The 113029-nt window shown below is 70.6% G+C and carries 104 protein-coding genes and 5 pseudogenes (2 of these 109 running past the window's edge); 72 read left to right on the top strand and 37 right to left on the bottom strand.

Annotation, left to right across the window (positions count from 1 at the left end; translation table 11 throughout):
• Positions 1-988: the 5' portion of a cysteine desulfurase family protein gene (locus OEIGOIKO_RS18505; RefSeq protein WP_125054993.1), read on the bottom strand. The gene continues 182 nt to the left of window position 1, outside the view; the window shows 988 of its 1170 coding nt (coding positions 1-988); the start codon lies at positions 986-988; the stop codon falls past the left edge of the window.
• Positions 989-1503: 515 nt separating this feature from the next.
• Here OEIGOIKO_RS18505 and OEIGOIKO_RS18500 point away from each other — a divergent pair.
• From OEIGOIKO_RS18500 to OEIGOIKO_RS18480, 5 genes are all read left to right on the top strand, one after another.
• Positions 1504-3060 carry a DEAD/DEAH box helicase gene (locus tag OEIGOIKO_RS18500; protein ID WP_246177407.1) on the top strand — a complete coding sequence of 519 codons (1557 nt, stop codon included), beginning with the start codon at positions 1504-1506 and terminating at the stop codon, positions 3058-3060.
• The gene (locus OEIGOIKO_RS18495) at positions 3057-4925 is read left to right on the top strand and encodes an ATP-binding protein (protein ID WP_125054991.1); all 1869 of its coding nucleotides are present in this window, start codon (positions 3057-3059) and stop codon (positions 4923-4925) included. Before OEIGOIKO_RS18500 ends, OEIGOIKO_RS18495 begins: the two co-directional genes overlap by 4 nt.
• Complete coding sequence (locus OEIGOIKO_RS18490; protein WP_125054990.1) at positions 4922-5833, top strand: phospholipase D family protein; 912 nt, start codon at positions 4922-4924, stop codon at positions 5831-5833. Before OEIGOIKO_RS18495 ends, OEIGOIKO_RS18490 begins: the two co-directional genes overlap by 4 nt.
• Positions 5834-5978: 145 nt before the next feature.
• Complete coding sequence (locus tag OEIGOIKO_RS18485; protein ID WP_125054989.1) at positions 5979-6656, top strand: hypothetical protein; 678 nt, start codon at positions 5979-5981, stop codon at positions 6654-6656.
• Positions 6657-6859: 203 nt separating this feature from the next.
• On the top strand, positions 6860-7660 hold the full coding sequence (locus OEIGOIKO_RS18480) for a phosphoadenosine phosphosulfate reductase (RefSeq protein WP_125054988.1): 801 nt from the start codon (positions 6860-6862) through the stop codon (positions 7658-7660).
• Between the two features lie 81 nt (positions 7661-7741).
• On the opposite strand, the gene OEIGOIKO_RS18475 is transcribed toward OEIGOIKO_RS18480, so the two are convergent.
• Together OEIGOIKO_RS18475 and OEIGOIKO_RS18470 are read right to left on the bottom strand one after the other, a co-directional pair.
• The gene (locus OEIGOIKO_RS18475; RefSeq protein WP_125058776.1) at positions 7742-9181 is read right to left on the bottom strand and encodes a DNA phosphorothioation-associated putative methyltransferase; all 1440 of its coding nucleotides are present in this window, start codon (positions 9179-9181) and stop codon (positions 7742-7744) included.
• A gap of 132 nt (positions 9182-9313) precedes the next feature.
• Complete coding sequence (locus OEIGOIKO_RS18470; RefSeq protein ID WP_125054987.1) at positions 9314-10333, bottom strand: hypothetical protein; 1020 nt, start codon at positions 10331-10333, stop codon at positions 9314-9316.
• A gap of 448 nt (positions 10334-10781) precedes the next feature.
• Between OEIGOIKO_RS18470 and OEIGOIKO_RS18465 the strand changes: the two genes are divergently transcribed.
• On the top strand, positions 10782-11603 hold the full coding sequence (locus OEIGOIKO_RS18465; protein ID WP_125054986.1) for a hypothetical protein: 822 nt from the start codon (positions 10782-10784) through the stop codon (positions 11601-11603).
• An 89-nt stretch (positions 11604-11692) separates the two neighbouring features.
• On the opposite strand, the pseudogene OEIGOIKO_RS18460 reads toward OEIGOIKO_RS18465, so the two are convergent.
• Positions 11693-12913, bottom strand: a pseudogene (locus OEIGOIKO_RS18460) (tyrosine-type recombinase/integrase); the annotation flags it as partial.
• Positions 12914-12946: 33 nt separating this feature from the next.
• Positions 12947-13873 (bottom strand): annotated as a pseudogene (locus OEIGOIKO_RS18455) (IS630 family transposase); the annotation flags it as partial.
• Positions 13874-13908: 35 nt separating this feature from the next.
• Here OEIGOIKO_RS18455 and OEIGOIKO_RS18450 point away from each other — a divergent pair.
• Both OEIGOIKO_RS18450 and OEIGOIKO_RS42855 read left to right on the top strand, forming a co-directional pair.
• Positions 13909-16287: a tetratricopeptide repeat protein gene (locus tag OEIGOIKO_RS18450; protein ID WP_125054985.1), complete on the top strand. Its 2379-nt coding sequence runs from the start codon at positions 13909-13911 to the stop codon at positions 16285-16287.
• A gap of 221 nt (positions 16288-16508) precedes the next feature.
• Positions 16509-18035: a hypothetical protein gene (locus OEIGOIKO_RS42855; RefSeq protein WP_246177406.1), complete on the top strand. Its 1527-nt coding sequence runs from the start codon at positions 16509-16511 to the stop codon at positions 18033-18035.
• A gap of 880 nt (positions 18036-18915) precedes the next feature.
• Here the strand turns inward: OEIGOIKO_RS42855 and OEIGOIKO_RS18435 are convergent.
• The 10 genes and pseudogenes from OEIGOIKO_RS18435 to OEIGOIKO_RS18390 form a co-directional block, all read right to left on the bottom strand.
• Entirely contained in the window at positions 18916-19287 is a 372-nt protein-coding gene (locus OEIGOIKO_RS18435) for a toxin-antitoxin system YwqK family antitoxin (protein WP_125054983.1), read from the bottom strand.
• Positions 19287-21827: a YwqJ-related putative deaminase gene (locus tag OEIGOIKO_RS18430; RefSeq protein ID WP_125054982.1), complete on the bottom strand. Its 2541-nt coding sequence runs from the start codon at positions 21825-21827 to the stop codon at positions 19287-19289. Before OEIGOIKO_RS18430 ends, OEIGOIKO_RS18435 begins: the two co-directional genes overlap by 1 nt.
• Positions 21824-22276, bottom strand: a complete 453-nt coding sequence (locus tag OEIGOIKO_RS18425; protein WP_125054981.1) for a DUF6507 family protein — start codon at positions 22274-22276, stop codon at positions 21824-21826. The genes OEIGOIKO_RS18430 and OEIGOIKO_RS18425 overlap by 4 nt, the downstream gene beginning before the upstream one ends.
• Before the next feature lie 130 nt (positions 22277-22406).
• Positions 22407-22718 carry a pore-forming ESAT-6 family protein gene (locus tag OEIGOIKO_RS18420; protein ID WP_030019277.1) on the bottom strand — a complete coding sequence of 104 codons (312 nt, stop codon included), beginning with the start codon at positions 22716-22718 and terminating at the stop codon, positions 22407-22409.
• Between the two features lie 47 nt (positions 22719-22765).
• Positions 22766-23098 (bottom strand): hypothetical protein, encoded by a 333-nt coding sequence (locus tag OEIGOIKO_RS18415; protein WP_125054980.1) that lies wholly within the window; start codon positions 23096-23098, stop codon positions 22766-22768.
• A 131-nt stretch (positions 23099-23229) separates the two neighbouring features.
• Positions 23230-24660, bottom strand: coding sequence for a DUF6177 family protein (locus OEIGOIKO_RS18410; RefSeq protein WP_125054979.1), 1431 nt, complete (start codon positions 24658-24660; stop codon positions 23230-23232).
• A gap of 82 nt (positions 24661-24742) precedes the next feature.
• Positions 24743-28810 (bottom strand): type VII secretion protein EccCa, encoded by a 4068-nt coding sequence (gene eccCa, locus OEIGOIKO_RS18405; protein ID WP_125054978.1) that lies wholly within the window; start codon positions 28808-28810, stop codon positions 24743-24745.
• Between the two features lie 37 nt (positions 28811-28847).
• Positions 28848-30020, bottom strand: coding sequence for a MinD/ParA family ATP-binding protein (locus OEIGOIKO_RS18400; protein WP_125054977.1), 1173 nt, complete (start codon positions 30018-30020; stop codon positions 28848-28850).
• 54 nt (positions 30021-30074) lie between these two features.
• A complete protein-coding gene (gene eccD, locus OEIGOIKO_RS18395) occupies positions 30075-31430 on the bottom strand; it encodes a type VII secretion integral membrane protein EccD (protein ID WP_246177405.1) in 1356 nt (451 codons plus the stop codon).
• 197 nt (positions 31431-31627) lie between these two features.
• Positions 31628-31888: pseudogene (locus OEIGOIKO_RS18390) on the bottom strand (hypothetical protein); the annotation flags it as partial.
• A 226-nt stretch (positions 31889-32114) separates the two neighbouring features.
• On the opposite strand from OEIGOIKO_RS18390, the gene OEIGOIKO_RS18385 reads away from it, so the two are divergent.
• Complete coding sequence (locus tag OEIGOIKO_RS18385; RefSeq protein ID WP_246177404.1) at positions 32115-32669, top strand: TetR/AcrR family transcriptional regulator; 555 nt, start codon at positions 32115-32117, stop codon at positions 32667-32669.
• 33 nt (positions 32670-32702) lie between these two features.
• On the opposite strand, the gene OEIGOIKO_RS18380 is transcribed toward OEIGOIKO_RS18385, so the two are convergent.
• Complete coding sequence (locus OEIGOIKO_RS18380; protein WP_125054974.1) at positions 32703-34292, bottom strand: amidase; 1590 nt, start codon at positions 34290-34292, stop codon at positions 32703-32705.
• Positions 34289-34525 (bottom strand): hypothetical protein, encoded by a 237-nt coding sequence (locus tag OEIGOIKO_RS18375; protein ID WP_125054973.1) that lies wholly within the window; start codon positions 34523-34525, stop codon positions 34289-34291. The genes OEIGOIKO_RS18380 and OEIGOIKO_RS18375 overlap by 4 nt, the downstream gene beginning before the upstream one ends.
• Before the next feature lie 227 nt (positions 34526-34752).
• On the opposite strand from OEIGOIKO_RS18375, the gene OEIGOIKO_RS18370 reads away from it, so the two are divergent.
• The 3 genes from OEIGOIKO_RS18370 to OEIGOIKO_RS18360 all read left to right on the top strand — a co-directional run bounded on the left by OEIGOIKO_RS18370 (position 34753) and on the right by OEIGOIKO_RS18360 (position 37892).
• The gene (locus OEIGOIKO_RS18370; protein WP_125054972.1) at positions 34753-35703 is read left to right on the top strand and encodes an MBL fold metallo-hydrolase; all 951 of its coding nucleotides are present in this window, start codon (positions 34753-34755) and stop codon (positions 35701-35703) included.
• A 268-nt stretch (positions 35704-35971) separates the two neighbouring features.
• Positions 35972-36868, top strand: coding sequence for a glycerophosphodiester phosphodiesterase (locus OEIGOIKO_RS18365; protein WP_125054971.1), 897 nt, complete (start codon positions 35972-35974; stop codon positions 36866-36868).
• A gap of 184 nt (positions 36869-37052) precedes the next feature.
• Complete coding sequence (locus OEIGOIKO_RS18360) at positions 37053-37892, top strand: arylamine N-acetyltransferase family protein (protein ID WP_125054970.1); 840 nt, start codon at positions 37053-37055, stop codon at positions 37890-37892.
• Positions 37893-37936: 44 nt separating this feature from the next.
• Here the strand turns inward: OEIGOIKO_RS18360 and OEIGOIKO_RS18355 are convergent, their stop codons facing one another.
• Entirely contained in the window at positions 37937-38383 is a 447-nt protein-coding gene (locus OEIGOIKO_RS18355) for a RidA family protein (RefSeq protein WP_246177403.1), read from the bottom strand.
• A gap of 50 nt (positions 38384-38433) precedes the next feature.
• Positions 38434-39285 carry a DeoR/GlpR family DNA-binding transcription regulator gene (locus OEIGOIKO_RS18350; RefSeq protein ID WP_125054969.1) on the bottom strand — a complete coding sequence of 284 codons (852 nt, stop codon included), beginning with the start codon at positions 39283-39285 and terminating at the stop codon, positions 38434-38436.
• Positions 39286-39523: 238 nt separating this feature from the next.
• On the opposite strand from OEIGOIKO_RS18350, the gene OEIGOIKO_RS41625 reads away from it, so the two are divergent.
• Together OEIGOIKO_RS41625 and OEIGOIKO_RS18345 are read left to right on the top strand one after the other, a co-directional pair.
• Positions 39524-39682, top strand: a complete 159-nt coding sequence (locus OEIGOIKO_RS41625) for a hypothetical protein (protein WP_170251748.1) — start codon at positions 39524-39526, stop codon at positions 39680-39682.
• Complete coding sequence (locus OEIGOIKO_RS18345) at positions 39648-39821, top strand: hypothetical protein (RefSeq protein ID WP_246177402.1); 174 nt, start codon at positions 39648-39650, stop codon at positions 39819-39821. The genes OEIGOIKO_RS41625 and OEIGOIKO_RS18345 overlap by 35 nt, the downstream gene beginning before the upstream one ends.
• On the opposite strand, the gene OEIGOIKO_RS18340 is transcribed toward OEIGOIKO_RS18345, so the two are convergent.
• Together OEIGOIKO_RS18340 and OEIGOIKO_RS18335 are read right to left on the bottom strand one after the other, a co-directional pair.
• The gene (locus OEIGOIKO_RS18340; protein ID WP_246177401.1) at positions 39787-40761 is read right to left on the bottom strand and encodes an alpha/beta hydrolase; all 975 of its coding nucleotides are present in this window, start codon (positions 40759-40761) and stop codon (positions 39787-39789) included. The two genes, OEIGOIKO_RS18345 and OEIGOIKO_RS18340, sit on opposite strands and share 35 nt — an antisense overlap.
• Positions 40762-40824: 63 nt before the next feature.
• Complete coding sequence (locus OEIGOIKO_RS18335; RefSeq protein WP_125054967.1) at positions 40825-42495, bottom strand: bifunctional 3'-5' exonuclease/DNA polymerase; 1671 nt, start codon at positions 42493-42495, stop codon at positions 40825-40827.
• A 257-nt stretch (positions 42496-42752) separates the two neighbouring features.
• Here OEIGOIKO_RS18335 and OEIGOIKO_RS18330 point away from each other — a divergent pair, with 257 nt between their 5' ends.
• The 3 genes from OEIGOIKO_RS18330 to OEIGOIKO_RS18320 all read left to right on the top strand — a co-directional run bounded on the left by OEIGOIKO_RS18330 (position 42753) and on the right by OEIGOIKO_RS18320 (position 45226).
• The gene (locus OEIGOIKO_RS18330; protein ID WP_125054966.1) at positions 42753-43520 is read left to right on the top strand and encodes an alpha/beta fold hydrolase; all 768 of its coding nucleotides are present in this window, start codon (positions 42753-42755) and stop codon (positions 43518-43520) included.
• A 165-nt stretch (positions 43521-43685) separates the two neighbouring features.
• The gene (locus OEIGOIKO_RS18325) at positions 43686-44531 is read left to right on the top strand and encodes a nitrilase-related carbon-nitrogen hydrolase (protein ID WP_125054965.1); all 846 of its coding nucleotides are present in this window, start codon (positions 43686-43688) and stop codon (positions 44529-44531) included.
• 104 nt (positions 44532-44635) lie between these two features.
• Positions 44636-45226 carry a Uma2 family endonuclease gene (locus tag OEIGOIKO_RS18320; protein ID WP_371858937.1) on the top strand — a complete coding sequence of 197 codons (591 nt, stop codon included), beginning with the start codon at positions 44636-44638 and terminating at the stop codon, positions 45224-45226.
• A 56-nt stretch (positions 45227-45282) separates the two neighbouring features.
• On the opposite strand, the gene rpsN is transcribed toward OEIGOIKO_RS18320, so the two are convergent.
• A complete protein-coding gene (rpsN, locus tag OEIGOIKO_RS18315; protein WP_030019256.1) occupies positions 45283-45588 on the bottom strand; it encodes a 30S ribosomal protein S14 in 306 nt (101 codons plus the stop codon).
• Positions 45588-45824, bottom strand: a complete 237-nt coding sequence (rpmB, locus tag OEIGOIKO_RS18310) for a 50S ribosomal protein L28 (protein ID WP_125054964.1) — start codon at positions 45822-45824, stop codon at positions 45588-45590. Before rpmB ends, rpsN begins: the two co-directional genes overlap by 1 nt.
• Before the next feature lie 50 nt (positions 45825-45874).
• On the opposite strand from rpmB, the gene rpmG reads away from it, so the two are divergent.
• From rpmG to OEIGOIKO_RS18285, 5 genes are all read left to right on the top strand, one after another.
• Positions 45875-46039: a 50S ribosomal protein L33 gene (rpmG, locus tag OEIGOIKO_RS18305; RefSeq protein ID WP_030019254.1), complete on the top strand. Its 165-nt coding sequence runs from the start codon at positions 45875-45877 to the stop codon at positions 46037-46039.
• 8 nt (positions 46040-46047) lie between these two features.
• Positions 46048-46302, top strand: a complete 255-nt coding sequence (locus OEIGOIKO_RS18300) for a type B 50S ribosomal protein L31 (protein ID WP_031012651.1) — start codon at positions 46048-46050, stop codon at positions 46300-46302.
• Complete coding sequence (locus OEIGOIKO_RS18295; RefSeq protein WP_125054963.1) at positions 46302-47501, top strand: GTP-binding protein; 1200 nt, start codon at positions 46302-46304, stop codon at positions 47499-47501. The genes OEIGOIKO_RS18300 and OEIGOIKO_RS18295 overlap by 1 nt, the downstream gene beginning before the upstream one ends.
• 148 nt (positions 47502-47649) lie before the next feature.
• Positions 47650-47886, top strand: coding sequence for a 30S ribosomal protein S18 (gene rpsR, locus OEIGOIKO_RS18290; protein WP_125054962.1), 237 nt, complete (start codon positions 47650-47652; stop codon positions 47884-47886).
• 364 nt (positions 47887-48250) lie between these two features.
• Entirely contained in the window at positions 48251-48490 is a 240-nt protein-coding gene (locus OEIGOIKO_RS18285) for a DUF397 domain-containing protein (protein ID WP_030019250.1), read from the top strand.
• 127 nt (positions 48491-48617) lie between these two features.
• Here the strand turns inward: OEIGOIKO_RS18285 and OEIGOIKO_RS18280 are convergent, their stop codons facing one another.
• Complete coding sequence (locus tag OEIGOIKO_RS18280; protein WP_125054961.1) at positions 48618-49139, bottom strand: ATP-binding protein; 522 nt, start codon at positions 49137-49139, stop codon at positions 48618-48620.
• A gap of 320 nt (positions 49140-49459) precedes the next feature.
• Between OEIGOIKO_RS18280 and OEIGOIKO_RS18275 the strand changes: the two genes are divergently transcribed.
• The 3 genes from OEIGOIKO_RS18275 (at position 49460) to OEIGOIKO_RS18265 (ending at position 52554) form a co-directional block, all read left to right on the top strand.
• On the top strand, positions 49460-50323 hold the full coding sequence (locus tag OEIGOIKO_RS18275) for a helix-turn-helix domain-containing protein (protein WP_125054960.1): 864 nt from the start codon (positions 49460-49462) through the stop codon (positions 50321-50323).
• A 91-nt stretch (positions 50324-50414) separates the two neighbouring features.
• The gene (locus OEIGOIKO_RS18270; RefSeq protein WP_125054959.1) at positions 50415-51872 is read left to right on the top strand and encodes an aldehyde dehydrogenase family protein; all 1458 of its coding nucleotides are present in this window, start codon (positions 50415-50417) and stop codon (positions 51870-51872) included.
• A gap of 136 nt (positions 51873-52008) precedes the next feature.
• Positions 52009-52554: a DinB family protein gene (locus OEIGOIKO_RS18265; RefSeq protein ID WP_031012664.1), complete on the top strand. Its 546-nt coding sequence runs from the start codon at positions 52009-52011 to the stop codon at positions 52552-52554.
• A 35-nt stretch (positions 52555-52589) separates the two neighbouring features.
• Here the strand turns inward: OEIGOIKO_RS18265 and OEIGOIKO_RS18260 are convergent, their stop codons facing one another.
• Positions 52590-53309 carry a bleomycin resistance protein gene (locus OEIGOIKO_RS18260; protein WP_125054958.1) on the bottom strand — a complete coding sequence of 240 codons (720 nt, stop codon included), beginning with the start codon at positions 53307-53309 and terminating at the stop codon, positions 52590-52592.
• Between the two features lie 96 nt (positions 53310-53405).
• Here OEIGOIKO_RS18260 and OEIGOIKO_RS18255 point away from each other — a divergent pair.
• Positions 53406-54076, top strand: a pseudogene (locus tag OEIGOIKO_RS18255) (PadR family transcriptional regulator).
• On the opposite strand, the gene OEIGOIKO_RS18250 reads toward OEIGOIKO_RS18255, so the two are convergent.
• The 3 genes from OEIGOIKO_RS18250 to wrbA form a co-directional block, all read right to left on the bottom strand.
• Positions 54077-54715 carry a Uma2 family endonuclease gene (locus OEIGOIKO_RS18250; RefSeq protein ID WP_125054957.1) on the bottom strand — a complete coding sequence of 213 codons (639 nt, stop codon included), beginning with the start codon at positions 54713-54715 and terminating at the stop codon, positions 54077-54079.
• Between the two features lie 93 nt (positions 54716-54808).
• Positions 54809-56221, bottom strand: a complete 1413-nt coding sequence (locus OEIGOIKO_RS18245) for a glutamate decarboxylase (protein WP_125054956.1) — start codon at positions 56219-56221, stop codon at positions 54809-54811.
• Between the two features lie 15 nt (positions 56222-56236).
• A complete protein-coding gene (wrbA, locus tag OEIGOIKO_RS18240; RefSeq protein WP_125054955.1) occupies positions 56237-56872 on the bottom strand; it encodes an NAD(P)H:quinone oxidoreductase in 636 nt (211 codons plus the stop codon).
• A 316-nt stretch (positions 56873-57188) separates the two neighbouring features.
• Between wrbA and OEIGOIKO_RS18235 the strand changes: the two genes are divergently transcribed.
• From OEIGOIKO_RS18235 to OEIGOIKO_RS18225, 3 genes are all read left to right on the top strand, one after another.
• On the top strand, positions 57189-58238 hold the full coding sequence (locus OEIGOIKO_RS18235) for a methyltransferase (RefSeq protein ID WP_246177400.1): 1050 nt from the start codon (positions 57189-57191) through the stop codon (positions 58236-58238).
• A gap of 142 nt (positions 58239-58380) precedes the next feature.
• Positions 58381-58563, top strand: a complete 183-nt coding sequence (locus OEIGOIKO_RS18230; RefSeq protein ID WP_125054953.1) for a hypothetical protein — start codon at positions 58381-58383, stop codon at positions 58561-58563.
• Between the two features lie 56 nt (positions 58564-58619).
• A complete protein-coding gene (locus OEIGOIKO_RS18225) occupies positions 58620-59060 on the top strand; it encodes a hypothetical protein (RefSeq protein WP_246177399.1) in 441 nt (146 codons plus the stop codon).
• 59 nt (positions 59061-59119) lie between these two features.
• Here the strand turns inward: OEIGOIKO_RS18225 and leuE are convergent, their stop codons facing one another.
• A complete protein-coding gene (gene leuE / locus OEIGOIKO_RS18220) occupies positions 59120-59794 on the bottom strand; it encodes a leucine efflux protein LeuE (protein ID WP_125054952.1) in 675 nt (224 codons plus the stop codon).
• 127 nt (positions 59795-59921) lie between these two features.
• Here leuE and OEIGOIKO_RS18215 point away from each other — a divergent pair, with 127 nt between their 5' ends.
• On the top strand, positions 59922-60680 hold the full coding sequence (locus OEIGOIKO_RS18215; protein ID WP_125054951.1) for a MerR family transcriptional regulator: 759 nt from the start codon (positions 59922-59924) through the stop codon (positions 60678-60680).
• A gap of 85 nt (positions 60681-60765) precedes the next feature.
• On the opposite strand, the gene OEIGOIKO_RS18210 is transcribed toward OEIGOIKO_RS18215, so the two are convergent.
• Positions 60766-61137, bottom strand: a complete 372-nt coding sequence (locus OEIGOIKO_RS18210) for a YbjQ family protein (protein WP_125054950.1) — start codon at positions 61135-61137, stop codon at positions 60766-60768.
• A 438-nt stretch (positions 61138-61575) separates the two neighbouring features.
• Here OEIGOIKO_RS18210 and OEIGOIKO_RS18205 point away from each other — a divergent pair, with 438 nt between their 5' ends.
• From OEIGOIKO_RS18205 to OEIGOIKO_RS18160, 10 genes are all read left to right on the top strand, one after another.
• Positions 61576-62295: a DedA family protein gene (locus OEIGOIKO_RS18205; protein ID WP_125054949.1), complete on the top strand. Its 720-nt coding sequence runs from the start codon at positions 61576-61578 to the stop codon at positions 62293-62295.
• A 261-nt stretch (positions 62296-62556) separates the two neighbouring features.
• Positions 62557-64344: a threonine/serine exporter family protein gene (locus OEIGOIKO_RS18200; RefSeq protein WP_125054948.1), complete on the top strand. Its 1788-nt coding sequence runs from the start codon at positions 62557-62559 to the stop codon at positions 64342-64344.
• A 312-nt stretch (positions 64345-64656) separates the two neighbouring features.
• Positions 64657-66606, top strand: a complete 1950-nt coding sequence (locus OEIGOIKO_RS18195) for an ABC transporter ATP-binding protein (protein ID WP_246177398.1) — start codon at positions 64657-64659, stop codon at positions 66604-66606.
• Positions 66603-68114, top strand: coding sequence for a phytoene desaturase family protein (locus tag OEIGOIKO_RS18190; protein WP_125054946.1), 1512 nt, complete (start codon positions 66603-66605; stop codon positions 68112-68114). The genes OEIGOIKO_RS18195 and OEIGOIKO_RS18190 overlap by 4 nt, the downstream gene beginning before the upstream one ends.
• 373 nt (positions 68115-68487) lie before the next feature.
• The gene (locus tag OEIGOIKO_RS18185) at positions 68488-69255 is read left to right on the top strand and encodes a class I SAM-dependent DNA methyltransferase (RefSeq protein WP_125054945.1); all 768 of its coding nucleotides are present in this window, start codon (positions 68488-68490) and stop codon (positions 69253-69255) included.
• Positions 69256-69301: 46 nt separating this feature from the next.
• Complete coding sequence (locus OEIGOIKO_RS18180; protein WP_125054944.1) at positions 69302-69679, top strand: transposase; 378 nt, start codon at positions 69302-69304, stop codon at positions 69677-69679.
• A 155-nt stretch (positions 69680-69834) separates the two neighbouring features.
• The gene (locus tag OEIGOIKO_RS18175; RefSeq protein WP_246177397.1) at positions 69835-70743 is read left to right on the top strand and encodes an alpha/beta fold hydrolase; all 909 of its coding nucleotides are present in this window, start codon (positions 69835-69837) and stop codon (positions 70741-70743) included.
• Complete coding sequence (locus OEIGOIKO_RS18170) at positions 70740-71321, top strand: hypothetical protein (RefSeq protein ID WP_246177396.1); 582 nt, start codon at positions 70740-70742, stop codon at positions 71319-71321. Before OEIGOIKO_RS18175 ends, OEIGOIKO_RS18170 begins: the two co-directional genes overlap by 4 nt.
• Before the next feature lie 132 nt (positions 71322-71453).
• Entirely contained in the window at positions 71454-71645 is a 192-nt protein-coding gene (locus OEIGOIKO_RS18165) for a linaridin family RiPP (protein WP_031005572.1), read from the top strand.
• A 98-nt stretch (positions 71646-71743) separates the two neighbouring features.
• On the top strand, positions 71744-72604 hold the full coding sequence (locus OEIGOIKO_RS18160) for a hypothetical protein (protein WP_125054942.1): 861 nt from the start codon (positions 71744-71746) through the stop codon (positions 72602-72604).
• A gap of 82 nt (positions 72605-72686) precedes the next feature.
• On the opposite strand, the gene OEIGOIKO_RS18155 is transcribed toward OEIGOIKO_RS18160, so the two are convergent.
• Positions 72687-73184 carry an inorganic diphosphatase gene (locus OEIGOIKO_RS18155; protein ID WP_004571927.1) on the bottom strand — a complete coding sequence of 166 codons (498 nt, stop codon included), beginning with the start codon at positions 73182-73184 and terminating at the stop codon, positions 72687-72689.
• A gap of 200 nt (positions 73185-73384) precedes the next feature.
• Between OEIGOIKO_RS18155 and dacB the strand changes: the two genes are divergently transcribed.
• The 6 genes from dacB to folE all read left to right on the top strand — a co-directional run bounded on the left by dacB (position 73385) and on the right by folE (position 81391).
• Positions 73385-74878 carry a D-alanyl-D-alanine carboxypeptidase/D-alanyl-D-alanine endopeptidase gene (gene dacB, locus OEIGOIKO_RS18150; RefSeq protein ID WP_246177395.1) on the top strand — a complete coding sequence of 498 codons (1494 nt, stop codon included), beginning with the start codon at positions 73385-73387 and terminating at the stop codon, positions 74876-74878.
• Between the two features lie 296 nt (positions 74879-75174).
• On the top strand, positions 75175-76323 hold the full coding sequence (locus OEIGOIKO_RS18145; protein WP_031005578.1) for a zinc-dependent metalloprotease: 1149 nt from the start codon (positions 75175-75177) through the stop codon (positions 76321-76323).
• 209 nt (positions 76324-76532) lie between these two features.
• Positions 76533-77621, top strand: a complete 1089-nt coding sequence (tilS, locus tag OEIGOIKO_RS18140) for a tRNA lysidine(34) synthetase TilS (protein WP_125054941.1) — start codon at positions 76533-76535, stop codon at positions 77619-77621.
• 88 nt (positions 77622-77709) lie between these two features.
• Complete coding sequence (gene hpt, locus OEIGOIKO_RS18135; RefSeq protein WP_030596434.1) at positions 77710-78249, top strand: hypoxanthine phosphoribosyltransferase; 540 nt, start codon at positions 77710-77712, stop codon at positions 78247-78249.
• A gap of 282 nt (positions 78250-78531) precedes the next feature.
• A complete protein-coding gene (gene ftsH / locus OEIGOIKO_RS18130; RefSeq protein ID WP_125054940.1) occupies positions 78532-80550 on the top strand; it encodes an ATP-dependent zinc metalloprotease FtsH in 2019 nt (672 codons plus the stop codon).
• Between the two features lie 235 nt (positions 80551-80785).
• The gene (gene folE / locus OEIGOIKO_RS18125; RefSeq protein ID WP_031005586.1) at positions 80786-81391 is read left to right on the top strand and encodes a GTP cyclohydrolase I FolE; all 606 of its coding nucleotides are present in this window, start codon (positions 80786-80788) and stop codon (positions 81389-81391) included.
• Between the two features lie 210 nt (positions 81392-81601).
• On the opposite strand, the gene OEIGOIKO_RS18120 is transcribed toward folE, so the two are convergent.
• The gene (locus OEIGOIKO_RS18120) at positions 81602-82717 is read right to left on the bottom strand and encodes an alpha/beta hydrolase (RefSeq protein ID WP_125054939.1); all 1116 of its coding nucleotides are present in this window, start codon (positions 82715-82717) and stop codon (positions 81602-81604) included.
• Positions 82718-82854: 137 nt separating this feature from the next.
• Here OEIGOIKO_RS18120 and OEIGOIKO_RS18115 point away from each other — a divergent pair, with 137 nt between their 5' ends.
• The 6 genes from OEIGOIKO_RS18115 to OEIGOIKO_RS18090 all read left to right on the top strand — a co-directional run bounded on the left by OEIGOIKO_RS18115 (position 82855) and on the right by OEIGOIKO_RS18090 (position 88199).
• Positions 82855-84699, top strand: a complete 1845-nt coding sequence (locus OEIGOIKO_RS18115; protein ID WP_170251744.1) for a phosphatidylglycerol lysyltransferase domain-containing protein — start codon at positions 82855-82857, stop codon at positions 84697-84699.
• Between the two features lie 79 nt (positions 84700-84778).
• The gene (folP, locus tag OEIGOIKO_RS18110) at positions 84779-85699 is read left to right on the top strand and encodes a dihydropteroate synthase (RefSeq protein ID WP_170251742.1); all 921 of its coding nucleotides are present in this window, start codon (positions 84779-84781) and stop codon (positions 85697-85699) included.
• A complete protein-coding gene (locus OEIGOIKO_RS18105; protein WP_125054937.1) occupies positions 85696-86196 on the top strand; it encodes a nuclear transport factor 2 family protein in 501 nt (166 codons plus the stop codon). Before folP ends, OEIGOIKO_RS18105 begins: the two co-directional genes overlap by 4 nt.
• A 416-nt stretch (positions 86197-86612) precedes the next feature.
• The gene (gene folB / locus OEIGOIKO_RS18100) at positions 86613-86972 is read left to right on the top strand and encodes a dihydroneopterin aldolase (RefSeq protein ID WP_030019216.1); all 360 of its coding nucleotides are present in this window, start codon (positions 86613-86615) and stop codon (positions 86970-86972) included.
• Positions 86969-87562, top strand: a complete 594-nt coding sequence (gene folK / locus OEIGOIKO_RS18095; RefSeq protein ID WP_125054936.1) for a 2-amino-4-hydroxy-6-hydroxymethyldihydropteridine diphosphokinase — start codon at positions 86969-86971, stop codon at positions 87560-87562. Before folB ends, folK begins: the two co-directional genes overlap by 4 nt.
• Positions 87563-87716: 154 nt before the next feature.
• Positions 87717-88199: a DUF3180 domain-containing protein gene (locus OEIGOIKO_RS18090; RefSeq protein WP_125054935.1), complete on the top strand. Its 483-nt coding sequence runs from the start codon at positions 87717-87719 to the stop codon at positions 88197-88199.
• A 51-nt stretch (positions 88200-88250) separates the two neighbouring features.
• On the opposite strand, the gene OEIGOIKO_RS18085 is transcribed toward OEIGOIKO_RS18090, so the two are convergent.
• A complete protein-coding gene (locus tag OEIGOIKO_RS18085) occupies positions 88251-89453 on the bottom strand; it encodes an ABC transporter ATP-binding protein (RefSeq protein WP_125054934.1) in 1203 nt (400 codons plus the stop codon).
• A gap of 196 nt (positions 89454-89649) precedes the next feature.
• Between OEIGOIKO_RS18085 and OEIGOIKO_RS18080 the strand changes: the two genes are divergently transcribed.
• The 4 genes from OEIGOIKO_RS18080 to OEIGOIKO_RS18065 all read left to right on the top strand — a co-directional run bounded on the left by OEIGOIKO_RS18080 (position 89650) and on the right by OEIGOIKO_RS18065 (position 93916).
• Entirely contained in the window at positions 89650-90387 is a 738-nt protein-coding gene (locus OEIGOIKO_RS18080) for an ABC transporter permease (protein WP_125054933.1), read from the top strand.
• Between the two features lie 4 nt (positions 90388-90391).
• On the top strand, positions 90392-91120 hold the full coding sequence (locus tag OEIGOIKO_RS18075) for an ABC transporter permease (RefSeq protein ID WP_125054932.1): 729 nt from the start codon (positions 90392-90394) through the stop codon (positions 91118-91120).
• A 221-nt stretch (positions 91121-91341) separates the two neighbouring features.
• Positions 91342-92355: an ABC transporter substrate-binding protein gene (locus tag OEIGOIKO_RS18070; protein WP_246177394.1), complete on the top strand. Its 1014-nt coding sequence runs from the start codon at positions 91342-91344 to the stop codon at positions 92353-92355.
• A gap of 118 nt (positions 92356-92473) precedes the next feature.
• Positions 92474-93916 (top strand): coiled-coil domain-containing protein, encoded by a 1443-nt coding sequence (locus OEIGOIKO_RS18065; RefSeq protein ID WP_246177393.1) that lies wholly within the window; start codon positions 92474-92476, stop codon positions 93914-93916.
• A 100-nt stretch (positions 93917-94016) separates the two neighbouring features.
• Here the strand turns inward: OEIGOIKO_RS18065 and OEIGOIKO_RS43540 are convergent, their stop codons facing one another.
• Complete coding sequence (locus OEIGOIKO_RS43540; RefSeq protein WP_125054931.1) at positions 94017-95453, bottom strand: MFS transporter; 1437 nt, start codon at positions 95451-95453, stop codon at positions 94017-94019.
• 104 nt (positions 95454-95557) lie between these two features.
• Between OEIGOIKO_RS43540 and OEIGOIKO_RS18055 the strand changes: the two genes are divergently transcribed.
• The 5 genes and pseudogenes from OEIGOIKO_RS18055 to OEIGOIKO_RS18035 all read left to right on the top strand — a co-directional run bounded on the left by OEIGOIKO_RS18055 (position 95558) and on the right by OEIGOIKO_RS18035 (position 98263).
• Positions 95558-96220, top strand: a complete 663-nt coding sequence (locus OEIGOIKO_RS18055) for a TetR/AcrR family transcriptional regulator (protein WP_246177392.1) — start codon at positions 95558-95560, stop codon at positions 96218-96220.
• A 172-nt stretch (positions 96221-96392) separates the two neighbouring features.
• Positions 96393-96620 (top strand): annotated as a pseudogene (locus tag OEIGOIKO_RS43770) (TetR family transcriptional regulator C-terminal domain-containing protein); the annotation flags it as partial.
• Entirely contained in the window at positions 96598-96831 is a 234-nt protein-coding gene (locus OEIGOIKO_RS43765; protein WP_307721264.1) for a TetR family transcriptional regulator C-terminal domain-containing protein, read from the top strand. The pseudogene OEIGOIKO_RS43770 and the gene OEIGOIKO_RS43765, both read left to right, overlap by 23 nt.
• Positions 96832-96905: 74 nt before the next feature.
• Positions 96906-97562: a GNAT family N-acetyltransferase gene (locus OEIGOIKO_RS18040; RefSeq protein ID WP_125054930.1), complete on the top strand. Its 657-nt coding sequence runs from the start codon at positions 96906-96908 to the stop codon at positions 97560-97562.
• A 122-nt stretch (positions 97563-97684) separates the two neighbouring features.
• On the top strand, positions 97685-98263 hold the full coding sequence (locus OEIGOIKO_RS18035) for a DUF4232 domain-containing protein (protein WP_218039997.1): 579 nt from the start codon (positions 97685-97687) through the stop codon (positions 98261-98263).
• Positions 98264-98297: 34 nt separating this feature from the next.
• Here the strand turns inward: OEIGOIKO_RS18035 and OEIGOIKO_RS18030 are convergent, their stop codons facing one another.
• Both OEIGOIKO_RS18030 and OEIGOIKO_RS18025 read right to left on the bottom strand, forming a co-directional pair.
• A complete protein-coding gene (locus tag OEIGOIKO_RS18030; RefSeq protein ID WP_125054929.1) occupies positions 98298-99440 on the bottom strand; it encodes an NADH-quinone oxidoreductase subunit D in 1143 nt (380 codons plus the stop codon).
• Positions 99441-99554: 114 nt separating this feature from the next.
• Positions 99555-100556, bottom strand: coding sequence for an SAM-dependent methyltransferase (locus tag OEIGOIKO_RS18025; protein WP_125054928.1), 1002 nt, complete (start codon positions 100554-100556; stop codon positions 99555-99557).
• A gap of 149 nt (positions 100557-100705) precedes the next feature.
• On the opposite strand from OEIGOIKO_RS18025, the gene OEIGOIKO_RS18020 reads away from it, so the two are divergent.
• The 4 genes from OEIGOIKO_RS18020 (at position 100706) to OEIGOIKO_RS18005 (ending at position 105097) form a co-directional block, all read left to right on the top strand.
• Positions 100706-101917, top strand: coding sequence for a sensor histidine kinase (locus OEIGOIKO_RS18020; RefSeq protein WP_125054927.1), 1212 nt, complete (start codon positions 100706-100708; stop codon positions 101915-101917).
• Between the two features lie 193 nt (positions 101918-102110).
• Complete coding sequence (locus OEIGOIKO_RS18015; protein WP_125045720.1) at positions 102111-102797, top strand: response regulator; 687 nt, start codon at positions 102111-102113, stop codon at positions 102795-102797.
• 360 nt (positions 102798-103157) lie between these two features.
• Entirely contained in the window at positions 103158-104195 is a 1038-nt protein-coding gene (locus OEIGOIKO_RS18010) for a methyltransferase (RefSeq protein ID WP_125054926.1), read from the top strand.
• 179 nt (positions 104196-104374) lie between these two features.
• A complete protein-coding gene (locus tag OEIGOIKO_RS18005; protein WP_125054925.1) occupies positions 104375-105097 on the top strand; it encodes a glycoside hydrolase family 75 protein in 723 nt (240 codons plus the stop codon).
• A 33-nt stretch (positions 105098-105130) separates the two neighbouring features.
• Here OEIGOIKO_RS18005 and OEIGOIKO_RS18000 read toward each other — a convergent pair whose 3' ends face one another.
• Positions 105131-106243, bottom strand: coding sequence for a DUF5937 family protein (locus OEIGOIKO_RS18000; protein ID WP_125058766.1), 1113 nt, complete (start codon positions 106241-106243; stop codon positions 105131-105133).
• A gap of 178 nt (positions 106244-106421) precedes the next feature.
• On the opposite strand from OEIGOIKO_RS18000, the gene OEIGOIKO_RS42115 reads away from it, so the two are divergent.
• From OEIGOIKO_RS42115 to OEIGOIKO_RS17965, 7 genes are all read left to right on the top strand, one after another.
• On the top strand, positions 106422-106769 hold the full coding sequence (locus OEIGOIKO_RS42115) for a hypothetical protein (protein ID WP_174857177.1): 348 nt from the start codon (positions 106422-106424) through the stop codon (positions 106767-106769).
• Positions 106770-106995: 226 nt separating this feature from the next.
• The gene (locus tag OEIGOIKO_RS17990) at positions 106996-107979 is read left to right on the top strand and encodes a Rossmann-like and DUF2520 domain-containing protein (protein WP_125054924.1); all 984 of its coding nucleotides are present in this window, start codon (positions 106996-106998) and stop codon (positions 107977-107979) included.
• Positions 107976-109001 (top strand): pantoate--beta-alanine ligase, encoded by a 1026-nt coding sequence (gene panC, locus OEIGOIKO_RS17985; protein ID WP_125054923.1) that lies wholly within the window; start codon positions 107976-107978, stop codon positions 108999-109001. Before OEIGOIKO_RS17990 ends, panC begins: the two co-directional genes overlap by 4 nt.
• Positions 108998-110833 (top strand): L-aspartate oxidase, encoded by a 1836-nt coding sequence (locus OEIGOIKO_RS17980; RefSeq protein WP_125054922.1) that lies wholly within the window; start codon positions 108998-109000, stop codon positions 110831-110833. The genes panC and OEIGOIKO_RS17980 overlap by 4 nt, the downstream gene beginning before the upstream one ends.
• Positions 110830-111852, top strand: a complete 1023-nt coding sequence (gene nadC, locus OEIGOIKO_RS17975) for a carboxylating nicotinate-nucleotide diphosphorylase (RefSeq protein WP_125054921.1) — start codon at positions 110830-110832, stop codon at positions 111850-111852. Before OEIGOIKO_RS17980 ends, nadC begins: the two co-directional genes overlap by 4 nt.
• 5 nt (positions 111853-111857) lie before the next feature.
• Positions 111858-112655, top strand: a complete 798-nt coding sequence (locus OEIGOIKO_RS17970) for a type III pantothenate kinase (RefSeq protein ID WP_125045714.1) — start codon at positions 111858-111860, stop codon at positions 112653-112655.
• Between the two features lie 259 nt (positions 112656-112914).
• Positions 112915-113029 carry the start of a hypothetical protein gene (locus tag OEIGOIKO_RS17965; RefSeq protein ID WP_125058765.1) on the top strand. Its footprint extends 470 nt past the window's final position, so the window shows 115 of its 585 coding nt (coding positions 1-115); the start codon lies at positions 112915-112917; its stop codon lies beyond the right edge, outside the window.

Here is a 113029-nt window from a genome sequence, read left to right as displayed (position 1 = left end):
AGCATGCGCTTCCCTCGGACGCGGCGACATCTGGCATCGCAGTGAGGACGGCATCGGCAGGGGCACCGTGGAATGTGATGCTGGTAACGCCAGGTAGCCGGCGGCCGAGCGCACCGTTGATCCGGCAGTCGCCGAGCTGCTCAACGAGAGCGTTCTCCAGCAGGTCACGGAGGTGTGTGACCCGGGTGCTTTCTTCCGCCAGGTCGTGGTGGGCTGCTGCTGCCGCCGCTCCCGCACCCGCGATGCCGGCCACGTTGAGCGTCCCGGCTCGCCAGCCACGCTCTTGCCCCCCGCCGAAGATCAACGGCTGATAGGGCAGAGAGATGCCGCGGCGGACGAAAAGGGCACCTACGCCTTGTGGGCCACCGAACTTGTGAGCCGACAGGGACAGCAAGTCCACGTCGATCCCGGCGAGGTCGATGGGTAGCCGGCCCACCATCTGGGTGGCGTCGGTGTGGAAAAGAGCACCCGCTGCATGCGCTGCTTCCGCAAGGGGCGAGAGGTCGGTCAAGACGCCCGTCTCGTTGTTCGCGGCCATCAGGGAAACGATCGCCACATCGCCTGCCGACAGAGCGTCATGGAGGCCGTCTAGATCCACCAGGCCGTCCACATCCACCGGCAACAGCTTGAGTGTGTTAGGCGTGCTTGCCGTAAGGTTTTTGGCGGTTTCGAGCACTGCGGGGTGCTCGACTGTGCTCGTAATCACAGTCCCGCCAGCGCTGTGTGCGGCTCGCAGTGCAAGGTTGTTGGCTTCAGTGGCCCCAGACGTGAAGACGATCTCGCCAGGAGAGCAGTTCACCAGATCAGCGACTTGGTGGCGGGCTTCGTCGACTCGCTGTGCGGCGTCACGGCCGGAACGATGCGTGCTTGACGCGTTACCCACCGTCTGCATCGCGGCGAGAGTGGCCTCTCGTGCTGCGGGTCGCATCGGCGCCGTAGCGTTGTAGTCGAGATAGGCCAGACCTGAACTGAGTGTCCGTTCTGTCATAATCCACCCCGCTTCTTTCGGCTCCGTCTGACCAACTGGTGGCTGCTCGCGACGGCGCGACAGCTTCCACCAGTTGTCAACGGTGATCCTAGCTGTCAGCGGATGCGGGTGGGACGCAGGCACGGCTTTCGCGCGTTTGGCGAACGCATGTGACTGCTACTGACTGAACATATGTTCGCATCTTGGGCGCTTCACGGCCACCGACAAACGCCAATTGGAGTGGCGGAGTTGGGCGGACAGACCTGCGACCGACCCGGCGGCATCAATCGCCGATCCACCGGATTGTGCTGAGCCCGCCTCGGCTGTCAGCGGTCAGGACTAGGGTTGATCACGGGCTGAACCTCTTGTGGCATAGGGGCGTGGCGCCTGAGGGGTAAATGATCTGGTAAGGGGACGGGGATGAGCGCGGTAGGAGTGCGACGAGCAGTCGAGGCGCGGACGAGCTGGGGGACGCTGTGATCGGGTCTCCGGGCATCGCGTTTCAGGTCGTTTTTGACGCGGCTCCTCTGCCCTACGTGCGCCGCCTGCTCGGCGAGCATGCTTGCGAACTCCTTGAGCTCCTGCAGGAGGGCTCGGTTGAGGGCGCCATCAGGAAGGTCGCAGCGTCCGCTATTTCTCCGGAACGGTTGATCGGCGATCCCGCGGAGCGAGGAGAGCTGCTGGATCTGCTTCCAGAGGACAAAAAGGTGGAGCTGGCCGAGCGCCTCGGCTGGAACGGGGCGCCCTCGCCGAGTGCCTTCTTGGCTGCGCTGCCTTGGTCGCTCGAAGAGCGCCGCGCCTTTCTTGGGTTCCTGGGGCTCGTCGTTGACCGAGCGCCCGAGGCTCCTGTGTCCTCCCGTAGGCCTGCCGAGCCGGTTTACGGCCTGTTCCCGCATCAGAGGCGCGCGGCTGCTGAAGTGCGGCGCCTTCTCTACTCCGGCGAGCGCCGCACCGTACTGCACTTGCCGACCGGGGTCGGCAAGACCCGTACCGGGATGAACCTGATCTGCGACCACCTTCGGCATAACGAGCTCACGCTGGTCGTGTGGCTAGCCCGAGGGCGCGAGCTGCTTGAACAGGCCGCTCTGGAGTTCGAGCGGGCATGGGCGTCTCTGGGTAATCGCGAGGTCACGGTGACGCGCATGTGGGGGGATGCCCCTACTGATCTTGATGAACTTACCGACGGCATCGTCGTACTTGGACTGGAGAAGGCAGGCGCGGCTGCAAAGAGCGTGCCGGGCTTCCTCGACCAACTCGCGCTCCGGACCACGCTCACCGTCTTCGATGAAGCCCATCAGGCCATCGCACCCACGTACCGCCGGGTGGTCGAAGCTCTTACTCTCCGTAGCGATTCAAGCCTCCTGGGATTGACCGCCACGCCAGGGAGAACGTGGGCTGACATCTCCGAGGATGAGAAGCTCGCGGACTTCTTCGCGCGCCAGAAGGTGATGCTGGAGATCGACGGCTACGACAATCCTGTCACCGCACTCATCGAGCAGGGTTACCTGGCCCGCCCAGACTTTCGCACGGTTGCGGCTGACTCCGGGATGAAGCTCAGCGCCCGGGACAAGGAAGCACTCGCCGCGTCCTTTGACATCCCCGATGAGCTGATCGCGCAGCTCGCGGACAATGTGCAGTGGAACCTCCAGGTCGTCCGCACGGTGCTCGACCTCAGCGAACAGCACCGGCGCATACTGCTGTTCGCTGCGTCGGTCGAACACAGCCGCCTGCTCGTCGCCATCTTGAACATGTTCGGAGTCGACGCCGAACAGGTCACGGGTGAATCCTCAACGCGTCATCGCGATCGCGTCATCAACCGCTTCAAGGGTCCCGGGACCCGTCCTATGGTGCTGTCCAACTACGGCGTACTCACTACAGGTTTCGATGCTCCCGCGGCGAGCGCCGCCGTGATCGCCCGTCCTACCCGCTCACTCGTGCTGTACAGCCAGATGGTGGGCCGCGTCATCCGCGGTCCTAAGGCTGGCGGCACCTCAACTTGCGACGTCGTAACCGTCGTCGACCCCGCGCTCCCGGGCTTCGGAGACGTGGCAGAGGCATTCACCAACTGGGAAGACGTATGGAAGGCTCGATGACATCCAAGTACTCGATCGTCACATCCGACCTGACGGTCAAGGCCCTGCAGGACAGCGGATACAAGTCCACGGCGCACGCCATCGCCGAGCTGATCGACAACGGCATCGAGGCCGGAGCCGACCTTGTGGAGCTGTTCGTCGTCGAGTCGACTGACCGTCCATCGCAGCGCTCACGGCATCGGGTCGAGAAGATCGCCGTACTCGACAACGGCAGCGGTATGGACCCCGAGACGCTTCGGCAGTCCCTCCGCTTCGGCGCCGGCACACGGCAACACCGTAAGGGAATAGGGCGCTTTGGAGTCGGCCTGCCCAACTCGAGTATCTCCCAGTGCGACCGCGTCGATGTCTGGTCCTGGACCAATGGACCCGACAACGCGCTGCACACGCATCTCGACCTCACAGAGGTGCGTGGTGGACTCGAAGAGGTTCCGGAGCCCAAGCTCGACGCCGTCCCAGATGAATGGCAGGCGCTCGCCGAGGGATTGGGGACAAGCGGCACGCTGGTGCAGTGGACGGAGCTGGAGCGGGTCCAGTGGCGTGGCGCAGAGGCAACTCTGTCCAACACCGAGAGCTTGATCGGCCGTATCTACCGCAGGCTGATCGCAGACGGGACCCGCATCAAACTGGTACCCGCTCGCGGGTGGGCTCCCCTATCAGGCGTACATGATGCACGCCCCAACGATCCGCTCTACCTGATGTCCCCAAGCGCGACACCCGCTCCCTTCGACAGTAAACCGATGTTCCGTCCCTTCGGCGCCGGCAACGTCGGCGAGATCGGCGTCGAACGGTTCATGGTGCGAGGAGCCGACGGAGACGAGCACCCCGTCTTCGTCCGCTCGTCGATTGCTGTCGATGCCGCGCGACGCCCGGACATCGCAGGTGAGGAATGGCCCAAAACCGTATCCCCGAGCCTCGCTCCCGGTGAGGCCCCGTGGGGCAAGCACGCCGCCAAGAATCTCGGCATCTCGCTGATCCGCGCCGACCGTGAACTGGACCTCGACACCGGCTGGACGAACTCCTACGACCCCGTCGAACGCTGGTGGGGTGTGGAAATCGACTTCCCGCCTGCGCTGGACGAAGTCTTCGGCGTCACCAACAACAAGCAATCCGCGTTGATCTTCTCCGACCTCGCCCACTTCAACTGGCGAGAAGAAGCAGCCGGCCTCACCTGGGACGAGTTCCGCGAGCAACTCCGCGAGGAGGGGGACCGGCGACTCCCACTCATCGAGATCGTCTACCACATCCGTGAGAAGCTTCTCGGCAAGCTGCGCTCCGACCTCGCAGACCAGACCCGGGGCACGCGCGCCAACCGGAAGCGGCACGAGGACGTGGAGACGAAGGCCGAGGAAGCGGTAAAGCGGCGTCGTGTGGAGACCAAGCCGAGCTTCACCGACACGCTCGCCGAGCAGGTCACCGAGGAAGAGAGCAAGGAACTCCAGCTCGAAAACCTCGTGGAGACCCACAAGTACACGCCCGCTGACGCGCAGCGGATCATTGAGGAGTCAATCCAGCAGGGCAAGCACGTCCGCCTGCTGGCAAGCCGTAACCCGGACTCGCCGGCCTTCTTCAACATCGACTACATCCCCAACCTGCTGCAGGTGACCCTCAACCAGGATCACCCGGTCTACGCCGACCTCATCGCCGTGCTCGACGGCGACATCGATGGTGCAAGCAAGGAAGAGCTCGCGGACCGGCTGCGGAGTGCGGCTGGAGCCTTCAAGCTCCTGCTCATGTCGTGGGCGCGGTTCGAGGACGAGCTGCCTGACAAGCCCCGGGAACGGGCGAAGAAGATGCGACAGGACTGGGGCCGGATTGCCAGCGACTTCCTCGGCGCGGACGAGGCCGATGACGAGGACGATGAGTGACCCGAGACCATATCTGGCAACAGATTGAGCAGCTCCTCCACGGTGCGACTCGTGAAGTGCTCCTGGTGGCTCCCTTCATCAAGAAGGAGACCTTCCAGGCTGTTCTCGCCGCAGTGCCGGCCACCGTGGAACGCGTTCAGTGCGTTACGCGATGGTCCGTTGCCGAGGTCGCGGCGGGAGTGTCCGACCCGGAAATCGCAGAACTCGCTGAGGCCGACGGCCGGGTGGAGATCTCGCTCTGCCACAACCTCCACGCCAAGCTGTACGCCGCTGACGACCGTTGCCTTGTCGGTTCTGCCAACCTCACCGGCAAGGCAACCGGGCGAGTCCCGGCTACGAACATCGAGCTGCTCATCGAAGCTGAGCTCGCGCACGCCGAGGTGCGGCGAGTGCTCGATGCCATCGACTTAGCCGCTGTGCCGGGCACGGTGGAGCTCGCACGCCAGATCCGGGAGCAGGCCGACCTCGTACGGGACGATGAAGACGCCCCGCAGATGCTTGTGATCGCAGAGAGCGAGACCGCTGCGCGCTGGCTGCCGGAAACCAGGAACCCGGAGCGCCTCTACCGGGTCTACAACGGCCGGCACCGAAACGTCGCCAGCGATGTCCTCGCCGGGGTGCTGCGCGACCTCGTCCACATGGACATCCCCCCGGGGCTGTCGGAGCAGGACTTTGGCGCGGAGGTTCTCTCTCGACTGCGTTTGCTGCCCGAGGTCCGCACACTTGCCGAAAACGGGACCCTGAACCTCGATGAGGCGAAGAGTGCGCTGATCGACGGAAGCCTCCACACGCCAGACCAGGCGCAACGGGCGGTGGAGACGATCGCCAAGTGGCTGAGCTACTTCGACGAGGTGTACCTCGTACCCGTTGGTCCGTGGGAGATCCGGCAAGGAAAAGAGATCAGGTGACAGCGCTGGTGGGCCGACGGACACGTCCAGCGTTCGCCGGCCCACAACCCGACCGCGGGTAGGACACCGGGATCAGGCCGGGCTTGCAGGTGAGCGATATCTTTATCGGATCTCGTACGCTTCCTCGGGGCCTTCGTCTGCCACGATGATCGAAAAGGTGCTGTGCATGGTGGCGGTCCGCAAGCCGTATCTGCTTGGGCACGCCGAGATCGCCTCCCTGTACGGGGTGGAACGCCAGACCTCGCAGAAGTGGAAAACCGACGGTACGTTGGCGGAACCTGATCTGGTGATCTCCGGGAACCCGTACTGGCTCCTGACCACGGTGCTTCAGCTCAGCGTCGACGGCTCCCGGGAGGTCACAGAGCAACGTCTGGCTGAGTACGAAGCCAGCATCCCCGGCGGATCTCGCACCGACCCCGAGGAGCAACTCCCTGTCATCGTAGGGACCATGGAAGTGGCCAAGATCCTCGGCCGAGACAAGCAGGCGATCTCCCGGTGGCGCCACCGCAAACAGATCGCGGCGTCTGACTATGAGTTGTCCGGATCGCCCCTGTGGCTCATGGAGACCGTCCTGGCGGATGCCACTGCCCGTGGCCGTGCCATCGTGCAGGTAGAAGTGGAGAGCCTCCGCGAAGGAGGACGGGGTTTCCAGAAGCCCCGAGGACGTCGAAGCACCTCCCCGGCGGCTCGTCCGCGGCAGACGCCGCTGCCACGCGCCCGGACGTTCACCAGGGAACAGAGCGGCGAGGCCGCTAGTTTCCTAGCCGCCGTCCTTGAACAAGGCCACTCAGTCGTGATTCGGCCCCAGCGCCAGAAGCCTTAGCCCTGAGCGGCGGTCAGTCGCATCCTTCACCCACGCAGTGCGGTAGGCGAGGCTTGCTGTCTAGGTTGGAATAAACAGTTGATGTAGGAGTTTGCGTCTATAGAAACTTCCACCCGCGACTGATTGGGAGCTCGTATGCCAGACACACACATCCGCGACCTGGAACCTGCGAAGAAGGACCTTCACCGCTCGGAGATCGCCTCATGAAGGTCATTTCGTATGGCGGTGGCGTGCAGTCGACCGCCCTGTTGGTCCTCGCGGCCCGGCGCGAGATCGAGTACCCGACCTTCCTCTTTGCCAATGTGGGAGACGACAGCGAACACCCTGCGACCTTGGCATACGTTCGCGAAGTAGCCCTGCCGTACGCCACCCGTGCTGGCCTCGACCTGCAACAGCTGGATCGCCGTCGCCGGGACGGATCTACTGAGACCTTGATGCAGAGGCTCAACAGGCCGGACACCCGGTCGATCCCGATACCTGTCCGAATGGCCAACGGAGCCCCGGGCCGCCGATCGTGCACTGCCGACTTCAAGATCAAGGTCGTGGGTCGTTGGCTACGTGAGCACGGGGCGACGGCGCTCTCCCCGGCCACCGTGGGCATCGGCATATCGCTCGACGAAATCCACCGTGCCAACCGTCGGCGCTCCGAGGCGCATGAGCAGATCGAGTACCCGCTTCTCGATCTGCACCTGCGTAGAAGCGACTGCGAGCGCATCATCGAGGATGCAGGACTTCCGGTCCCGCCGAAGAGCGCCTGCTTCTTCTGCCCCTTTCGCACCGTAGATGCATGGCGCCGCCAGCGCAGGGATGAGCCGGAGCTGTTCATGGCGGCTGCTCGGTTGGAGGAGACGATCAACGAGCGACGAGCAGCACTCGGACGGGACTCTGCGTACTTGACGCGATATGGCCGCCCCTTGACTGAGGCCATACCGGCGTGCGGAGTTGAGGAGGACGTCGAAGACCCCGGTGAAGGTGATTGCGACTCCGGATGGTGCATGACCTGACTGGCGTGAGCACCGGGGTGCTGGAGGGCGGATGGCCCGTCCTCCAGCACTCTGGAGAACAGCGGACCTTCGCCGAGTTGATCAAATCTCAGGGCGGAGGATCAGGCGATGCCCCCTGAGTGATCGGCCGGTGCGCACGAGTTCCCGCTCCCAGCCCGCTTCATTGCCGATGAGGTGTGGTTGCTCGTACAAGCCAGCGCTGACCTCGGCTTCGGTCAACCTCTGGTACTTGGGGACATCTGGATCGTCCGGGGCAAGGAACTCGTGCTTACGGTGCAGCAGTGGCCGGTTGTTCGAGTCTGTGTACGACATGTGGGAAGCCTTCAACGTTCCCAAATCAACGGCGTAAGAGGACGAGAGCCGGGGATGAGGATCGGAGTCGAACTCGGGGTAGTCAAGCCAGCTCACACCACGACCCTGGTGGCGGAGCTTGACGACGGACCACGAGGGAGGACGGCCGGCAGCGATGCTTGCGCACTGTTCGTAGAGGCGCAGGATGGTCGGGATCCGGGACATCGCCCTGCGATGCACGTACAGGGCAGTGGCTGTGAACTTGCCGGCCACTGAGCCGTTCATGGCACGGCGTACATACGCGTCGTCGCGCAGTTTGAAGAGCAGCCGGTCCGCCCGTTGGCATGCCTCTGTGTAGGACGAGAAGAAGGCCCGAATGTCCAATTGGACAGGAATCGGGAGACTGCTAGCCGGACCGCGGCCGTGGAAGAGCTCGACTGCGAGGAAGAGCAGGGTGTCTAGAGCTGAGCGCTTGGCGCCGGCCTCGACTTTCAACGGATCAGCGGCCTGCTCAGCGAACCGCTTGAGTTCCTGAGGCCGCATGTGGCCAAGAAGCCCCGTGACAGGCCACGGCATTTCTTCCAGCTGCGGCAGCCGGCCACGCTGTTCAAGATGGTCCACGACGGCAGTGATGGCGGACGCGGTGTCATCGGAAGCGAGCCAGGCGGCGTCAGGCGCGACCTGACGAGCGAGATATGCGAGGCGGGCTTCATCGCTTCTGAAGGCGTAAACGATGCCAGGGGCTGCCGAGATGCAGCGGACCGCCGTCACATCTTGGACGAGGTCCCGCAGCTCGCTCGCTGCGAAGAGGTGCTGAAAGGTGTTGCGGCTCGTAAGGATGCCGTCGCCGTATTCCGTGCCCTTGACCTGGTTCCGCTCCCAACGGAGCCGGGCGGAAACTACGAGAGCAGCCTTCGTGTGGTCCCATGCCTTCGCGAGAGTCGCGCGGCGTTCATCAGGCTTCTCGATGACGTTGAGGACGTACGTGAGAAGCACGACGTCGGAGAGCCTGAGTTCACCGTCAGGACGATGCACAGGGTCCCAGCCGGAGACATCAAGGCCGAGGTGCTCAAGAGCGCGAACATCGCCACCACGGCCACAGCCGTAGTCCAGGACCTGAATGCCGTTGGGCATCTGCAGGTCCATCACAGCTTGACGAGCGGGGGCAGAGAGCCCCACCCTTCCGATGGCAGACTGATGCCTCTGGCTGCTCCAGGGTTGCAGTGTCATCGGCGCTTCCCGTGAGTCGAGGGGCAGATCGACGTACAACAGCATTGAACCGTACGCCGTTGCCACTCGGCGGAGATCCAACCGACGAGGACCGAAGTGAACAAGGGGCCACTTACGGTATGGCAGACAGGTTCAGGAGGCCATGCGGTTGGTTGTCCGCAGAACGTATGAGAGAACCGAAGCAAGTCTCACGAACAGATAATCGACAGCCGCGGAGTTAGGCAGCTCGGCCTGGCCGTGCTCGTGATGCCGGATGGTGAAACTGTTACCAGTGTCTGTCAACATCTTGAACTCAGAGTTCAACAACTCGCGGTACGGCTCAGAGCCACAGGCTGCACGATCGAGCAGCTGACTGGCTGATTCCTTCTTGCTGCTGCCGCTACCGAGCTCTAGAGTCTTGAGCCGCTCGAATCCGTCCCAGAGCTTCTCGACCGCGTTGCGTCGATCGCGGGGGTCCCTGGAGACGAAGAGGGCCAACGCATCGGTGAGTTTGGCGTCGAGGTCTTCGTCTCCGGTGGCGGGCCGAAAGTCTGTGATGAGCGGTCGCGCCTCGGGTGGGCCGAGCCGCTGAACCCGAAAGTCCTCGCCCAAGGTGAACGCGATGCCGCTTCTGGCGAAGAGAAGGTCGATGTCCTCCTGAAACTGACCTTGCCCCGGCCTCTGATCGTCAAGTCGCTCCCTGGAGCTGAAGAAGTAGTGGGGGTGGTCGCCGTTCCAAGGGTGATGCGTGGTCCGGGACGGCTTCTCGATGTGTCGGGCAATGAAGTCGATCACGTCCAGCGCTGTGACCGTGTCAGGAGACTGTGTCGGGTTCAACAGGTCATCGATCCGTGGCTGCGAGCCTCCGCTGAGGGCACTGATGCCAAACGGATCCTCTGCTTCAGAGTTCGCACTTGCTGAGAGGGCAGACAGATCCGGGACGTGGGCCAGGAGCGAAGAGGCGAACATCGCATCGTCCACGCCGGTGATGACGCTATGACCGGAATGGTCGTCTGAGCAGTCGTACGCGGGGAAATCGCAGGCCAGAAAGCCGTTACCGATCAGTCGGTGAATCAGTGCGACGACTCCTCCCCAGGCTGCTGGAGAAACCTCCTCGCTGACACGAGGCTTGCCCTGGCCTAGGCGGTCGGAGTAGAAGTCGCTGGGAGTCACAGAGCCCAGCTTGTCAGCAAGCAGTGCAGTTGACCAACGACGTTTATCGCAGAGGTCGTCGCGCCTGTGCGATCTCGACAGACCATGCCAGCATGCTGCCGACGAGGGACTGCTCGCGCAGGTTCGAATTCCGAAGGCGGCTCCGAAGAGGCCCGCAATAGATAGCTTCTGACCTCGGCCTTTGCGCTTTCATGATCCATTCTCGATGTGATGCGTTCTGCTCGGGCCCTGTGATCGCTTCCGGTGGACAGGCGTGCAGCGGGCGTGCAAAGCGGTGGGCACGCGGGGGCAACGGCGATGGGAGGGCAACTCCAGGAGTGCATCCGCGGTCCACGGGCCGGCCGCGCCCCGTTGAGAGCGTCTTGGGGGGTTCCTATAAACCGACGTCGTCACCGCGCCGCCTGGTAGAGAATCGGTCGGTCGGAAGACCACGGTGGAGGGGGCGGTCGTGGACGTGATGCGCTCCGACGCGGAGGCCGGCGAATTCGTCCTCGGCGTCCGGGAGGAGAGCGTCCAGCTCCTTCGGGGCATGGGCACGATCTGTCTGCAGGTCGGGCTGGATGTGAAGGCACCCAGTGCGACGAAGGCCGGCAGGTTCCTGGCTCTCCAGACCGATCTGTACGGGATCGCGAACCCCTATCAGCGGACGCTCGTCGGACGGGGCACGGAAGTGCTCGCGTTCACGCCGGAGACCGGAGTCGAGCGGCCCGTCCTCAAGTTCCTCCTCACCTCGGCCCAACTCCACGCCATCAACGAGGCTCGCGACGGTGACCTCCGAATGGAACTGGAGGTCACCGGCACGCTTCCGCAGGCCCCCGGCTACCCTGGTAGCACGACGGAGGTCCTGCACTTCAGCGTGGCAAAGAGCCGCTGGATCGAACAGGTCTCCGCCCTCGGCCCCGCAGTCGCGTTCGAGATGCAGGTCCCGTTCCCGTTGGAGGACGACCCCCGCGCGACGCCCGCCCGGTTCCTGCGCGCAGCCCAGCGCCGACTTCTGGACGACGACATCGAAGGCGCGATCCTGGAGGCCCGTCGCGCGCTTGAATGGATCAAGGACCACAGCGGCTGGAAGTGGCCCGGCGGTAAGGACAGGTTGCAGCGCACGCAGGACGAACGCTGGGCTTGGATCCGTCTCGCGGTCGAGGACCAGACGAGCGCAGCGGTTCACAAGGACGCGGTGACGTCGGCGTTCACCTACAGCCGGGACGAGGCGAAAGCGCTGATCGCCATCGCCGCAGCGCTGTTGACGGTCGTGGATGACCCTCTCTGAGCAGCCCAGCGAGGCCGTGAAGCGGCTTCGCGCACAAGCCGGAGCCCCGGTCAGCTTCCCTCTGACCGGGGCTCCTTCTCCGTCCACCGTCAGGCGGAACGATTCTGCTGGGTCGCGTCGTCCTTACGTGGCGGCGCCATCCTCGGCAGGCGAGACGCGGGGTCTACCTGCGGCACGACGTCCGGAACAGCCGCCAGCGCCTTACGCGCATGAGGGACGAGCTGCACGACCTTCTCGGCGGCGTCACGCGCCAGGTCGTCGAGGACCGACTGGTAGATGTCCCGCGTGATCCGCGTGTCCGAATGGCCGAGGGTCTCCGAGACGACCTTGATGTCGACGCCCGCCGCGAGCATCAGCGTCGCAACGACGTGCCGGAGGTCATGAAAGCGGATCGGCGGAAGGCCAGCCGCCTCCACGAGGCGCTCGAACAGATCGCTGACCTTGCCCGGGTGGAGGAGAGAGCCGTCCTCCTGGGTGAAGATCCGACCGGTGTTCTGCCAGCCCTCACCCCATGCCTCGCGCTCGGTCTGCTGGCGCGCCTTGTGCGTGAGGAGGCCCTCGTTGGTCTCGCCGTCCAGGGCGATCAGTCGGAGGCCGCTGTCGGTCTTGGGCGCACCCTCGTGGACCTCCCAGCCGTCTTGGATGAGCTGCGTGGCGATGGCCAGCGAGCAGTGTTTCGCGGAGTAGTCCTCCCAGCGGACACCGCACGCCTCTCCTCGCCGAGTACCGCGAAACGCAATGAGTCGCCAGAGCAAGTACAGCCGGTCTCCCGCGACGAAGTCGAGGAAGACGGCGGTCTGCTCCGGGGTCCAGACCATGACCGGCGACGGCCGCTTACCGGTCTCCTGCCAACGAGTGATGCGCTCCTCGGTCCAGACAAGGGCCTTCGGCTTGGTACCGGGCAGCAGCTCGACGTGAGCGGCCGGGTTGAAGGCGGGCATGACCTGCTGAGCGATGGCAACGTTGAGCGCGGTCCGGAGCGTGTCGCGGATGTGAGGCTGGGTGTTCAGCCCGGTGACTCGACGGAACGGCGGCATCGCGTCGAGCTGTGCGCGGAACCACTTCCGGCGCGCCCGGTTCTCGGCTCCCTTGTTCGGGGTGGCCTTCAGCTCGTCGGCGACCGCGCGTCGCTGGGCGTTCTGCTCCTGGATCTCGATGTTCCGCTCGTTGATGGCGTCGAACATCTTGTCGATGTGGTGGACTCGGAGCTTGTCGAGGCGAAGGTGCCCGAGGTGCGGCTTGAGGTGGACGCGGATGTCGCATTCGTAGCGCGACGCACCGCCACGGCGCAGACGTTTCCGCCCGGCTAGTGCTGTGACCGGGAAGGTTTGCCGGGTTGGTGGTCAGGCCGCGGCAGGCAATGGTCTGCCGCCCCAGCGGACGCCTTTTTCGCTGCGGATGCGGGCGCGTTCGCGTCGTTGGGCGGCGAGGATGTCGGGGTGACGGGTGTGCTGGTTGCGCCAGCGCAGGTAGGCGTGCAGGGCTCTGGTCTGGACGGTGTGGTTTGGATGGTCGGAGTTGGCGAGGGTGAACTGCCGCAGGGGCCCGAAGTGGGCCTCGATGGGGTTGGCCCACGACGCATAGGTCGGGGTGAAGCACAGCTCGACGTTCTTGCGGACTGCCCACCTGCGGATGCGCCAGTTCAGGTGGGCGGAGAGGTTGTCGAGGATCACGTAGACCGGGGCGCCGTCGGGGCGGGCCGCGCGGATCGACCGCAGGGCGGCCCAGGTATGGTCGATGCCTTTGCGCTTGCGGTTGACGCCCCACAGTTTGTCGTCGCCGACCGAGTAGCAGCCGTGGAAGTAGGTGATGCCGTGGGTGCGGCGGAACGTGGCCGGCAGCCGCTCGGGCCTGCCGCGTCCGGCCCAGCAGGAGCCGGCAGTGGGGCGGATGCCCAGCGGCCCGAACTCGTCGAACGCGAACGTGCGGTCCGCGCGCTCATTGAGCGCGTACTCGATGTGTTCCAGCTTGGCGTCGAACGTCGGGTCCGGGGACTCCTTCCAGGTCTTGGTGCGCTGGAAGGAGATCCCCCGGCGGGCCAGCAGGCAGCGCAGTGTCTCCCGGCCGATCCGGACGGGCCTGGCGGCGTCGCGGCGCAGGTGATCGGCGAGTTTGCGGACCGACCAGCGGGTGAAGGGCTTGCCCAGCACAGTGGGGCGGGTGGCGGCCGTCCGGACGACGAAGTCCTCGTCGTCACCGCTCAGCAGGCGGGGACGGCCTCCCGTCCACTGAGGGTCCAGGCATGCGAGCCCGATCTCGTTGAAGCGGTAGCAGCGACGCTACTATCGATGCGACGGAGAAGCTCATGACAACATCGAATAAAATCGATGACGGTATCTTTTTCAGTGCTGTCATCCAGGGACATACCATCACGGTGGAACTACCACCGTCCATTACACCTGCCCTTAGCGGCCTGCCTCTACGCTCACGAACGTACGTGGGGCGATCCCGAGAGCTCAGTTCTCTGCTCGATCAGTTGGATCCGAGTAGATCACACCAGAACACGGCGCGGTTTGCTGCTGTCGTAGGTATGGCAGGAGTTGGAAAGACCGAGCTTGCCCTACAGGCAGCGGCGGAGGCGGAGAAGAGAACCGGCTGGTTTCCTGGCGGCATACTCTTTATTAACCTCTTTGGGTACGACAATGAGCGCTATATTTCGCCCGAACAAGCATTGGGTTCATTGCTCATCGCTCTCGGTATTCCAGGCGAGCAAATTCCGCCTGACCTAGCTGATCGAACACGGCTATATCGGTCGATCCTATCGGCCTATGCCAGCCGAGGCAAGCATATTCTGATAGTGATTGACAATGCGTCCAGTGATGGACAGGTCGAGCCGCTATTGCCGTCGCACGATGACGGAACGGCAATTGTTACGTCACGGCATTCACTCGCCGTGGGTGCGCGAATCCTTGATCTAGACGTGCTGGAGCCGTCAGCCTCAGTCGAGCTCGTTCGACGAGTACTGTTCCAGGCCCGCGGAGAGAACGACTCGCGTGTCGCACAGGAGCAGGAGAAAGCCCGTGCCCTGGTCGAGCTTTGCGGCAACTTGCCTCTCGCACTGCAGATCTGTGCCTCCCTGCTAGCCGACTCTCCATCCCGCCCCATTTCATCTCTTGTTCAAGCGCTTTTCGCCGCCCACACAAGGCTTGACCGTCTTAAGCGAGAGGATCGAGCTGTTCGAGCAGCTTTCGAGCTCTCATACCTCCAGTTGAGTGCGGACCCGGCCCGTATTCTTCGGTTGCTGCCGCTCAATCCAGGACCCGACATTTCTTCCCGTGCCGCGGCTCATCTCACGGGTGATCCCAACATCGAAGTCATCCTCGAGGATTTGGCTCGGGCACACCTGATTGAGCCCGGTACAACATGGGGACGCTGGCGCCTGCATGACCTGCTTCGTCTCTACGCGGACGAGAAGGGGAAGGAGCATGCCGAACTGGACGAGCGTCAATTCTCGCTGGAGAGAGTCCTCTATTTTTATCTTATGGGGGCAACCTCCGCCAATCTCATCCTCAAGGAGCGCAATGGGCGCGGGGAGGATGAGGTCGATGCCCTTGAGTGGCTTGAAGAAGAGCGATCGAATCTCGTTGCAGCCGCCCAAACGGGTCACGAAATCGGTGTTGATCTCGCCTTTGCGCTGGACGAATTCTTTCATCTGCGCCGCTACTTCGATGATTGGCTTGCGGTAATTGATTCGGCGTTGAAGGCACTACGAATCAGGGGTGATCTGCACCGTGAGGGCTGGGCATTGGCTACCCTTGCACTAGTCCTCTATCACGTTCGACGCTTTGATGAAGCCCTCGAGATCGGCAAAGCGGCAATTGACATCTGTCGGCGGTCGGGGAATCGATATGGAGAACAAGCGGCCCTCAATGCATTGTCGCAGTCTTTGTATCATTTGGGTGAATATCGGGATTCGGTCGATGCTGGCCGCAAAGCCGCCGAAATTCTCCACGAACTTAACGACCCTCAGGCGGCGAAGGCGCTCGGAAGTCTTGCACTAGCACTCCAGGAATTGGACATCCAGGAGGCAATCCAGCTCCATAGGGATGCTGTCTCGGACTGTCAGGCCCGGGAAGACCGCCAGGGAGAGGCCGCAATGCGAAACCTCCTCGGAATGGCACTACGGAAGTCGGGAGAATTTACCGAGGCAGCGCAGGAGCATTGGGCTGCAGCCACCCTCTACCAGGAGGTCGGCGACCACCATGGCGAGGCGGCAGCGCTCGGCAGTTACGGCCTTGCACTGCAGGACGCCGGGCGCTATGCGGAGGCGATTCACGCTCACTCGCAAGATGTGCGACTCTGTGAGGAGACTGGCGACCGTCATGCGCTCGCTGAGGCTCTAGACAATTTGGCACTGGCCCACCGAAGGGCCGGGCAGGTAGACAATGCTGTCGTTATCTACCGCCAAGCAGCCGAAATCTTTCAGGAGGTAGAAGACCTCTCTATGGAAGGTCTGGCAATAGGTGGCTCGGGGCGAGCATTTGAAGAAGCGGGAAGGCTTGGCGAAGCCATAGAGGCGTATCGTGATGCTGTACAGTCTTTTCGTAACGCGAACGACCGCGAGAACCTACTTATGGCTCTCGAGACCCTGGGTATTACATTGCTGAAAGGCGGGTTTAGCGAGGAGTCAGATAAGGTTCGACAAGAATTCATGACCCTCGCTTCGGCTCTGGATGCTTGCTAATCCTGTCACTCGCAGGGCAGGGTGACTGCGTTCGGGTGATATCGGATCGTGTTTGCGTTTTGCAAGTATTCCAACTACGGTCTACGACGCGTTTTCCTCAGCAGGACGACCTGCCTGGCGCCGCAGCTGCACCATGAACAGCGTCGCCGCCGGAGCAGCCGCTCGACCTGTGGCTCGGTTAGCGCCACCGGAGACAGTGAAGACGTGACAGGGTGTGGCTCATGGGGATGATGCCGCCTGAGGACGCTGTCGACTACCTATTCGAAGTGTCGGATGCCGTGGACATACCCGTTGTGGTGCGCAGTACCGGTAAGCTTCGGCGGCCTTCTGAAGCGCAGTGGAAGAGCGCCGTGGATCCGTGGCCCGCCGCGGGACAGCTCCCCGGCGACGGCCTCTATCTGGCGACGACCACGTGGCGGCAGATCCTGCAGGCGGCCACGGGCGTCGGGCGGGATCTGGCGCCGTGGCTTCGGAAGACGCCCTGGCTGGCGGTGAACGAATTCATCGCGCGGGTGGCACCGTTGCAGGCCTACCTGTACATGAAGGACGTGGCGGGGCCGGATCACGCGGCCGGGCGTCGGCTGTTCGTCAGCGCCGTCTATCAGCACGGGACCGAGCGCAGTGCTCACTCGGCGTTCGGCTACCACCTGGGGATGACCATGGCGCAGTGGGCGTGTGTCGGCATGTCTGGTCTGGGAAGTACGCGGCACATCGAGGCTGGCGGCCCCAACGGGAACCAGGGGTTCCTGGACGCGAGTCTCCGGCTGCCGGATCTATGGGGCACGCATCCGAGTCCGCGGCTTCCCTGGCTCGTCGAGGCCAAAGCCGGCCGCCACCTCGGCGAGGGGCGTCTGAAGGATGGCAAGGTGCAGCTGAACGGCGGCAGCGACCTGATGACCGTCCCCCACCGTCAGGTACTGTGCGGCACCTCCTTGCCGCACCGGAAGAGGTGGGAGGACGACTACCTGTTCATGACGATAGACACCACGTCGATCACATCTCCGCCTCCTGATGGCGGCAGCGCGATCCCGCCGCTCGGACCGCCGCCGGACGGGGCTGAGGACCACATTGCAGAAGATGTGGAGGCGCTGCTGGCAGTGGCCCGGTCACAGTTGATGGCCTACCAGGCAATCGCCTTCGGAGCAGTGGAGGATCTCCGCCTCATCCCCGTCAGTAGGGCGCGCTCCGCGCGGTTGCGACACCGCACGGGTTCCCTCACTCCCGTTGAGCACGACGAGCCCACCCGGGAGATTCGGCGCCGACTGCGCTCCGACTCCGTGACCGGCGAGGCCGCGCTGCGGGTACACGGGGACGCCAGCGACTTTATCGCCGCCCGTCTTCCTGGTATTGGCCTCCACCTGGGCATGTCCCGACGACTCTTCGCCGCGTGCGCCGCCTTGCACCAGGCGCAGTCCGAGAGGCCTGTGAATGAGTTGGTGTTCCTGCCTGACTTTGTCAGGCCGCATCACGGCGTCGACGACGAGGAGCGCGAGGAGTACAGCCGAGCCACTCGCCGTGCCTACTACGCGCAGGAAGAGGAGCGAGGCTTCCGCCTGCGCGCAGATGTCCGCCACGGATTCGCGCAGGTTGATGCACGGTCCTGGAGTGATCTTCTGTCGGGGCGCCAGGTTGAGGTGTCCATTGAGGATCCGGAGGAGAGCGGGCTCCTTGAGGGAACGACTGCCGAAACATACCTCGCGATCGAACACAGCGAGCCGGTGCTGGCCAATGCCCGCGAGCGTCGGTAGGCCAAGCACCTACTACGTGGCGGGCGCGCGATCGCGAAGAAAGCCCATTCGGACAGCTTCTCGCGCGGGCGGCGGGGTCACGTCCCGTGAGGCTTCATGGGACGCGATCGGGATACCGCGGCCGTCGTCGGTCATCACCACACCCCGTGCCCCGTACAGTTAATGCCCTGGGTGCCCTGATTGGTTCTTGGCTGTTGGGTTCCTGCAAAGCCTCCTTCCCGCTTCCCAGAGGACCGACTCGACGGGGAGCGGGCTGCGACGATCGCGCGGAACGAACTGAATGCCGAGCGTCGCGGTGGACAGCCGGTGGACAGACGCCTTTGGACGGTGCAACACGGAGCAGCACAGCCCAACCCGTGACACCTGTTCTGATCAGCGGAAACGTCACGAGGCGGCACGACGCGGCACCAGGAAACATGATCGCTCATGGTCTCGTAATGCGTAGGTCGGGGGTTCGACTCCCCCAGGCGGCTCCACTGCAAACCCCAGCTCAGAATTCGTCTGAGCTGGGGTTTTTCATTCGCCTGATACGCGTCGTCGCCGAGTTCGTGCAGTCCTGTTGCCGGTGGTCTCAGTCTTGGTCTCCATACCCGGCCAGACGGCGTCTCCCATGCGGCGCATAGCCCCCTTCAGGGGCTCGGGACGTCCCTCAACGTACCGCCGGCTCCGCGTCAGCTCGCGCCCCCGGTCCCCAGTCTCGTGATCACAGCGTTGCCCGGCAGTCGGGGAACTGCCGGTACTCGACCTACGGCCAGGTCGTCATCGACGCCGGCACTCCGTCAGTCGTTGCGATGGCTGTCCGTCGGACAGCCATCGCAACGACTGAAGAGTGAGAGACCTCCAGCTCGGAAGGCGCCATGGCCAGGGTGTTTTTTGATGTTCAGCCGTTATCGCGGCGCCACGAGGTGAGTGCGGCTCCCTGTTCGTCCCAAGTATCCTCTTCGCGGAGAGAAGCGGGTGAGCTGTCGAAATATTTCCTGGACCTCAGAGTGCCGTTGGGGTGCCATTCTTTGAACTCACCCCAAGCGCGACCGTCTCGGACGGTCCCCTCCGAGCGCAGCGTCCCATCTCGGTACCATTCGCGAGATTTTCCGTGCAAAACCCCCTCGGTGTACTCGTCCAAGCTGATCAGTTGCTCGTCCTGGTACTCGGCCACTTCTCCGGTGAACGGGGTGCCTCGATAGAGCAAGCGTTGAGCATGGTCCATGTCGACGTCCGGGTCATCGACGTCGATGCGTGGTACTGAGGTCATCAGGGGATCCAGTTCTCGTCACTCGGCGGGAAGCCGGTGAACCGGCCGTGGCTGCTGGGCAGCCCTTGCAGCATATGATTGCAGTTCGCGCAGAAGGGGGCGCGTCTGCCGGGGAGCCCCGTCGAGGCATCGTTGAGGTAAGGGAAGTCAACCGCGGCCCGCATCTCCGTCAGAGCGGCGGCGTCGTCGGGCAAGCCCTGTCGCGTTCGCATCCAGAGCAATTCGTTGGCTGCCTTCACCTCGGCATGGCCCAGTGGGTCGTCCTTGTGAGGCGGGGGATCCCCGATCGTTTCCAGTCTTTTGCGGAGCGTGGGGTGCAATTCGTCCAGCTTGATTACAACATCCGCCTTGCCGTTGATTCCTTCGATGATGGTGCCCGTGCGTAGATCCATCACAGACCCTACGCAGGCCCCGGTCTGTTTCCTGGGGAAAATGCCGGAATCCCGGGCGTCACGATATTCCGCACCGCGTTTCTGGGCCAGCTCATCCAGGTAGCTGGCGACCGGCTGTCCGTCGATGTGGGTGATGACGCCGTCCACCCTGGTCGCGCGAGGCCCGTCGACAGCGATCTGCTCCAATAGTTTCTGACCGTGTCCCGGAGGCGGGACGCTGCCGTTTTCGCCTACGAGAGTTTCCGGAGAGAGCGCTTCTTCCGGATGGGAAGCGTATTCGGAGTCGGGGTGGCCCTGTTCCGGTGTACCACCCGATCGCTCCGGTACCAGAGGTTCGTGGCCAGGCGTACCGACACTGGTTGCGTGTTCGCCGTACTGCGGGGGGAGCGATTGGCCGGGCCCGTGGCCTCCGGCCGCCGAAGTGTCCCCACCGCCCCTGGGTCCGTCGCCTGTAAGCCCGGTCCTGGTCGAGTTGTTGTCCAGACTGTTCGTGGGCATGTGTTCGCTTGCGTTGCCCCCTGGGGGTCCATGGCTGCCCCCACGGCCCGTGGTGGTGTTGTCGCCCACATTGCCGCCGTGCCCCCCACTGCTCCCGGCCCGTCCTGCTCCGGAAACTTCCGATCCCACTGCCGCGCCCTCGTCACCCCGCCCGCCGACGCCCGCCATCACCGGCTCTTCCTGATGGCTCGGGGAGTCGACCCGGGGCTGGTCCGCGCCGTCCGTCGGCTTGGACGTGATGTCTCTCGGGGCTGTCTGGGCGTGTTGTTCGACGGTGCCGTCCGGCTTGTAGATGGTGCCGTCTTCGGCGAGGAAGCGTGGGGGGCCGTCGGTGGGGAGGCGGACGGTGCCCGGGGGGAGGAGGGTGAGGTGGTTCGGGGCTTTTACGGTGCCGTCGGGGAGACGGGTGAAGCCTTCCGGGATTGTTTGGCCCGAGGGGAGGTGGATGGTGCCGTCGGCGGTCAGGCGGGCGCCGTCCGGGAGGGCGACGGTGTCGTGGGGGAATTTCGGGAGTTCGATGCCGCGCAGGTTCTTGAGGTGGGACACCACGTCGCCGATCTTGGAAACGCCCGCCCCCGCCCCCTTGAAGACATACGTCATCGGGTCGATGACCTGGCCCACCTTGCCGGCGAAGGAGAGGGCCTTGGCGGCGGTGCCCGCTTTGCCGACGCCCGATACGGCCGCGCTGCCGCCTCGGGTGAAGAGGGCGGTCAGGACGTTGAAGGTGACGGCGCCCGCGGCGCGGGAGTTGTTGGTGCCCCACTGGTCCCAGGCCAGCATGGCCTTGCCGGTGTCGACCATCGCCTTCCGTGAGTCCCGCAGCCAGGAGGGGAGCATGTTGCCGGGCATGGTCAGGTAGGCGGCGCCCAGGCCGGGGACGGCGGCGATGGTGATGGCGGTGGAGAGCTTGGCCAGGTTGACCCAGGCCTCGCCGGCGGCGTCCCAGCCGTCGACGCCGACGAGGGTGCCCAGGCCCCTGACGGTGCCCCACAGGCCGTCGACGATCAGGCCCTTGCCGAAGTCGTAGACGTGCTCCCACACCTGCCAGGCGGGGACCGACTCCTCGACCGCGTCTCCCCAGGGCAGGCTCTTGGACTGTTTGAGGGCTTCGGCGTCGTAGCCGTACATGCCCTTCCGGTCGGTGCCGTCGTTCGTCTTGAGCGCGGTGCCGCCCACCAAGGCGACGATCTTCGCGTGGCAGTCGCGTTCGGCCGACTGGAAGGCGGCCCAGACTTCGGCGATCTTGTTGCGGCGGGCGAGATTCTCCTCGACCAGGTCGCCGTCCTCGTTCCAGTCGTCCTCGGCGGCGTCCTTGGCGCGGAAGTCAGCGGCTTCCCGTCTGAGCTGGTCCAGCTGGTCGACCAGCGGGGTGATCTCCTGGGCGTAGGTGCCCAGGGCCTTGGAGACGGTCTGCATCTCGTCGCCGAGGGTCCGTGCTGTGCGCGCCACCGGTTCGGTGACGGCGAACAGCTGCTCGGCCTCGGGTGCTCTGTAGAAGGCGGACAGGCCGCCGAAGGACGTGTGGACGTCCGAGCCGGCGGTCGTGACCTTGGTGCCGCCCTGGGCCAGCGACTTCACCTTGGCCTGGAGGCTGCCCAGGTGACCGGTGTAGACCGGCACCTCTGCCGGGTCGACCGGCGCGTTGCTCACTGCTTCCCCCCGAAGGTCTTCAGAGCGTCCAGCCGCACGGCCCGGGCGGCGTTCTGGGCGTTCCTGGCCGCTTCCAGGTCGCCTTCGACGTACTCATTGGTGGCCCGGGCGGCGCCCAGGACGGCGGCCTGGACGCGGTCGGCCATCGCCTTGATGTCTCCCTGGCGCCGGGACGCGTACTCGACCAGTGCGGCGGCGACCGGGCCCGTCGCCTTCTGCGGCAGCCTGTCGGGAGCGACCGGGCCCACCGGCTTGGCCGTCGTCAGTACCGGCGCCCCGCCCGGCAGCGTCGTGGCCTGTGAGCCCGGCACGGCCGTGCCGGCCACCCGGGCCGCCTCCTGGAGGTCCGAGAGCAGCGTGCCGAGGGCCGCACCCAGATCTTCGGCGTGTGCGCCGACGACCTTCAACTGGCCTTGGACTCCCTGCGGCTGAATGTCCCATGACGCCATGTATGCCCCCCTGGCTGCAAAACTGTAGCGCCGCCCGCACGCACCGTGCGGCGGCGCCGTCACCCCCGTGGCCCCTCCAGCCGTCGGCGCGTTACGGAGAAGTGCGTCCCTCCTGGTGCGCCGGGCCGGTTCAGCCGATGTTGTCGACCGCGGCCTTGGCGCGGGCGAGCGTCTGGTGTGCGGTCCCGTCGTTCTTCTCCAGCGTCGTCCGCAGGAGCTGGATGATGCTCCTGACCTCCTGGGACGCGCGGTTCCAGCGCAGTTCCTTGCCGTGGTACTCGTCCGCGACGCCGTCCGCCGTGAAGTCGGCCATCGCGGCCTTCACCTGCGCGTCGCGTTCCGTGATCACCTGTTCCAGGCGTGCGATCACGGCCTGGATGTTGCCCTGTGCCTCCGCCGAGGCGCCCGTGTCGTACGAACGGCGGTCCATGCCGGCAGCCATGACGATCTTCCCCCTGAGGTTTCCGGATACTTCTTCGTCAGCGGCCGTCAGCGGCCCGAGAAGCGCGCCGCGTCGAAGTTCGCCGCCGCCATCTGCGACCGGGCGTTGTCGGCCTGTTCCTGGTCACCGGTGCCGAACGCCGAATCCATGCCCGCCTGGCCGCCGACGATCGCGGACAGCGCGCTGTTCAGGGCCGCCGTGATCTCGTCGGCGCGCGACTTGAACGAGTCGAACGCGGCCTTGCCCGATCCGTTGAACTTGCTCTCCAGCGGCTGTGCCGCCTGTACGAGCTGATGAATCAGAGCCCCCAGCTCCGAACCCGAACCCTGGGACTGTGACCTCAGGGTCGAGAGCGTCTGTGCCCCCATGTCGAACTTCATCGGGCCCCCCTGCCAGACGTGACATTCACATGTACGTTCATCTCTATCAACTCGGGCATCACTGGTGCAATCCGTAATGCGGTGCTGTGACACGCTCATGACGTTCGGGTGCCACATGCCTCGCGACGCCCCTAAGAAGCGTCCACGGCACCTTTCAGATGGCGCATCAGCCGCTCGAAGTCCCGCCAGCCCGACAGGTCCGACGGGTCGCCGGGCAACGGGTAGTACAGCGCAGGTCTGGTCTTGCGGCCGAGGCGGACCGGCGCTTCGGGCAGCGGGGTACGCAGGGCGCGGTCGCCGGGCATCGCGTGGACCTCCTCCGCGCCCAGCACGAACGCCACGGGTACGCCCGGGCCTTCGAACCGGGGCGGCACCGCGAGGTCGCGGCGGGCCTTGCGGATCTGTACGAGCATCGACCGGAGACCGTGACGGGTGGCCAGCACCTCCGCGACGCGGGGCAGGGACTGGACCGGCGGCTCCTCGACGGCTCCGTAGCCGAACATCAGCCTGACGTCTTCCTCCACGCCCGCCTTCGTACGGCTGATGCGCACCGTGGCGAGGCCGGGACGTGCCGGACTGCCGACCACCACGACCCAGGTGGGCTCGGGTGCTCTGGCGTAGGCGAGGTCGGTCATGTGGCGGGGCGACCAGGGAAGACCGGCGGGTTCGGCGGTTCCCCATCCGGCGGGGGGTTCGCCGGTCAGCTCGCGCCATACGGCTTCCAGCGCGCCGCCGAGGGCCAGTCCTTCGTGTGCGGGGTGGACGGTGCGGAAGCTGACGGCCAGCTGCCGCTCGCCGGTGGGCACGGCCTCCTGGAAGGCGGCGGCCAGGGTGGAGCGCGGGTCGTCCGGGGTCGCGTCGGCGGCCGCGACCGGCGCGAACATCTCGCCCTGCCAGCGCAGTACGGCCCCGGTCAGCCCGTCGTAGTAGCCGTCCCGCTCGTCCCGTACGACCCAGCGGGACGGCCAGGTGCCGAGGTTGTCCCGGACGGCGGGGGAGAGGGTGGTGCCCGCCGGGGTGACGACCTGGAGCCCCAGCTCGCCGAGGGCGGCGGAACGGAAGGCGTCGGAGAGCCAGGCGGTCATGGCGACCACCGGCCGGTCCTGGATCACGACGGCGACCTTCTTTGTGAGGACGTCGACGGCGGGCCGGTCGGTGGCGGGTGCGGGGACGACATCGGTGCCGTCGGCCGGCACCACGGCCAGGCTGCGCGCGGCCTCCGGGGGCCAGGCGGTGCCGCCGGACAACGAGGCCAGCCGGGCCGCGAAGGTGCCCGCGAGCCGCTCGGCCTGTTCGACGCCGGTGGTGGCACGGGCCTCCGTCCACCAGTAGGGGAGCGAGGGCGCCGTGGCACCGAGCAGCCGCTCGGCCTCGCCGTCGACCTGGATGAGCAGGGGTGCCTCCACCGAGACGAGCGGGCGCCCCTCAGGGTCGCAGAGGCGCAGGACCGCGTCCTCTCCCGCTGTGCCGAGGAGCTTGTCGGGGCCCCCGGAGAGCAGGCCCGCGAGCAGGCCCCAGGGGTCGGGCATACGTTCCGTGAGGGCGATGACGTCCTTGGTCATGGGGTCGTCCGGTCCTTCGTCGTTCGTGGCTCGGCCGCCGCGGTCCGGGTGGACCGCCTGCGCGCGGGAGCGGTCGGGCGGGTCACTCGGGGGCGTACACGGTCTGTATGAGGCGGTGGGGGCGGCCTCTGCGGACGAGTACGCCGCGGCCGGCGGGCTGCTGGGACGCGTACAGGCCGGGGAACAGCTGTCCCTCGCCGCGGTCGCCTGCCATGAGCAGCGCCGCGGCCCCCGATTCGCGCAGGCTCTGCACGAGGGGCTCGTACATGCCGCGTGAGGCGCCCGCGACGCGGCGCGTCAGGACGAAGTGCAGGCCGATGTCCGCGGCGGCCGGGATGTAGGGCAGGAACGGAGCCAGTGGCGCCTGGCCCGCGGTGGTCAGGACGTCGTAGTCGTCCACGAGGACCACGATCCGCGGGCCGCCGCCCCAACTGCCGGGCGCCAGCTCTTCCAGGCGCGCGGTGTCGTCGGGCAGCCGCTGCTCCAGTACGGTCGCGATGCCGTTGGCGAGGCCCGCGCACAGCTTGGCGTTGTACGCGTAGCCGCCGTTGAACTCTTCGAGAAGCGCGCCGCGCAGGCCCCGTCGCGGGTCCATGACGGCGAAGACCAGCTCGTCCTCGCCGTAGCGGTCGATGAGGCCGGTGGCGACGGCCTTCAGAAGGTTCGTCTTGCCGCACTCGCTGTCGCCGAGGACCAGCAGGTGCTGGTCGTGGGCGAACAGGTCGAGCAGGACGGGTTCGAGTGCCGCCTGGTCCAGGCCGATCGGCACCCGCGTGGGTTCGGCTGCCGGACCCGGCAGGAGCTGCGGCTCCAGGAGGTGCGGGAGGATCCGTACCGGCTGGGCGGTCTCGCCGCTCCAGGACGCGCGGACGGTGCGGGCCGTCCGCTCCAGGACCGCGCCCAGTTCCGCGGTGTCCGCGCGGCCGTCCGTACGGGGCAGCGCGACCTGGGCGAAGAGCCGTCCGTCGGTGAGGACGCGGCCGGGCTCGTCCGGCGAGAGGGTGGCGGCGAGCTTGTGGTCGATGCAGGACTCGCCGGGATCGTTCAGCCGCAGCTCGACGCGGGTGCCGAAGTTCGACTGGACGGCGATGCGCGCGTCGTTCCAGCGGAGCATGGCGGCGACGACGTGGACGCCGTAACCGCCGCCGCGCCTGAGGATGTCGGCGATGTCGTCGTCCAGTTCCTCGAAGTCGTCGCGCAGACCGCCGAACCCGTCGATGACCAGCACGATCTCGGCGGAGGCCAGCTCGGGCAGCCGGCCGGCCGCGTGCAGGTGGCGCAGCCGGCCGAGGGAGTCGATGCCGTGCTGACGGAAGAGGTCTTCGCGGGCCGTGAGCATGTTCCGTACCTCTTCGACGGTCCGTACCGCCCGTTCCCGGTCGGCACGTCCCGCGACACCGCCGACGTGCGGCAGGGCCGAGAGGGCCTGGAGGCCGCCGCCGACCAGGTCGAGCCCGTAGACGCCGACCTCCTGCGGGGTGTGGGTCAGCGCGAGCGACAGGACGAAGGTGCGCAGCAGGGTCGTCTTGCCGGACTGCGGGCCGCCGATGAGCGCGGCGTGGCCGCCGGCCACGGTGAGGTCCAGGTACCACTGGCCCTGCCACTGTCTGGCCGGGTCGTCGAGCAGGCCGAGGGGCACCCGGAGCGGGGTCCGGTGCGGGGTCCGGTCCCGGGCCGTGCCCCGTCCGCCGTCCGTCGAGGAGCCCTTCGCGGCCCCTTCCGCAACCTCCTCCGTGGCGCGTCCCCTCGCGTCCAGAAGCTGGAGGCCGCGCCGTCCCACGTCCAGCGGTCCGGCGACGGTGTCCAGGGCGATCGCGCCGGGCAGCGGTGGCAGCCAGATGCGGCGTACCGTGCCGGGGGCCTCCGCCAGCTGCCCGACCATGACGCTCAGCTCGGTCGGCCCGGTCTCACGGCGGCGTACGGCCGGTTCCTCCACGTCCGTGCCCTGCCCGTCGCCCGTGGTGTTGAAGGCTTCGTAGCGGAGTGCGCGGGGCCCGGTGGCCGCCTCGTCCGGGCGGGGTACGGGGCCTCGGTAGGGCCCCGACACATAGCTCGCCTTGAAGCGGTCGTAGTGGCTGGTGTCGACCTTGAGGTAGCCGAAACCGGGCAGCGGCGGCAGGTGGAAGGCGTCCGTGGTGTCCAGGACCGTACGGGACTCGTCGGCGGAGAAGGTGCGCAGGCCGAGCCGGTACGAGAGGTAGGTGTCCAGCCCTTTGAGGTTGCCGCCCTCGATGCGCTGGCTGGAGAGCAGCAGGTGGACGCCGATGGAGCGGCCGATGCGTCCTATGGACAGGAACAGGTCGATGAAGTCCGGCCTGGCCGTGAGCAGTTCGCCGAACTCGTCGATGACGACGAACAGGTGCGGCAGCGGGTCCAGATCGGGCCGCCGGCTGCCGCGCAGCGCCGCGTAGTCACCGATGTCGGCGATGTGCCCGGCGTCCTTGAGGAGCTGCTGGCGTCGCTTGACCTCGCCGGCGAGCGAGGCGTGGACGCGTTCGACCAGGCCGGCCTGGTTCTCCAGGTTGGTGATGACACCGGCGACGTGCGGCAGTCCGGCGAACGGCGCGAAGGTCGCCCCGCCCTTGTAGTCGACGAGGACCAGGGCGAGGTCCTCCGGCGGGTGCGTGGCCACCAGGGCGAGGACGAGGGTGCGCAGCAGCTCCGACTTCCCGGAGCCGGTGGCACCGACGCACAGGCCGTGCGGGCCCATGCCCAGCTCCGACGACTCCTTCAGGTCCAGCAGCACCGGCTCGTGGAGGTCGTTGACGCCGATCGGTACGCGCAGGAAGGCACGCTCACCGCGCGGCGCCCACAGGCGCGGTACGTCCAGCCGTGCCACGTCGTCGATGCCGAGGAGCCCGGCGAACCCGACCGGCCCGGACAGGGGCGCGTCGGCCGGCGACTCGGCGGACAGCCGCAGCGGCGCCAGCATCCGCGCCAGCCCTTCGGCGAACGGGACGCTCACCTCGTCCACGGTGCCGTGCGCGCTGACCGGTTCCGGTTCGCGCAGGTCTTCGACGACCACCTGGTCGCCGTCGACGGTGATCCGGACGCTGACCTGTCCTGGCTCCTGAACCCGCCGGTCGAGCAGGTGCAGGACGGTGACGGCCATCTCCCGCAGGCCCACCGCCTCGTCGGGGCGCGGGAGCTCGACGGCGTCCGCACCGTGTCCGTCGGCGACGACGAGCAGCCGGGACGTCAGGGCCAGGGCGTCCTTGCCGGAGAGACCACGCCGCACCTCCGCCGCGTACGAGGCGCGCCGGCGCAGTTCGGGACCGAGCTGCCGGGCGAGCTGCGGCGCGGAGGGCGCGATACGCCGAGCGGCGACGGGGCCGTCGAACTGCTCCGTGTCGAGCAGGTGCGGCAGCCACTTGGCCCACTCCCAGTCCGCCAGCCGGTCGCCGGGCACGGCGAGCGCCATGCCCACGTCGTCGGGGGCGTGCAGAGCGGCCGCCTGGACGAGGAGGGCACGCGCGAGGCGCAGGCAGTCCTCACGGGGGCCGATGACGCTGACGTTGCCGACGCGGTCGAGCGGGACGGTGAGCGGGAGACCGGTGCCGGTACGGAAGCGGGCCATCAGGGCCGACGCCTCGTTGAGCATGAAGCGGTCCGGCGGGGTGAGGACGGACGAGCCCTGCTGGGTGATGCGCAGATCGCGCACGGGCATCTCGCCGGTGCCGGCGCGGACGCGCAGGAAGTCGCGGTCGGCACGCCGGCGCTCCCACAGGCGGGCCGGGTCGCGGACCATGTCGTACAGGGCGGGCGGCGGCGGATCGAGGACGTCGGCGCGGCTGCGCCGCTCGCGCTCCTCGGCGGCGAGCTCCTCGCGCAGGTCCTCCAGGTAGGTGAGGTACGCCTCGCGCTGGAGGCGCCGGGTGCGCTGGGCCTTGCCGCGCTGCGAGAGGACGAGCACGACCGAGCCGATGACGGTGACGACCAGGATGATCGCGCCGAGCGCGGCGAACCGGCTGTTGCGTACGACGGTCATCATCACCACGGACGACATGACGCCCGCGACCGGCAGCAGCGACATCGCGACGTTGCCCGCCTTGCCCTCCGGGAGGTTGGGCGGGGCCTCGACGAGGCGCGCCTCGGGGGCGGCCGGGGGTTTGGCGGTCCTGGCCGGGCGGTGGATCAGTCGGGTACTCATCGTCGTCCGTCGTTCACGTTCGGGCTCGGCATCCGGTTCAGTGCCGCTGCTGGGCGAGGTGGAAGACCTCGGCGGCGAGGCGGGCGGCGGCTTTCCTGGTGGGGTGGGCGAGCGAGGCGGTGCAGATCGGGCCGCCGGACGCCAGGTGGCGGTCGTACGGCAGGGTGCGGACAGTCGCCCCGGTGGACCGGAGGTGCCGGGTGGCCGCGTCGAGGTCGATGCCCGGGTGAGGCGTCAGTTCGGTGAGTACGACGACGGTGCCGGGGAGCAGGCGGCGCGGCAGTTCCCGCATCCACCGGAGCACCGCGTACGTACTGCTGACGCCTTCCGGCGTGGCGGGACTGGTCAGCACGCGGCTGTGGGCCGCGGCGAGTGCGACCCGGCCGACCTCGGCGGGCAGCGTCTCGCAGTCGACGACCATCACGCCGAAGTAGCGGCGCAGCGCGACCACCGCCCGCTCGTACGCCCGGCTGTCCAGGCTCGTACCGACCTGTCCCCGACTCGCGGGCAGCAGCCAGGCGTTGTCGGGGAGCGGGACCAGGTGCCCGGTGACGTCGGACAGCGACATGTCCGGGGTGACCAGGGCGGCCAGGTCGCCGGTGGTCCAGCGCACCGTCTCGGCGCCGAGGCGCAGCGGCAGCGAGCCGAGCGCCGGGTCGGCCTCCAGGAAGAGGACCGGGTCCTGCCGGTAGTGCGCGTACGCCGTGCCGAGCAGCGCGGCGACCGTGGACTTGCCGGAGCCGCCCCGGATGGAGGTGACGGCGATCTGCCGGCCGGTCGTCACCGGACGCTGGAGCATTTCGGCGGTACGGGTGGCGTCGGCGACCTCACGGGTGGCCGACGTGTAGAGCGTACGGCGCAGGGCGCGTACGGCTCGCGCGGCGACGGACTCGCCGTGCCGCGGCGTGCGGTCCAGCGCGACGGACGGTCCGTCGCCCATGACGGGGCGGGCCTCGGGAGTGCTTCGGGGCGCGGGAGACGGGACTTCACCGGTCACTTCTCGCGGTGTGTGGCCCTGGTGTTGCCGGTCGGCCTGTTCGAAGGCGCCGCCCCCGTCGGCAGTGGCCGGCTCCTGAACGGCCTCCTCGGGGCGCTTCCGGTCAGGAGCGGAAACGCTGTGATCCGGCCCGGCTGTGCTCCGCGCTTCCTGGTGAGGAACACCTCTCAGGTCCCGCAGTACATCACTCTGCCAGTCGCCTCCGTTCGGCATACCCGCCCTTCTCCCCCCAAGCTGCTGCCCCGCCCGGAGCACCCGCGAAACGACTCAGAACCGGTTGAGCAGTTGCCCGTACACACCGAACACCCCGAAGGCGAGCGGGAAGAGCGCCACCATGCCGAGGGATTCGGCCAGGTCGGCCACGCGCCGCAAGCGCACCTGCACATGCTCGGGGAACTGCACCGCCAGCACGAGCAGGGGCAGCGCCGCGGCCGCGCACAGCACGGCGAGCGGCCCGGCAGCCCCGGTGTGCTCCGTCCACAGCACGACGAGCCGTACGACGACGCACGACGCGGCGGCGAACAGCGCGACGACCTCGGCGACCAGCGGGAAGGCCCGTGCCTTCGACATCAGCACCACGGCGATGAGCGAGGCGAGCGCCACGGTCCACACGGACGGCTGAGCCGCCAGGGTGAGCAGCCAGCCCGCGGCCGCTGCCGACACCGCGGTGACCGTCGTCGACAGGGCCAGGCCGCGGTGCGTCACCGCGAGCGCGGTACCGACCTGGTGGCGGCTGACCGAGGCGCCGGCCGAGCGCCGGTCGTCGAGCGCGGTGAGCCCGGACGCCATCAGGGCGAGCCGCGGCAGCAGGCCGAGCAGCATCAGGGAGACGACGGCCATGACCGCGCCGAGCCGGGCCGGTTCGCCCTGTACGGCGGCGACCGCCTCCCATCCGACGGTGAGCGCGCCGGTGGTCACGGCACCGACGAGGCCGCCCTTGCCCAGCGGCGAGAAGTAGCCGAGGAACACCAGCGTCAGGACCAGCGCTCCCGCGACGGCGGCGAGCCGCGCCGGGCCCGGCCAGGCGTACGCGTCGGCGGCCGTCCACGCGGCGAGCACGCCGAGTCCGCCGGCGATGGCCAGCAGGGCGGTCGCCAGGCCCCGGTTGCCGCGCCCGAGCCTGGCGACCAGCGCGCCGGCCGGCAGCAGTACCAGCACGACGGCCGACAGCACACCGGCCAGGGTGCCGAGCGCGACCTCACGGCGGGCGAGCAGCGCGGCGGCCACCGCGAAGCCCACGGACGCCGCGCCCGCGCCGGCCCTGCGCGCGGCGGGCCGCCAGCGCCAGGACCGTACGTCGAGGTCGTCGGCGACCTGGTCGGTGACGTCGTGCACGACGGGAGCGGGCGGCGCGGAGTGCGTCCGGACGAGCCGGAGCACGGCGCCGTCGGCGATCCCGGCGGACGCCAGGGTGCTGTCGTGCGGCAGCGCGGACCCGTCGGACGTGATCAACTGCCGGGACATCGGGCGCGCCCCGGGCCGGTCGTCCAGCAACGTCAGGATGTCCGGGATCAGTTGACCGATCGGAGTGTCGGAGAGCAGCACGATGTCGGCCCGGCGCCGCTCGCCGACCAGCGTCACCCGGCTCAGCTGCGCCTGCGAAGTCGTCGTTCTGCTCACCACGTGCCGGAACCTACCATCGGGGCACCGGCGAATTCCCGGGCCGGCCGGACCTGTCGGTTTTCCCGGTCCCCGCTCGTCGAGGATCGAAGAAAATTCTCCGCAGCAGGGGAAGTCCTTTGCGTCGGTATCCGGAATGCCGCAAAGCCCGCCCGGACCTGTTCGGCGGGATTCCGTGATTCCACCGACTTCGCAGACTTCGGCGGTTGTCCGTACTGCCGCGTCCGGTGTTGCTGTTCCTCCTGCTCGGCCTTCTGCTGGGCCAGCGTGTGCTGCAGGAACGACCACGCGACGCATCCCGCGCACAGGACGGCCGCGACGACGACCCCGGCGAATATCTTCCCGAGCCGCTCGTCCAGCGTGCGCCGCCCGCGCTGGGCGCCGAAGAGCAGAGCGTCACGCATCCTGCGCCGGCGGACCGCCACCGACTCCAGCAGCTGACTGTCGTAATCCCGCGCCATTTCGCCCCCCTACCGTGCCTCTGCAACATAGGGCATGGGTGTGACAGAGGCGCACGAGGGCGCAGCCTTTGGCCGGAGCTCGCCGCTGTCCAGCACTGACGCAAATATTTCGCGTTAAGGTGGAGGGGTGACTGGCAGGGTGAATGAGGGTTCCGGGCCCGCGGCCAAGGGGAGCAGGAAGGCCGCCGCTCGGCCCGGTGGGCGTAGTGCGCGGGTGCAGGAGTCGGTGCACCGGGCTGTTCAGGAGTTGACGGCCGAGCTGGGGCGGGACGGGCTGACGGTGCCGCTGGTCGCGGCGCGGGCCGGGGTGACGCCGTCGACCGTGTACCGGCGGTGGGGCGATCTTCAGGAACTGCTGTCGGACGTGGCGGTGGAGCGGCTGCGGCCCGAGGGGGCGCCGGAGGACCACGGGTCGCTGCGTGCCGATCTCGGGGCCTGGGCCGAGCAGTTTCTGGAGGAGATGGCGTCCGCTGCCGGTCGCGCGTACACCCGGGACGCGCTGGCGGGTGATCCGGACGGCGGCAATGCCGGGCAGTGTTCCGAGTACGCGGCCGAGCAGGTGCGGATCCTGCTGGAGCGGGCGGCCGGGCGTGGGGAAGCCGTGCCGGAACTGGAAAAGGTCATGGATGTGGTCGTGGCGCCGGTGATGTACCGGATTCTGTTCCGGCCGGGGCCGGAGACGACGGTGGGGGAGGAGAAGACGGGGGCGGCCGGGGCAGCCGGCTCCGGGGCCGTCGCCGACTATGCGAGGCGGCTGGTGGAGCGGCTGCTGCCCGGCTGACGGGTGCTGATGCGTGTTGACCGGCGCCTACGGTCAGGCCGGGGCGATCTGCGGCACCGGGTGGTGGGCGGTCTCATAGGCGTGACCGAGTCGCAGGAGGGTGGCTTCGGCCAGCGGGCGGCCGATCAGCTGCATCCCGATGGGCAGGCCCTGGTCGTCGAAGCCGACGGGGAGGGAGAGGGCGGGGAAGCCGGTGAGGTTGGCGGGGGCGGACAGGCGTACGTAGGCGTCGGCGACGCTCTCGGTCGAGCCGTCGGGCCAGGTGAAAGTGGTCTGGTCGGTGCGGGCGGCGGTGGCGGGGACGGTGGGGGCGGCGAGTGCGTCGATGCCGTCGTGGTGGTGGATGGTGCTGATGTGGGTTCCGGTACTGATGTGGGTTCCGGTGCGGATGCCGGTGCCGGTGCCGGTGCTGGTTTCGGTTTCGTGCAGCTGGCCGGTGCCGTCGAAGAGTTGGAGCCAGGCCTGGTGCATCAGGGTCCGGGTGCGCTGGGCGCGGATGTAGTCGGTGGCCGGGACGAACTCGCCGGCTTCGAGGAGCATCCGTACGTCGTCGGAGTACAGGTCGGGGGCGGCCCGCAGCGTGTCCTGGTGGTACGCGGTGGCCTCGGGGACCATGTGACCCCATTGGACGGCGTGGACGTACTCCGTCATCGGGACGTGTACGGGTACGGCGGTGGCGCCCAGCGCGGTGAGCGCGTCGACGGCGGCCCGGACCGCGGCCACCACCTGGGGCTGTACGCGGTCGAAGTAGTAGTTGACGGGGACGCCGATGCGCAGGCCGGTGACCGGTTCGCCGAGGGCGCGGGTGCAGTCCTCGTGCGGGCGGTCCAGGGACGCCGGGTCGCGCGGGTCGTGTCCGGCGAGTGCCTGGAGGACCAGCGCCGCGTCGCCGACCGTACGGGTGATCGGGCCCACGTGGTCCAGTGACCACGACAGGGAGGTCACGCCGTGCCGGGAGATCAGGCCGTACGTCGGTTTCAGGCCGACGACGTGGTTGAGGGCGGCGGGTACGCGGATCGAGCCGCCGGTGTCGGTGCCGAGGGCGAAGGTGGCCGTGCCGGCGGCGACGGCGGCGGCGGAACCGCCGCTGGAACCGCCTGCCACGTGCTCGGGTGACCAGGCGTTACGGGTCTGCGGCGTGGTCAGGCCGTACGCGAACTCGTGGGTGTGGGTCTTGCCGGTCAGCACCGCGCCGGCGGCCCGGAGCCGTTCCGTGACGGCGGCGTCCGCGTCCGGCAGGTGGCCGTCCCGGACCCGGGAGCTCGCCGTGGTCGGCACGCCGGCCACGTCGATCAGGTCCTTCAGTGCCACGGGGATGCCGTGCAGCGGCCCGCGGTGGTGCCCGGCGGCGATCTCCCGTTCGGCCTCGGCGGCGGAAGCGAGGGCCGCTTCGGCGGTCACCGTCACGTAGGCGCCTGCCTTCTCGTCCACGGCGGCGATCCGGTCGAGGACGGAGGTGGTGAGTTCGACGGGGGAGAGGGCGCGGTCCTCGATGAGGCGGGCGGCTTCGGTGAGGGTCAGGTGGTGGGGGAGAGGGGTGGAGGGGGAGGTGGGGGAGGTGGGAGCGGGTGCGGAGGCGGGGGTGTGGGTGGGGGTGTGGGTGGGTGAGGGGGTGTGCGTCATGAGGTCGTCCGGGGGAGGTGGGTGGTGCGAGGGGCGGCGGTGAAGACAGGGGCGGGTGGTGTGTCGCCCAGAGGCAGGGTGCGCAAGGTGCTGAGGACGGAGTCGATGGCATTCACGGTGGCGGTGACACCGGCCAGGCGGTCTTCGGGGAGGGGGAGCCCGGCCCGCCGGGCCAGGCGGGCGACGTCCTCGGGAGCGAGGGCGAGGGCGGGGGAGAGAGGGGAGGGGGGCATGGGTCCTCCGTGAGAAGAAGGGGAAGGGGTGGCAGGAGGGAGCGGACTCAGCTTTAAAGCTAAGGCTTTGCGTTTGGTGAGCCTAGGGGGCTAGTCTCGGTTAAGGCAAATGTTTAGCTTTTGGCCGTGGTGCAGGGAGGTTCCTGCCGCCGATCCCCTGGTTCTGGTTCTGGTCCTGGTCCGGTTCCGGCTTCTCCCTGCTCCGCTCCCATCCGTACGGAGGCCCCATGTCCCCTCGCCCCGCGCACACCTGGCACGTCGGCGACATCGTCGTGCACCGCGTCGACGAAGTCGCGCTGCCGCCCGAGACCGGCGCCTGGCTGCTCCCCGGGGCGACACCGGACCTCGTGGCCGGAGTGCCTTGGCTCACGCCGGAGTTCGCCCGCCCCGACGGCACGCTCCGCGCCGCCGTGCACACCTTCGCGCTGGAGGTGGGCGGTTTGCGCGTACTGGTCGACACGGGCATCGGCAACGGCAAGACGCGCGCCAACCCCGCCTGGCACCAGCTCGACACGCCGTACCTCGACCGGCTCGCCGCCGCCGGCTTCCCGCCGGAGCAGATCGACTACGTGATCCTCACGCACCTCCACGCGGACCACGTCGGCTGGAACACCCGCCTCGCCCCCGACGGCAGCTGGCAGCCGACCTTCCCGCGCGCCCGCTATCTCACCTCCCGGGCCGAGTACGTCTATTGGTCCGGCGTCGAGATGGAGGAGAGCCGCCGTCAGATGTTCCGCGACTCGGTCGAACCCGTACGGGAACACGGCCTGCTGGACCTGGTGGACGTCACCGCGCCCGGCGTCGAGGTCGTCCCCGGCGTCACGCTCGTCCCGACGCCCGGTCACACGCCCGGCCAGAGCGCGGTCGCCCTGCGCAGCCAGGGGCAGTCGGCCGTCATCACCGGCGACTGCGTGCACCACCCCGTACAGCTGGCGCACCCTCAGTTGTGCAGCAGCGTCGACATCGACCCGGAGGAAGCCGTACGGACGCGGCGGTGGCTGTTCGACGAGGTGGCGCGGAGCGGTGCGCTGATGCTCGGGAGCCACTTCGCGGCGCCGACGGGCGGGCGGGTGCGGCGGGAGGGGGACGGGCCGGAGGGAGCCGGGACCGAGGGAGCCGGGACCGAGGGCGGTACGGGCAGGGAGCGGTACCGGCTGGAGACCGTCGGCGGCGAGTGACGGCCCCTCACCGCCGCCCAGGAAGGCGCCGAGCCATGTCTGGGGGCGCCCGGCCGGCACCGGGGGCGCCCGGTCCGTACCGAGGGCGCCCGGCCGGTACCGGGGCGCCCGGCTCCCACGACACGCCAGCGCGTACGCCCCGCAGCGTGCGCGCCCCCGCATGGCGGCATTCTTGAATGCTTAAGGGCATATCGGGGCAAGGCTGTCGCTGTCGTTGCTGTCTGCGGTGGGCGTGCCCGGGAGGCCCTGGTGTGCCTGGGAGGCCCTGATGAACCAGAGATCGTTCCGCGTCGCGGCGGCCACCGGATGCGCACTGCTGATCACCGGCCTGACGCCGGTCTGCGCGGGCAGCGCGCAGGCCAGTCCGGGCACCGTCGGCCGGGTGACGGCTCCGCTCGCCGACGTCGTGAGCATTCCCTGGCTCTCCGGCCCGGTCGTCGTCGCGCACCGGGGTGCTTCCCGGGTGGCGCCGGAGAACACCCTCGCCGCCGTGGACGCGGCGGACCGGCAGGGCTTCAAGTGGGTCGAGAACGACGTGCAGCAGACCCGGGACGGGAAGCTGGTGGTGATGCACGACACCACACTGGCGCGGACCACCGACGCCCGGCGCGTGTTCCCCAAGCGGGCGCCCTGGCGGGTACAGGACTTCACGGCTGCCGAGATCGCGCGGCTGGACGCCGGAAGCTGGTTCAACAAGCGCTTCGCACGGGAACGGGTGCCGACGCTCGCGGAGTTCCTGCGGCGGATGGAGGACCACGACCTGCGGCTGCTGCTGGAGATCAAGAGCCCGCAGCTCTACCCCGGCATCGAGGCGCGCATCGTCAAGGAGCTGGCGGGCGCGGGCTGGCTCGACCGGAGCCACGTGCGCCGCCGGCTGGTGGTGCAGAGTTTCAGCGCGAGCAGCATGCAGACGGTGCACCGTCTGGTGCCGCAGCTCCGTACGGGGTTCCTGGGCAACCCGCCGCTGAACGCGCTCGCTTCGTACACACGCTACGTCGACCAGATCAACCCCCAGCTCTCCAAGGTGAACGCGCAGTACGTGGCCGCCGTCCACCGGCTGCGCGGTGTGCACGGCCGCCGGATGGAGGTCTTCGCCTGGGACGTGCCGCTGCGCGACCACGCGCGTATCGCATCCGCTTACGGCCTGGACGGCGTCATCGTCTGAGGGGAGCAGGCCACCACACCCCCACCGCTGCCGATGACGCCCTTCACTGCCCACCCCGCCCCTCACTGCCCACCCCACCCACCCCCGCCCGTCTCGTAAGGTCGCAGGGGCGGCGCGTCGCCGACCGCAGGTGAGCAGGCGCCCCGGGATGTGGCCCGGGGCACAGAAGGAGCAGGGACCGGGCATGACCGACAGCATCTGGAGCGGGGACCAGCTGGACCTCGACGCGTACCTCGCACGGATCGGGTACGCGGGCGAGCGCACGCCGACGGCCGCCACCCTGCGGGAGCTGCACGCCCGGCACGCCGCCGCCTTCGTCTTCGAGAACCTGGAGATCATCCTGGGGCGGCCGGTCCTCCTCGACCTGGAGTCCCTCCAGGAGAAGATGGTCGGCCGCCGCCGCGGCGGCTACTGCTACGAGCAGAACCTGCTGTACGCCGCCGCGCTGGAACGCCTCGGCTTCCAGGTCTCCGGGCTGGGCGCCCGGATCCGCATGGGAGAGACCAAGATCCGGCCGGTCACCCACGCCCTCCTCAAGGTGCGGCTGGACGGCGCGGACTGGATCACCGACGTGGGCTTCGGCGGGGAGGCGCTGCTGGAGCCGGTCCCGCTGCGCGACGGTGTCGAGGTCCGGCAGGGCGGCTGGACGTTCGGCCTGGTGCGGGAGGGGGAGGACGGCACCTGGGTGCTGCGCTCGCGGCACGCGGACGGCTGGTTCGACCTGTACGCGTTCGGCCCGGAGGCCCGCCACCCGGCCGACTACGGCGTCTTCAACTACTACATCTCCACCCACCCGCGCTCGCCGTTCACCGGCCGTACGGTGGTCCAGCAGCCCGGCCCGGACCTGCGGCGCACCCTGATCGGCACGGAGCTGACGCTGACCCGCCCGGACTGGTCCCGCGAGGTGCGGCAGGTGCCGGCCGAGGAGATCCCGGCCGTACTGGAGAACGACTTCGGGCTCGTCCTGGACGGGAAGGACGAGGCCGACCTGGTGGCCCTGCACCGGGAACAGCCGGTGGCCTGACGCGTACGGGTGGCCTGCCGCGTACGGGTGGGCTGCCGCGCCCCCTACCGGACGACCGCGACCCCTTCGATCTCCACCAACGCCGCCTCGTCCCACAACCGCGTCGCCCCGATCACCGCCATCGCCGGATAGTCGGCGCCGACCAGCCGCTTCCACACCCGGCCGATCGCGGCCGCGTTGCTGCGGTAGTCGGCCACGTCCACGGCGAAGACGGTCAGCTTGGCCAGATCGCCGGGGCCCGCGCCGGCGGCCCGCGCCGCGGCCAGCAGGTTGGCCAGCGCCCGTTCGAACTGCTCGACGAGGCCGGCACCGACGATGCGGCCCGCCCCGTCGAGCGCGGTCTGGCCGGCCAGGAACACGAGAGTGCCGGGCGCGGCCCGTACGGCATGGCTGAAACCCGTCGGCGGCGACAGCTCGGGCGGGTTCACCCGTTCGAAGCCGTCGGCCGCCACGGGCGGCTGCTCGCTCTCCGGTACCCGTCCGTCACTCACGCCTGATGCGTCCCCTCCGCCACTCACTTCGGATGCGCCCCCTCCGTCGCTCACGCCCGATGCGCCCCCTCCGCCGCCAACTCGTACCGTACTCCCAGCGATTGCAGCGCGTCCCGCTCCTCCTGCGGAAGCTGTTCGTCGGAGATGACGAGGTCGAAGTCGGCCAGCGGCGCCAGCGAGTACAGCGCCTGGCGGCCGAACTTGGAGTGGTCCACCAGCAGCACCTTGCGCCGTGCCGCGGCCATCAGTGCCCGCTTGACCAGGACGTTCTCCTGCGCCTGGTGGTAGCAGTGGCCGTTGTCGACGGCGGAGGTGGACAGGAAGGCGACATCGGCGCGGAAGCTGCGGGCGATGTCGGCCGTGGACATGCCGAGGAAGGCGTTGAAGGCGGCGTGGTACTCGCCGCCCAGCGCGATCACCCGGATGTCGGGCTCCTCGGCCAGCTCGTTGATGACCTGGAGCGAGTTGGTGATGACCGTGTACGCGCCGCGCGAGGCGAGGGAGCGGGCCAGCGGCAGCGCCGTGCTGGAGTCGTCGATGATGACGGCCTGGCCGGGCTCGGCGATGGCCAGCGCGGCCGCGCAGATCGCCTCCTTCGCCGCCACCTGCTCGTTGCCGCGCCAGCGCGCGTTGGACTCGAACAGGGCGTTGGGCGCGGCGGTCGCCCCGCCGCGCACCTTGCGCAGCCAGCCCTGGTGCTCCAGGGAGTCCAGGTCGCGGTGGACCGTCATCTGGCTGACGCCCAGCTCCTGCACCAGGTCCTCGATGCTGACCTGCCCCTCGGCCAGCACCCGGTCCGCGATCCGCTTGCGGCGGTCCTTGGGGCCCAGCTTGGTCTCGGGCGTCGGCGCCGGGGCCGCGGCCGGTGCCGAGGCGTCTGGAGTCCCTCCGGTGTCGGCCAACGCTGATCCCTTTCCGTACGTGCTCGGCTGTCCGCCGAGTCTATGGCGTGGTCACGCCGTGGTCGCCGCCCCGGACGACGGGTGCCCGCCGGACGTTCCGGCCACCGCTTACGGGCGGAAACGGGCGAACGCCACCGCGTGGTGGAACGGCCGGGCCCGGTGCGCTGCGCCCGTGTCCCGGCGTCCGGGCCGCCGGGCACCGTAGGCGTACGCCGTCATCACGCGCAGGCTGCGTCACATGGAGAAGGCGCCGACGAAGCGCGGCGGCCGGGCCGACGCGACCGACGTGGTCGTGGCCGGGGCCGGCGGCGGCCCGCCCGGACGCCAGGGAATTGGCGCGGGCGTCGGGTGCGATGTCACCGGTGAGCGCGGTCCGGACGTGCCGCAGTCCGGATGAGTCGCTGGGCGAGACGATCCGCAGTTCCCTGTACGGGCCGGCGCCGTGGTGGCTGGACCGGCCGGAGAAGCCGCGGGAGGTGCTGGTCGCGGCGATGGTGCGGATCACGCGCGGGCCGGTGGCGACGGCGTCCGGCTGAGCGGGTCGGGGTCCCCGTGGAGCGCGGCGCGCAGCAGGCCCGTCCAGCGGGCCGTCGTCTCCCGTGCGAGACGGGAGTCCGGGGCGAACATCTCGAAACCGTGCCAGGCCCCCGGTACGTGGTGCAGCGCGACCCGTACCCCGGCGTCCTTCAGCCGGCGGGCGTAGGCGAGCCCGGTGTCCCGCAGCGGGTCGAGACCGCAGACGACGACGCAGGCGGCGGGCAGGCCGCGCAGATCGGTGGCGCGGGCCGCCGCCGCGTACGGGTACGCGGCTGCCCCCTCCGGCGCGTAGTGCCGCCAGCCCTGCTGGATGAACGCGCCGTCCGGCAGCCGCGGGTCGCCGTCCGCCGGCGTCGGCCCCGTACCCGCCGTGTCGTCCAGATCGGGTACGACCAGCGACTGATGGACGAGGGCCGGGCCGCCCCGGTCACGCGCCATCAGCGCGACGGCGGCGGCGAGCCCGCCCCCGGCGGACTGCCCGCCGACCGCGAGGCGCGTGGCATCGACACCGAGCGCCGCGGCCTGCCCGGCCGTCCACTCCAGGGCGAGGTAGCAGTCCTCGACCGCCGCCGGGCACGGGTGCTCCGGGGCGAGGCGGTACTCCACCGAGACCACCGCGGCCCGCACCTCGCGGACCAGCCCGATCGCCGTACGGTCCTCACCGGGCGGCGCCTGCCCGAACGTGTAGCCCCCGCCGTGGAAGTGCAGTACCGCGGGCAGCGGGCCCGGCGCGTCCACCGGCCGGTAGACCTCCACGGCCAGCCGCGAACCGTCCGGCCGCGGCACCGCGAACCGCTCGCTCGTCACCCCGTCGCGGTCCGCGGGGAAGTGGCGGGCGAGGGTGTGCATCCCGGTGCGGGTGCCTTCGATGTCGGCGTACGGATCGAGAAGCGGAGGCAACTGCTCCAGTACGGGCGCAAGCTCAGGATCGACATGCACAGCAGCACTCACTCCTCTCCCGGTGCCCCCTCGGTACTCCACCGTCCCGTCTACCCCGCCGTCTCACTTCGCATCGGCGTAACACTCCACCACCGCCGTACTGAACGGGAACCGCACCGGCGTCACACCGAACGCCGTACGCCCCGCCAGCTCGGCGGCCTCCGCGACGGCCGCCGCCACCGTCGCGGCCTCCTCCTCGGGGGCGTGCACGATCACCTCGTCGTGCTGGAAGAAGACCAGCTCCGCCCGGAGCGGCGCCAGCGACCGGCGCAGCGCGGCCAGCATCAGCAGCGCCCAGTCGGCGGCACTGCCCTGCACCACGAAGTTACGGGTGAACCGGCCACGCGCCCGGGCGCTCGCCGTACTGCCGTATGCCGGAACGTTTTCCTCCTGCGGCAGCCCCGCCTCGTCGGGCGGCGCCACGGAGACCGGCGGGCAGGTGCGCCCCAGCCACGTCCGTACGAGCCGGCCCTCCTCGCCCGCGCGCGCCGCCGCGTCCACGTACTCCACCGCGTCCGGGTAGCGCCGCCGCAGGTCCGCCATGTGCTTGAGGGCGTCCCCGGACGTCTGGCCGTAAACGGCGCCCAGCAGCCCCAGCTTCGCCTGCGCCCGGTCACCCCCGAAGGCCCGCGCCGCCAGGTCCGCGTACAGGTCGCGGCCGCTGCCCGCCACCTCCATCAGCCCCCGGTCCCGGGAGACCGCCGCCAGCACCCGCGGCTCCATCTGCTCGGCGTCCGCGACCACCAGCCGCCAGCCCGGATCGGCCACCACGGCCCTGCGGACCACCTTCGGGATCTGGAGCGCGCCGCCGCCGTTGGTCGTCCAGCGTCCCGAGACCGTTCCCCCGGGCAGGTACTCGGGACGGAACCGGCCCTCGTGCACCCACTGCTGCAGCCACGCCCAGCCATGCGCCGTGTGCAGCCGGTACAGGCGCTTGTACTCCAGCAGCGGCGCCACCGCCGGGTGCCGGATCTCCTGCAACTCCCACTTACGGGTCGACCGCAGCGTGATCCCGGCACCGGCGAACGCCTTGACGATCTCACCCGGCAGATCCGGGCGCACCCGTACACCCTCCCCGAACGCCCGCGAGACCTCCTCGGCCAGCTCCGCCATGCGGCGCGGCTCCAGACCGCCCGGGTAGCGCTCGCCGAGCAGCTCGTCCAGCAGCTCCCGGTGCACGTCCGCCCGCCACGGCAGCCCGGTCCGCCGCATCTCGGCGGCCACCAGCGTCCCGGCCGACTCGGCGGCCAGCAGCAGCCGCATCCGGCCCGGGTGCTCGGCCCGCTCCGTACGCTCCAGCTGCCCCGCGTACACCTCCAGCAACGCCGTGAACTCGTCCACCCCTGGCGGCAGCGGCACCGGGCCCGGCTCGAACAGCGACGGCTGGGTCTCCGCCCCGCGCACCGGCGGATCGTCGGGCACCGGCAGCCGGTGCCGCCGCGCCCACGCCGCGGCCAGCGACCGCGGCTGGCCCGACTGGCCCTCCTCGTGGCCGATCAGCAGCGCCTCGGCCGCCTCGACGTCGTAGCACCGCTCGACCCGGACGCCTGCCGCGAGCAGCTTCCGGTACGTCTCCGCGGTCGACCGCCACACCCACCGCTCCGCGTCCGGACACGCGCGTACGGCCTCAGCCACGCCCGCCGCCCGGACCGGCACCCCCACCGGGCGCCCGGCCGCGTCCACGGCGCACGCCGCCACCCGCCCGTCACCCGTTCCCCCGATCACCCACCGCATACGGGTACTTTCCCACCCTCCGCCTCACGCGGCCCGGCACCCGTGTCCCCCACGGCCCGCCGACCGGGCCCCGCGCCGCCGCCCGCCCGCGTCAAGGCGCGCCGTCAACACCGACGTTGGCCGGTTACCTCCCCTACCCGACCCGCCTGACTAGGGGGAGAATGCGCGCGCCGACCCAGGCCCGCACCCCGCCCCCACGCCCCGCACCAGCATCCCCGCCCACGGCAGACACGACGGCAGACAAGGGAGTCGCCCGTATGGCCATCGCGCACCGCGCCATCGGTTCAGGACCGCACCCGGTGATCGTTCTTCACGACTGGTTCGGCACCTCGGCCGGCTGGGGCTCCGTCCTGGATTTCCTGGACCGGACCGCCTTCACGTACGCCTTCCTGGACTGCCGGGGCTACGGCGACCGCAAGTACGTACCGGGCCGTTTCGACCTGCCGGAGATCGCCGGCGATGTGCTGGCCCTCGCCGACCAGCTCGGCTGGGAGCGCTTCTCCCTGGTGGGCCACTCGATGGGCGGCAAGGCGATGCAGCAGGTGCTGGTCGACGCGCCCCATCGGGTGAACCGGATGGTCGGCCTGGCGCCGGTCCCTGCCGGGGCGTACCCGATGGACGACGCGACGCACGAGCTGTTCTACGGGGCCTCGACGGACCCGGCCAAGCGGCGCGCCATCATCGACCTGGTCACGGGCCACCGGGCGAGCCCGGTCTGGCTGGACCGCATGGTGCGCCACTCGCTCGACATCTCCCGCGAGGAGGCGCACGCGGCCTATCTCGCCAGCTGGCAGCCGCTCGACCTCTCGGAGGCGGTCGCGGAGGCGGCGAAGCGGCACTCCGTCCCCGTACGGGTGGTCGTCGGGGCGTACGACCTGGCGCTGACCGCCGATCTGATGCGGGAGACCTGGCAGCGGTGGTATCCGCAGGCCGAGATCGTCACGATCGAGGGGTCGGGGCACTATCCGATGCACGAGACGCCGGTGGCGCTGGCCACCACGGTGGAGGAGTTCCTCCGCGCCTGACGCGCCGGTTCGGGGGCGGGCCTGCCGCGAACAGGCCCGTGCCCGCATCCTCTGTCAGCATGGCTACGTACCGCCCGTAACGCCGCAAACCATGCGCAAGGCGGGTGTACCGCCCGCCATGCGCCGTCCCGGCGGGCGTGACGGCCGACGGAGCGAGGTGCGGGCATGCGGGTGGCGCTGGCGCAGACGGACTGCGCGCTGGGCGAGGTCGACGCGAACCTCGCCACCGCGCGCGAGGAGGTCGAGAAGTCCGCCGAACAGGGCGCCGACCTCGTCGTCTTCCCCGAACTGAGCCTGCACGGATACCACCTGGGCGCCCTGCCCCGGGACGTCTCGGTCGAGGCGCAGGACCCGCGGCTGCGCGACCTGAGCGCCCTCGGCCCGGACGTCCTCGTGGGTTTCCACGAGCACACGGTCCTGCGCGCCTACAACACGGCCGCCTACTACGCCGGCGGCACGCTGCTGCACGCGCACCGCAAGCTCTACCTCCCGAACTACCTCTCCTGGGAGGAGCGCAAGCACGTCAGCCCTGGCCAGTCGCTTCGCGCGTACGGCCTGACGAAGTCCCCCAGCGGCGGCCGCGGCGCGACGCTGGTCTGCAACGACGCCTGGCAGCCGGTGCTGCCCTGGATCGCGGTGCAGGACGGCGCCGAGGTGCTGTTCGTCCCCACCAACAGCGCCGCCAGCCTCGACCCGGAGGCGATGGACACCGGCTCGTACTGGGACACGCTGCTCTCCTACACGGCGCGGATGCTCCAGTGCTGGATCGTCTTCGTCAACCGCGTGGGCAACGAGCACGGCGCCGCTTTCTGGGGCGGCTCCCGGGTGGTGGACCCGCGCGGCACGGTGGTGGCCCAGGCCCCGAAGTGGGAGACCGCGCTGGTCACGGTGGACATCGACCTGTCCGAGGCCCGCCGCCAGCGCCGCGCCGTCCCCTTGGTCGCGGAGGCCCGGCTGGGCCTCATCGACCGCGAGGTGCGGCGGTTGATCGACGAGGGCGGGGACAGCTGACCCGCGGAAAAGCGGTCGTGTGCTCGAACGGATGAAAGGTCACCCGAACGCTCGCGTGGCGTCGCCTAAGGTGGCAGTGTCGCTCCGCACGAAGGAGGTCCACCGTGGCACTGACCGTTCCGGAACCCGAACCGTGGGCCGCCGATGAGCGTGCACCCGCATCGGCCGAGGATGCCTTCGAAGCGTTGAGCGCGGCAGCCCCCAAGGGATGGCGCGTGGAGCTGACCGAAGGGGAAATCCACGTGGTACCACCTCCCGTAGGCAGGCACGAAGAGATCGTGTCGGAACTCTCAGGGCAGGTGCGCGATCACCGTAAGGACCTGGGGCGTTACACGAACCTCGGACTGTCCGTCCCAGGAAGCACGTCCACCGGGAAGGTGATCCCTGACCTGGCGGTCGCCCCGAAGGGCAGCTTCGACGACGACATCGGCTTCCACGACCCCTCGCCGGTCATGCTGGTCGTCGAGGTGCTCTCGTCCTCGACGGCGGGGAACGACCGGATCAAGAAGCTGCGTGGGTACGCCCGTGCCGGTATCCCCTGTTACCTGCTGATCGACCGTGCCGCCGACCTCGCCACCCTGTGCGCGGAACCCTCCGGCGACCAGTACCTGAACGTGCGCGAGATCAAGCTGGCAGAAAAGGTCATCTCCCTGCCGGACCCCCTCAATTTCGATCTCGACACCACCCAGTTCTGAGCTGACCGGACGGCCCGCCCCGAGTTCCGCGAACGGGGCGGGCCGTCCCCTGTCCCCTACCAGCTCGACTTCCGCACCCCCGGCAGGAACCCCGCATGCGCCTGCTCGCGGAGCTTGACCCGGGAGAGGCCGAAGGCGCGGAAGTAGCCGCGCGGGCGGCCGTCGACGCTGTCGCGGTTGCGTACGCGGGTGGCGCTCGCGTCCCGCGGCTGGCGGGCGAGTTCGTGCTGGGCGGCCAGCCGCTCCTGCTCCGGGGTGTGCGGATTGCGGATGACGGACTTCAGCAGGGCCCGCCGGGCGGCGTAACGGGCCACCGTCGCACGACGCTTCTCGTTCTTCGCGATCTTGCTCTTCTTGGCCATCAGACCTTCTCCCCTCGTGCGCGGATCCGGGCGACGGCCGCCTCGATCCCGATCGTGTCCACGGTCTTGATCCCCTTGGCGCTGAGCGTGAGGCGCACGTGCCGGCCCTCGCTCGCCAGCCAGTAGCGCTTGCGCTGGATGTTGGGGTCGAAGCGCCGGGACGTGCGGCGGTGCGAGTGCGAGACAGATTTGCCGAAGCCGGGGCCGCGGCCGGTGAGCTGGCAGTGGGCGGACAAGGTCAGAACCTCCTAATGAAAATGGAAACCATTTCTGTATAGTAGCGCCCATGGCCCGCAACGAACTACGACCCGTGATCAAGCTCCGGTCCACCGCCGGGACCGGCTACACCTACGTCACCCGCAAGAACCGCCGGAACGACCCCGACCGGCTGGTGCTGAAGAAGTACGACCCGGTCGCCGGCCGCCACGTCGACTTCCGAGAGGAGCGCTGAGCAGCGTCATGAAGCCTGGAATCCACCCGCCGTACGGTCCCGTCGTCTTCCGTGACCGGGCCGCCGATTACGCCTTCCTGACCCGGTCGACCGCCACCAGCGACAAGACGGTCGAGTGGGAGGACGGCAACACGTACCCGGTCATCGACGTGGAGATCTCCTCGGCGAGCCATCCCTTCTACACGGGGACGGCGCGGGTGCTGGACACCGCGGGCCGCGTCGAGCGGTTCGAGCGCCGGTACGGGAAGCGCGGGGCCCGCTGATGGGCGGCCCGTCGCGGGAGAACGCCGCCGCCGGCCCCGGAGACGGCGGGGGCCGGCTGTCCGTGGTGATCGTCGGCGGGCTGCACCCGGACGCCCGCCGGACCGCGGTGGAGCGCTTGCTGCACGCCGTACCCGGCAGCGTCGCGCTCCACCACGATCTCGCCTCCGCCGCTGAAGGAACGGTCCGCCGGACCGTGCGGGACGCCGGCGGGGTGCTCGACACGGGCGAGGCGCCGCTGGTCAACGACTGCGCCTGCTGCGCGCTCCGCGAGGACCTGGTGCCCGAGCTGGAGCGGCTGGCCGCCGGACGCACCTGCCGGCTGGCCGTCGTCGAACTGTGGGACTCCGTGGAGCCGAAGGCCATGGCCGAGGTCGTCACCGCCTGCGGCGGGGAGGACCTCGCGCTGACCGGCGTCCTCACCGCCGTGGACCCGGCGCTGCTGCTGCCGTATCTGGGCTGCGGCGACGACCTGGCCGAGGCCGGGCTCGCCGCGGCCGCCTCCGACCAGCGGACCGTCGCGGACACCTGGGCCCGGCAGCTGGAGTACCCGCCGGTGCTCGTCCTCGTGCCAGGCGAGGAAGAGGCGGACGCCGCCGACCTGGCACTGCTCGCCCAACTGCACCCGACGGCCCGGGTCGTGGACGTCGGTTCCCCGGGGGAACTGGCCGCTGCGGCCTTCGCCGGATTCGACGTGGAGGCGGCCGCCGCGCGGCAGCACCCGGCGTGCGCGCTGCTCCCCCAGGAGGCCGACGCGGACGGTGTCGGGACGCTCGTCTGGCACCGCACCCGGCCCTTCCACCCGGCCCGGCTGTACGCGGCGCTGGAGGACCTGACCTGTGTGGCGGCCCGCAGCCGTGGCCGGTTCTGGCTGGCGGACCGGCCGGACACCCTGCTGTCCTGGGACGCGGCGGGCGGTGCCCTGTGTGTCGAGAACGCCGGGCCGTGGCTGGCCGCGCTGCCGGACGCCGCCTGGGACCTGGTGCCGCCGGTACGCCGCGCCGCGGCCGCTCTGGACTGGCATCCCGAGCACGGGGACCGCGCGCAGCACCTGGTCTTCACCTCGCCGGGACTGGACCGCGACGGGCTGACGTCGTTGCTGGAGTCCTGCCTGCTGACGGACGAGGAGTACGCGGGCGGGCCGGGGGCGTGGAAGCGGCTGGCCCCCGCGTTCGACGAACTCCTCGACCCCGTCCCGTAACCCCTTCTGCCGCCGCTGCCGTCGGACCTCCGCGACCGCGACCGCGACCGCAACGGCAACCGTGACCGCAACCCCGACCGGCAACCCCGACCGACTTCGCCCTCGCCGGCCGCGTCCGACCCCGTACCGCCCCCCCCCAGGAGCCCCGATGCCCCGTCGTCACGACCTCCGCAAGAAGACCGCGCCCCGCCCCAACCCGCTGGACGCGGCGCGGATCACCTACATCGATTACAAGGACACCGACCTGCTGCGGAAGTTCATCTCCGACCGCGGCAAGATCCGCAGCCGCCGGGTCACGCGGGTGAGCGCGCGGCAGCAGCGGCAGCTGGCCCGTGCGATCAAGAACGCCCGGGAAATGGCGCTGCTGCCGTACACGTCGAAGTGAGGACCGGGCGGCCGCCCGCGGCTGTTTGCCGGGTTGCCGCCGCTTACGGAGAAGCCCGCCCTCCCGGCCGGTCTTCCGGAACACCGTGCGGTGTTGCGGAAGGCCGGTTCCCTTGTTGCGGGGAACTCTGTCGTCCGCTGATACGTCCCGTGAGCATGGAGTTGGACGTGCTGTGACCAGGACGCCACGGGCCGTCGTGCACGTGCATCCGACCATGCATCGGCATATGAACGCAGCTATGATCCCAACCAGTTGCAGTTGACACCGGTTACCGCTGTGCGGACTGCTGCTGACAGACCATCACCGACCGCTCAGCGCGCCACGACCCGTCACCGCTGACCACCGCATCCACCGGGAGACACCTGTGCCCGACGCATACAACGGCATGGCCGCAACGGATCTCCACGGTGTGACCTGGCAGAAGAGCCGGCACAGCAACTCGCAGGGGTCCTGCGTGGAGTTCGCGCGGCTGCCGGGCGGGGAGATCGCCGTACGCAACTCCCGGTTCCCGGAGGGGCCGGCGCTCGTCTACACGCCGGCCGAGGTCGAGGCGATGATCGCGGGTGTCAAGGACGGCGAGTTCGACCACCTGGTCCGGGACTGACGGTCCGGCCCGGTCCGGTACGGACCGGCTGCGCGCCTGCCCGGACGGTCCCGGCCGTCCGGGCAGGCCGGCGAAGGCTCCGTGGCCCCCGGGCCCCGTGCCCCCGAGGCCCCGGAGCCTTCGCCGCTCAGGGCAGCCGGAACTGCGCCCACACGATCTTTCCGTGCGGTGCGCCGGCCAGCGGGTGCCAGCCCCAGCCGTCGCTGAACGAGTCGACCAGGTACAGGCCGCGTCCCGACTCCGCGCCGGCGTCGGCCGTCCCGGCCTCCGGGGACGCGTCGCTGGCGTCGCGTACCGCGCACACCAGCCGCGACGACCACCGCATCAGGTGCAGCCGGGCGGGCAGGGTGTCCGGGTCGGCGGGCGGCTCGTACGGGGCGTGCGCGGGCCCGTACGAGTCGGCGGCGCCGGTCGTGGCGGCGTGCCGCAGGGCGTTGGTGACCAGTTCGGAGACGACCAGGGCGACGCTGTCGAAGACCTCCTCCAGGTCCCACCGGTGCAGGGTCTCACGGGTGAACTGCCGTGCGCCGCGCACCGATTCGTAGCGCGGGGCCAGCGAGTAGGAGACGGAACCGGAGACGGCCAGGGGGTCGACGGGAGGAAAGCCCTGCCATAACGGCTGGAGCATGGTCAAAACCTTGGTCCCCATGCGAGGCACTCCTGGCGTTCGCGGACGTCATGACCCTGGCCGGGCAGCCGGATCTGGCGGTCTGGCGGATCTTTCCCGAGCGTGCATGCGTGCGCTGTCCATGGTTCCCAATGCGTACGCCAGATGCAAGGGCAGATGCACGTGCACGCGCCCTGTTTGGGGGCGGCCGTGCCACTTCACGCGTATTTCTTCCTACGTGTTCTTGTGGAGCACCCGCCCGGACCTCCCACATCCGTAACCGGATGAGCACTCAACGAAGCCCGGACGTGGCAGACTGCGGGCCACTGTTGGACGGGGTGGGCCATGGGAGGGTCACAAAGGTGTCCGCAAGTGAATCGAGCGGGTCCGTGGTGCGGCGCATCCTGCTGGGGGCACAGCTCCGCAGGCTGCGGGAATCCCGCGGCATCACCCGCGAGGCGGCCGGCTACTCCATCCGCGCGTCCGAATCGAAGATCAGCCGGATGGAACTGGGCCGGGTCAGCTTCAAGGCGCGCGACGTGGAAGACCTGCTCACGCTGTACGGCGTGAACGATCCGCAGGAACGCGAGGCGCTGCTGGTTCTGGCCCGCGAGGCCAACGTCGCGGGCTGGTGGCACAGTTACGGCGACGTGCTGCCCGGCTGGTTCCAGACATATGTGGGGCTGGAAGGGGCCGCTTCGCTCATCCGCGCCTACGAGGTGCAGTTCGTGCACGGGCTTCTGCAGACGCAGGAGTACGCGCATGCGGTGGTGCACCGCGGGATGCCGGGCGCGAGTGCGGCGGAGATCGACCGCCGGGTCGCGCTGCGTCTGGAGCGGCAGAAGTTGCTGCTGGCGGAGCGACCGCCGGAGTTCCACTGCGTGCTCGACGAGGCGGCGCTGCGCCGCCCGTACGGCGACCGGGAGGTGATGCGCGGGCAGCTGCGGCACCTGATCGAACTGTCCGAGCGGCCGAATGTGCGCTTGCAGGTGATGCCGTTCAGCTTCGGCGGGCACGCGGGGGAGAGCGGTGCGTTCACCACCCTCGGCTTCCCGGAGCCGGGACTGCCCGACGTCGTGTACCTGGAACAGCTGACCAGCGCGCTCTATCTCGACAAGCGCGACGAGGTTGCCCAGTACGCGCGGGTCATGGACCGCCTCCAGGAGGACAGTCCGAATCCGGCCGAGACGAGAGACTTGATACGTGGTCTACTCCAACTGACTTAACTCGTAGGTAGCATGAGTTCCCATCAGGAGTCAGCACCCCCCCGGCCGGGGCGCTGTGACCGGCGCCCTGTCCTCCAGATTGGGATTTCGCATGTCCTACTTCGACGAGTTGGCGTACCAGTACATCGGCGGCGAATGGCGGGCCGGCAGCGGCTCGTGGGACATCGTCGATTTCAATCCCTATGACGGGGAGAAGCTGGCGTCCATCACCGTGGCCACGGTCGACGAGATCGACCAGGCCTATCGTGCCGCCGAACGCGCGCAGGGGGAGTGGGGGGCCACCAACCCGTACACCCGCCGGCTGGTCTTCGAACGCGCACTGCGGATCATCGACGACCGGGAGCGGGAGCTGGGTGCCGCGATCATCGCCGAGGTCGGCGGCACCCACGCCAAGGTGGCTTTCGAACTCCACCTGGTACGCGAATTCCTGCGCGAGGCGATCCAGTTGTCGCTGCGGGCCGAGGGGCGCATATTGCCGTCCCCGGTGGACGGCAAGGAGAACCGGCTCTACCGGCTCCCGGTCGGTGTCGTGGGCGTCATCAGCCCCTTCAATTTCCCGTTCCTGCTGTCGGTCAAGTCGGTGGCGCCCGCGCTCGCCCTCGGCAACGCCGTGGTGCTCAAGCCTCACCAGAACACCCCGGTCTGCGGCGGCGGCCTGGTCGCGAAGGTCTTCGAGGAGGCCGGACTGCCCGCCGGCCTGCTGAATGTCGTGGTCACCGACATCGCGGAGATCGGTGACGCGCTCATCGAACATCCGGTGCCGAAGGTCATCTCCTTCACCGGATCCGAGAAGGTCGGCCGTCATGTCGCGACCGTCGCCGCCTCCCACTTCAAGCGCACGGTCCTGGAGCTGGGCGGCAACAGCGCGCTGGTCGTCCTGGACGATGCCGACATCGACTACGCGGTGGACGCCGCCGTTTTCAGCCGTTTCGTGCACCAGGGACAGGTCTGCATGGCGGCCAACCGGGTGCTGGTCGACCGGGCGGTGGAGCAGGAGTTCACCGAGAAGTTCGTCGCCAAGGTCAAGACCCTGAAGGTCGGCGACCCGAGCGATCCGGCCACCCACATCGGCCCGCTGATCAACGAAGGACAGGCGGAGGCCGTCGCCGCGGTGGTGGACCGCGCCGTCGCCGAGGGCGGCACCGCGCTGGTGCACGGCACGGTGCGGGGCACCCTGGTGGCACCGACCGTGCTGGCCGGGCTGGCGGAGGACTCCGTGGCGCTGTCCCAGGAGATGTTCGGGCCGGTCGTGGCGCTGGTCCCGTTCGACGGTGACGACGAGGCCGTACGGATCACCAACGCCACGCCGTACGGGCTCAGCGGCGCGGTGCACACCGCCGACATCGAGCGGGGTGTGCGGTTCGCCAAGCGCATCGAGACCGGCATGATCCACATCAATGACGGCACGGTGCACGACGAGCCGATCGTGCCCTTCGGCGGCGAGAAGGCGTCCGGGCTGGGGCGGCTGAACGGCGACGCGATGGTGGAGGCGTTCACCACCACCAAGTGGATCTCCATCCAGCACGGCCGGTCGCGGTTCCCGTTCTGACCGGCTGCTTCTGGCCTCACCGGAGAATTTTCCGGTCGGCGGCCGGTTGAGGACAGTACCTGTCCTCAACGCTTCATAGCGTTCTTCGTGTCGGGCCGCGGCACCAGCGCCGCGGCCCCCACGAAAGGCGGACCCCATGCCCACTCACGTTCCTGCCGAAGCCCACGGTGACGAGCTCGGCGCGCTGCTGGCCTTCCTGGAGGCGCAGCGCGGCGGACTGCGCCGGTCCGTGCTCGGCCTCACCGACGAGCAGGCCACGCGGAAGCCGTCCGCCAGCGAACTGTCCCTGGCCGGCCTGATCAAGCATGTCGCGGAGGTCGAGCAGGGCTGGGTGGAGACCGCCCAGGAGAAGCCCCACTCCATCGAGCGGGACATGGACACCTGGCACCTGAGTTTCCAGCTGGAGGGCGACGAGACCGTCGCCTCGACGCTCGCCTTCTGGGACGAGGTGGCCCGCAAGACCGAGGAGTTCGTCCGCGCGCTTCCGGACCTGAACGTCACCTTCCCGCTGCCCGAGGCGCCCTGGTACCCGCCGAACGCGGTGCAGTCGATGCGCTGGCTCCTGCTGCACCTGATCGAGGAGACCGCCCGGCACGCCGGGCACGCGGACGTCATCCGCGAGTCCCTGGACGGCAAGACGGCCTTCACGCTGGTGGACGAGGAGCGGGCGGCGCAGGGCTGATCCGGAGGCTGCGGGCGCGGCCGTGGGCGGCGCCTTCAGCCCTCCCCGGCCCGCAGGTCCGCCGCCCGGAGCAGCGCGTCGCGCACGGACTCCCGGTCGGCGTCGTCGAGTTCGACCGCGTCCGCGCGGTCGAGCCAGGGGGCGGCCGCGTGCGAGCCGTCCAACTGGGCAGCCATCTCGGCGCGCAGCAGGAGCAGCCGTACGAGCTGGAGCGGGGCCGGCCCGGCGTCGTCACCAGGCCCGTGGTCCAGGGCCCGGTCGATGATCCGGGCCGCCGCGGCGTGGTCCCCCTTGGACTCGCCGAGCAGTGTGGCCTGGTGGAGGGCCCGCGCGTAGCGCTCCTTCGGGACGGGCGGGTACGCGAAGCTGTCCCCGATCGGCTGCCCGATCCGTATGCAGTTGCCGCCGGGGTCGGTCATCAGGAACTGCCGTACGCCGTACGCCATGTCCTTCAGCGCCCCGATCCGCGGCAGACCGCGGGTCGGCACCTTGCCGTACGTGGCCTTCAGGCCCGCCCGGAAGGACGCGTAGAGCCCGTCCACGTCGTCGGTCAGCACGTAGCAGGTGCTGTACGAGGTGGCCGGGTCGTGGCTCTTCATCCCGAAGAACTGCAGCTCGATGCCGCGCAGGCGGACGCCGCAGAACGGGTTCGGGACGGTCTGGTACGAGGTCACCTCGAATCCGAGGGCCTTGTAGAAGTCGAGAAGTTCGTCGATGGAGGGGCACGGAAGGATCGGAATCACAGTCTCGGCCATGCCCGGCAGCGTACGGCGCGCCGCAGCGGTAATCAAACTTGAATAGTTGATCGGCTAGGCTGGTGGCAGCGCGAGCGCAAGGGATGCGAGGAGACGATGTCGGCGATCCGGCTGTTGGTTCTGGGGGCCGTGCGCCAGCACGGGCGGGCGCACGGTTACCAGGTGCGCAACGACCTGGAGTACTGGGGCGCCCACGAGTGGTCCAACGCCAAACCGGGGTCGATCTACCACGCGCTCAAGCAGATGGCGAAGCAAGGCCTGATGCTCGCCCACGACATCGCGCCCAGCCCGGCCGGCGGCCCGCCGCGTACGGAGTACGAGCTGACCGAGGCCGGCACGGAGGAGTTCTTCAAGCTGCTGCGCGAGTCCCTGTCGCAGTACGACCGCAAGGTCGACGAGCTGAGCGCGGCGATCGGCTTCATCGTGGACCTGCCCCGCGAGGAGGCCGTGGCCCTCCTGAAGGAGCGGGTGCGGGGCCTGGAGGAGTGGCGGCTCTCGGTCACCGAGTACTACACACCGGCGGACGGCCCGGAGCAGCTCGGCCACATCGGCGAGATCATGAACATGTGGGTGCACTCGGCGGACGGCGGCGCGGAGTGGACGCGGGGGCTGATCGAGCGGATCGAAGGCGGGGCGTACGTGTTCGCGGGGGAGGGGGAGCCGTTCGTGGGGGTGTTGGGGAGGGGCAGGTGAATCCGTATGCGACGGAGGAGGCGGATCCGGAGTACGGGGAGGACGGCGGGGAAGCGCCGCCGTCCTCGGAGTGATCACGCCTCGGTGAGTTCCCGGAGATCGATGTCCACGGGGAACGGGACGCTGGTCACCAGCTTGCCGGTGTGCAGGGGACGCTCGGGGCTGGGCGCGTAGACACCTGATTCGTGGTGCAGCCGGAACTCGTGCACCACCGGCAGGTCGTTCTCGTCACGCTCGACGCGCCAGTAGGAGGCGATGCCGGCGGCGGCGTACAAGGCGTGTTTGGCGTGACGGTCCTCGGAGTGTGAGAGCGGAGAGACGACTTCGACGGCCAGCACGGCGTTCCTGCCAGGGGTGCAGTGAAGGGTGCGGAGGTCGAGTCCGCGCTTGTCGAAGACGACGATGTCGGGCTTCGGGACATTGCGGGCGTCGAGCATGGTGCACCGCTCGATATTGCTGCCGAAGGCGGCGGTCCGGGCACGCCGGAGCCGGCAGGCCAACTCGTCCCGGACCTGGTCGTGCCACCAGCCGGTCGTCCCGCGGACCCTGACCATGCCGTCCAGGAACTCCCAGTCGAACGGCAGGGCCAACTCCTTCACCTGGGCGAAGGACCAGCCGTCCGGCGGCGGGTGCATCCAGTTCTCAGAGGTGGCGGGCCGTTCGCCCGGCTCTCCCGGTTCGTCCGAGGTTCCAGCGGCCGATGTCGTTCCCATGATCGGATCGTGTACGCGCTCGCAGCCGCACGTCCCGCAGATGACCGTGGACCACCCACCCGAGTGACGCCGGCCGCCTCGCCCCTGCCGCCCTCAGTGGTGGAACGCGGTGTCCCGCCCCGCCCGTCCCCCCAAAGGCCCGCCCTGCGCCCGAAGTTCCGGAAGCAACCGCTCCAGATCGGCCACGAACAGATCGCTCAAATCGTGAGAGAACCCGTTACGACAGACGATCCGCAGAACGGACAGGTCCTCCCGGTCGGGCGGGAACGTGTACGCGGGCAGGAGCCAGCCGCGCTCCCGCATCCGGCGGGAGACGTCGAAGACGTCGAAGTCCGTCACGCCGTCAGCCGTGGTGAAGGCGAAGACGGGCAGTTCGTCGCCGCGGGTCAGCAGGCGGAAGTCGCCCAGCGCGCCGATCCGGTCGGCGAGTGAGCGGGCCACGTCGCGGGTGGTCTGCTGTACGGCGCGGTAGCCGTCCCGGCCCAGCCGCAGGAACGTGTAGTACTGGGCGACGACCTGGGCGCCGGGCCGGGAGAAGTTGAGGGCGAAGGTGGGCATGTCGCCGCCCAGGTAGTCGACGTGGAAGACCAGCTCCTCCGGCAGGGCCTGCCGGTCGCGCCACAGGGCCCAGCCCACGCCGGGGTAGACGAGCCCGTACTTGTGGCCCGAGGTGTTGACGGAGGCGACGCGCGGCAGTTGGAAGTCCCACACCAGGTCCGGGTCCAGGAAGGGCGCGATCATGCCGCCGGAGGCCGCGTCCACGTGGACCGGGATGTTCAGACCGGTGCGTTCCTGGAGGCCGTCCAGGGCCGCGCAGATCTCCGCCACCGGCTCGTACGAACCGTCGAAGGTCGAGCCCAGGACGGCCACCACGCCGATGGTGTTCTCGTCGCAGAGCGCGGCGGCGGACTCGCCGTCCAGATGGAAGCGGTCGCCGCGCATGGGCACCTGGCGGGCCTCCACCTCCCAGAACGTGCAGAACTTCTCCCAGCAGACCTGCACGTTCGCGCCCATGACCAGGTTCGGCCGGGCGCGGGCCGGATAGCGGTCGGCGTTCGCCCGGGACCAGCGGCGCTTGAGAGCCATCCCGGCGAGCATGCACGCCTCGCTGGAGCCGGTCGTCGAGCAGCCGACGGCGGCGGTCGGGTCGGGGGCGTGCCACAGGTCGGCGAGCATGGCCACGCACCGTTGCTCCAGGTCGGCGGTGCGGGGGTACTCGTCCTTGTCGATCATGTTCTTGTCGCGGCACTCCGCCATCAGTACGTCGGCGTGCGGTTCCATCCAGGTGGTGACGAAAGTGGCCAGGTTCAGCCGGGAATTGCCGTCCAGCATCAGTTCGTCGTGCACGAGCTGGTAGGCCGCGCGCGGGGCGGTGGGGCCGTCCGGCAGGGTGTGCCGGGGCGGGGCCGTGGCCATGCCCGCGACCGGGTCGGCCTCGCCGTAGAAGGGGTTGACCGACAGGTGCTGCCTGCCGTCCTTGGCGTCTGCTCCCTCGTGGAGTGGCATGGTGCGCGCGTACCCTCACCCGGCCGCGGAAAGCCCTGCCTTCAGGGCGCGGGTGAACTTCACGACACGCCGCGCCTGGATGCCGGCGGCGGTCCGGGCCTCGTCGTCGAGGGGCGTCTCGGGGCCGCCGACGTGCGAGGTGCCGTACGGGTTGCCGTCGGCGAATTTGGCGGGGTCGGTGTAACCGGGGGCCACGAGGATGCCGCCGAAGTGGTGGATGGTGTTGTAGAGGGCGAGCAGGGTGGACTCCTGGCCGCCGTGCTTGGTGGCCGAGGCGGTGAAGCCGCTGTAGACCTTGTCGGCCAGCTTGCCCTGCTGCCACAGCCCGCCGAGCGTGTCGATGAACTGCTTGAGCTGCGAGGCGATGTTGCCGTACCGGGTGGGGGAGCCGAAGATCACGGCGTCCGCCCAGATCATGTCGTCGGGGGATGCCTCGGCGATGTCCGCGGTCGCGCGGACGTTCTCCGCCCAGGCGGGATTCGAGTCGACGGCGGCCCGCGGCGCGAGCTCGGCGGCCCTGCGGAGCCGCACCTCGGCGCCGGCCTTCTCGGCGGCGTCCGCGACGGCCTTGGCGAGTCCGGTGACCGTACCGGTCGAGGAGTAGTAGACGACGGCGAGACGGACGGTGGTGCGGTCGCTGGGCTCGGTCATGACGACACCTCCTACGGTGGCGACGATACGTGCACAAGGGGCATTCGGCGCGCCCGCCTGCGCACCCGGCCACGCGGCGCACGGGAACGGCGGGCGCCCCGCCCCCACACCCCCACCGTCGCGCGGCATGGATGAACCGTCAACAATTACGCCCGGTGGCGCGCGGCGCAGGTATTGCGCCACCCCGTACAGGAACTTAGTTTTGCCTGACTTATCGCGCGGGACGGGGGACACGGATCCGCCTGACCCGCCGTGCCGTCACCCGGTCACGGGTACGGCGCGGGAGCGGTGCCCGAGGCGACCCGAAGGAGCCGACGTGGAAGCGAACGAGGAACGGGCTACGCCGGCCCGCGAGGCCCGCGCCATCGTCTCCCGGCTGCTGTTCGGACAGCTGGCCACGTACGCCGTGGGCGCCGCCGTCCGGCTGGGCGTACTGGACCGCATCGGTGACGGCACCCGTACGGCGGCCGACGTGGCGGCTTCGGGCGGCACCGACCCGCAGGCCACGCTGCGCCTGCTGCGCGCCCTGGCCGCTCTGGACCTGCTCACCGAACACGAAGCGGGCGTCTTCGAGGCCACCGCCGCCGGGGCGCTGCTGCGCCGCGACGCCCCCGACTCGATGGCCACCCTGGCCCGCGTCTTCTGCGAGCCGTTCATGACCCGCGCCCGGGAGCGGGTGGAGGACAGCGTGCGCAGCGGCGCGCCCGCCTTCGACGCGATCTTCGGTACGGACTTCTTCAGCCACCTCAAGGACGAACCGGAACTGTCACGCGCCTTCAACGCCGCGATGGGCCAGCGCACCCACACCGCCGCCCAGCACGTACCGCCGCACTACGACTTCGGCCGCTTCACCACCATCGTGGACGTGGGCGGCGGCGACGGCACCCTGATCGCCGCGATCCTGCGCGCCCACCCCGCACCGCGCGGCATGATCTACGACCGCCCCGAGGGCCTCGCCCAGGCCCCCGCCAAACTGGCCGCCGCGGGGGTCGCCGAACGCGTCACCCTGGAACCCGGCGACTTCTTCGCGGCCGCACCGCCCGGCGGCGACCTGTACCTGCTCAAGAGCGTCCTCCACGACTGGAACGACGAGCAGTGCGCCGGCATCCTGGGCCACATCCGGCAGGTGCTGCCCCCGGACGGCCGACTGGTGATCATCGAACCGGTCCTCGGCGACACGGTACGGCCCGGCGCGACCGCCCTGCCCTACATGAGCGACCTCAACATGCTCGTCACCGTCGGCGGCCGGGAACGCACCCGCGCCGACTTCGAGGACCTGTGCGCCACGGCCGGCTTCAAAATCACCGGCGTCACTCCGCTGCCGACCGCGGACGGGCTGTATGTCATCGAGGCCGCCGCGATCTGAGTCGGGGGCCGGTACGGAGTCAGCGCGGGGCTGGCCGGGGCTGGCCGGGGCTGGTACGGAGCCGGGCCGGGCGCTGGGCTGTCGGCGGCAAGGTTTTGGGCCAGGCGGCAGGGAAAGTGCGGAGCGTGCCTGCTCCGGGTACTTGACGTCCGGCCGTGTCGACGGGGCGTTCGCGCTGGCCGTACGTGCTGTGGACGTGGGGCTGCGGTTCAAGTCGGGGCGCATCGTCGAACGGGCGCGTTCCCTCCGTCGTGCGTATGCGCCGGCCGTTCCGCCGAAAGTGGTGCGGGACTTCGACGACCGGCTGCACGATGCATATCTGTGAGCGCGAAAGGGGGCGATACCGTGCGGCTGGGGATTACGGGACACCGAGGATTGCCGATGTCTGTCGAGCAATTCGTGCGGGCCGAGTTGGTGGAGCGGATAAGGGGCCACGGAGCCGCGGGGTTGTGCGGAGTTTCCTGTCTTGCTGACGGGCCCGATTCGTGGTTCGCCGAAATCGTGCTGGGGCTGGGAGGACGTATGGAGGTCGTGGTGCCCGCTGTGCGGTATCGCGACGGGCTTCCGGAAGATCACTACGCCGTCTACGACGCTCTGCTCGCACGCGCGGCCGACGTACACGGGACCGGGTTGCGGGATTCCACGTCCGAAGCCCACATGGCGGGAAGCGAGGTGCTCGTGGGCCTGGTCGACCGGCTTGTCGCCGTGTGGGACGGCGAGTCGGCCAGGGGCTTCGGCGGGACAGCCGACGTGGTCGGGTATGCCCGGCGGGCGGGCGTACCGGTCGACATCATCTGGCCGGACGGTGCGGTGCGGGATTAGCGGGGCGTGCGTCAGGGGCGATGCGCCGCCTCGTTTTCCTGGCGTTCAAGAGAAATGCGTCAGCCCGCACTCGCCAGTGAAAGCTTCGCCGCGAAGCCCAGGAATGCCGCGCCCGCGCCCGCCGACAGGCTCGCGGTCAGGCGTTTGCGGCGGCGGAAGGTGGCGGCGAGGTAGGTGCCGCTGAAGATGAGGATCGAGAGGTAGGTGAGGCTGAAGAGCTGGGCCCAGGCACCGAGGGTGAGGAAGGAGAGGACGGGGTGGGCGTAGGTGGGGTCGACGAACTGGACGAAGAAGGAGATGAAGAAAAGGATGGCCTTGGGGTTGAGGAGGCTGATGACCAGGGCCCGGCGGTAGGGGCGTTCGCGGGCTTCCTTGGGGGCGGAGGCCTCGTCGGACGTGGCCTTCTCGCGGAGGGTCTTCGCTGCCTCCCGGTTGCGCCACAGTGCCCACGCGCCGCGCAGCATGCCGACCGCCAGCCAGGTCAGGTAGCCCGCGCCGGCGAATTTGACGATGGTGAAGAGGACCGGGCTGGTCTGCAGGAGCGAGGCCACGCCGCCTGCCGACAGGGTCATCAGGACGGTGTCGCCGCACAGCACGCCGGCCGCCGCGCGATAGGCGACGCGCGGGCCGCGGCGGGCGGCCACGGAGACGACGTACAGCGAGTTCGGGCCCGGCAGCAGAACGATGAGCGCGACGCCCACCAGGTAGGTCGGAAGGTCGGTTATCCCCAGCATGGCCGCAGGATGCCACTTGCGCCCCGTCCGTCCCACAGGTTTCCGGTATACGGACTTGCACCTCACGTGGCGTGAGGACGCAGCGTGGAGTGCGTACCGAGAGGGACAAGGGAAGGAGAGCGGGAAGGTGAGTTATTCGGTGGGGCAGGTCGCCGGGTTCGCCGGGGTGACGGTGCGGACGCTGCACCATTACGACGAGATCGGGCTGCTGGTGCCGGGGGAGCGCAGCCGCGCGGGGCACCGGCGCTACGGCGACGCCGATCTCGACCGGCTCCAGCAGATCATGTTCTACCGGGAGCTCGGCTTCCCGCTCGACGAGGTGGCGGCCCTCCTGGACGACCCGGACGCCGACCCGCGGGAACACCTGCGGCGGCAGCACGCGCTGCTGAGCGCCCGGATCGGCAAGCTCCAGGCGATGGCCGCCGCCGTCGAACACGCGATGGAGGCACGCAAGATGGGCGTCAATCTCACCCCTGAGGAGAAGTTCGAGGTGTTCGGGGACTTCGATCCGGACGCGTACGCGGACGAGGTGCGCGAGCGCTGGGGAGGCAGTGATGCGTACAAGGAGTCGCAGCGGCGGACGGCCTCGTACACCAAGGAGGACTGGAAGCGGCTGACGGAGGAGTTCGACGCCGTCCACCGGAAGATGGCCGGGGTGATGGCGAGCGGGCGGCCCGCGGACTCGGCCGAGGCGATGGACGTGGCCGAGGAGCACCGCCGGTTCATCTCGTCCGGTTACTACGACTGCTCGTACGAGATGCACACCTGCCTCGGCGAGATGTACGTCGCGGACGAGCGTTTCACCGCCACCTATGAGGCCATCCGGCCGGGTTTGGCGGTGTACATGCGGGACGCGATGCTGGCCAACGCGGTGCGTCATAGCTGAGACAGGATGGGGCAGGTGAGGGCGTACGGGGCAGGAGGCGCGGCCCCTGCCCCGTACGGCCGGGTCGGCGGCCCCGGGACCGGGCTCAGGCGGCCTTCGGGGCGATCACGACGGCGGTGCCGTACGCGCAGACCTCCGTGCCGACATCGGCGGCCTCCGTCACGTCGAAGCGGAACATCAGCACCGCGTTGGCGCCGCGCGCCCGCGCCTGTTCCACCAGCCGTTCCATCGCCTGGTTGCGGGTCTCCACCAGCGTCTTCGTCAGGCCCTTCAGCTCGCCGCCGATCATCGACTTCAGCCCGGCCCCGATCTGGCTGCCCAGGTGCCGGGAGCGCACCGTCAGGCCGAAGACCTCGCCGATGACCTGCTGCACCTCGTATCCGGGGACGTCGTTGGTCGTCACCACCAGCACGTCGGCGTGCGGGGCCTGGCCGCCGCCGAATTCCTCGATGCCCATCGTGTGTCCTGTCCCTCCGTACGGTGAGCCGCCCGTCCGGCGGGCTCCTGGCGGGGAGCGTCTCATGGGGGAGGGCCGGTTCGGGGGAAGCAGGGGTGTCGGGGGAGGGGGGCGGCGCTGTCCGGCCATGGAAGGAGAGGGGATGGGAGGAGAGGGGATAGGAGGGGATGGGAGGGGATGGGAGGGGCGGGCAGGGAGGAATGGGGCGGAAAGGGGTGGTTTTGTAGCTCGTACGGATGCCTGTGCGGGGGTGGCGGAGCCTGCGGCGGGGGCGGCCCGTACGGCCGTGGAGGGGTCCGGCGCGGGGTGTGCGGGGGCCGCGGCGGGCGGCTGGAACCATGGCTCGTCATCCGGCGTTGATAGCTTTGGGCCGCACACTGCGCCTGCATCCCGTCGCACCGCACGATCCGGCGCCCTCGACCCAGGAGCCTTCACCCCGTGAATACTCTCGCGCTCGGCCCCCAGTGGCTGGACCCGGACTATCTGATCGGCACGTTCGGGCTGATCGGCGTGCTGATCATCGTCTTCGCGGAATCCGGCCTGCTGATCGGCTTCTTCCTGCCGGGCGACTCGCTCCTGTTCACCACCGGTCTGCTGGTGACGACCGACAAGCTGGACAAGCCGCTGTGGCTGGTGTGTCTGCTGATCGTGCTCGCGGCGGTCCTCGGTGACCAGGCCGGCTATCTCTTCGGCCGCAAGGTCGGGCCCGCGCTGTTCAAGCGCCCGGACTCCAAGCTCTTCAAGCAGGAGAACGTGGAGAAGGCGCACGAGTTCTTCGAGAAGCACGGGCCGAAGTCGCTGATCCTGGCCCGCTTCGTGCCGATCGTACGGACCTTCACGCCCATCATCGCGGGCGTGAGCAAGATGAACTACCGCTCGTTCATCACCTTCAACGTCATCGGCGGCACCCTGTGGGGCGCCGGTGTCACCCTGCTCGGCGCTTCCCTGGGCAACATCGAGTTCGTCCACAAGCACATCGAGCTGATCCTCGTCGCGATCGTGCTGATCTCGGTCGTCCCGATCGCCATCGAGTACCTGCGCGCCCGCGGCAAGAACAAGAAGGCCGCCGCCCAGCAGCCGTACGACCCGACGGGCGCCGTCCAGCCGCCCCGCCAGCCGGGCAACGACGGCCGCCGCGGCCGGCACGCCAAGCGCTGAGCCCGATCGGCGGTACCGCCGGTGACCGCCGTACGGGACCCTGCGTACGGCGGTGCCGGTGACCTGCGTGCGGTGGTGCCGGTGTCCTCCGAGCGACGCCTGTGGTGCCGCCGTGCCGGGATTCACGGGTTTCCCCTGGGAAGCAGGGGACACTCGCAGCCCATATGAACCTCAGTAAGGGCCCCGCCACGCGCGCCCCTGCCGACCATCAGGCATCGTGTCCTTGACGGTCGGCAGGAGGCGTACGAGGAGCGAAGAGACGTGGCGTCGGACGCACAGCGGGGCCAGCGCGGAACCAACGGCACGAACGGGAAGAACGGCGTGAACGGCGTCAGAGGCGCACACGGCGCCAGCAATGGTACGAACGGTGGCAGCGATCAGCCCGATGACCGCAAGCTCCAGTCGGACGAGGCACGCAGCGCCTTCACCCCGCCGCTCGGTATGCCGTACCCGCAGGTCCCCGAGGAGGAGCACCCCACCTCCGAGTTCGCCCTCCCCGAGGGCCTGAAGACCGAGGCGCCGGCCGAGCCGGAGGGTTCCGCCTTCACCCCGCCCGCCGGTACCAACAGCACCACCGGCCAGCACCAGCTGCCCGACCGGACGCCGGCGGGCTGGCCCGCCTTCACGCCGCCGCACGGCATCCCCGTGATCAGCCTGACCAAGCAGACGCCGTGGCAGGACCGGATGCGCACGATGCTGCGGATGCCGGTCGGCGAGCGGCCGGTCCCCGAGCGGGTGGAGCGCGCCGAGGAGAGCGGTCCCGCGGTGCCGCGCGTCCTCGACCTGACCCTGCGGATCGGCGAGATCCTGCTGGCCGGCGGCGAGGGCGCGGAGGACGTGGAAGCCGCGATGTTCGGCGTCGCCCACGCGTACGGGCTGGAGCGCGTCGAGCCGACCGTCACCTTCACGCTGCTGTCGATCTCCTACCAGCCGTCGCTGGTCGACGACCCGGTGACGGCCAGCCGCACGGTGCGGCGGCGCGGTGTGGACTACACCCGGCTCTCCGCGGTCTTCCGCCTCGTGGACGACATCACCTCCGACGGCATCACCCTGGAGGAGGCGTACCGCGGCCTGGCCGAGATCCGGCGCAACCGGCACCCCTTCCCGAGCTGGGCGCTCACCGTCGCCTCCGGGCTGCTGTCCGGCGCGGCGAGCATGCTGGTCGGCGGCGGGGCGATCGTCTTCATCGCGGCCATGGTCGGCTCGATGCTCGGCGACCGGCTGGCCTGGCTGGCGTCCAGCCGCGGGCTGCCGGAGTTCTACCAGTTCGTGGTCGCCGCCATGCCGCCGGCCGCGATAGGGGTCGCCCTCAGCTTCTCGCACGTCGCCGTGCAGGCGTCCGCGGTGATCACCGGTGGGCTGTTCGCGCTGATCCCGGGGCGGGCGCTGGTGGCCGCCGTGCAGGACGGCCTGACGGGGTACTACATCACCGCGTCGGCCCGGTTGCTGGAGGTCGGCTACCTGATCGTCGGCATCGTCATCGGTGTGCTCGCCGCGCTCTACATCGGGCTCCAGCTCAATCCGGAGTACCTCTACCCGGCCGCCGGGTTCGCGTCGTTCAACGATCCGCCGGTCCAGATCGCGGCCGCGATGATGCTGGCCCTGGCCTTCTGCGTACTGCTCCAGCAGGAACGTCACACCGTCCTGCTCGCCACCCTCAACGGCGGCGTCGCATGGGTCGTGTACGGGGCGCTCGCCAACGTCAGCGGCATGAACGCGGTACCCGCCACGGCCATCGCGGCCGGTCTCGTCGGCCTCTTCGGCCAGCTCCTCAGCCGCTACCGGTACGCGTCCGCGCTGCCGTACGTGACCGCCGCGATCGGGCCGCTGCTGCCCGGTAGCGCCACGTACTTCGGGCTGCTCAACTTCGCCCAGGGCGACATCGGCCCGGGCGTCTCGTCCCTCATCAAGGCCGCCTCCCTGGCCCTGGCCATCGCGGTCGGTGTGAACCTCGGCGGCGAGGTGGCCCGCCTCTTCATGAAGGCGCCCGGCGTCACCCAGGAGGAGCCGGGCGAGCGGCGCGCCGCGAAGCGGACACGAGGCTTCTGAGGGGTCACGGGGCAGCCGGCAAAGCACTTGATCGATGCCGGTCGCGCAGGGCCGCTCCCTGCCCGGAAGGCAGGCGCCGGGCAGGAAACTAACGCGTAACTTTACGGTGGGACGCCGTGTTAGTTTCGGCCCTCCTGATGACCGGCCCCCACGCGGCAGGGAAGTTCTCCCGGCCCGCGCGTGCGGCGTGTCCGTCGTCCGATCGGGGGAGCACTCATGGCGAAACGTGCCGGGAACGCGGGGCCGGCCGGCGGGGCCGGAAGCGGCTCGGGAAAGGGCTTCGTAAGCGGCTCCGGAAAGAGCTCCGGTGCGGTGGCGAGCGTGTTCAGGCAGCACAGCACCCTGCTGATCGCGGGCGTGCTGCTGGGCCTGCTGGGCGTGGCCGCCTCGCTCACCCAGCCCTGGGCCATCGGAAAGCTGATCGCGGCGGCGGGTTCGGGCGATCCGCTCGGCCTGCCCGTCGCCCGGCTCGTCGGCCTTTTCTGCGCGGGCGCGCTCTTCTCCTCGCTGCAGTCCTACGTGATCGGACGGGCCGGCGAGAACATCGTCCACAGCGTCCGGCAACTGGTGACGGAACGGCTGTTGCGGGCCGATCTCACCGCATTCGGAAAACGACCGCAGGGCGATGTCCTCACCCGCGCGGTCACCGACACCTCGCTGGTGAAGATCGCCCTCTCGCAGAGCCTCGCGCAGCTGATCACCAGTGGCGCCACCGTGACCGGCGGTGTCGTCCTCATGTTCGTCATCGATCCGTGGCTGATGCTCATCACGATGAGCTGCCTCGGGGCCGCCGCCGTCGTCTCCCTGGCGCTCGCCCGCAAGCTGCGCAAGGCGGCCCTGCAGAACCGCGACGACACCGGCGCGTTCGGCAGCGACATGCAGCGCGTGCTCTCCGCGCTGCCCACGGTCAAGGCGTCCCGCGCCGAGTCGCGCGAGACCGCCCGTATCGGCGGGCTGGCCGGGAAGGCGCGGCGCTCGGGCATCCGGGTCAACGCCTACAACGCCCTGCTGGTCCCGTCGATGAACGTCGGTACGCAGGGCGCGCTCGCCGTCGTCGTGGGCGTCGGCATGACATGGGTGGCGCGCGGCGAGATGAACATGGCCGTCCTGACCACGTTCATCATGTACCTGTTCCAGCTCGTGTCGCCGCTGGTGATGTTCTTCATGGCGGTGGGCCAGTTCGTGCAGGGGCGGGCCGCCATCCAGCGGGTCGACGAGCTGGTCGCGCTGCCCCAGGAGGGCGCGGCCACCCCGGGAAGCGGTGGTACGGCGGCCGCGGAACATCCGGTGCGACGCCCGGCGCCCGGAGCGTGGCCGGGGCAGGACCCGCCGGCGGTCGAGTTCCGCGACGTACGTTTCGCCTACCGGCGCGGTCAGCAGGACGACCGGACGCAGGTCCTCCACGGCGTCTCCTTCAGCGTGCCCGCGCGCGGGCTGACGGCGGTGGTCGGGCCCTCGGGCGCGGGCAAGTCCACCCTGTTCCAGCTGATCGAGCGCTTCTACGCGACGGACGGCGGCCGCATCCTGCTCGGCGGACAGCCGGTCGACGCGCTGCCGCTCGACACGGTCCGGGGTCTGGTCGGCTACGTCCAGCAGGACAGCGCGGCCATGCGCGGCACCGTGCGGGAGAACCTGACGTACGCCAATCCGCACGCCGGTGAGGACGACATCCGGGAGGCGGTGGAGATGGCCGGTCTCGCCACCGTGGTCGCCGGTCTCCCGCAGGGCCTGGACACCGAACTCGGCGACCAGGGCAGCGGACTGTCCGGCGGTCAGCGCCAGCGGCTGTGCATCGCCCGCACGCTGCTGCAGAAGCCCGCGGTCATGCTGCTGGACGAAGCCACCTCCCACCTGGACTCGGACTCCGAACGCGACTTCCGCGACGTGCTGCGCCGGGTCTCCCGGCAGTGCGCGGTCGTCGCCATCGCCCACCGGATATCCACGGTGATCGACGCGGAGCAGATCGTGGTGCTGGAGGAGGGGAGTGTCCGGGCCACCGGCGCCCATCAGGAGCTGATGGAGCGCGACGAGCTCTACCGCAGGCTGGCGGGTTCGCAGTTGCACGCGGGTCCCGGCCTGGTCGGCGCGGCGGCCGGTCCGGGCCCGGCCGAGCACTTCATGACGGCCGGCGGGCCCCCGGCGAACCGTTCCGGCATGCCTCCGGCGGCCCGTCCCGGCGAGCAGACGATGCGGCTCCAGCCTGTCCGGAGCGGCGAGCAGACGATGCGGCTGCGGCCCGTCGGCAGTGAGGAGCAGCGATGAGTTCTGTGAGCGGTCCCGACGTCGCCATCGTGGGTACCGGGCCCAACGGCCTGGCGGCCGGAGTGGTCCTGGCCCGCGCGGGCCTGCGCGTGGAGCTGTACGAGGCGGCCGGGTCGATCGGGGGAGGGCTGCGCACCGCCTCCCTCTTCGACACCGACGTCGTGCACGACATCTGCTCCGCCGTCCATCCCATGGCCGCCGCTTCGCCGTTCTTCCGCGCGTTCGACCTGGCGGGCCGCGGGGTCGAGCTGCTGCATCCGGAGATCAGCTACGCCCACCCGCTGGACGGGGGCCGCGCCGCCCTGGCATACCGGTCACTGGACGCCACCTGCGAGCACCTGGGCCCCGACGGCCCCCGCTGGCGGCGGCTGCTGGCTCCGCTGCTGGAGCGCAGCGAAGCGGTCGTCGACCTGATTCTTTCCGGGCAGCGCAGTGTGCCGCGGGACCCTGCGGCCGCCCTGCTGCTGGCGAGCCGGGTGGCCTTGCACGGCAGTGCGCTGGGCGCGGCCCGCTTCCAGGGCGAGGAGGCACCCGCCTTGCTCACCGGCGTGGCCGAGCACGCAGTCGGCAAGCTGCCGAGTCTCGCGTCCGGGGCGGTGGCCATGCTGCTCGGCCACTTGGCGCACGGGACGGGATGGCCGCTGCCGCGCGGCGGCAGTGGCCGGATAGCGGAAGCGATGGCCGAGGACATCGTCGGGCACGGCGGTGTCTTCCACACCGGTCACCCTGTGCGGGACCTGGCGGAACTGCGCGGCGCGCGAGCGGTACTGCTCGACACCAGCCCCAAGGGCTTCCTGGCCCTCGCGGGCGGCCGGCTGCCCCGCGCTTACGCGCGCTCCCTGGAACGCTTCCGTTACGGGCCGGGCGCCGCCAAGGTCGACTTCCTGGTCTCCGAGCCGATCCCCTGGTCCGAACCGGCCGTGGGCCGCGCCGGAACGGTGCATCTGGGCGGCACCCATGCAGAGATGGTCCGGCAGGAGACGAAGAACGCCCGTGGAGTACGTACCCAGGAGCCCTTCGTCCTCGTCGTGGACCCGGCGGTGGCGGACCCGGGACGCGCGTTGCCCGGCAAGCGGCCGGTATGGGCGTACGCGCACGTACCGAACGGCGATCCCACCGATCCCTTCGACCGGGTCTGTGCGCAGATCGAGCGCTACGCCCCCGGGTTCCGGGACACGGTCCTCGCGCACCGCTCCGTGCCCGCCGCCGCGTACGAGGACTACAACCCCAACTACGTCGGCGGCGACATCGGCTCCGGCGCGATGACGCTGTACCAGAGCATCGCGCGGCCCGCCCCGCGCATCGACCCGTACCGCACGCCGCTGCCCGGCGTCTTCCTGTGCTCCTCGGCCACCCCTCCGGGGCCCAGCGTGCACGGCATGTCCGGCTACCTGGCCGCGCTCTCCGCGCTCCGGCACCGCTTCGGCACGCGTGACGTGCCCGGCCTGGCGCCCGGGCCGGTGGATTTCTCCTGTTCGTCAGGGCTTCGCGGCTCTGTGCCCGTATAACGGGATTTCCCGTCACTAAAATGGTGCGGTATCAGCGAAGAGTCGCCCGTCGTCACCCCAGGTCGTTTATGCAGTCCATACCTTGAGACATTGGCCCCAGAAGACGCCCGCCCGCAAGAAGGACTTAATGCACGCCTAAACGGCGCGCATGTCCGTTTGATACGGTGACGAACGAAGCGCTGTCCCCCCACATGCGCCGTTGAGGCGTTACCGCTGGACGTATGGCTCTGCTGGTCCGACTGCCGAACAGTTGACTGTGGTTCCCCTGCAGTCGGCCTGGCCGGCGTATTTCCGTCGCGTCCCGTTCCGGCGCCCCTTGCGTCACGACGCTCCCATCGGCATGACAGTGGGGACATAGAGAAGGGGAAAACGGGTGGAAAACGGGGTTGCGGACATCGGCTACGGCCGGCAGTTCGAGGGGTGGTACGACCGGCTGCTCCCGGACGACAGACTCACGGCCGAAGCGGTGGCAGGGCTGCTGGCCCGCCATCCCGCGCCGGAGGCGGGGACCATCGAATTCGGCGTCGGTACGGGGCGGATAGCCATCCCGCTCGCGCAGCGGACCGGCCGGGTGACCGGCGTCGACTCCTCGCCGGAAATGCTGGACGCGCTGCGCGGCAAACTGAAGGACCTGAAGGACGGCGCCGCCGTCACCCCGGTGCACGGGGACATCCGCACCTACACCTCGGAATCCCGGTACGGGCTGGTGTACTGCGTCTGCGCGACCCTGTCGGTGCTGACCACGCCGGAGGACCAGCAGCGGGCCGTGCGGCGCGCGGCCGACCTCCTGGTCCCCGGTGGCCGGCTGCTGATCGAGACGCACAACAAGCCGCCGGTCCTGGCACTGCACGAGGGGCTGACCCGCACCACCTACTTCGTCCCGTACCCCGAGCCGGGCACGGGCGTCCAGACCCACTCCACCCTGCTCGCCGGCGACCTGTGGCACTGCTCGCACATCCTGTACCAGGCCGACGGCACCACCCGGGTGGGCAGCGAACTCACCCGGCTGACCACGCCGGACGAGGTCGACGGCTACGCCCGCGCGGCCGGGCTGGAGCCCGAGGCCCGCATGGCGCGCTGGGACGGCACCCCCTACAGCGACCGCGCCCCGCTGTTCATCTGCAGCTACGTCAAGCCCTGAGGGCGGCGGCAGACAACGGGACGCGCAGGAAAGAAGGGGGATCGACGTGGGACGTCCGCCGATATTGCCGACGGATCAGAAGTTCGCTCTGGTACTCAGGGTGCTCACCGGTGAACTGACCGCGGCGGAGGCCGCGCGCAACGCCGGGGTGTCCGAGCAGTCCGTATCGAATTGGCGCCGCCAGTTTATTGAGGGAGCCCGGGTGGGCCTTGCCGGTGAAGGCGGCAGGGACACCGAGGACGCCTCCCGGGTGGCCGAACTGACTCAAGAAAACGCCACGCTCAAAGCCACGATAGGCGAGCTGTACATAGAACTCCGCAAGTACGGCAGGAGTACGGCCGGGCGCGGTCCGGTACGCGGCGCCAGGCCTGTCCGGTCCCAAGATTCAAGTAACTCGTTATTTTATCCCGGCACTGCGTGCTAGCTTTCCGGGCAGCAGTCACTTCGAATCACGGGGGAGGGAATGTGGCGTCTTTGGAGCGCCAGTTTGGCGTAGGTATGGCCGGACTGGCCGGCGCGAGTCTGCTGACCGGCGCGGTAATGCGGTGCAAAGGCAGACGGGCACGTGCGCGCCGCTACATGTTGCACGAAAGGCCCGACGGCAGTCTCGTAGAGGTCGACGTCCGTATTCCTCCGCAGGCCGAGCGCGTCGTACTGCTCGACAACGGGCTGGGGACGCCGCACGAATACTGGGACTGGGTCTGCGAAGCGCTTCCCCCGGACCTGGGGTACGTGAAGTTCAACCGTCCCGGATACGGGCTCAGCTCGTCGCCCGCCGGGTACGGCCTGGAGTACCACTTCGCGCTGCTCCAGGAACTGCGCGAGACCTTCACCGGCGAACTCCCGCTGGTACTGGCCGGGCATTCCCTCGGCGGATATCTGGTCGCCGCCTACGCGTCGCGCCATCCCGGCGCGGCGCGGGGCGTGACCTCGGTGGTCATGGTCGACGCCACCGATGTGGCGCATCTGCGCAGCTCCCGGCGTTCCGAGGTCGACCGCTGGTCGCGGCAGTCGATGCTCATGGAGCGGGCGTACGCCATGGCGGGGGTGGCCGCCTTCCGGCCCGCCCTGAACAAGTTCGAGACCTACCGCCAGGACGTCAACCGCAGCTCCCGGGCGTTCCTGGCGGAGCCCCGGACCTGGGCCATGGCCCACCGGGACTACCGGGACGCGATGACCTACCCGGAACTCACCTCCCTGGACCTGCCGCTGACCGTGGTCACGGCGGAGAACAACCAGGGGGACAACGACGCGCACCGCGTCGTCCAGTCCAGGATGGCCACCCTCTCGGAGCGGTCCCGGCACCGCTTCGTCGAGGGCTCCGACCACGAGACGATCCTCTCCGTGCAGCTCTTCGCCGAGCAGGTGGCGAAGGCGATCACCGACGAGCCGCCGACCGGGCCGGCCGGCGCGGAGAGCGAGCAGGCCGCGGACGGCCGGCCGGCCGACGGGAACGGCGGTAGGGGAGAGGAGCTGACGTCAGCGTGAACGTGAACGTGGAACGCGTGAAGACGGCCGCCGTCACGACGTCCCTCGCCGCCTGGCTCGTCGCGACGGCCGCGGCGCAGCTGCCCGAGACGCGCTTCGACAACATCCTGTGGTGCGGCAAGCTGCGCATCCCGACGCCGAACTGGCGTTTCTTCGGGCCGAACCCCGGCGTCAAGGACTGCCATCTGCTGTACCGGGACATCGCGGACGGCGTGCCGGGCGCGTGGCAGGAGATCCCGGTCACCCGCGACCGGCCCTGGTACGCCCTCGCCTGGAACGCCCGGAACCGGTCCCCCAAGGCGCTGTTCGACGCGATCCAGGGCATCCGGTCCCGCGCGGCGGCCGCCGGGTCGGAGCTGGCGCCCGTGGTGTGGTCGCCCGGCTACCGGCTGCTCTCCGGATACATCCAGCACCATCTGCCGCATGCCGACGGTGCCTCGCACAGCCAGTTCCTGCTGATGCACTCGTATCTCACCGCTCCGGAACACCGGCAGATCGAGCCGTTCTTCGTGTCCGAGGAAATCTCGCTGCCCACGGCGGAAGCACCGGATCCGCAAACGCTTCCGCCGGCCGCCTAGAAGAGGGGCTCGGGGGTCCTCTCGGCTGGAAGCCGCGAACTCACTCGGCCGTACCAGGGCCGCGTGAGTCCGTGCCCTCCCGCCGAACGGCTGGAGTTGCTCACTGTGCGAATCCGAGAGAAAGAAGAAAACATGTCCATCCTGGCTGACTTCGCCAACGCCGAGCTCACCGACGTGAAGCCGGGCCGTATCGGCGCCGACTCCACCCCGACCATGGTCACCCCGCTCGCCACCATCGCGACCCCGGAGGCCACCCCGGTCGGCTTCGCCGCGACCTCGGCGACCGCGGTGGCCCTCGACAAGGTCACCCACAACATCGGCTGACGGAACGCGGCAGGGGCACGGTAGGCACCTGCGCCTACCGTGCCCCTGCCCCGTGTCGGCCGTCGTACTCAAGTCCGATCCACAGGGAGCACCCACCCATGTTTCTCAGCGCTCCGCCCGAGGTCACGGCTCGCCGAGTGGCTTCGCTGGGCACGCTGGTCTCCGCACTGGAAATGCTGAGCCAGCACCGTAAGTTCGAGGACGGCGAGCTGCTGAGCGGCCAGTTGGGAAGCATGCGCCCCAAGCTGGCCAGACGTTTCCCCCGGCTGACCCGCGCCCTCAGCTCCAAGAAGGCGGCGGTCGCCCTCTACGGCGTGCAGGCGGGTGCTTCCGCCGCCACGCTGGTCTGGGGCCACAAGCGCGGCGTACGCGCGGCGGGCAGCGCCGTCCTGGCGGCGACCGGCGCGGCCGGCCGGCTGCACACCCCCTTCGGCGGGGACGGCGCCGACCAGCTGCAACAGGTGATCAACGTCGTACTGGCCGCGACCGGCACCTTCAAGGACGACGAGAAGGCCCGCGACGTCGCCATGCGGGCCCTGGCCCTGGAGACGACCATCTCCTACGTCGCGTCCGGCGTGGTCAAGCTGGTGTCGCCGATGTGGCTCAGCGGCGAGGCGTTCAGCGGCGTCATCCGTACGCAGAACTACGGTGACCGGCGCGTCTTCGAACTCGTGCACAAGTACCCGATGGCGGGCAAGCTCGTGACCTGGGGCACGGTCGCCGCCGAGGTCGGCTTCCCGCTGGTCTTCGTGCTGCCGAAGCCCGCGGCCAAGGCGTGGCTCGGCTCGATGACACTGTTCCACCTGGGCATCGGCCAGTTCATGGGCCTCAACCGCTTCGTGCTGGCCTTCGGGGCCACGCACCCCGCACTCCTCTACGTCCTCGCCCAGGGCGACAAGCAGGCCGCGCTGCCCGGCCCCGGGAAGGCCCCCGCGGCGCTCACCCCCGCCGCCGAGTAGCCACCGCCGCGGCACACGACGAAGGGCGGCACCCCACCGAAGGGGTGCCGCCCGTCCGCGTACGCGCAAAGAGCCGCGTGGCTCAGTGGTGGGCGCCGCCCTGCGCCTCCAGGCGCTTGAAGGACGCCTCGATCTCGGCCTCGGCCTCGGCGCGGCCGACCCAGTCGGCGCCCTCGACCGACTTGCCCGGCTCCAGGTCCTTGTAGACCTCGAAGAAGTGCTGGATCTCCAGGCGGTCGAACTCCGACACGTGGTGGATGTCGCGCAGGTGCTCCACCCGCGGGTCGGACGCCGGGACGCACAGCAGCTTGTCGTCGCCGCCGGCCTCGTCGGTCATCCGGAACATGCCGATGGCGCGGCACTTGATCAGGCATCCGGGGAACGTCGGCTCGTCCAGGATGACCAGCGCGTCCAGCGGGTCGCCGTCCTCGCCGAGGGTGTTCTCGACGAAGCCGTAGTCGGCCGGGTAGCTGGTCGAGGTGAAGAGTCGACGGTCCAGACGGATCCGTCCGGTCTCGTGGTCCACCTCGTACTTGTTCCGCGAACCCTTCGGGATCTCGATGGTGACGTCGAACTCCACGGGTGGCTCCTCCATGATCAACACATACGTCTGGTGATTAAGTGTCCCCCACGCAGGTGTGTGGTGGCGAAAGGGGCTGGTCCTAAGTGGCGGAGACCAGGTCGTGGCAGGTCAGGTGGCAGGCCGCGCGGCGGTTGGCGCAACGTTCCGCCCGGACGGCGACGGGCTCGGCGCGGTCGGCGGGTTCCGTCGCCGTGTCCATGACCCGTTCGGCGGCCGGGTCGGCGCGTTCGGCCTACCGGTCCGCCACGGATTCCGCCCGTACCGCCTGGTGGGCGGCGTCCAAGCAGCAGCGGCAGACCGTACGGCTGACGGCCAGCTCCACCGCCCTGGGCCTGCTGGTGGCGGCCGGAGCGGTGGTGGCGGCCGGTCCGTGGGACTCCGGCCAGCGTACGGCGGAACGCGCCCGCGCCGCGGCGCCCGGCGGAACGCGTGGCGAGCATCACGTTCCGGACGGCCCCGCCGGCGCGCCGCCCGTCCTGGCCGCACTGGGCACCCCCGCGCCCCCGCCCAGCACCGACGGCATGACGAAGGCCCTCGTGCCGCTCCTGAGGGACCCCGCACTCGGCTCGCTGCGCACCGCCTCCGTCGTGGACGCCGCCACCGGCCGCGAACTCTTCGGCGCCGACTCCGGGCGGAACGCCACCCCCGCCTCGACGGTCAAGCTGGCCGTCGCCACCGCCGCGCTCTCCGCGCTCGGCCCCGAGCACCGCATCGACACCACCGTCGTCGAGGGCGCGGACGGCGGCCTCGTCCTGGTCGGCGGCGGCGACCCCACCCTCACCGCCCGCGCTCCGGAGCAGGACGCCCAGGACCCGCCCGCCAGCCTCCGCACTCTGGCCGACGACACGGCCCGCGCACTCAAGGAGCGCGGTACCGCCAAGATCCGCCTCGGCTACGACACCTCGGCCTACACAGGCCCCACCCTCCACCCCATAAGCCCCAACGAGAACATCGCTCCCGTCACCCCCCTCATGGCGGACGAGGGGCGCCTCGACACCTCCCGCTCCGGCCCGGCCCCCCGCGACACCGACCCGGCCAAGGCCGCGGCCCGCACCTTCGCGAAGCTGCTCACCGACCGCGGCGTGACGGTCGAAGAACCCCCCACCAGAACCACCGCCCCCGCCAAGGCCCGCCGCCTCGCCACCACCCGCTCCCTGCCGCTCTCCGGCCTCGTCGAGCGGATGCTGACCCACAGCGACAACGACATCGCCGAAGCCCTGGCCCGTCAGACGGCCCTGGCCACCGGCGAACCGGCCGGCTTCGAGGGCGCGGGCCGGGCCGTCCGCAAGACGCTGGCGAAACTGAAACTCCCGCTGACCGGCGCCGTCTTCGAGGACGGCAGCGGCCTGGACCGCGACGACAAGGTCTCCGCCACCCTCCTCACCCGCCTGCTCACCCTGGCCACGTCCCCCGACCACCCCGAACTGCGTCCCGTCGCCACCGGCCTGCCGGTGGCCGGATTCACCGGCACCCTCAGCGGCCGCTACACGGACGAAAAGGCGGGCGCCGGCACCGTACGAGCCAAGACAGGCACCCTCACCGGCGTGAACACCCTGGCCGGCACAGTCGTAGACACCGAAGGCCGCCTCCTCCTCTTCGCCTTCATGACCAACAACACCACCGACCCCCAGGCCGCCCAGCAGGCCTTGGACCACATGGCCACAGCAGTGGCCAACTGTGGCTGTCGATAAAACCGACCGACCAGCGCCACACCACTCACACCAGCCCCCACCCACCCCTTCCCCACCCATCCCACGGAAGGGGGCGGGCCGGCGCGGCCTGCCGCGCAGGCCCGCCCCCGAACCTTGGCAGCCCCGCGCAGCGGCCACCGCCCGCCGCAGGCGCAACGGCCCCGCACCCGAATGCGAACCGGCACCCGGGAACCGGAAAGCCGCGCCCGAAGGGGGCCCCGCACCGGCGACCCGGGAAACCGCGCCCAAGGGGCGCCGCGCTACCCCAAGCGGATGCGCCAACGTACCGTGAACCCATGACGAGCATCGGTGGTGTGGAGATGGTCGACTGGAACCTCGCGGTAGCGACCGCGACCCGGTTCGTACGGCCGGGACCAGAGGTGAGCCGGGACGAGGCGCGGGCGATCGTCGCCGAGTTGCGACGGCACGCGAAGTCCTCCGAGGAGCACGTGCGCGCGTTCACCCGCATGGTGCGGCCGGAGACGGAAGGGGAGCCGGGCACGGAGCAGGACCGCCAGGGGCAGGACACCCCGGTGCTGGTCGTGGACCGGGCGGGCTGGATCAAGGCCAACGTGGCCGGCTTCCGGGCGGTGCTCAAGCCGCTGCTGCAGAAGATGGAGGAGCGCCGTTCCTCCGTACCGGGCGGCGCGGTGCTGGGGGCCGTCGGCGGCAAGGTGACCGGCGTGGAGCTGGGGATGCTGCTGTCGTTCCTGGCCTCGCGGGTCCTCGGGCAGTACGAGACGTTCGCGCCCGCGAGCCGGGACCTGCCCGCCGCGGCGCGGGGCGGCCGGCTGCTGCTGGTCGCGCCGAACATCGTGCACGTCGAGCGGGAGCTGGAGGTCGACCCGCACGACTTCCGCATGTGGGTCTGCCTGCACGAGGAGACGCACCGTACGCAGTTCACGGCCGTCCCCTGGCTGCGCGACCACATCGAGGGCGAGATCCAGTCCTTCCTCGGCGAGACCGAGATCGACCCGGGCACGCTGCTGGAGCGGTTGCGGGAGGCCGCCCAGTCGCTGACCGGCGGCCGTCCCGAGGGCGAGGAGGGCGACGAGGGCGGCCGCAGCTTCGTCGACCTGGTGCAGACCCCGGCCCAGCGGGAGATCCTGGCCCGGCTGACCGCGGTGATGTCGCTCCTGGAGGGGCACGCCGACTACGTGATGGACGGCGTCGGCCCGGAGGTGGTGCCGTCGGTCGCGGAGATCCGGGAGAAGTTCCAGAAGCGGCGGGCCAGCGGCGCGGGCCGCCTGGACCAGGCGCTGCGCAAGCTGCTGGGGCTGGACGCGAAGCTGCGCCAGTACCGGGACGGCGAGCGGTTCGTCCGGGCGGTGGTGGACGAGGTCGGCATGGACGGCTTCAACCGGGTGTGGACGTCGCCGAACACGCTGCCGACGAAACAGGAGATCGCCAAACCGGCGGACTGGGTCGCGCGGGTGCACCGGTAGGGGGCGGAGCCCGGCGGTGCGCAGTCGTGAGCCGGGCGCACCGCGAGGCCGGTGAACGCTCCCCTCAATCACTCTTCTGAGGGACCGTGACCGCAGGATAGGCGTGCAATGCTCGGGGAACTGCTCGTCTCTGTCACCATCTAGGCACTCTGTGTGACGAAAAAGCCGTAGACGGCCCGAGGCCCCCCAGCTGACGATTGGAAACGGACATGGGTCCCCATCCAGCGGTCGCCGCGATACGCGTGGCGGTCCGCCGCGTACTTCACGACGTACTGAACCACCACACCTCGCACTCCCCGGCCCCCGCGTCCCCCGCGCAGCAGCCGGTCGCCGCGGGCCCCGCGCGGCCCGCCGGGGCGCCGCTGCCGTCCGCGCCGGCGGACGGGCCCCCCTTGGTGCTCGTCGCGTGCTCCGGCGGCGCCGACTCCATGGCCCTCGCCTCCGCTCTGGCCTTCGAAGCGCCCCGGCTGGGCGTACGGGCCGGCGGCATCACCGTCGACCACGGCCTGCAGGACGGCTCCGACGTCCGCGCCGCCGAGGTCGTGCTGCGCATGCGCTCCCTCGGACTGGACCCGGTCGACGCGGTGGCCGTCGAGGTGGGCCGCGAGGGCGGCCCCGAGGCCGCCGCCCGGGACGCCCGCTACGCCGCGCTGGACGCCGCCGCCGAGCGGCACGGCGCCGCCGCCGTCCTCCTCGGCCACACCCGCGACGACCAGGCAGAGACGGTCCTGCTGGGGCTCGCCAGGGGCTCCGGCACCCGCTCGCTGTCCGGAATGGCGGCGAAGACCGGCCGCGGCGGCCGCTACCGCCGCCCGTTCCTGGAGGTCGACCGGCAGACCGCCCGCAAGGCGTGTCTGATCCAGTCGCTGCCCGTGTGGGAGGACCCGCACAACTCCGACCCGCTCTACACCCGCTCCCGGCTGCGCCACGAGGGCCTGCCCGCGCTGGAGAAGGCGCTCGGCAAAGGCGTCGTGGAGGCCCTGGCCCGTACGGCGCAGCTGTCCCGGGACGACGCCGACGCCCTGGACTCCTGGGCCGCCGACGCCGAGCGCACGGTCCTCGACGAGCGCGGCACGCTCGACGCCACCGCGCTGTACGCGCTGCCCGCGGCCGTCCGCCGCCGGGTGCTGCGCCGGGCCGCCATCGCGGCGGGCGCCCCGGCCGGATCGCTGTTCGCCCGCCACATCGAGGAAGTGGACCGGCTGATCACCGGATGGCGGGGGCAGGGCACCGTCAACCTCCCCGGGCGCGTGGGTGTGCGACGGCAGGGTGGCAGACTGGTGATCCGGCAGGGCTGAGCCGCAGGACACCGAAAGGGCACCGCCCCGCCTCACGAGTCTCACGACACCGAACCGAGCGAGAGTGGCACGGGTGGACGACAAGGACATGGGTTCCGACCTTCAGTCGGTGCTCATCAGCAAGGAAGAGATCGACGCGAAGCTGGCGGAGCTGGCGGCGAAGATCGACGCGGAGTACGCGGGCAAGGACCTGCTCATCGTCGGCGTCCTCAAGGGCGCCGTGATGGTCATGGCGGACCTGGCGCGCGCGCTGTCCAACCCCGTGACGATGGACTGGATGGCCGTGTCGTCGTACGGCGCGGGCACCCAGTCCTCCGGAGTGGTGCGCATCCTCAAGGACCTCGACACCGACATCAAGGGCAAGCACGTCCTGATCGTCGAGGACATCATCGACTCCGGCCTGACGCTGTCCTGGCTGCTGTCGAACCTGGGCTCGCGCGAGCCGGCCAGCCTTGAGGTCTGCACGCTGCTGCGCAAGCCGGACGCGGCGAAGGTCGCCATCGACGTGAAGTGGATCGGCTTCGACATCCCCAACGAGTTCGTCGTGGGCTACGGCCTGGACTTCGCGGAGAAGTACCGCAACCTGCCGTTCGTGGGCACCCTCGCGCCGCACGTCTACGGCGGCTGAGCGACGCCGACCCGTCCGGCCGCCCCGATGCGGCCGGGGCCCGGGACCGACCGAGCCCGGCGGCGGGAACCCCTGAGGGGCCGCCGCCGTTGGAGCAGGGAGAACGGCATCCGAAGCTGCATTGTTAACCGTGGGCGGCGTCGTCGGGTGACAATGCTGGGGTACCGTCCGAAGGTCAGTCTTTTTTCGGGCCAGTAATACACCGTACGCACGACCAGCCCTCCACAGGGCTGTTGTGCCTCACTGTGGCAGGAGGGACGGGGCTCAGACGGCTCCGTATGGATGGACGTGAAGCGATACTTCCGTGGGCCGGTCATGTGGATCGTGCTGGCCGTCCTCGCCGTGGTCGTGTTGATGCAGGTCGTCGGCTCGTCCGGCGGCTACAAGACGGTGGACACCGGTCAGGTCGTCAAGGCGATCACTGACAACAAGGTGAAATCCGCCGAGCTGACGACCGGCGACGAGAACAAGATCAAGGTCGAGCTGTCGGGCGACAACAAGGTCGACGGCTCCAACAAGCTCCAGGCGAGCTACATCGGCGACCAGGGCGTCGATCTGGCCAAGACTCTGCAGGCCAGGTACCAGACCGGCGAGATCAAGGACGGTTACACCGTCTCCCCGTCGAAGCAGAACCCGTTCCTCAGCATGCTGGTGACGCTGCTTCCCTTCATCCTCATCCCGGTCGTCTTCCTGTTCCTGCTGAACCAGACGCAGGGCGGCGGCTCCCGGGTGATGAACTTCGGGAAGTCCAAGGCCAAGCTGATCACCAAGGACACGCCGAAGACGACGTTCGCGGACGTCGCGGGGTCGGACGAGGCCGTCGAGGAGCTCCAGGAGATCAAGGAGTTCCTCCAGGAGCCGTCGAAGTTCCAGGCGGTCGGCGCCAAGATCCCCAAGGGTGTGCTGCTGTACGGCCCGCCGGGTACGGGCAAGACGCTGCTCGCGCGCGCCGTGGCCGGCGAGGCGGGCGTCCCGTTCTACTCGATCTCCGGTTCCGACTTCGTCGAGATGTTCGTCGGTGTGGGTGCCTCCCGGGTCCGTGACCTGTTCGAGCAGGCCAAGGCGAACGCCCCGGCGATCGTCTTCGTGGACGAGATCGACGCCGTCGGCCGGCACCGCGGCGCGGGCCTCGGCGGCGGTCACGACGAGCGTGAGCAGACGCTGAACCAGCTCCTCGTCGAGATGGACGGCTTTGACGTCAAGGGCGGCGTGATCCTGATCGCCGCGACGAACCGCCCGGACATCCTGGACCCGGCGCTGCTGCGTCCCGGCCGCTTCGACCGGCAGATCGCCGTCGACCGCCCGGACATGCAGGGCCGTCTGGAGATCCTCAAGGTCCACCAGAAGGGCAAGCCGGTCGCGCCGGACGTCGACCTGTCGGCCGTCGCCAAGCGCACCCCCGGCTTCACCGGTGCCGACCTGTCGAACGTGCTGAACGAGGCCGCCCTGCTGACGGCCCGCAGCGACGCCAAGCTGATCGACAACAAGTTCCTGGACGAGGCGATCGACCGCGTGGTGGCCGGACCGCAGAAGCGGACCCGCATCATGTCCGAGAAGGAGAAGAAGATCACCGCGTACCACGAGGGCGGACACGCCCTGGTCGCGGCGGCTTCCCCGAACTCCGACCCGGTGCACAAGATCACGATCCTGTCCCGCGGCCGGGCCCTGGGCTACACCATGGTCCTGCCGGACGAGGACAAGTACTCGACCACGCGCAACGAGATGCTCGACCAGCTGGCGTACATGCTCGGTGGCCGGGCGGCCGAGGAACTGGTCTTCCACGACCCGACCACGGGCGCCGCGAACGACATCGAGAAGGCGACCGCGACGGCCCGTGCCATGGTCACCCAGTACGGCATGACCGAGCGGCTCGGCGCGATCAAGTTCGGCTCCGACAACTCCGAGCCGTTCCTCGGCCGTGAGATGGGTCACCAGCGCGACTACTCCGAAGAGGTCGCCGCGCTGGTCGACGAGGAGGTCAAGAAGCTCATCGAGACCGCGCACAACGAGGCGTGGGAGATCCTGGTCGAGAACCGCGACGTGCTCGACAACCTGGTTCTGCAGCTCCTGGAGAAGGAGACGCTGAACAAGGAAGAGGTCGCCGAGGTCTTCAAGCACATCGTCAAGCGCCCGGCCCGCCCGGCGTGGACCGGCTCCTCGCGGCGTACGCCCTCGACGCGCCCGCCGGTGCTGTCGCCGAAGGAGCTGGCGCCGGCCAACGGCTCCGCCCCCTCGGCCTCCTCGTCCACCGTCTCGACGGACAAGGCCGAAGCCCCGGAGGACCAGGCCCCCGAGGCCTGACCGCCGGACCGCTCACCGAGCGGTGGTGAACATGGCGACCGGGTCCGCCCGGAAGCAGACCGGGCCCGTACGGAAGATTCCGTACGGGCCCGGTTTTTCGTCGTCGGAGGTCCGTTGTGCCGGGTTCGGTACGGGGTCCACAGCGGCCCCGGAATGAATGTGGCGCCTCACGGGTTCTAGCCTGGACGTGTGGTACTCCGCGTGTGGAGCGGGCGCAACAGGAACGAGGCACGAGATGACCGATCCGGTGACGCTGGACGGCGACGGCAAGATCGGCGAGTTCGACGAGAAGCGCGCCGAGAACGCCGTACGTGAGCTGCTGATCGCTGTCGGCGAGGACCCGGACCGCGAGGGCCTCCTGGAGACGCCGGCGCGGGTCGCGCGAGCGTACAAGGAGATCCTGGCCGGGCTGCGGCAGGAGCCCGAGGACGTCCTGACGACCACCTTCGACCTCGGCCACGACGAGATGGTGCTGGTCAAGGACATCGAGATCGTCTCGCTGTGCGAGCACCACCTGCTGCCCTTCCACGGCGTCGCACACGTCGGCTACATCCCGGCCGACAGCGGCAAGATCACCGGACTGTCCAAGCTGGCCCGCCTGGTCGAGGTCTTCGCCCGCCGCCCGCAGGTGCAGGAGCGCCTCACCACGCAGATCGCGGACTCCCTGATGCGCATCCTGGAGGCCCGCGGCGCCATCGTGGTGATCGAGGCCGAGCACATGTGCATGTCGGTGCGCGGCATACGCAAGCCGGGCGCCAAGACGACCACCTCGGCCGTACGCGGCCAGCTGCGGGACTCCACGACCCGCTCCGAGGCGATGAGCCTGATACTGGCGCGCTGAGGCCCGGGGCGGCCGCTGAGCCACCGAAGGACCGTACGGGGCCCGGAGAAGCCCGTACAGGGCCCTCGTGGCCGTACGGGGCCGGTGACCGGTCGTACGAGACCGGGCGGCCCCGACCCCGAAGGAAAGCATGACGCAGCGGGCGGGGCCCGGTGGCTGTCCACCGGGCCCCGCCCGCTTCGTGTCCCCGCCCCCTGGGGCGATGCTCCGCTACGCCTTGAGGTGGCCGCCCATCCACTCCAGGGCGGCGGGTATCTCACGGCGCCAGGTGTTGAAGTTGTGGCCGCCGCTGTCGAGGATGATCGACGCGATCTTGCCCGGGGACTTGGTCTGCCGGATGAACTTCAGCGTTTCCTTGTAGTTGTCCTCGCCCTGCTTGCTGGAGGTGACGAGGAGGTTCACCGGCGCCGCGGGCAGGTTCTTCTGCCGCCACAGCAGGTTGTTCTCCCGCTCCAGCTGCTTGTCGCCGCCGAAGAGCGCGCCGGTCGAGGCGTCCAGCGGGGCCTTGTACGCGCCGGAGAGGGCCACGCCGGTCGAGAACGCCTTCGGGTAGCGCATCGGCATCTTCAGGGCGCAGTAGCCGCCGGTGGAGTCCCCTATGACGCCCCAGTTCTTGGCGGCGGTGCCGACCCGGTAGTGGCTGGCTATGTCGTGCCGCACGTCATGGGTGAAGAAGGTCTCGGTCTGCGGACCGTTCGGGATGTCCACGCACTCGGTGTCGCGCGGCGGCGCGACGGTCGGGCGCATCATCACCAGTATCGTCGGCTGCATCTTGTTCTTGCGGACCAGCTCGTGCTGGGTCTGCGGGAAGTGCAGCTTCTTGTAGAGGGCCTGGGCGGTGCCCGGGTAGCCGGTGAGCACCACGGAGGCGGGGAAACGCTTCTTCGCGTACTTCGGCTGGAAGTACTGCGGCGGCAGGTACACGAACGCCGGGCTGTTGATCTTGGATTTCTCGCCCTGCAGCACGACCTGGTCTATCCGGCCGCCCACGTGCGGCTTGGATCCGCCGGGCACGCCGACGTGCTCGCTGCCGAGCAGCTTCAGCTTGGTGCCGTTCGGGCCGGTCTCGTGATTCGTCACCACGCCGGGTTCCTGCTCCTGGCCGAACAGGTCCGCCCACGATGCGTAGAAACCGAACGAATTGTTCGCGAAGAGGCCGATGGAGGCGAAGATCGACAGCTGGGTCGCCAGCAGCAGGCCGATCCGGCCGAGGACCGTGCGCCAGTTCTGCCGGGACAGGCGCGGCCACAGCCAGATCGTGAGAACAAAGAGTGCTACTGCGAAAAGGACGGCCAAGAGCAGCACTTTTTTGCTGGTGAGACCCATGTGGTGCTTTCTTCCGGGCGGCCGCATCCGTGCCGCGGGTGGAACCCCGGGCCCTGAAACGCCGTCATACAGGGCGCAAAAGTCCAGATGCTGCGACTAAGGTTCGCACTTCTCTCGACCGGGGCGACGGGAAAGTAATGTCTGACAAGCTAGATGGCGAAAAGTCCGGGACGGTTGCGTGGCGTCCGCCACGCTGGCTGCGCGGCCCCCGCCCGGAAAAGGTGCCGCCATTGGTGGGGACGGCCGGCGCGGTCGTCGGACTGCTGAACCTGGTCGCCGGGCTCTTTCCCCGCTTCCGGCACAGCAGGCTGCATGCCCTGGCGGAGGTCCTGCCGGGTGCCGTGAGCGCCCTGGCGGCGGCCTCCTCCATCGTCGTCGGCATCCTGCTGCTGATGCTCGCCCACGGGCTCAAACGGCGTAAGCGCCGGGCCTGGGTGGCGGCCGTCTCGCTGCTGCCGGTGGGCATCGCGGCGCAGCTCGTCTACCGTCACTCGATCGTGGGCGCGGCTTTCTCGCTGGCCCTGCTGGCCTTCCTGGTGTGGCACCGGCGCGCCTTCGAGGCGCTGCCGGACCCGCGCAGCCGGGTGAAGGCCCTGCTGAACTTCGTCGCGCTGGGCGGCATCAGCTTCGGCCTCGGCCTGGTGATCGTGAACTCCCACCCGCACAGGATCATCGGCGATCCGTCGGTGTGGGAGCGGTTCAAGCACGTCATGTGGGGCCTCTTCGGCTTCGAGGGCCCGGTCCGGTACGTGAACGACGTCGACTACACCGTCGGCTACTCGCTCGGCGCGCTCGGCCTGCTGACCGTCGCCACCACCGCCTACCTGGCCTTCCGCCCCGAGCACCCGGCCGCCCGGCTCACCGAGCGGGACGAGGAGCAGCTGCGGGAACTGCTCGCCAAGCACGGCGGCCGCGACTCCCTCGGCTACTTCGCGCTCCGCCGCGACAAGGGCGTGGTCTTCTCGCCGACCGGCAAGGCCGCCGTCTGCTACCGGGTGATATCGGGTGTGATGCTGGCCAGCGGCGACCCGATCGGCGACGTGGAGGCCTGGCCGGGCGCCATCGAGCGCTTCATGGAGGAAGCACGGGCGCACTCCTGGACCCCGGCCGTCACCGGCTGCAGCGAGACCGGCGGCCAGGTCTGGACCCGTGAGACCGGCATGGACGCGCTGGAACTGGGCGACGAGGCGATCGTCGACGTGGCGGACTTCACGCTCACCGGCCGCTCGATGCGCAACGTACGGCAGATGGTCAAGCGCATCGAGCGCAACGGCTACGAGACCCGGGTACGGCGTGTGCGCGACCTGGCGCCCGAGGAGCTGGCGCGCATCCAGCGGGCCGCCGACGCCTGGCGGGACACCGACACCGAGCGCGGCTTCTCCATGGCGCTGGGCCGCATCGACGCCGAGCGGGACGGTGACGCGGTGATCGCCACCGCGCACCTGGCGCCGGCCGAGGGCGAGCAGCCCGGCCCGTTCGGCGACCTGAAGGCCATGCAGCACTACGTGCCGTGGGGCAAGGACGGCATCTCGCTGGAGCTGATGCGCCGCGACCGCTCCGCCGACCCCGGCATGAACGAGCTGCTGATCGTGGCCTCCCTCCAGGCCGCCCCGGACCTGAAGATCAAGCAGGTGTCGCTGAACTTCGCGGTCTTCCGCTCCTCCCTGGAGCGCGGCGAGAAGCTGGGCGCGGGGCCGGTCATCCGGATCTGGCGCGGCATGCTGATCTTCCTGTCGCGCTGGTACCAGATCGAGTCGCTGTACAAGTTCAACGACAAGTTCCGCCCGCGCTGGGAGCCGCGCTTCGTGGTCTTCCGCAACAGCCGGGACATCCCGCGCATCGGCCTGGCCGCGCTCCAGGCCGAGGGCTACCTGGAGCTGGGCCTGCCCCGCGCGCTGCGCCGCAAGAAGGCCCCCGAGCCGCGCCCGTGCGCGCACACCCAGGCGCCGATCAGCGCGAACGAGGTCGAGCCGGCGGCGTAGTGCCGTACCGTCCGGTGGCGCCGCCTGTCCCCTCCCGGGGGTGGGCGGCGTCCTCGTTCCCGGCGCCTAGGCTGGTGCCATGAGTACCTTGCGCGGCCGGGTGGCCGGACTTCCGGACTGGGACCGCTGCGCGGTGATGGGCGTGGTGAACGTGACGCCCGATTCGTTCTCCGACGGCGGTCAGTGGTTCGACACCGAGCTGGCCGTCAAGCACGGTCTGGACCTGGTGGCGCAGGGCGCCGACCTGGTGGACGTGGGCGGCGAGTCGACGCGTCCGGGCGCCGCCCGGGTGGACGAGGCGGAGGAGCTGCGCCGGGTCGTGCCCGTCGTACGGGAGCTGTGCGCCGCCGGGGTCACGGTGTCGGTGGACACCATGCGCGCCTCGGTGGCCGAGCAGGCCGTGGCGGCCGGCGCGCGGCTGGTCAACGACGTCAGCGCGGGCGCCGCGGACCCGGCGATGGTGCCGGTGGTCGCCGCCGCCGGGGTGCCGTTCGTGGTGATGCACTGGCGCGGCCGGTCCATCGACATGAACAACCGGGCCGTGTACGGGGACGTCGTCACCGAGGTGCTCGGCGAGCTGCGGCAGAGCCTGGACCGGGCGGTCGACGGCGGTGTCGACCCCGGGCGCATCGTCGTCGACCCCGGACTGGGCTTCGCCAAGGAGGCCGGACACGACCTGGCGCTGATCGCGCAGCTGGCGCGGCTGCGGGAGCTGGGCCGTCCCCTGCTGGTGGCTGCTTCGCGCAAACGTTTCCTGGGCAGGGTGCTGGCAGGGGACGCACAGGCCGCTCCGCCGCCCGCCCGCGAGCGGGACGCGGCGACGGCCGCGGTGTCGGCGATGGTCGCGCGGGAGGGGGCCTGGGCGGTGCGGGTGCACGAGGTGCGCGCGAGCGCGGACGCGGTTCGGGTGGCCCGTGCCGTGGAAGGCGCGGTGTCGGGGACGGACGAAACGAGTGTGACGGGCGCCGCTGGTGCGGCGGACGCGACGGGAGCGGTGTGAGTCCACGTACGGACATCGAGCTGGTCGAGCAGGCGAACACCGACCTGTACGAGGCCATGGAGCGCGGTGACCACGCGGCCATGTCCGAGATGTGGATGGACGGCCAGGTGAGCGTGGTGCACCCGGGCTGGCCGGTGCTGCGCGGGCGCGGCGAGGTGCTGCGCTCGTACGCCCTGATCATGGCGAACACCGAGTACATCCAGTTCTTCCTGACGGATGTGGAGATCGACGTCCTCGGCGACACCGCGCTGGTCACCTGCACCGAGAACATCCTCAGCGGCGGGCCGGCGGAGGAGGACGGCTCGGTCGGGCCGCTGATCGGCCAGCTGGTCGTCGCGACCAATGTCTTCCGGCGTACGGAGGAGGGCTGGCGGGTCTGGTCGCACCACGGCTCGCCCGTCCTGGCGGACCAGGACGACGAAGGGGCCGGGGACGGCGACGCGGCCGGACCCGGGGACGACGGGCCGGGCGCCGGGGGTGTGGGCGGCGGGGTCTGAACGTGAAACTCACGTGAAGACTTCGCGCGTTTTCCCGGGGGCCGAGTGACCGTTCTGTGGCCGCGCGGTGACCGCCCTCAGGTCGACGGCCTGCGGTGACGCCGGCGGGCCCGTCAGCGGTAAGCGTCAGCGAGGTCGACTCCGGCGCACCCGTTCGAGCCAAGTGCCGCACGGGTAGGGGTGGGACCGCGGGGCCACGGGTAGTGGCCGCGCGGACGACCGTCTGTACGCCCCGGCAGAGCCGCCCAGCAGTCGTACGGGGCCTTGCCCACGGCCCCCGTGGGCAAACACTGTCGGTGCTCGCAGGTAGATTCGATGACGGGGCGGCATGCCGGACGAGTCTCTGGTTCCCGCCCGCAATTCCGACGATCAGTGGTACCAGAGGTGCCAATGGGACCAGTGGGAGTGTGATTCGCGTGGATCGTGTCGCGCTGCGTGGGCTGAAGGCCAGAGGGCACCACGGGGTCTTCCCCCGGGAACGCGAAGAGGGCCAGACCTTCATCGTGGATCTGGTGCTGGGCCTGGACACCCGCCCGGCGGCGGCGACCGACGACCTCGCGAAGACCGTGCATTACGGCGTCGTGGCGGAGGAGGTCGTGGCCGTCGTCGAGGGCGAGCCCGTCGACCTCATCGAGACGCTCGCGGAGCGCATCGCCGGCCAGTGCCTCAAGCATGAGGGGGTGCAGGAGGTGGAGGTGGTCGTCCACAAGCCGGACGCCCCGATCACCGTCCCCTTTGACGACGTGACCATCACCATCACCCGGAGCCGAGTATGACCAGCAGTGACCCGACCGTACAGCCGGTGCCCACGTCCGTGGTGGAGCGGGTGGACGCCGCGGACGTGACGCTCTCCAACCCGAAACGCGCCGTGATCTCCCTCGGCAGCAACCTCGGCAACCGCCTGGAGACCATCCAGGGCGCCGTCGACGCGCTGGAGGACACCCCCGGTGTCCGCGTCAAGGCCGTCTCGCCGGTGTACGAGACCGAGCCGTGGGGCGTCGCCCCGGGGTCCCAGCCGTCGTACTTCAACGCGGTGGTGCTCATCAAGACGACGCTGCCGCCCAGCTCCCTGCTGGAGCGCGGGCACGCGATCGAGGAGGCGTTCGAGCGCGTCCGCGACGAGCGCTGGGGGCCGCGCACGATCGACGTCGACATCCTGGCGTACCAGGACGTCGTCTCCGAGGACCCGCTGCTGACCCTGCCCCACCCGCGGGCCCACGAGCGCGCCTTCGTGCTGGTGCCGTGGCACGACGTCGACCCGGAGGCGGAGGTTCCGGGCCGCGGCGCGGTGGCCGAGCTGCTCTCGGTGGTCGGCCGCGAGGGCGTCGTACCGCGGGTGGACCTGGAACTGCGGCTGCCCGAGTAGACGTTGGGACGGTGGGTGCGGCGCCGGCGTCGCCGGCCGTCGGCGCCGTACACCGGAACCGGCCTGCCGTGACGCACGAACTCCGCACCACCATGCGTATACCTGTATTCCGCACCACACGTACGAGGACGAGGGCACAAGGGGCGAACGCTCGGTGAAGCAGCTACACATCAAGGTGCTGGGCGGGCTGTTCCTGGCAGCCGGGGTGCTGGCCTGGGCCGGCGCCCGGCTGTGGGACTCCCTCGGCACCCTCCCCGGCGTACCGCTGGCCGCCCCCGTCGTGCTGGCCCTGATCGCCGCCGTCCTGGCCGCCACCGCGGTGTCCCTGCGCTCCCGGCTCAAGGCCCAGCGCGAACGCCGCCCCGACGCCCGGGGTGTCGACCCGCTGGTGGCCGCCCGCGCCGTCGTCTTCGGTCAGGCGAGCGCGCTGGTGGCCTCCGTGGTGGCCGGCGTGTACGGCGGTGTCGGCGTCTTCCTGCTCACCACGGACCTCGCGGTCGAGCCACGCCGTGACCAGGCCATCCATGCGGGCTTCTCGGTCCTGGCCGGGGTGGCGGTGGTGCTGGCCGCGCTCTTCCTGGAGCGCGTGTGCAAGCTTCCGGAGGACGACGACGAGGCGGGGGCCAGCGCGGCGTAGGGGGCGCGCTGCGGCGGTGACGGTACCCGCCCCAGGCACCCCCGCGCGCCGCTACGCGCCGGGAACGCTCTCCACCACGACCTCGTCGCGCGCCAGGCGGCCCGCGTCGGCCGCCGTGGACCGGCGCAGCGCCGCGTGCAGCGCCGCGGGCGTCAGCACACCGAGGAATCGTTCTTCCTCCAGGACCGCGATCCACCCGGCGTCGTGCTGGAGCATCGTGCTGAACGCCTGCTTCAGCGGCGCCCCTAGCGGCAGCCACGCGTCCATGCGCCGCGCGTGGTCGCGCACCTCACGCCCGGTCGACGCCGTCGCGGCTCCGGGCGCCGTCGCCGTTCCGGAGCCCGCGGCCTTCAGGCCCGCCGCCGAGACCCACCCGTGCAGGCCGCCGTCGGCGTCCAGGACCACGGCCCACGCCGCGCCCTCCTCGTCGAGCCGGGCGGCCGCGCGCGCCGCGTCGTCGTCGAGCCGGACCACCGGCGGCTGCTCCAGATCGCCGGTCTCGATCGGCGTCACCGAGAGCCGCTTGAGACCGCGGTCGGCGCCGACGAACTCCGCGACGTACGGGGTGGCCGGCGCGCCCAGCACCGTGGCCGGGGTGTCGAACTGCTCGACGCGGCCCGTCCCGTAGACGGCGATGCGGTCGCCGAGCCGTACCGCTTCCTCGATGTCGTGGGTGACGAAGAGCACCGTCTTGTGGAGCGTGGACTGCAGCCGCAGGAACTCCGTCTGGAGGTGTTCGCGCACGACCGGGTCGACGGCGCCGAACGGCTCGTCCATCAGCAGGACGGGCGGGTCGGCGGCGAGCGCGCGGGCGACGCCGACGCGCTGGCGCTGCCCGCCGGAGAGCTGGTCGGGGTAGCGGTCCCCGTACTGCGCGGGGTCCAGGCCGACCAGGTCGAGGAGTTCGGCGGCGCGGTCCCTGGCCTTCTTGCGCGGCCAGCCGAGCAGGTGCGGGACGGTCGCGGTGTTGTCCAGCACGGTCTTGTGCGGGAAGAGGCCGACCTGCTGGATGACGTAGCCGATACGGCGGCGCAGTTCGACGGGGTCGATGGTCGCTATGTCCACGCCGTCCAGGCAGATGCGGCCGCCGGTGGGTTCGATGAGCCGGTTGACCATCTTCATCGTCGTGGTCTTGCCGCAGCCCGACGGCCCGACGAGCGTGACCAGCTCGCCCTCCGCGACCTCGAACGAGAGGTCGTCGACGGCGGTGGTGCCGTCGGCGTAGCTCTTGGTGACGTGCTCGAAACGGATCATGGTGGTTTCCCCAGTGTGGACGGCCGCCGGCCGGGTAGGCGCGCTGTGCTTCGCCGGCTCCTGCCCGCGGAATCCGTCCCGTCACGTGTGTCTTGTTACGACTGGATGGCGGGCCGGTCGGATTGTCAGTGGTGGGGGATAGGGTCGCAGACAGTCACCGAAAATGTGAGCGACAGGGCGGGGGAGGTGACCGCGGGTGAGTGCGCAGAGCTGCCTGGAGGCGAACGACTGGATCTGCGGTGAGTATGTCCGGACGCGCAGTCAGGAGTTGCTGGACGCCACCGTCCAGCACGTGGGCATCACGCTGGTGTCCGTCGTCCTCGGCCTGCTGATCGCCTTTCCGCTGGCGCTCGTAGCCCGCCGCTGGCGGGCCGCGGCGGGCCCGGTCCTCGGGCTGACGACGATTTTGTACACGGTCCCCTCACTGGCGATGTTCGCGCTGCTGACACCGGTCTTCGGCGTCTCGGCCGCCGTGGTCGTCACGGGCCTGGTGCTGTATTCGCTGACGATCCTGGTACGGAACATCCTCGCCGGGCTGGAGTCGGTGCCGCAGGAGGTCCGCGAGGCGGCGCGCGGGATGGGCTACGGCCCCGTGAAGCTGCTGTTCGGTGTCGAACTCCCGCTGGCGCTGCCCGCGTTGACGGCCGGGCTGCGTATCGCGACGGTCTCGACGGTGGCGATGACGACGATCGGCGCCGTGGTCGGCTACGGCGGCCTGGGCAATCTCATATCCAGCGGCATGGAGGGCTTCTTCAAGGCGGAGGTGCTGACGGCCTCGGTGCTGTGCGTGCTGCTGGCGGTGGTCGCCGACGTCCTGCTGATCGGCCTTCAGCGGCTGCTGACGCCGTGGACCCGGGCGCAGGCGCGGGCGCGGTCCCGCGCCCGGCGCGAGCGGCGGGCGGCCGGCCGGACGGCGAAGAAGGCGGTGGCCTGAGGCGATGGACGCGATGACGGGCGCTTGGGACTGGCTGGCGGCCTCGGCCAACTGGGCCGGGGAGAAAGGGGTGTGGCACCGGCTCGGCGAGCATGTCTATCTCAGCGCGATGTGCCTGGCGATCTCCTGCCTCATAGCCCTGCCGGTCGCCCTGTACCTGGGCCACATCGGCAAGGGCGGGGCGCTGGCGGTCAACATCTCCAACGTGGGGCGCGCGGTGCCGACGTTCGCGGTACTGGTCCTGCTGACGCTCAGTCCGCTGGGCACGGCGGGGGACTGGCCGACGATCATCGCGCTGGTGCTGTTCGCGGTGCCGCCGCTGCTCACCAACGCGTACGTGGGCATGCGGGAGGCCGACCGGGACGTGGTCGAGGCGGCGCGCGGGATGGGCATGTCCGGGCCGCAGCTGCTGCTGCGGGTCGAGCTGCCGCTCGCCTACCCGTTGATCATGACGGGCCTGCGGTCGGCCGGTGTCCAGGTCGTGGCCACGGCGACGCTGGCCGCGCTCGCGGGCGGCGGCGGCCTCGGCCGCATCATCACCGCCGGCTTCGGCAACTACAACACGCCGCAGGTGGTCGCGGGCGCGGTGCTGGTCGCCGTACTGGCGCTGCTGGTCGAAGGGCTGCTGGTGCTGACGGACCGGCTCTTCGACCCGATGCGGCGGGGCCGGAGCCGGGCGCGGAAGTCCCGTACGACGGCCGAGGACGCGGCGCCGGCCGGGAGCCCCGCGTAGGCATGGACGGGTGCGGCGGCGAGCTCGGTGGGCGGTCGGTGGCCGTGGCCCGGCTGGTCGCGCCCCGGCGACGGGACGGCTCCGGCGACCGGACGGCCTCGGCGTCCGGGGCCTGCCCAAGGGCTCTTCGGGGCCTGCCCTGGGCTCTTCGGGGCCTGCCCTGGGCTCTTCGGGGCCTGCACATGGACTTTTTCTCTCTTCTCCTTGGACGGTGAATCGGTATGAACCAGGACCCGAACAGTCAGCGCCCCAGCCATCACCCCCGCCCCGGCCGTAGACCGTCCCGTACGGTGCGGGCCGCGCTCGCCGCGGGGGCCGCGCTCGCGCTGGCGGGCGGGCTGGCCGCCTGCGGCGGAAAGAGCCTGGAGGAGAAGGGCGGCGCGACGAGCGGTGGCGGGAAGGGGGACATCGTCATCGGCTCGGCCGGTTTCACCGAGTCGAAGGTGCTCGCGGAGATCTATTCCAAGATCATTAGCGATGCGGGATACCGCACCACCGTCAAGACGCTCGCCAATCGGGAGCTCTACGAACCGGCGCTGGAGAAGGGGCAGATCGATGTCGTACCGGAATATGCCTCGACCCTCGCCGAATTCCTCAACGCCAAGAAGAACGGGCCGAACGCGAAGCCCGTCGCCTCCAGCGACATCGGCAGGACGGTCGCGGCGCTGAAGACCCTCGCCGAACCCCGCGGGCTGAAGGTGCTGCCGGCCGGGGAGGCGACGGACCAGAACGCGTTCGCGGTGACCAAGGAATTCGCCGCCCGCCATCAGCTCAAGACGCTCTCGGACCTCGGCCGGTCCAAGGAGAAGATCAAGCTGGCGGCGGGCGAGGAGTGCGAGACGCGGCCGTTCTGCAAGCCGGGCCTGGAGAAGGTCTACGGCATAGCCGTGACGGGCATCGATCCGAAGGGTGTCGGCACTCCGCAGGCCAAGCAGGCCGTCAAGGACGGTACGGACCAGATGGTGCTGACCACGACCACGGACGCCACGCTCGACAACTTCGGCCTGGTGCTGCTGAAGGACGACAAGAAGCTGCAGAATGCCGACAATGTGCTGCCCGTGGTGAATGCCGAGAGCGCCGGCGGCAAGGAGATCGAGGCGGCTCTGGGCAAGCTCACGGACAAGCTGACGACCGCCGATCTGATCGAGCTGAACCGCAAGGTCGACGCGGAACGGCAGAAGCCCGAGGATGTCGCGCGCGCATATCTGGAGTCGAAGGGACTGGCGAAGAAGTAACCACCGGGAAACGAACCGGCGGGCGGGGCCCCATAGGTCCCGCACGCACGGTAAGTTTCAGGCCATGCCACGAGGACGCCACCGCCATTCGCCATCCCTGCACCGGCTTCTTCCTCCCGTGACGGTCGCCGGTGCGTCGCTAGCCTGCGCCTCGGGCGTCTGGTTCGTCGGCGACGACCTGGCACAGCGCGTGCTCGCCACGGGCGCGGCGGCCGCCGCGGTCACCGGTTCCGTACTGCTGCGCGCGTGGGACCGTACGGCAGGCAAGAGCGTCGCCGAGCTGAAGAACGCCCGGGTGCGGGACGAGTGGAAGACCGACGAACGCATAGCCGAGCTCGAAACGGACCTGGAGGAGTCCCGCGGGATACGCGGCAAGCTGGACACCAAGCTGCGGGCCAAGCGGGCCGAGCTGGCACGGCTGCGCAGTGAGCACGCCGAGCTGCTGCGCCGCTACGCCACCGCCGAGACCGAGCGGGCCAGCGCCCTGGAGGGACGCCGGCTGCTCGCGATCGAGACCGGGACGCCCGCCGGGGAGCTGACGGCCGGGGCCGCGGACGGCCCGGACGGGAGCGCGCCCGGCGTGCTCACCGCGGGGATGTACCACCGGGCGGCGGAAGCGCTGCGGCAGCTTCCGCGCAACGCGGCCCGCCAGACCGAGGAAGCGCAGGTCCGGGACGGTGCGGACGGCCGGGGGAATCCCGAGGCGGCCACGGAGCGTCCGACCACGGAGCGTCCGGCCACGGAGTCTCCGGCCGCGCAGGGCCCGGTCCGTACGGCCGCCGTCCCGGAGCCCGGTGGCCGGAAGGCGGGCGGGGCGATCCCGGGCGAGTCGAAGGCGGGTGCGTCGGGCTCGGGCGCGTCCAAGCCGGGCGGGTCGAAGCCGGGTGCGTCGGGGCGGGGCGGTCCGCATCCGGACGGCCCCAACCCGGGAGCGTCGATGCCTGCCGCCTCCGGGGCCGCTGATGCGCAGGCGGGTACGGCCGATGGCGCGGGCCGGGGAGGTGACGGGGGCTCTGCCGGGCAGCCGGGCACCGGCACCGGCACCGGCACCGGTACCGACGCTGACGCGGGTTCGGCATCCGGTCTGCGTCCGGTTCCGGCCGCAGCGGCCGTGGTCGCGCCCGTACGGGCCGCGCGGCTGCCCGCCTCCCGTCTGCAGGGCGGCTTCGACTTCTTCGGGACGGCGACCGGCACCGGCGCCGTACGGGACGGAGCACCGCAGGGCGGTCCGGGCGCGGGCACGCCGTCGACCGTGACGCGGCGGCCGAAGCCGGTCCGGCAGCTGGAGGAGGACCTCGCCGACGTGGTCGGCGACGAGGCGGTCGCCGAACAGTCGGCGCTCGGCCGGGCCCGTGACGGGGCCCCGGAGCCGACGGCGGAGAAGCCGGGAAAGCCGGAGAAGCCGGGAAAGCCGGCGAAGGCGGCGGCGTCAGAAAAGACGGCAGAGGCGGCGGAGGACGAGACCGCGGATGCCGCCAACGGTGAGGTCATCGACCTGACCGCGCACGACGAGACCGAACAGATCGACTTGGCGGAACTGCGCAGCGCGGTCTCCTCCTGAGACGCGACGGGCACGTTCCCGCGGGTTTCCGTGACGATGCGCCCGGCGGTGGCGGCCCTGCCCAGCGGCAGGCGGACCCCTGCCGGGCGCATCGTCGCGTTCAGGCCGCGCCCGCCGCCCCCTCCGCCCGGTCTGCCTTCGCCCGGCCCGCCCGCGCCTGTTCCGCTTTCTCCCGTTCCGTCCTCGGCCGGTGTGCGGCCGTCAGCACGGCGGCGGCCAGAGTGAACGCGGCGGCCAGCCACGGCAGCCGGCCCGCGCCAACAGTCTCCAGCCCGATGCCTCCCAGGCCGCCGGCCAGGGACACGGCGAGGTAGACGGCGGCCGCGTTGAGGGAGACGGCCACGGACTGCGCCCGCGGGGCGAGCGCGGCGATCCGGTGCTGCTGCGGGGTGGTCACCGAGAACGACACCCAGCCGGAGACCGCCACCGCGAGCAGCGCGGCGGGCAGCCACTCCCGGCTCAGCGGTACCAGTCCGAAGACCACGGTGAGTGCGAGCGCGGCGCCGAGCACCACCCGCCGCGGGCCGAAGCGGTCGGCCAGCTGCCCGGCGACCAGGTTCCCGGCCGTGCCGGTGACGCCGAAGACCAGGAGCAGGACGGCGGTCAGGCCGCCCCCGCCCCCTGTGCCGCCCCCGCCCCCTGCACCGCCCGCGCCCCCGGTGCCGTCCCCGGCTCCCGTACCGCTCCCCCCGCCGCCGTGGCCGAGTACGGGCCCGTAGACGGCGCTCAGGTACTCGAAGGGGATGTAGATACCGACGAACACCACGACGGTGACGACGAGCGTGTACAGGACGCCGCGGTCCGCCAGCGGGGCGAGCCGGCGGCGCAGGCCGCGCGGCGTCCCGGTGCGGATGCGGGGCAGCCGGGCGGCCAGCAGCGGTACGACGAGCAGGGGCAGCACGGTGACCAGCCACATCGTGGTGCGCCAGCCGTAAGCGCCGCCGATGGCGGTGCCGAGCGGCGCTCCGAGGATCAGGGCGGAGGTCAGCCCGGTGTTGACCAGGGCGAAGGCGCGTCCGCGGGCGGCCTCGCCCGCCAGGGCCGCGGCGGTGGCCGAGGCGTTCGGGGCGTAGAGCGCGGCACCGGCCGCCGCGACGACCCGGGCGGCCAGCGCGGCCGGGTAGCCGGGGGAGAGGGCCGTGGCCGCGTTGCCGAGGGCGAAGACGGCCAGCGCGGTGATCAGGACCGTACGCCGGGACCAGCCGGCGGTGCATGCCGCGAGCAGGGGCGAGAGCACCGCGTAGGCGACGGCGAACACGGTGACGAGCTGCCCGGCGGCGCTGAGCCCGACGTGCAGGTCGGCGGCGATGCCGGGCAAGACGCCGGCGATCACGAAGGCGTCGGTGCCGACCACGAACGTTCCGGCGGCGAGCACGGCTCCGTGGAAGCGCCAGCTTTCCGGGGCGGCGGCGGGCCCCGCCGCCCGGGAGTCCGACGGGGCCGAAGGCCCCGTGAGCGGGGGCGGCGACGACGGGGACGGTGACGACGGGGACGGTGACAGGGGCGGCGGCTGGTCGGACGCGCTGCTGCGGGACATGCGGTCTCCGGCTCCAAGAATGGCACCGATCGGTACCGTCTGCTGGGTGGGCGAGACGGTACCGATCGGTTCCGTTCGGAGTCAAGGTTGGATATCGTGGCCGTATGCCGACCAACGCCCGGGAACGACTCGTCAAGGCAGCCGAGGACCTCTTCTACGCCGAGGGCATCCGCGCCGTCGGCGTGGAGCGGCTGCTCACCGCCTCCGGGGTGGGCCGGGCGTCCTTCTACCGGCACTTCGCGAGCAAGGACGACCTGGTCGTGGCCATGATCGACGGGTACGGCCGGCGCTGGTTCGACTGGCTGCACGCCGCGGTCGCCGAGCGTGGCGGCACGCCGCTCGCCCTCTTCGACGCCCTCGCCGAACGCTTCTCCTCCGACGACTACCGCGGCTGCGCCGCCATCAACACGATGGTCGAGATCGCGGATCCGGCCAACGCCGCCCACCGCGCCGCCGCGGCCCACAAGCGCACGATGGCCTCGTACGTCGCCGAACTGCTCGCCGGGGCCGGATATGTGCGCGGCACGCGGGAGCTGGCCGAACAGCTCGTCCTGCTGATCGACGGGGCCCAGGTCACCGCCCTGCGGGAACGCTCGGCGGCACCTGCCCACCGGGCCAAGGCAGTGGCGGCCGCCCTCCTCTCGGCCGCGTGTCTCATCGGGAGCGGCGGCCGAGAAGGGCGAGGGGGGGCTCCCGCTCCGGCGCGAAGGGCGTTCCCGTCCTCCGAGCGCGGTAGCGGACCAACAGGGACTCGCCCAGGAAGCTGACGCCGATGGTGAGTTGCGTGGGCCGCGCGTACGGGTGCATGCCCATGTGCTCGGCGAAGACGCCGTAACCGGCCGAGACCAGCAGTGACGCGACGGCGACGAGGACGAGGGCCGCGGCGACGATCACCGCGAGCAGCCAGCCGTTCACGTCCCCCTGACGGCACCCGGACGGGTGCGCGAGCTGAGCGCGCGCATCGGCCGGCGCGTACGGACCCATGTGGACGGCCTGCTCGACCCGGCCGCGCGGCGGGAACAGCCGGCGCGGGTGGAGGAGCTGATCGGCGAGTTCTTGGCCCTGGACGAGGAGCGGCGCCAGGAGGCGGTTCTGTGGGCGGCGTTCTGCGGCGCGGCCCGGCTCCGTCCGGAACTGCGGGCGTGTGCGGTGGAGATGGAGACCGGCCTACGGTCCCTGCTGGCACGCGTGCTGCGCGGCGCGCAGGAAGCCGGCGGTCTGCCCGCCCGCCGACCTGGACGTGGACCTGGAGTGCCTGCGCCTGTCCGCCCTGCTGGACGGCCTCAACCTGCGCGCGATGCTGGAACCGGAGTACGCCACCCCGGATGCGCAGCGGGCGGTGCTACGACGGCACTTGCAGGGGCTGAAGGCAGGCTGAGGACACGCGGCGGACACGTGGTGGGTGCGCGAAATGGGGTCGACGCCACGGGCCCCGTTCGGCAGCATTCCGTCATGGAACAACAACTCCGCCGACACCACTGGCCCCTCTACGGCATCCGCATCCGTACACCGCGCCTCGAACTGAGCCTGCCCGGCCTCGGTCTCCTCGACGACCTGGCCTCGGTCGCCGCCGACGGCGTGCACGACGCGGCGGACATGCCGTTCACCGTGCCCTGGACGGACGTGACCCCGGAGGAGCGCGGGCGCGCGACGTTCCTGCACGTGCTCCGCACGGTCGCGGAGTGGCGGCCGGAGAGCTGGACGCTGAGCCTCGCGGTGACACGGGACGGGAAGGCGGTGGGGCGCCAGGACGTGGTCGGCACCGACTTCGGGGTGACCAGGGAGGCGGAGACCGGGTCCTGGCTCGGGCTGGCCCACCAGGGGCAGGGCATCGGTACGGAGATGCGGGCGGCCGTCCTGCACTTCGTCTTCGACCGGCTCGGCGCGGACACCGTGACCTCCGCCGCGATGACGGACAACGCCCGGTCGCTGGCCGTCTCGCGCAAGCTCGGGTACGTACCGGACGGTGTGCAGGTCGCCGCGGTGCGCGGGCAGGCGCGGACGTTGCAGCGGCTGCGGCTGGACCGGGCGGGGTGGGAAGCGCACCGTACGGTGCCGGTCGAGGTGGTGGGATGGACGGAGGAGTGCCGGGCGCTCTTCGGGGCGTGAGCGGACCGGAGGCGGCGCGGACGCCGGGGCCCGCGCCGTACCGCTACGGGTACGCTGGCGGCCGACTTGATCAGTGCCGGAGCGGCGCTGACTCGGTGCTGGATCAGTGAGCGGGGTGGACCGTGGCCGGAGCAGTCACCAGGAGAGCGGCCGGGTCCGTGCCGCGGGCGCTGTCGGCGGCCGTGCTCGGCGTCGTGGCGCTCACCGCCGCCGGCTGTTCGGCCGGGACCGAGGCGAAGCCCGACCCCCGGCCGTCCCGCACCGCCCCCGCCTGTCCCGAGGACGGCGTCGTCATCAAGGGCTCCGGGGTGGACGCCGCCATGGGCACCCGCGCGATGGGCATCACCCTGACCAACTGTGGCAAGCATCCGTACAAGGTGAACGGCTACGCGGGCGTCCAGGTCCTCGACAAGGACCGCAAGCCGCTGGACGTGCGGATCAGCCACGGCTCGGACGTCGTGGACGACGTCGGACCCGAGCCGGTCACGCTCCAGCCGGGCGAGCACGTCAAGGCCGTACTGATGTGGCGCAACCGCGTGACGGACGCGACGCGCCCCGCCGTGAACGGCGCGTTCCTGGCCCTCACGCCGGCCGCGGGCGGCAGCCGTCCGCAGCTGGTCCGTGAGCTGATCGACCTCGGGTCCACCGGCGAGCTGGGCATCACGGCGTGGCACCGGGAGGGGCCGAAGCCGCGTAGGTAGCCGGCCCCGTACGTGGTCCCCGGAGACCGGCCCGCTACTTGTCGATGTCGCCGACCACGAAGAACAGCGAGCCGAGGATGGCGACCATGTCGGCGACGAGCGTCCCCGGCAGCAGCTCGGTCAGCGCCTGGATGTTGTTGTACGACGCCGAGCGGAGCTTGAGGCGGTACGGGGTCTTCTCGCCCTTGGAGACCAGGTAGTAGCCGTTGATGCCGAGCGGGTTCTCGGTCCAGGCGTAGGTCGTGCCCTCGGGGGCCTTCAGGACCTTCGGGAGGCGCTGGTTGATCGGGCCCGGCGGCAGCTCGGCGATCCGGTCCAGGCAGGCGTCGGCCAGGTCCAGGGAGTTGTGGGTCTGCTCCAGCAGGCACTCGAATCGGGCCAGGCAGTCGCCCTCCTCGCGGGTCACCACCCGCAGCGTGTCCTGGAGTTCCGCGTACGCGAGGTACGGCTCGTCGCGGCGCAGGTCGAAGTCGACACCGGAGGCGCGGGCGATCGGCCCGGAGACGCCGTAGCCGTGCACCGCCGCGCGGCTCAGTACGCCGATGCCGCGCGTCCGGCCCCGGAAGATCTCGTTGCCGAGGACCAGCCGGTCGAAGACGTCCGTCCGGGAGCGGACCTCGCGGACGGCGTGCCGCGCGCGGCCGAGCCAGCCGGCCGGCAGGTCCTCCTTGAGGCCGCCGACGCGGTTGAACATGTAGTGCATCCGCCCGCCGGAGATCTCCTCCATCACGTTCTGCAGCTCTTCGCGCTCGCGGAAGGCGTGGAAGACGGGGGTGATGCCGCCCAGCTCCAGGGGGTAGGAACCGAGGAACATCAGGTGGTTGAGGACCCGGTTCAGCTCGGCGAGCAGCGTACGGGTCCACACGGCGCGCTCGGGGACCTCCATGCCGAGCATCCGCTCCACGCCCAGGACGACGCCCAGCTCGTTGGAGAAGGCGGACAGCCAGTCGTGGCGGTTGGCGAGCATGATGATCTGGCGGTAGTCGCGTGCCTCGAAGAGCTTCTCGGCGCCCCGGTGCATATAGCCGATCACGGGTTCGGCGTGCTGGATGCGTTCGCCGTCCAGGACGAGGCGCAGCCGCAGCACGCCGTGCGTGGAGGGGTGCTGCGGGCCGATGTTCAGCACCATGTCGGTGCTCTCCGCCGCGCCGCCGATGCCGACCGTGGTCTCCGTCATGGGGACAGTCTCGCAGTTCGGCCGGGCGGGGTCCGGCGGGGCCGGGCGACAGGCGGGAGGGGGCGTCCGGTGGACGGGGGCGGCGGACGGCCGGGGCGGGCGGCGGGCGGGCTCTCAGGGGGTGAGCAGGCCCGTACAGCCGCCGCCGACCGGTTGCAGGAGCCAGCCGAAGGAGCCCAGGCCCGCCGGATCGGTCAGCTCCGCCGCCGCGCCCGCCGAGCCGAGGGCCCGTACGTAGGCGGCCGGGTCGCTGGACGCGAGGGAGAGGGGCGGGCGGCTGCCGTCGACGCCGAGGGCGTGCAGCGCCTGCCGCTGGGTGACGTGTTCGGCGCCGGGGCCCGCACAGGCGTCCAGGGCGACGTGGGCGGTGATGTCGCAGGTCCCGTCGGGTACGGGGTGCACCTCGCGGCCCTCGCGGAAGCCGGTGAGGGTGCCGAAGGGCGGGCGGGTGTCGCGGGTGTGCGCGTAGTCGGCGGTGGCGGCGAGGCCGGCGCGCAGGGTGGCGACCGCGCGGGACCAGGCCGCGTCGCGCGGGTGGCCGATCTCGGCGCGCAGCCCGGGACCGGCGCCCGGCAGGGGCCACCACCGGGCGAGCCATGCGGCGTCCGCGCCGGTGACCGGGGCGCCGAGCCGTTCGGCGCCGTCCGGGCGGACCAGGACGTACCGGGGCACACCGCCCCCGTCGGTCTCGGCGACGTCGACCGGGACGTTGTCGAGCCACTCGTTGGCGAAGAGCAGGCCGGTCAGGGAACCGGGCGCGGGGAGCTCCGGGAGCCAGGTGACGCGGTCGTCCAGTCCGGCGGGCCGGGGGGCGCGCTCGACGGCGTAGGGGCGCACGCGGGCGCACACCGGCTCCGGGAGCGCCGCCAGTACTCCGGTCAGCAGCTCGCCACGCCCGGCACCCACATCGATCAGCGCCAGTTCCGCCGGACGGCCCAAGGCCACGTCGACGCGGCACAGCAGGGTGGCGAGCGCCTCGGCGTACCGGGGCGAGACGTGCACGGAGGTACGGAAGTGGCCGGCCGGGCCCGGCCCGTCGCCGCTGGTGTAGAAGCCGCCGGGGCCGTACAGGGCCCGTTCCGCGGCGTCCCGCCAGCCGCGCCAGTCGTGTGTCACCGCACCACGGTACGCGGGGGCGGACGCGGGCGCGGACGGCGGCGGGCTCCGGTGGCAGGCCCGTCTCCACCTTGCGGAGTACTCCCGTCCCCCAGGATCGCCCGTCCGGTTGACCCGTACACCTATACGGCCTGCCTACGCTGGGTGACGTGCAGCGTCTCTACGACTTCTTCCGCAGGCATCCGACAGGGGTGGACACCTTCTGGGCCGTCCTCCTGTTCGGTTTCAACTGTCTGATGCTGGTCGCGTCGGCGGATGTGCAGAGCGAGACCCGGACGCTCCTGGAAGCCCTTGTCGTCGCCGCGATGTGCCTCACCGTCGCGCTGCGGCGCAAGGCGCCCGAGAAGATGATGCTGCTGTCGATCCTGGTCGGCTTCTGCCAGATCGTGTTCGACGTAAAGCCCAATCCGTCCAACTTCGCCATGCTGGCGACCATTTACACGGTCGCCTCGGGTACGACGCGCTGGGCCTCGCGCACGGCTCTGGGAGGGGCGCTGATCGGCCCGACGCTCTACGCCGTCCGCTACGGCAACGGTGAGAGGCCGCCCGGCAGCCTGTGGCAAGGGCTGTTCATCATGGGCCTGCTCACCGTCCCCTTCGTGCTGGCCTGGGTGCTCGGCGACTCGGTCCGCACCCGTCGCGCGTACTGGGCCCAGTTGGAGGAGAAGGCCGCCCGCCTGGAGAAGGAACGCGAGACGCAGGCGCGGATCGCGGTGGCCGCCGAGCGCGCCCGCATCGCCCGCGAACTGCACGACGTCGTCGCGCACAACGTGTCCGTGATGGTGGTCCAGGCCGACGGCGCCGCCTACGTCCTGGACTCCGCGCCCGAACAGGCCAAGCAGGCCCTGGAGACGATCTCCGGCACCGGCCGGCAGGCGCTCGCCGAGATGCGGCGGCTGCTCGGAGTGCTGCGCACCGGCGAGCAGCCCGAGAGCGGCGAGTACGTACCGCAGCCCGGCGTCGAGCAGCTGGCCGACCTGATCGACCAGGTGCGGGGAGCCGGCCTGCCGGTCGACTTCCAGGTGGCGGGCGAACCGCGCCCGCTGCCCAGCAGTGTCGAGCTGACCGCGTACCGCATCGTGCAGGAAGCGCTGACGAACACCCGCAAACACGGCGGTCCGGACGTCGGCGCCACGGTTCGCCTCGCCTACCGGGACGCCGAGCTGGACCTGCTGGTCGAGGACGACGGGCGCGGCGCCCAGCACGAGCTGTACTCGGGCGGCGGGGCGGACGGGCTCGGCCACGGGCTCATCGGCATGCGCGAACGCGTCGGCATGGTCGGCGGCAGCCTGGACGCGGGGCCGCGGCCGGGAGGAGGCTTCCGGATCAGCGCGGTACTGCCGCTCAAATCGGGGCAGTGAGCCGGGGCGGGGCCGACGCCGGGGGCGCCGGGACGGCGGCGCGTACGCCGCACCCGTACCCCTGCTTCTCCCCGCCCGACGCCCCCCTTCCCCGCCTGTACGTACCCTGTTGCCGCGCCGACGCCGGCCGGCCCTCCCGGCGCCGGATCACCGGCTCCGCCACCCGCACCGCCGTTGAAAGGGACCTCCTGCCATGACTGTCCGCGTGATGCTCGTCGACGACCAGGTGCTGCTGCGCACCGGTTTCCGCATGGTGCTGGCCGCCCAGCCCGACATGGAGGTCGTCGCCGAGGCCGGTGACGGGGTGGAGGCCCTGGAGGTGCTCCGGTCCACCAAGGTCGACGTCATCCTGATGGACGTGCGGATGCCGCACCTGGACGGTGTGGAGACCACCCGCCGGATCTGCGCGGGCGGGCAGCAGGCGGACGCGCCGAAGGTGCTCATCCTGACCACCTTCGACCTGGACGAGTACGCCTTCTCCGCGCTCAAGGCCGGGGCCAGCGGCTTCATGCTGAAGGACGTGCCGCCGAGCGAACTGCTGGCCGCGATCCGCGCGGTGCGCAGCGGTGACGCGGTGGTCGCGCCCTCGACCACCCGCCGGCTGCTGGACCGGTTCACGCCGATGCTGCCGGCGTCCGCCGCCGAGCCGGTCCGCCCGGAGATCGGGCGGCTCACCGAGCGCGAGCGGGAGGTGCTGCTGCTGGTGGCCCAGGGGCTCTCGAACGGCGAGATCGCGGCGCAGCTGGTGCTGTCGGAGGCCACGGTCAAGACGCATGTGGGCCGCATCCTGACGAAGTTGGAGCTGCGGGACCGGGTGCAGGCGGTGGTGCTCGCGTACGAGACGGGACTCGTACGGGCCGGGGGCGGCGCGGGCGCGTGACGGCCGCATGACGCACGGCCGCATGACGCACGGCCGGGCGGTGCAGGGCCGGTCGGTGCGGGGCCGGGCGGCGGCAGGACCGGGCGACGGCAGGGTGGCGCGCGGCCTGACGGCCGGCCTACCGGCCCGGAATCGGTTGGGAAAGTCACCGTGGCACGGCCCGGAAAGGGGTCTCACAGCCACGCGAGAGGGGCTCCGGGCCGTCGGCAGCCGGCTCCGGGAGTGGGGCTCCGGGGTGGTCGCGGGCGGCTTCCCGGTGCCCGCCCAGCCCTTTCACGTAACCGTCCAAAACGGCTCTGAGCTGGGCAGACAGCCGACAATGGCGGGGTGGAGAAAACGCCCGACAACAGGAGCACACCCGTGGCAGCCACCCCCGCCCACCCGGCCTCCGACAACGCCCCGCACGTCCCCGCGACGCCGTTGCACGACCTCATGTACGGCCACATCTACGCGTCCGCCCTGCGCGCCGTCGTGCTGCACGGCATCGCGGACCACCTCGCCGACGGGCCGCTGAGCGCCGGGGAACTGGCGGCGCGGTCCGGTACCCAGGCCGGCCCGCTGCACCGCGTCCTGCGGCTGCTCGCGATGCGCGGCCTGTTCCGTACGGACCCGGACGGCGCCTTCGGCCTGACGGAGGGCAGCGAGGCCCTGCGGACGGGGGTGCCGGGCTCCCGGCGCGACGCCGTCCTGCTGTTCACCGACGCGATGTACGGACGCTCGGCCGCGGGGCTGGAGGACACCCTGCGCACGGGCGAGCCGGGCTTCGAGGCCGCGTACGGGACGCCGTTCTTCGAGCACCTGGCCGGTACGCCCGACGCCGGCCGGCTCTTCGACACCGCCATGTCCTCGCTCACCGGCGGCGTGAACGAGCAGATCGCCGGGAGCTACGTGTTCCCGGACGGCGGGACGGTCGTCGATGTGGCCGGGGGCCGCGGCGGGCTGCTGCGCGCGGTGCTCAGCCGGTCACCGGGCCTGACCGGGGTGCTCTTCGACCGGCCCGGGACGGTCACCGACCACCTGCTCGACACCGCTGAACTGGCGGGCCGGTGGCGCACGGAGGGCGGGGACCTCTTCACGGCCGTACCGGAGGGCGGGGACCTGTATCTGCTCAAGAACATCCTGCACGACTGGCCCGACGAGGACTGCCTGCGCATCCTCGCCACCGTGCGCCGGGCCATGACTCCCGGCACCCGGCTGCTGGTGATCGACGCGGTGCTCCCCGCCGACGGCTCCCCGCACCCGGCCGTTCCGCTGGACATCGTGATGCTCATGGTGCTGCGCGGCCGGGAGCGCACCGCCGCCGAGTTCGAGGAGCTGCTGACCCGCTCGGGGTTCATGGTGCGGCGCGTCCTGCCGACGCCGTCGCTGACCTCGGTCGTGGAGGCGGAAGCGGTCTGATCCGGGGCACCGGGGGCCGGGGCCGGGACGCCGGGCGAGGCCGGACCGGAACCGGCGTGGCGGTGAACAGGCAGTGAAGAGGGCCTGGTTGGGGTGGTGTGCGGGGTTGACGGGCGTGGGGGAGCGGAGGAGATTGGGCGCGCTCGGTAAGGAAACTTTCCTAACAGAGGGGTCCTCCTGTGCGCAGACGAACCTTCGCCCTGGCCACCGCCGCCGGGACCGCGCTGCTCGCCGCCGCCGCGCTGTCCGCCACCGCCCAGCCGGCCGCGCACGCCGCGACCGCCGCGGACGCCGTGAGCCGTCCGGGTGTGACCGAGGGCTCGGTCAGCGCCGCCGACCTGCTCGCCAAGCTCACCGGCTGTTCGCAGATCTCCAACGGCAAGTACCGCACCGACGAGGAGACGTCGGCGACCGTCCCGGTCTGCGGCAAGAAGAACGCCGTGTTCTGGAAGGCGGACATGGACATCGACTGCGACGGCCAGGTCACCGCCAAGTGCAACAAGGACACCGATCCCTGGTTCCAGCCGGAGACCCGCTGGAACCAGTCCGACGGCAAGCCGCTGAACGCCGAGAAGCTGCCGTACGTCGTCGTCCCCTCGGTCAGCGGCATCTGGAACTTCGAGTCCGCGGGCATCAAGGGCGGCGGCATCGTCGCCGTCATCTACAAGAACAAGGTCGAATACGCGGTCGTCGGCGACAGCGGGCCCGAGAAGATCATCGGCGAGGCGTCCTACGCGGCCGCCAAGGGGCTCGGCATCGACCCCGACCCGGCCACCGGCGGCGCCGAGTCCGGTGTCACCTACCTCCTGTTCAAGAACTCCAAGGCGACCCCCATCGAGAGCCACAGCGACGCCGTCTCCCGCGGCGACGCCCTCGCCAAGAAGTTCCTCCAGGAGAACTGAGCGCCCGGGGCTCGGCCCCGGCCGCCCGCCGGGTCAGCGCAGCACCCCCTCCAGGAAGTCGCTGCCCAGACGCGCCACCACCCGGACGTCGAGCTGGTTCAGGACATACCGGCCGCGGCGGCGGGTCTGGAGCAGTCCGGCCTTCTTGAGGACGGCGAGGTGCCGGGAGACCTCCGGCGCGGATATGCCGAGCGCGGCGGCCAGTTCACCGGTGGTGTAGGCGGTACGGGCGAGGTAGCGGCACATCCGTATCCGCATCGGGTGGGCGAGCGCTTCGAGCCGGGACTCGACCAGGGCGACCGAGGCGGGGCCGGCCGGTTCCGGTGCGGCGACCGGGTAGTGGATCACCGGGCGCCAGCCCGCCGCGTGCAGCACGCTCAGGTGCGGCCAGCCGAACGAGGTGGGGAGCAGGGTGATCCCGACGCCGACGGCCGGGTCCACGGCCGTGCCGTGCCCGTGGGACAGCTTGTCGACGACGATGCGGGACCGCGGCTCGTCCAGGGTCACCGCGGGAGACACCTCGGCCAGCGCCTCGGCCAGGCCCTTGTGGCGCAGCACCTCCGCCTTGTGCCGCGCGTCCGCGGCGAGGTGGACGCGCACCCGCTGCCAGACGTCCGCGAAGAACGCCTGCTCGCAGTCCTCCAGCAGGCGGCGTATCCAGGCCCGTACGGCGGGCGGGTCGGCGAGCAGCCGCTGCGCGAAGTCGGCCTGCCGGGGGCCGCGGGCGGTGGCCCGCTCCAGTGCCAGCCGGCGCGCCTCGGCGTCCACCAGCGGTGACGGGCCGCCGCGGCAGTACCCGCTGGTGCAGTTGATCTCCAGCGCGGCGTTCACGAACAGCTCGTCGTCGAGCCGGTCGAGCAGGTCCAGGTCCTCGGTGAGCGTGGCGCCGGGCTGCCCGCCGGTGTCCGCGAGCGCGGCGAACGGCATCGTCACGTCGGAGAACGTCGGCCCCCAGAGGAAGTCCGCGTCGCACAGCCGGTCGGCCAGGCCGGGGTCGAGCGCGCCGGCCGTCGCGGTCGTCCAGCCGTGCAGGCCGGGGTGGTGGCCGGGCTCGGCGAGCGCGTGCAGGGCGGCCCCCAGCTCGGCGAGCGGCGACGGGCTGAACACCGTCCGCTCGGCGGGCAGCCCCGCGACATCGATCCACACACTCATGTGCCTCTCCCCGTTTCCCCGTGCGCCGTTGCATGCGGCCGCAGCCGTACCAGCCGCCCGACGTCCGGCTTCCGTTCCATCATGCGTGAGCCTGTGACCTGCGCCCGGCTCGTTTGACAGCTCCCGTCAATCGACGGGCCACCCGCCGCGCGGCGGCCCCACCGTGGTGTCCATGAACGCATCCCAGCAGCACATGCTCGACGCCTACCGCGCCGCCCGGCGCGGTGAGAGCGCGCCCGTCCTCCCCGGTGCCGGGGACGTCCAGGCCGTCCGCGAGATCCGCCGGTGGCTGCGCTTCCAGGCCGTGGTCACCGCACCCGCCGACCGCCCGCTGGCCCGCTTCCGCCGCGCCGTACGCCGCGCCCTCACCCGGCGCCCGGTACGCCCCGTCCACCTCCGCCGGACCGCCCGCCCCGACCGGGCCGAGCCGCTGCCGCACCCCCCTCTCGGTCCGTCCTCCGCTTCCGTCTCCACCCCCACCATGACGGGTCACGCCCGCCTCTGCGACCCCTGTGGATAACCTCCGCGAGCACCTCCGTCACCCCTGTGGAAAACAGCCCGGGGCACGGCGCGCGAAGCAGCCGGGGGCGCGCCCGGAACCGCAGCCGGGAGCGCGCCCGGCGACGCGGTACGAGACACCCGTCTCAGCCTGCGTACGGCTCTGAAGAGCGCCGTGAGCACTCGCGTAGCATGGCGAACGAATCGTCCGGTACCCCCCGCGGACTGGAACGGAAGGCCGTCGCCGCGTGAACACAACCCCACCCACCGAGGCCCAGGACCGCCCCGCCCGACTGACCGTCGGAGTCGTCGGCGCAGGCCGCGTCGGGCCCGCCCTCGCCGCGTCACTGCAGCTCGCCGGGCACCGGCCGGTCGCCGTGTCCGGTGTCTCCGACGCCTCGGTACGGCGCGCCGCGGCGCTCCTGCCCGACGTGCCGGTCGTCTGCCCGGCCGAGGTGCTGCGGCGCGCCGAACTGGTGCTGCTCACGGTGCCCGACGACGCCCTGCCCGGGCTCGTCGCGGGCCTTGCCGAGACCGGCTCCGTACGGCCGGGCCAACTGCTCGTCCACACGTCGGGGCGGTTCGGTACGGCCGTCCTCGACCCGGCCACCCGCGCCGGCGCCCTGCCGCTCGCCCTGCACCCCGCCATGACCTTCACCGGTACGCGCGTCGACGTGCAGCGGCTGGCCGGCTGCTCCTTCGGGGTCACGGCGCCCGAACCGCTGCGGATGGCCGCCGAGGCGCTGGTCATCGAGATGGGCGGGGAACCGGAGTGGATCGAGGAGGCGGCCCGCCCGCTCTACCACGCGGCGCTCGCCATTGGGGCGAACCACCTGGTCACCCTGGTGGCACAGGCCATGGAACTGCTGCGGGAGGCCGGAGTCGGCGCGCCCGACCGGATGCTCGGCCCGCTGCTGGGCGCGGCCCTGGACAACGCGCTGCGCTCCGGTGACGCCGCCCTGACCGGACCGGTCGCCCGCGGGGACGCGGGCACCGTCGCCGCGCACGTCGCGGAGCTGCGCAAGCACGCGCCGCAGAGCGTCGCGGGCTACCTCGCCATGGCCCGTACGACGGCCGACCGCGCCCTGGCGCACGGCCTGCTGAAGCCGGCGCTGGCCGAGGACCTGCTGGACGTCCTGGCGAACGTCGGTGACGGCACCGGCGCCGGAGGCGCGCCGCCGCCCGGCGACCACCCGGAAGAAGGCGGCCACCCCGAAGAAGGCGACCGATGAACGCCCCGCGCACGCACCTGGTGCACACCGCGGCCGAGCTGCGTGCCCTTCCTGACTTCTCCGGGCAGCGGGCCGTCGTCATGACCATGGGAGCCCTGCACGAGGGGCACGCGACGCTGGTCCGTGCCGCCCGTGACCTGGTCGGCCCGGCGGGGCAGGTCGTCGTCACCGTCTTCGTCAACCCGCTCCAGTTCGGTGCCGGGGAGGACCTGGACCGCTACCCGCGCACCCTGGATGCGGACGTCGCGCTGGCCGGCGCGGCCGGAGCGGACGCCGTCTTCGCGCCCGCCGCCGGTGAGGTCTACCCCGGCGGCGCGCCGCAGGTCCGAATAACCGCCGGTCCCATGGGCGACCTCCTGGAGGGGGCCAGCCGGCCCGGCCACTTCGACGGCGTGCTGACCGTCGTCGGCAAACTGCTGCACCTCACCCGTCCCGACGTGGCCTTCTTCGGCCGGAAGGACGCGCAGCAACTGGCCGTGATCGAGCGCATGGTGGCCGACCTGAACTTCGACGTACGGATCGTCGGCGTCCCCACCGTCCGTGAGGACGACGGGCTGGCCCTGTCCAGCCGCAACCGCTACCTCTCCGCGGCGGACCGCCGGACCGCCCTGGCGCTGTCCCGGGCCCTGTTCGCGGCCCGTGACCGGCTCGCCGCCGAGGAGGCCCTGCGGGACCGCGCCTCGTACACGGCGCACCCGGCCCACCGGGCGCACGACCGTTCCGCGGCGCTCGCCGCCCTGGGGGAGGACCGCGCGGCGGCCGACGCGCACGCCCTCGCGCACGCCGCCGCGACCCCGCTGCGCGGCCCTTCGGTGGCCCGGGCGGCGGCCCGTGTCGTCCTGGAGGACGCGGCCCGCCTGGACCCGCCGCTGGCGCTCGACTACGTGGCGCTCGTCGACCCGTCCGACTTCACCGAGGTTCCGGACGCGTACGAGGGGGAGGCCGTTCTCGCGGTCGCCGCCAAGGTCGGCACCACCCGCCTCATCGACAACATCCGCCTCACGTTCGGAGCGCCCCGATGAACGGCACCGTCCCCACCGGACCCGGCACCCCCATCAGCCACGAAACCACCAGCCCCGAAACCACCAGCCCCGAAACCACCGGCCCCGAAACCCCCGCCCTCCGCCTCCAGGCCCCCGCCCCCGGCTGGTCCATCGAGGCCGACGTCGTCGTGGTCGGCTCCGGTGTCGCGGGCCTGACCGCCGCGCTGCGCTGCGCCGCCGCCGGCCGCCGTACCGTCGTGGTGACCAAGGCCCGTCTGGACGACGGCTCCACCCGCTGGGCCCAGGGCGGCATCGCGGCCGCGCTCGGCGAGGGCGACACCCCCGAACAGCACCTGGCGGACACCCTCGTCGCGGGCGCCGGGCTGTGCGACGAGGCCGCCGTACGGACCCTGGTCACCGAGGGTCCGGACGCCGTCCGCCGCCTCATCGCCACCGGGGCCCGCTTCGACACCGAGCCCGGCGGCGACACGATGGCGCTCACCCGGGAAGGCGGCCACCACCGCCGCCGGATAGCGCACGCGGGCGGCGACGCGACCGGCGCCGAGATCTCCCGCGCCCTGGTGGCCGCCGTCCGTACGCAGGGCCTGCGCACCATCGAGAACGCGCTCGTCCTGGACCTGCTCACGGACGCCGAAGGCCGCACGGCCGGCGTCACCCTGCACGTGATGGGGGAGGGCCAGCACGACGGCGTGGGCGCCGTGCACGCCCCCGCGGTGGTCCTGGCCACCGGCGGTATGGGCCAGGTCTTCGCCGCGACCACCAACCCCGCGGTCTCCACCGGCGACGGCGTCGCCCTCGCCCTGCGGGCCGGCGCCGAGGTCTCCGACCTCGAATTCGTCCAGTTCCACCCGACGGTGCTCTACCTCGGCCCGGACGCGGAGGGCCAGCAGCCGCTGATCTCCGAGGCGGTACGCGGCGAGGGCGCCCACCTGGTGGACGCCGACGGCACCCGCTTCATGCTCGGGCAGCACGAACTCGCCGAACTGGCCCCGCGCGACATCGTCGCCAAGGCGATCATGCGCCGCGCCCACGAGCAGGGCACCGAGCACATGTTCCTGGACGCCCGGCACTTCGGCGCCGCCATGTGGGAGCAGCGCTTCCCGACCATCCTCGCCGCCTGCCGCGCGCACGGCATCGACCCGGTCACCGAGCCGGTCCCGGTCGCGCCCGCCGCGCACTACGCCTCCGGCGGCGTACGGACCGACCTGTACGGCCGGACGACCGTGCCGGGCCTGTACGCGTGCGGCGAGGTCGCGTGCACCGGCGTGCACGGCGCCAACCGGCTGGCCTCCAACTCCCTCCTGGAGGGGCTGGTCTTCGCCGAGCGCATCGCGGACGACATCACGGCCGCCCCCGCCCGCCGGCCCGGCCCCGCCGTCGCGCCCACCGCCGACCCCGTACCGCTGCTCGCCCCCGAGGCGCGGCCCGTGATCCAGCGGACCATGTCCGCCGGGGCAGGGGTGCTGCGCTCCGCCGCGAGCCTCTCCGGGGCCGCCACCGCGCTGGCCCGGCTGCTGCGCGACGCCGCCGACGCGGCCCCGGCCGACGGCGCCGGACCCGTTCCGGCCTCCGCCGACGGCTCCAAGCCCGCCGAGCCCGGCGTCGAGGCGTGGGAGGCCACCAACCTCCTGATGGTCGCCCGGGTGCTGGTCAGCAGTGCCCGCAGCCGCGAGGAGACCCGCGGCTGCCACTGGCGCGAGGACCACGCCGACCGGGACGACGCCGCCTGGCAGCGGCACTTCCTGGTCACCCACCGCCCGCCGCACACCCTGCACAGCCGTACGACCGACACCGCGGCCTTCCCCGCGACGACCGCCGCACCCGCGCCCGAAACGGAGCCGAACCAGTGAGCACCCCCGACGACCTCTCCCTGCACCAGATCGGCCGTCCGGGCCAGGACACCGAGGCTCCGCAAGGCGGCTGCGGCGACTCCTGCGGCTGCGGCGCCGGTGACGGCGCGTACGAACTCGACCCGCTCGCCTGCGGGCTGGACGCCGGCCTCGCGGCCCTCCTGGCGGCCGCCGGGCTGGACCCCGTGCAGGTCGAGGACATCGCCCACATGGCCGTCGAGGAGGACCTCGACCAGGGCGTGGACGTGACCACCGTCGCGACCGTACCCGAAGACGCCGTCGCCACCGGCGACTTCACGGCCCGTCAGGCGGGCACCGTGGCCGGGCTGCGGGTCGCCGAGGCGGTGCTGTCCATCGTGTGCACCGCGGAGTTCGAGGTCGAGCGGCACGTCGAGGACGGCGACCGCGTCGAGGCCGGACAGAAGCTGCTCAGCGTCACCACCCGCACCCGCGACCTGCTGACCGGCGAGCGCAGCGCCCTGAACCTGCTCTGCCGCCTGTCCGGCATCGCCACCGCCACCCGCGCCTGGGCCGACGCCCTGGAGGGCACCGGCGCCAAGGTCCGCGACACCCGCAAGACGACGCCCGGCCTGCGGTCCCTGGAGAAGTTCGCGGTGCGCTGCGGCGGCGGCGTCAACCACCGGATGTCGCTGTCGGACGCGGCCCTGATCAAGGACAACCACGTGGTCGCGGCGGGTGGTGTGGCCGAGGCGTTCAAGGCCGTACGGAACGCGTTCCCGGACGTGCCGATCGAGGTCGAGGTCGACCGGCTGGACCAGATCCCGCCGATCCTCGCCGAGGGCGCCGACCTGATCCTGCTGGACAACTTCACCCCCGGGCAGACCCGCGAGGCGGTGACGCTGGTGGCCGGGAAGGCGCTCCTGGAGTCCTCCGGGCGGCTCACCCTCGACAACGCCCGCGACTACGCGGAGACCGGGGTGGACTACCTGGCCGTGGGCGCGCTCACCCACTCCTCCCCGGTCCTCGACATCGGTCTCGACCTGCGTGAGGAGCGCTGACGCTGATGCTGCTCACCATCGACGTAGGCAACACCCACACCGTCCTCGGCCTGTTCGACGGCGAGGAGATCGTCGAGCACTGGCGCATCTCCACCGACGCCCGCCGCACCGCCGACGAACTCGCGGTCCTCCTCCAGGGCCTGATGGGCATGCACCCGCTGCTGGGCGAGGAACTGGGCGACGGCATCGAGGGCATCGCCATCTGCTCCACCGTCCCCTCGGTCCTGCACGAACTGCGCGAGGTCACCCGGCGCTACTACGGGGACGTGCCGGCCATCCTGGTCGAGCCCGGCGTCAAGACCGGTGTGCCGATCCTGATGGACAACCCCAAGGAGGTCGGCGCCGACCGGATCATCAACGCGCTGGCAGCCGTGGAGCTGTACGGCGGGCCGGCCGTGGTGGTCGACTTCGGTACGGCCACCACGTTCGACGCGGTCAGCGCGCGCGGCGAGTACGTCGGCGGGGTGATCGCGCCCGGTATCGAGATCTCGGTGGACGCGCTCGGCGTGAAGGGCGCCCAGCTCCGCAAGATCGAACTGGCCCGGCCGCGCAGCGTGATCGGCAAGAACACCGTCGAGGCCATGCAGTCCGGCATCCTGTACGGCTTCGCCGGCCAGGTCGACGGCGTCGTCCAGCGCATGGCGCGGGAGCTGGCGGACGATCCGGACGACGTGACGGTGATCGCCACCGGCGGGCTGGCGCCCATGGTGCTCGGCGAGTCCTCGGTCATCGACGAGCACGAGCCGTGGCTGACACTGATCGGTCTGCGGCTGGTGTACGAGCGCAACGTGACGCGGGGCTGAGGGGCGTACGGGACAGCCGGACCGCCCGCCGGCCCCGGCGGGCGGCCGCCGGCCCGGAGCCCGGGGCCGTCCGGCCCTACCGGTCTCCACGGCGAATTGCCCGCTTGTACCCTATACATTCTCACTTCTCACCGAAGAGGCTTTTGCCACCCGCTGTGCGTTCCGCGACACTTGCGACGTTCTAATGGTGTTAAGCGGATTTTGTCCGGCGGCGGCGTAAGGTCGGCCCATGCCTATGCCATACGGATCCCGCGGCGGTATGGCCTTCAGCGCCGACGAGTTGCGCGTCCTGCGGCGCGCGCTCGCCGCCGCCCTCCAGCCGACGCACCGCACGACCGCTGCCGAGCCGGGCTACGACGCCGACGGCGCCCAGG

The sequence above is a fragment of the Streptomyces paromomycinus genome, assembly GCF_003865155.1.
Taxonomy (GTDB): domain Bacteria; phylum Actinomycetota; class Actinomycetes; order Streptomycetales; family Streptomycetaceae; genus Streptomyces; species Streptomyces chrestomyceticus.
Note: the sequence above shows the minus strand (reverse complement) of the source record. Positions and strands in the feature narration are given on the sequence as shown.

Excerpts from the sequence above, each read along its gene's own strand:
- OEIGOIKO_RS18495 (WP_125054991.1), top strand. The coding sequence starts at position 3,057 with ATGACATCCAAGTACTCGATCGTCACATCCGACCTGACGGTCAAGGCC.
- OEIGOIKO_RS18485 (WP_125054989.1), top strand. The coding sequence starts at position 5,979 with ATGATCGAAAAGGTGCTGTGCATGGTGGCGGTCCGCAAGCCGTATCTG.
- OEIGOIKO_RS18480 (WP_125054988.1), top strand. The coding sequence starts at position 6,860 with ATGAAGGTCATTTCGTATGGCGGTGGCGTGCAGTCGACCGCCCTGTTG.
- OEIGOIKO_RS18475 (WP_125058776.1), bottom strand. The coding sequence starts at position 9,181 with ATGACACTGCAACCCTGGAGCAGCCAGAGGCATCAGTCTGCCATCGGA.
- OEIGOIKO_RS18450 (WP_125054985.1), top strand. The coding sequence starts at position 13,909 with ATGACAACATCGAATAAAATCGATGACGGTATCTTTTTCAGTGCTGTC.
- OEIGOIKO_RS42855 (WP_246177406.1), top strand. The coding sequence starts at position 16,509 with ATGGGGATGATGCCGCCTGAGGACGCTGTCGACTACCTATTCGAAGTG.
- OEIGOIKO_RS18435 (WP_125054983.1), bottom strand. The coding sequence starts at position 19,287 with ATGACCTCAGTACCACGCATCGACGTCGATGACCCGGACGTCGACATG.
- OEIGOIKO_RS18425 (WP_125054981.1), bottom strand. The coding sequence starts at position 22,276 with ATGGCGTCATGGGACATTCAGCCGCAGGGAGTCCAAGGCCAGTTGAAG.
- OEIGOIKO_RS18420 (WP_030019277.1), bottom strand. The coding sequence starts at position 22,718 with ATGGCTGCCGGCATGGACCGCCGTTCGTACGACACGGGCGCCTCGGCG.
- OEIGOIKO_RS18415 (WP_125054980.1), bottom strand. The coding sequence starts at position 23,098 with ATGAAGTTCGACATGGGGGCACAGACGCTCTCGACCCTGAGGTCACAG.
- OEIGOIKO_RS18410 (WP_125054979.1), bottom strand. The coding sequence starts at position 24,660 with ATGACCAAGGACGTCATCGCCCTCACGGAACGTATGCCCGACCCCTGG.
- eccCa (WP_125054978.1), bottom strand. The coding sequence starts at position 28,810 with ATGAGTACCCGACTGATCCACCGCCCGGCCAGGACCGCCAAACCCCCG.
- OEIGOIKO_RS18400 (WP_125054977.1), bottom strand. The coding sequence starts at position 30,020 with ATGCCGAACGGAGGCGACTGGCAGAGTGATGTACTGCGGGACCTGAGA.
- OEIGOIKO_RS18380 (WP_125054974.1), bottom strand. The coding sequence starts at position 34,292 with ATGACGCACACCCCCTCACCCACCCACACCCCCACCCACACCCCCGCC.
- OEIGOIKO_RS18375 (WP_125054973.1), bottom strand. The coding sequence starts at position 34,525 with ATGCCCCCCTCCCCTCTCTCCCCCGCCCTCGCCCTCGCTCCCGAGGAC.
- OEIGOIKO_RS18370 (WP_125054972.1), top strand. The coding sequence starts at position 34,753 with ATGTCCCCTCGCCCCGCGCACACCTGGCACGTCGGCGACATCGTCGTG.
- OEIGOIKO_RS18365 (WP_125054971.1), top strand. The coding sequence starts at position 35,972 with ATGAACCAGAGATCGTTCCGCGTCGCGGCGGCCACCGGATGCGCACTG.
- OEIGOIKO_RS18360 (WP_125054970.1), top strand. The coding sequence starts at position 37,053 with ATGACCGACAGCATCTGGAGCGGGGACCAGCTGGACCTCGACGCGTAC.
- OEIGOIKO_RS41625 (WP_170251748.1), top strand. The coding sequence starts at position 39,524 with ATGGAGAAGGCGCCGACGAAGCGCGGCGGCCGGGCCGACGCGACCGAC.
- OEIGOIKO_RS18335 (WP_125054967.1), bottom strand. The coding sequence starts at position 42,495 with ATGCGGTGGGTGATCGGGGGAACGGGTGACGGGCGGGTGGCGGCGTGC.
- OEIGOIKO_RS18330 (WP_125054966.1), top strand. The coding sequence starts at position 42,753 with ATGGCCATCGCGCACCGCGCCATCGGTTCAGGACCGCACCCGGTGATC.
- OEIGOIKO_RS18325 (WP_125054965.1), top strand. The coding sequence starts at position 43,686 with ATGCGGGTGGCGCTGGCGCAGACGGACTGCGCGCTGGGCGAGGTCGAC.
- rpsN (WP_030019256.1), bottom strand. The coding sequence starts at position 45,588 with ATGGCCAAGAAGAGCAAGATCGCGAAGAACGAGAAGCGTCGTGCGACG.
- rpmG (WP_030019254.1), top strand. The coding sequence starts at position 45,875 with ATGGCCCGCAACGAACTACGACCCGTGATCAAGCTCCGGTCCACCGCC.
- OEIGOIKO_RS18300 (WP_031012651.1), top strand. The coding sequence starts at position 46,048 with ATGAAGCCTGGAATCCACCCGCCGTACGGTCCCGTCGTCTTCCGTGAC.
- OEIGOIKO_RS18295 (WP_125054963.1), top strand. The coding sequence starts at position 46,302 with ATGGGCGGCCCGTCGCGGGAGAACGCCGCCGCCGGCCCCGGAGACGGC.
- rpsR (WP_125054962.1), top strand. The coding sequence starts at position 47,650 with ATGCCCCGTCGTCACGACCTCCGCAAGAAGACCGCGCCCCGCCCCAAC.
- OEIGOIKO_RS18280 (WP_125054961.1), bottom strand. The coding sequence starts at position 49,139 with ATGGGGACCAAGGTTTTGACCATGCTCCAGCCGTTATGGCAGGGCTTT.
- OEIGOIKO_RS18270 (WP_125054959.1), top strand. The coding sequence starts at position 50,415 with ATGTCCTACTTCGACGAGTTGGCGTACCAGTACATCGGCGGCGAATGG.
- OEIGOIKO_RS18265 (WP_031012664.1), top strand. The coding sequence starts at position 52,009 with ATGCCCACTCACGTTCCTGCCGAAGCCCACGGTGACGAGCTCGGCGCG.
- OEIGOIKO_RS18260 (WP_125054958.1), bottom strand. The coding sequence starts at position 53,309 with ATGGCCGAGACTGTGATTCCGATCCTTCCGTGCCCCTCCATCGACGAA.
- OEIGOIKO_RS18250 (WP_125054957.1), bottom strand. The coding sequence starts at position 54,715 with ATGGGAACGACATCGGCCGCTGGAACCTCGGACGAACCGGGAGAGCCG.
- OEIGOIKO_RS18245 (WP_125054956.1), bottom strand. The coding sequence starts at position 56,221 with ATGCCACTCCACGAGGGAGCAGACGCCAAGGACGGCAGGCAGCACCTG.
- wrbA (WP_125054955.1), bottom strand. The coding sequence starts at position 56,872 with ATGACCGAGCCCAGCGACCGCACCACCGTCCGTCTCGCCGTCGTCTAC.
- OEIGOIKO_RS18225 (WP_246177399.1), top strand. The coding sequence starts at position 58,620 with ATGTCTGTCGAGCAATTCGTGCGGGCCGAGTTGGTGGAGCGGATAAGG.
- leuE (WP_125054952.1), bottom strand. The coding sequence starts at position 59,794 with ATGCTGGGGATAACCGACCTTCCGACCTACCTGGTGGGCGTCGCGCTC.
- OEIGOIKO_RS18210 (WP_125054950.1), bottom strand. The coding sequence starts at position 61,137 with ATGGGCATCGAGGAATTCGGCGGCGGCCAGGCCCCGCACGCCGACGTG.
- OEIGOIKO_RS18190 (WP_125054946.1), top strand. The coding sequence starts at position 66,603 with ATGAGTTCTGTGAGCGGTCCCGACGTCGCCATCGTGGGTACCGGGCCC.
- OEIGOIKO_RS18175 (WP_246177397.1), top strand. The coding sequence starts at position 69,835 with ATGTTGCACGAAAGGCCCGACGGCAGTCTCGTAGAGGTCGACGTCCGT.
- OEIGOIKO_RS18165 (WP_031005572.1), top strand. The coding sequence starts at position 71,454 with ATGTCCATCCTGGCTGACTTCGCCAACGCCGAGCTCACCGACGTGAAG.
- OEIGOIKO_RS18160 (WP_125054942.1), top strand. The coding sequence starts at position 71,744 with ATGTTTCTCAGCGCTCCGCCCGAGGTCACGGCTCGCCGAGTGGCTTCG.
- dacB (WP_246177395.1), top strand. The coding sequence starts at position 73,385 with ATGACCCGTTCGGCGGCCGGGTCGGCGCGTTCGGCCTACCGGTCCGCC.
- OEIGOIKO_RS18145 (WP_031005578.1), top strand. The coding sequence starts at position 75,175 with ATGACGAGCATCGGTGGTGTGGAGATGGTCGACTGGAACCTCGCGGTA.
- tilS (WP_125054941.1), top strand. The coding sequence starts at position 76,533 with ATGGGTCCCCATCCAGCGGTCGCCGCGATACGCGTGGCGGTCCGCCGC.
- hpt (WP_030596434.1), top strand. The coding sequence starts at position 77,710 with ATGGGTTCCGACCTTCAGTCGGTGCTCATCAGCAAGGAAGAGATCGAC.
- ftsH (WP_125054940.1), top strand. The coding sequence starts at position 78,532 with ATGGACGTGAAGCGATACTTCCGTGGGCCGGTCATGTGGATCGTGCTG.
- folE (WP_031005586.1), top strand. The coding sequence starts at position 80,786 with ATGACCGATCCGGTGACGCTGGACGGCGACGGCAAGATCGGCGAGTTC.
- OEIGOIKO_RS18120 (WP_125054939.1), bottom strand. The coding sequence starts at position 82,717 with ATGGGTCTCACCAGCAAAAAAGTGCTGCTCTTGGCCGTCCTTTTCGCA.
- OEIGOIKO_RS18115 (WP_170251744.1), top strand. The coding sequence starts at position 82,855 with ATGTCTGACAAGCTAGATGGCGAAAAGTCCGGGACGGTTGCGTGGCGT.
- folP (WP_170251742.1), top strand. The coding sequence starts at position 84,779 with ATGAGTACCTTGCGCGGCCGGGTGGCCGGACTTCCGGACTGGGACCGC.
- folK (WP_125054936.1), top strand. The coding sequence starts at position 86,969 with ATGACCAGCAGTGACCCGACCGTACAGCCGGTGCCCACGTCCGTGGTG.
- OEIGOIKO_RS18085 (WP_125054934.1), bottom strand. The coding sequence starts at position 89,453 with ATGATCCGTTTCGAGCACGTCACCAAGAGCTACGCCGACGGCACCACC.
- OEIGOIKO_RS18075 (WP_125054932.1), top strand. The coding sequence starts at position 90,392 with ATGGACGCGATGACGGGCGCTTGGGACTGGCTGGCGGCCTCGGCCAAC.
- OEIGOIKO_RS18070 (WP_246177394.1), top strand. The coding sequence starts at position 91,342 with ATGAACCAGGACCCGAACAGTCAGCGCCCCAGCCATCACCCCCGCCCC.
- OEIGOIKO_RS43540 (WP_125054931.1), bottom strand. The coding sequence starts at position 95,453 with ATGTCCCGCAGCAGCGCGTCCGACCAGCCGCCGCCCCTGTCACCGTCC.
- OEIGOIKO_RS18055 (WP_246177392.1), top strand. The coding sequence starts at position 95,558 with ATGCCGACCAACGCCCGGGAACGACTCGTCAAGGCAGCCGAGGACCTC.
- OEIGOIKO_RS18040 (WP_125054930.1), top strand. The coding sequence starts at position 96,906 with ATGGAACAACAACTCCGCCGACACCACTGGCCCCTCTACGGCATCCGC.
- OEIGOIKO_RS18030 (WP_125054929.1), bottom strand. The coding sequence starts at position 99,440 with ATGACGGAGACCACGGTCGGCATCGGCGGCGCGGCGGAGAGCACCGAC.
- OEIGOIKO_RS18015 (WP_125045720.1), top strand. The coding sequence starts at position 102,111 with ATGACTGTCCGCGTGATGCTCGTCGACGACCAGGTGCTGCTGCGCACC.
- OEIGOIKO_RS42115 (WP_174857177.1), top strand. The coding sequence starts at position 106,422 with ATGAACGCATCCCAGCAGCACATGCTCGACGCCTACCGCGCCGCCCGG.
- panC (WP_125054923.1), top strand. The coding sequence starts at position 107,976 with ATGAACGCCCCGCGCACGCACCTGGTGCACACCGCGGCCGAGCTGCGT.
- OEIGOIKO_RS17980 (WP_125054922.1), top strand. The coding sequence starts at position 108,998 with ATGAACGGCACCGTCCCCACCGGACCCGGCACCCCCATCAGCCACGAA.
- OEIGOIKO_RS17970 (WP_125045714.1), top strand. The coding sequence starts at position 111,858 with ATGCTGCTCACCATCGACGTAGGCAACACCCACACCGTCCTCGGCCTG.